Annotated in this window: 110 protein-coding genes and 3 pseudogenes (2 of these 113 only partly in view); 66 read left to right on the forward strand and 47 right to left on the reverse strand. The window is 70.9% G+C overall.

The features are described 5' to 3' along the window. Positions 1–173, forward strand: partial view of an ornithine--oxo-acid transaminase gene (gene rocD / locus ACZ6SA_RS02785; protein WP_465826276.1) — the 3' portion only. 1,042 nt of this gene lie to the left of the window's left edge; the window shows 173 of its 1,215 coding nt (coding positions 1,043–1,215); the start codon falls outside the window, past its left edge; the stop codon is at positions 171–173. Between the two features lie 4 nt (positions 174–177). On the opposite strand, the gene ACZ6SA_RS02790 is transcribed toward rocD, so the two are convergent. Continuing rightward, the gene (locus tag ACZ6SA_RS02790; RefSeq protein WP_465826278.1) at positions 178–1,731 is read right to left on the reverse strand and encodes an alkaline phosphatase D family protein; all 1,554 of its coding nucleotides are present in this window, start codon (positions 1,729–1,731) and stop codon (positions 178–180) included. A gap of 217 nt (positions 1,732–1,948) precedes the next feature. Between ACZ6SA_RS02790 and ACZ6SA_RS02795 the strand changes: the two genes are divergently transcribed. Beyond that, positions 1,949–3,226: a Glu/Leu/Phe/Val family dehydrogenase gene (locus tag ACZ6SA_RS02795; protein ID WP_443150320.1), complete on the forward strand. Its 1,278-nt coding sequence runs from the start codon at positions 1,949–1,951 to the stop codon at positions 3,224–3,226. Positions 3,227–3,400: 174 nt separating this feature from the next. On the opposite strand, the gene ACZ6SA_RS02800 is transcribed toward ACZ6SA_RS02795, so the two are convergent. Continuing rightward, complete coding sequence (locus ACZ6SA_RS02800; RefSeq protein WP_347641743.1) at positions 3,401–3,847, reverse strand: MarR family winged helix-turn-helix transcriptional regulator; 447 nt, start codon at positions 3,845–3,847, stop codon at positions 3,401–3,403. Between the two features lie 49 nt (positions 3,848–3,896). On the opposite strand from ACZ6SA_RS02800, the gene ACZ6SA_RS02805 reads away from it, so the two are divergent. The 4 genes from ACZ6SA_RS02805 (at position 3,897) to ACZ6SA_RS02820 (ending at position 8,355) form a co-directional block, all read left to right on the forward strand. Then, positions 3,897–4,976, forward strand: coding sequence for a substrate-binding domain-containing protein (locus ACZ6SA_RS02805; RefSeq protein WP_347641742.1), 1,080 nt, complete (start codon positions 3,897–3,899; stop codon positions 4,974–4,976). Positions 4,977–5,050: 74 nt separating this feature from the next. Further along, positions 5,051–6,418 (forward strand): APC family permease, encoded by a 1,368-nt coding sequence (locus ACZ6SA_RS02810; protein WP_347641741.1) that lies wholly within the window; start codon positions 5,051–5,053, stop codon positions 6,416–6,418. Then, a complete protein-coding gene (locus ACZ6SA_RS02815) occupies positions 6,415–7,422 on the forward strand; it encodes an acetamidase/formamidase family protein (RefSeq protein WP_347641740.1) in 1,008 nt (335 codons plus the stop codon). Before ACZ6SA_RS02810 ends, ACZ6SA_RS02815 begins: the two co-directional genes overlap by 4 nt. Before the next feature lie 105 nt (positions 7,423–7,527). Continuing rightward, positions 7,528–8,355, forward strand: coding sequence for a trypsin-like serine peptidase (locus tag ACZ6SA_RS02820; RefSeq protein ID WP_465826280.1), 828 nt, complete (start codon positions 7,528–7,530; stop codon positions 8,353–8,355). A 72-nt stretch (positions 8,356–8,427) separates the two neighbouring features. Here ACZ6SA_RS02820 and ACZ6SA_RS02825 read toward each other — a convergent pair whose 3' ends face one another. Genes ACZ6SA_RS02825 through ACZ6SA_RS02835 form a run of 3 tightly spaced genes read right to left on the reverse strand, consistent with a single transcriptional unit; the run spans position 8,428 to position 10,579 of the window. Continuing rightward, complete coding sequence (locus tag ACZ6SA_RS02825) at positions 8,428–9,315, reverse strand: Gfo/Idh/MocA family protein (protein WP_465826282.1); 888 nt, start codon at positions 9,313–9,315, stop codon at positions 8,428–8,430. Continuing rightward, positions 9,312–10,223: an NAD-dependent epimerase/dehydratase family protein gene (locus ACZ6SA_RS02830; protein ID WP_465826284.1), complete on the reverse strand. Its 912-nt coding sequence runs from the start codon at positions 10,221–10,223 to the stop codon at positions 9,312–9,314. Before ACZ6SA_RS02830 ends, ACZ6SA_RS02825 begins: the two co-directional genes overlap by 4 nt. A gap of 2 nt (positions 10,224–10,225) precedes the next feature. After that, the gene (locus tag ACZ6SA_RS02835; protein WP_347641736.1) at positions 10,226–10,579 is read right to left on the reverse strand and encodes a YrdB family protein; all 354 of its coding nucleotides are present in this window, start codon (positions 10,577–10,579) and stop codon (positions 10,226–10,228) included. Positions 10,580–10,693: 114 nt separating this feature from the next. Between ACZ6SA_RS02835 and ACZ6SA_RS02840 the strand changes: the two genes are divergently transcribed. The 3 genes from ACZ6SA_RS02840 to ACZ6SA_RS02850 are packed head-to-tail and all read left to right on the forward strand — an operon-like array spanning position 10,694 to position 12,621. Continuing rightward, positions 10,694–11,386, forward strand: coding sequence for a TetR/AcrR family transcriptional regulator (locus ACZ6SA_RS02840; RefSeq protein ID WP_347641735.1), 693 nt, complete (start codon positions 10,694–10,696; stop codon positions 11,384–11,386). Between the two features lie 24 nt (positions 11,387–11,410). Continuing rightward, positions 11,411–11,740, forward strand: coding sequence for a PadR family transcriptional regulator (locus ACZ6SA_RS02845; RefSeq protein ID WP_347641734.1), 330 nt, complete (start codon positions 11,411–11,413; stop codon positions 11,738–11,740). Further along, a complete protein-coding gene (locus tag ACZ6SA_RS02850; protein ID WP_465826286.1) occupies positions 11,737–12,621 on the forward strand; it encodes a hypothetical protein in 885 nt (294 codons plus the stop codon). The genes ACZ6SA_RS02845 and ACZ6SA_RS02850 overlap by 4 nt, the downstream gene beginning before the upstream one ends. Positions 12,622–12,642: 21 nt before the next feature. Here the strand turns inward: ACZ6SA_RS02850 and ACZ6SA_RS02855 are convergent, their stop codons facing one another. The 3 genes from ACZ6SA_RS02855 to ACZ6SA_RS02865 all read right to left on the reverse strand — a co-directional run bounded on the left by ACZ6SA_RS02855 (position 12,643) and on the right by ACZ6SA_RS02865 (position 17,210). Further along, complete coding sequence (locus ACZ6SA_RS02855) at positions 12,643–13,242, reverse strand: TetR/AcrR family transcriptional regulator (RefSeq protein ID WP_347641732.1); 600 nt, start codon at positions 13,240–13,242, stop codon at positions 12,643–12,645. Position 13,243: 1 nt separating this feature from the next. After that, positions 13,244–15,607, reverse strand: coding sequence for a PEP/pyruvate-binding domain-containing protein (locus ACZ6SA_RS02860; protein ID WP_465826288.1), 2,364 nt, complete (start codon positions 15,605–15,607; stop codon positions 13,244–13,246). A 202-nt stretch (positions 15,608–15,809) separates the two neighbouring features. Beyond that, positions 15,810–17,210: an MDR family MFS transporter gene (locus ACZ6SA_RS02865; protein ID WP_347641730.1), complete on the reverse strand. Its 1,401-nt coding sequence runs from the start codon at positions 17,208–17,210 to the stop codon at positions 15,810–15,812. A 158-nt stretch (positions 17,211–17,368) separates the two neighbouring features. Here ACZ6SA_RS02865 and ACZ6SA_RS02870 point away from each other — a divergent pair, with 158 nt between their 5' ends. Continuing rightward, a complete protein-coding gene (locus tag ACZ6SA_RS02870) occupies positions 17,369–17,509 on the forward strand; it encodes a hypothetical protein (protein ID WP_465826289.1) in 141 nt (46 codons plus the stop codon). A gap of 21 nt (positions 17,510–17,530) precedes the next feature. Beyond that, complete coding sequence (locus ACZ6SA_RS02875; protein WP_465826634.1) at positions 17,531–17,992, forward strand: Uma2 family endonuclease; 462 nt, start codon at positions 17,531–17,533, stop codon at positions 17,990–17,992. 55 nt (positions 17,993–18,047) lie between these two features. Here the strand turns inward: ACZ6SA_RS02875 and ACZ6SA_RS02880 are convergent, their stop codons facing one another. Beyond that, positions 18,048–18,527 carry an ATP-binding protein gene (locus ACZ6SA_RS02880; RefSeq protein ID WP_465826290.1) on the reverse strand — a complete coding sequence of 160 codons (480 nt, stop codon included), beginning with the start codon at positions 18,525–18,527 and terminating at the stop codon, positions 18,048–18,050. 291 nt (positions 18,528–18,818) lie between these two features. Here ACZ6SA_RS02880 and ACZ6SA_RS02885 point away from each other — a divergent pair, with 291 nt between their 5' ends. From ACZ6SA_RS02885 to ACZ6SA_RS02910, 6 genes are all read left to right on the forward strand, one after another. Then, the gene (locus ACZ6SA_RS02885) at positions 18,819–19,502 is read left to right on the forward strand and encodes a DUF5753 domain-containing protein (RefSeq protein ID WP_465826292.1); all 684 of its coding nucleotides are present in this window, start codon (positions 18,819–18,821) and stop codon (positions 19,500–19,502) included. Next, complete coding sequence (locus ACZ6SA_RS02890; RefSeq protein WP_347641728.1) at positions 19,490–19,702, forward strand: DUF397 domain-containing protein; 213 nt, start codon at positions 19,490–19,492, stop codon at positions 19,700–19,702. Before ACZ6SA_RS02885 ends, ACZ6SA_RS02890 begins: the two co-directional genes overlap by 13 nt. A 182-nt stretch (positions 19,703–19,884) precedes the next feature. After that, positions 19,885–20,139 (forward strand): hypothetical protein, encoded by a 255-nt coding sequence (locus ACZ6SA_RS02895; protein ID WP_347641727.1) that lies wholly within the window; start codon positions 19,885–19,887, stop codon positions 20,137–20,139. 446 nt (positions 20,140–20,585) lie between these two features. Continuing rightward, entirely contained in the window at positions 20,586–20,828 is a 243-nt protein-coding gene (locus tag ACZ6SA_RS02900) for a hypothetical protein (RefSeq protein ID WP_347641726.1), read from the forward strand. Further along, positions 20,825–23,029, forward strand: a complete 2,205-nt coding sequence (locus ACZ6SA_RS02905) for a hypothetical protein (protein ID WP_465826295.1) — start codon at positions 20,825–20,827, stop codon at positions 23,027–23,029. The genes ACZ6SA_RS02900 and ACZ6SA_RS02905 overlap by 4 nt, the downstream gene beginning before the upstream one ends. A 284-nt stretch (positions 23,030–23,313) precedes the next feature. Beyond that, a complete protein-coding gene (locus ACZ6SA_RS02910) occupies positions 23,314–23,619 on the forward strand; it encodes a hypothetical protein (protein ID WP_465826297.1) in 306 nt (101 codons plus the stop codon). Positions 23,620–23,656: 37 nt separating this feature from the next. Here the strand turns inward: ACZ6SA_RS02910 and leuA are convergent, their stop codons facing one another. After that, positions 23,657–25,360, reverse strand: coding sequence for a 2-isopropylmalate synthase (gene leuA / locus ACZ6SA_RS02915; RefSeq protein WP_443150303.1), 1,704 nt, complete (start codon positions 25,358–25,360; stop codon positions 23,657–23,659). Positions 25,361–25,580: 220 nt separating this feature from the next. Beyond that, positions 25,581–26,327, reverse strand: a complete 747-nt coding sequence (ddaH, locus tag ACZ6SA_RS02920; RefSeq protein ID WP_465826299.1) for a dimethylargininase — start codon at positions 26,325–26,327, stop codon at positions 25,581–25,583. Between the two features lie 38 nt (positions 26,328–26,365). On the opposite strand from ddaH, the gene ACZ6SA_RS02925 reads away from it, so the two are divergent. The 5 genes from ACZ6SA_RS02925 (at position 26,366) to ACZ6SA_RS02945 (ending at position 33,397) form a co-directional block, all read left to right on the forward strand. Continuing rightward, complete coding sequence (locus ACZ6SA_RS02925) at positions 26,366–26,611, forward strand: DUF2630 family protein (protein ID WP_347641721.1); 246 nt, start codon at positions 26,366–26,368, stop codon at positions 26,609–26,611. Between the two features lie 50 nt (positions 26,612–26,661). Beyond that, a complete protein-coding gene (locus ACZ6SA_RS02930) occupies positions 26,662–27,642 on the forward strand; it encodes a GNAT family N-acetyltransferase (RefSeq protein ID WP_465826302.1) in 981 nt (326 codons plus the stop codon). 44 nt (positions 27,643–27,686) lie between these two features. Next, positions 27,687–29,984 (forward strand): glycoside hydrolase family 6 protein, encoded by a 2,298-nt coding sequence (locus tag ACZ6SA_RS02935; RefSeq protein WP_465826303.1) that lies wholly within the window; start codon positions 27,687–27,689, stop codon positions 29,982–29,984. Positions 29,985–30,034: 50 nt separating this feature from the next. Further along, positions 30,035–30,754 carry a Mut7-C RNAse domain-containing protein gene (locus tag ACZ6SA_RS02940; RefSeq protein ID WP_465826305.1) on the forward strand — a complete coding sequence of 240 codons (720 nt, stop codon included), beginning with the start codon at positions 30,035–30,037 and terminating at the stop codon, positions 30,752–30,754. 69 nt (positions 30,755–30,823) lie between these two features. Further along, the gene (locus ACZ6SA_RS02945) at positions 30,824–33,397 is read left to right on the forward strand and encodes an AfsR/SARP family transcriptional regulator (RefSeq protein WP_465826307.1); all 2,574 of its coding nucleotides are present in this window, start codon (positions 30,824–30,826) and stop codon (positions 33,395–33,397) included. Between the two features lie 245 nt (positions 33,398–33,642). On the opposite strand, the pseudogene ACZ6SA_RS02950 reads toward ACZ6SA_RS02945, so the two are convergent. Then, a pseudogene (locus tag ACZ6SA_RS02950) lies at positions 33,643–33,777 on the reverse strand (ABC transporter ATP-binding protein); the annotation flags it as partial. Between the two features lie 277 nt (positions 33,778–34,054). Between ACZ6SA_RS02950 and ACZ6SA_RS02955 the strand changes: the two are divergent. From ACZ6SA_RS02955 to ACZ6SA_RS03000, 10 genes and pseudogenes are all read left to right on the forward strand, one after another. Further along, positions 34,055–34,357, forward strand: coding sequence for an urease subunit gamma (locus ACZ6SA_RS02955; RefSeq protein ID WP_465826309.1), 303 nt, complete (start codon positions 34,055–34,057; stop codon positions 34,355–34,357). Beyond that, a complete protein-coding gene (locus ACZ6SA_RS02960; RefSeq protein WP_465826311.1) occupies positions 34,354–34,665 on the forward strand; it encodes an urease subunit beta in 312 nt (103 codons plus the stop codon). Before ACZ6SA_RS02955 ends, ACZ6SA_RS02960 begins: the two co-directional genes overlap by 4 nt. After that, positions 34,658–36,367 (forward strand): urease subunit alpha, encoded by a 1,710-nt coding sequence (locus tag ACZ6SA_RS02965; RefSeq protein ID WP_465826313.1) that lies wholly within the window; start codon positions 34,658–34,660, stop codon positions 36,365–36,367. The genes ACZ6SA_RS02960 and ACZ6SA_RS02965 overlap by 8 nt, the downstream gene beginning before the upstream one ends. Next, a complete protein-coding gene (locus ACZ6SA_RS02970) occupies positions 36,367–37,188 on the forward strand; it encodes an urease accessory protein UreF (RefSeq protein ID WP_465826315.1) in 822 nt (273 codons plus the stop codon). The genes ACZ6SA_RS02965 and ACZ6SA_RS02970 overlap by 1 nt, the downstream gene beginning before the upstream one ends. A 15-nt stretch (positions 37,189–37,203) precedes the next feature. Beyond that, positions 37,204–37,878, forward strand: coding sequence for an urease accessory protein UreG (ureG, locus tag ACZ6SA_RS02975; protein ID WP_443150295.1), 675 nt, complete (start codon positions 37,204–37,206; stop codon positions 37,876–37,878). Continuing rightward, positions 37,878–38,672, forward strand: a complete 795-nt coding sequence (locus ACZ6SA_RS02980) for an urease accessory protein UreD (protein WP_465826317.1) — start codon at positions 37,878–37,880, stop codon at positions 38,670–38,672. The genes ureG and ACZ6SA_RS02980 overlap by 1 nt, the downstream gene beginning before the upstream one ends. A gap of 42 nt (positions 38,673–38,714) precedes the next feature. After that, complete coding sequence (locus tag ACZ6SA_RS02985; RefSeq protein WP_347641708.1) at positions 38,715–39,221, forward strand: hypothetical protein; 507 nt, start codon at positions 38,715–38,717, stop codon at positions 39,219–39,221. A gap of 50 nt (positions 39,222–39,271) precedes the next feature. Then, complete coding sequence (locus tag ACZ6SA_RS02990; protein WP_465826320.1) at positions 39,272–40,096, forward strand: cyclase family protein; 825 nt, start codon at positions 39,272–39,274, stop codon at positions 40,094–40,096. A gap of 80 nt (positions 40,097–40,176) precedes the next feature. Further along, a pseudogene (locus tag ACZ6SA_RS02995) lies at positions 40,177–40,801 on the forward strand (MmgE/PrpD family protein); the annotation flags it as partial. Then, complete coding sequence (locus ACZ6SA_RS03000) at positions 40,784–41,542, forward strand: MmgE/PrpD family protein (protein ID WP_465826636.1); 759 nt, start codon at positions 40,784–40,786, stop codon at positions 41,540–41,542. The pseudogene ACZ6SA_RS02995 and the gene ACZ6SA_RS03000, both read left to right, overlap by 18 nt. A 33-nt stretch (positions 41,543–41,575) precedes the next feature. Here the strand turns inward: ACZ6SA_RS03000 and era are convergent, their stop codons facing one another. The 8 genes from era to ACZ6SA_RS03040 form a co-directional block, all read right to left on the reverse strand. Further along, on the reverse strand, positions 41,576–42,484 hold the full coding sequence (gene era / locus ACZ6SA_RS03005) for a GTPase Era (RefSeq protein ID WP_443150292.1): 909 nt from the start codon (positions 42,482–42,484) through the stop codon (positions 41,576–41,578). An 18-nt stretch (positions 42,485–42,502) separates the two neighbouring features. Next, a complete protein-coding gene (locus ACZ6SA_RS03010; RefSeq protein WP_465826322.1) occupies positions 42,503–42,979 on the reverse strand; it encodes an NUDIX domain-containing protein in 477 nt (158 codons plus the stop codon). A 1-nt stretch (position 42,980) separates the two neighbouring features. Beyond that, positions 42,981–43,298, reverse strand: coding sequence for a cytidine/deoxycytidylate deaminase family protein (locus ACZ6SA_RS03015; RefSeq protein WP_443150291.1), 318 nt, complete (start codon positions 43,296–43,298; stop codon positions 42,981–42,983). A gap of 101 nt (positions 43,299–43,399) precedes the next feature. Then, a complete protein-coding gene (locus ACZ6SA_RS03020) occupies positions 43,400–44,035 on the reverse strand; it encodes a hypothetical protein (RefSeq protein ID WP_347641702.1) in 636 nt (211 codons plus the stop codon). Between the two features lie 312 nt (positions 44,036–44,347). Then, positions 44,348–45,643, reverse strand: a complete 1,296-nt coding sequence (locus ACZ6SA_RS03025; RefSeq protein WP_465826325.1) for a hemolysin family protein — start codon at positions 45,641–45,643, stop codon at positions 44,348–44,350. Then, the gene (gene ybeY / locus ACZ6SA_RS03030) at positions 45,640–46,116 is read right to left on the reverse strand and encodes an rRNA maturation RNase YbeY (RefSeq protein ID WP_347641700.1); all 477 of its coding nucleotides are present in this window, start codon (positions 46,114–46,116) and stop codon (positions 45,640–45,642) included. Before ybeY ends, ACZ6SA_RS03025 begins: the two co-directional genes overlap by 4 nt. Next, complete coding sequence (locus ACZ6SA_RS03035) at positions 46,106–47,161, reverse strand: PhoH family protein (protein ID WP_347641699.1); 1,056 nt, start codon at positions 47,159–47,161, stop codon at positions 46,106–46,108. The genes ybeY and ACZ6SA_RS03035 overlap by 11 nt, the downstream gene beginning before the upstream one ends. Positions 47,162–47,278: 117 nt before the next feature. Further along, entirely contained in the window at positions 47,279–47,623 is a 345-nt protein-coding gene (locus ACZ6SA_RS03040; protein WP_132517572.1) for a histidine triad nucleotide-binding protein, read from the reverse strand. A gap of 281 nt (positions 47,624–47,904) precedes the next feature. Between ACZ6SA_RS03040 and ACZ6SA_RS03045 the strand changes: the two genes are divergently transcribed. Both ACZ6SA_RS03045 and ACZ6SA_RS03050 read left to right on the forward strand, forming a co-directional pair. Then, the gene (locus ACZ6SA_RS03045) at positions 47,905–48,417 is read left to right on the forward strand and encodes a SigE family RNA polymerase sigma factor (RefSeq protein WP_049573205.1); all 513 of its coding nucleotides are present in this window, start codon (positions 47,905–47,907) and stop codon (positions 48,415–48,417) included. Continuing rightward, complete coding sequence (locus tag ACZ6SA_RS03050; RefSeq protein ID WP_465826329.1) at positions 48,414–49,061, forward strand: hypothetical protein; 648 nt, start codon at positions 48,414–48,416, stop codon at positions 49,059–49,061. The genes ACZ6SA_RS03045 and ACZ6SA_RS03050 overlap by 4 nt, the downstream gene beginning before the upstream one ends. 15 nt (positions 49,062–49,076) lie before the next feature. Here the strand turns inward: ACZ6SA_RS03050 and ACZ6SA_RS03055 are convergent, their stop codons facing one another. The 3 genes from ACZ6SA_RS03055 to hrcA are packed head-to-tail and all read right to left on the reverse strand — an operon-like array spanning position 49,077 to position 51,974. After that, positions 49,077–49,802, reverse strand: coding sequence for a 16S rRNA (uracil(1498)-N(3))-methyltransferase (locus ACZ6SA_RS03055; protein ID WP_465826331.1), 726 nt, complete (start codon positions 49,800–49,802; stop codon positions 49,077–49,079). Between the two features lies 1 nt (position 49,803). After that, entirely contained in the window at positions 49,804–50,949 is a 1,146-nt protein-coding gene (dnaJ, locus tag ACZ6SA_RS03060; protein ID WP_347641696.1) for a molecular chaperone DnaJ, read from the reverse strand. An 11-nt stretch (positions 50,950–50,960) separates the two neighbouring features. Continuing rightward, positions 50,961–51,974: a heat-inducible transcriptional repressor HrcA gene (gene hrcA / locus ACZ6SA_RS03065; protein ID WP_465826333.1), complete on the reverse strand. Its 1,014-nt coding sequence runs from the start codon at positions 51,972–51,974 to the stop codon at positions 50,961–50,963. Positions 51,975–52,534: 560 nt separating this feature from the next. Here hrcA and ACZ6SA_RS03070 point away from each other — a divergent pair. After that, a complete protein-coding gene (locus ACZ6SA_RS03070; RefSeq protein ID WP_465826335.1) occupies positions 52,535–53,062 on the forward strand; it encodes a hypothetical protein in 528 nt (175 codons plus the stop codon). Positions 53,063–53,079: 17 nt separating this feature from the next. Next, positions 53,080–53,886, forward strand: a complete 807-nt coding sequence (locus tag ACZ6SA_RS03075) for a DUF3097 domain-containing protein (protein ID WP_347641693.1) — start codon at positions 53,080–53,082, stop codon at positions 53,884–53,886. A gap of 14 nt (positions 53,887–53,900) precedes the next feature. Here the strand turns inward: ACZ6SA_RS03075 and ACZ6SA_RS03080 are convergent, their stop codons facing one another. Further along, entirely contained in the window at positions 53,901–55,100 is a 1,200-nt protein-coding gene (locus ACZ6SA_RS03080; RefSeq protein ID WP_465826337.1) for an RNA-guided endonuclease InsQ/TnpB family protein, read from the reverse strand. Positions 55,101–55,243: 143 nt separating this feature from the next. Here ACZ6SA_RS03080 and ACZ6SA_RS03085 point away from each other — a divergent pair, with 143 nt between their 5' ends. Further along, the gene (locus ACZ6SA_RS03085) at positions 55,244–56,110 is read left to right on the forward strand and encodes a DUF4870 domain-containing protein (protein WP_465826338.1); all 867 of its coding nucleotides are present in this window, start codon (positions 55,244–55,246) and stop codon (positions 56,108–56,110) included. Here ACZ6SA_RS03085 and hemW read toward each other — a convergent pair. After that, entirely contained in the window at positions 56,107–57,327 is a 1,221-nt protein-coding gene (hemW, locus tag ACZ6SA_RS03090) for a radical SAM family heme chaperone HemW (protein ID WP_347641690.1), read from the reverse strand. The two genes, ACZ6SA_RS03085 and hemW, sit on opposite strands and share 4 nt — an antisense overlap. A 298-nt stretch (positions 57,328–57,625) precedes the next feature. Here hemW and ACZ6SA_RS03095 point away from each other — a divergent pair, with 298 nt between their 5' ends. Both ACZ6SA_RS03095 and ACZ6SA_RS03100 read left to right on the forward strand, forming a co-directional pair. Beyond that, positions 57,626–58,312, forward strand: coding sequence for a transcriptional regulator (locus tag ACZ6SA_RS03095; protein WP_465826340.1), 687 nt, complete (start codon positions 57,626–57,628; stop codon positions 58,310–58,312). Then, positions 58,309–59,964, forward strand: a complete 1,656-nt coding sequence (locus ACZ6SA_RS03100; protein ID WP_465826342.1) for a pyruvate, phosphate dikinase — start codon at positions 58,309–58,311, stop codon at positions 59,962–59,964. Before ACZ6SA_RS03095 ends, ACZ6SA_RS03100 begins: the two co-directional genes overlap by 4 nt. Here ACZ6SA_RS03100 and ACZ6SA_RS03105 read toward each other — a convergent pair. Continuing rightward, a pseudogene (locus ACZ6SA_RS03105) lies at positions 59,941–60,041 on the reverse strand (IS982 family transposase); the annotation flags it as partial. The gene ACZ6SA_RS03100 and the pseudogene ACZ6SA_RS03105 overlap by 24 nt on opposite strands. A gap of 112 nt (positions 60,042–60,153) precedes the next feature. Then, positions 60,154–60,912 (reverse strand): TetR/AcrR family transcriptional regulator, encoded by a 759-nt coding sequence (locus ACZ6SA_RS03110; RefSeq protein ID WP_465826344.1) that lies wholly within the window; start codon positions 60,910–60,912, stop codon positions 60,154–60,156. Between the two features lie 135 nt (positions 60,913–61,047). Here ACZ6SA_RS03110 and ACZ6SA_RS03115 point away from each other — a divergent pair, with 135 nt between their 5' ends. Beyond that, positions 61,048–61,668, forward strand: a complete 621-nt coding sequence (locus tag ACZ6SA_RS03115; protein WP_465826346.1) for a hypothetical protein — start codon at positions 61,048–61,050, stop codon at positions 61,666–61,668. A gap of 97 nt (positions 61,669–61,765) precedes the next feature. Here ACZ6SA_RS03115 and ACZ6SA_RS03120 read toward each other — a convergent pair whose 3' ends face one another. Together ACZ6SA_RS03120 and ACZ6SA_RS03125 are read right to left on the reverse strand one after the other, a co-directional pair. After that, positions 61,766–62,350: a histidine phosphatase family protein gene (locus tag ACZ6SA_RS03120; RefSeq protein ID WP_465826347.1), complete on the reverse strand. Its 585-nt coding sequence runs from the start codon at positions 62,348–62,350 to the stop codon at positions 61,766–61,768. A 71-nt stretch (positions 62,351–62,421) separates the two neighbouring features. Beyond that, positions 62,422–63,093: a DUF998 domain-containing protein gene (locus ACZ6SA_RS03125; RefSeq protein ID WP_465826349.1), complete on the reverse strand. Its 672-nt coding sequence runs from the start codon at positions 63,091–63,093 to the stop codon at positions 62,422–62,424. Between the two features lie 91 nt (positions 63,094–63,184). Between ACZ6SA_RS03125 and ACZ6SA_RS03130 the strand changes: the two genes are divergently transcribed. After that, positions 63,185–63,811, forward strand: coding sequence for a TetR/AcrR family transcriptional regulator C-terminal domain-containing protein (locus tag ACZ6SA_RS03130; RefSeq protein WP_465826351.1), 627 nt, complete (start codon positions 63,185–63,187; stop codon positions 63,809–63,811). A 106-nt stretch (positions 63,812–63,917) separates the two neighbouring features. Here ACZ6SA_RS03130 and ACZ6SA_RS03135 read toward each other — a convergent pair whose 3' ends face one another. Next, positions 63,918–64,229, reverse strand: a complete 312-nt coding sequence (locus ACZ6SA_RS03135; protein WP_465826352.1) for a hypothetical protein — start codon at positions 64,227–64,229, stop codon at positions 63,918–63,920. 230 nt (positions 64,230–64,459) lie between these two features. Here ACZ6SA_RS03135 and ccmA point away from each other — a divergent pair, with 230 nt between their 5' ends. Next, on the forward strand, positions 64,460–65,083 hold the full coding sequence (ccmA, locus tag ACZ6SA_RS03140; protein WP_465826354.1) for a heme ABC exporter ATP-binding protein CcmA: 624 nt from the start codon (positions 64,460–64,462) through the stop codon (positions 65,081–65,083). Further along, a complete protein-coding gene (locus ACZ6SA_RS03145) occupies positions 65,080–66,633 on the forward strand; it encodes a DUF6297 family protein (RefSeq protein WP_465826355.1) in 1,554 nt (517 codons plus the stop codon). Before ccmA ends, ACZ6SA_RS03145 begins: the two co-directional genes overlap by 4 nt. Before the next feature lie 12 nt (positions 66,634–66,645). On the opposite strand, the gene ACZ6SA_RS03150 is transcribed toward ACZ6SA_RS03145, so the two are convergent. Beyond that, entirely contained in the window at positions 66,646–67,140 is a 495-nt protein-coding gene (locus tag ACZ6SA_RS03150; RefSeq protein WP_347641679.1) for a GNAT family N-acetyltransferase, read from the reverse strand. Positions 67,141–67,198: 58 nt separating this feature from the next. Here ACZ6SA_RS03150 and ACZ6SA_RS03155 point away from each other — a divergent pair, with 58 nt between their 5' ends. Both ACZ6SA_RS03155 and ACZ6SA_RS03160 read left to right on the forward strand, forming a co-directional pair. Then, positions 67,199–67,492 carry a hypothetical protein gene (locus tag ACZ6SA_RS03155; protein ID WP_465826357.1) on the forward strand — a complete coding sequence of 98 codons (294 nt, stop codon included), beginning with the start codon at positions 67,199–67,201 and terminating at the stop codon, positions 67,490–67,492. Further along, positions 67,489–67,905, forward strand: coding sequence for an acyl-CoA thioesterase (locus tag ACZ6SA_RS03160; RefSeq protein WP_347641677.1), 417 nt, complete (start codon positions 67,489–67,491; stop codon positions 67,903–67,905). The genes ACZ6SA_RS03155 and ACZ6SA_RS03160 overlap by 4 nt, the downstream gene beginning before the upstream one ends. 12 nt (positions 67,906–67,917) lie before the next feature. Here the strand turns inward: ACZ6SA_RS03160 and lepA are convergent, their stop codons facing one another. Continuing rightward, positions 67,918–69,750: a translation elongation factor 4 gene (lepA, locus tag ACZ6SA_RS03165; RefSeq protein WP_347641676.1), complete on the reverse strand. Its 1,833-nt coding sequence runs from the start codon at positions 69,748–69,750 to the stop codon at positions 67,918–67,920. A 55-nt stretch (positions 69,751–69,805) separates the two neighbouring features. On the opposite strand from lepA, the gene ACZ6SA_RS03170 reads away from it, so the two are divergent. The 6 genes from ACZ6SA_RS03170 to ACZ6SA_RS03195 all read left to right on the forward strand — a co-directional run bounded on the left by ACZ6SA_RS03170 (position 69,806) and on the right by ACZ6SA_RS03195 (position 78,657). Then, the gene (locus ACZ6SA_RS03170) at positions 69,806–70,795 is read left to right on the forward strand and encodes a glycoside hydrolase family 18 protein (RefSeq protein ID WP_465826359.1); all 990 of its coding nucleotides are present in this window, start codon (positions 69,806–69,808) and stop codon (positions 70,793–70,795) included. Positions 70,796–70,945: 150 nt separating this feature from the next. Then, positions 70,946–71,215 carry a 30S ribosomal protein S20 gene (gene rpsT / locus ACZ6SA_RS03175; RefSeq protein WP_347641674.1) on the forward strand — a complete coding sequence of 90 codons (270 nt, stop codon included), beginning with the start codon at positions 70,946–70,948 and terminating at the stop codon, positions 71,213–71,215. Positions 71,216–71,401: 186 nt separating this feature from the next. Then, a complete protein-coding gene (locus tag ACZ6SA_RS03180; RefSeq protein ID WP_465826361.1) occupies positions 71,402–74,458 on the forward strand; it encodes an ABC transporter permease in 3,057 nt (1,018 codons plus the stop codon). After that, complete coding sequence (locus ACZ6SA_RS03185) at positions 74,455–77,049, forward strand: FtsX-like permease family protein (protein WP_465826362.1); 2,595 nt, start codon at positions 74,455–74,457, stop codon at positions 77,047–77,049. The genes ACZ6SA_RS03180 and ACZ6SA_RS03185 overlap by 4 nt, the downstream gene beginning before the upstream one ends. After that, entirely contained in the window at positions 77,046–77,972 is a 927-nt protein-coding gene (locus ACZ6SA_RS03190; protein ID WP_347641671.1) for an ABC transporter ATP-binding protein, read from the forward strand. Before ACZ6SA_RS03185 ends, ACZ6SA_RS03190 begins: the two co-directional genes overlap by 4 nt. Next, complete coding sequence (locus tag ACZ6SA_RS03195; RefSeq protein ID WP_165974647.1) at positions 77,965–78,657, forward strand: ABC transporter ATP-binding protein; 693 nt, start codon at positions 77,965–77,967, stop codon at positions 78,655–78,657. The genes ACZ6SA_RS03190 and ACZ6SA_RS03195 overlap by 8 nt, the downstream gene beginning before the upstream one ends. 92 nt (positions 78,658–78,749) lie before the next feature. Here ACZ6SA_RS03195 and holA read toward each other — a convergent pair whose 3' ends face one another. From holA to ACZ6SA_RS03240, 9 genes are all read right to left on the reverse strand, one after another. Further along, a complete protein-coding gene (gene holA / locus ACZ6SA_RS03200; protein ID WP_443150275.1) occupies positions 78,750–79,721 on the reverse strand; it encodes a DNA polymerase III subunit delta in 972 nt (323 codons plus the stop codon). A gap of 302 nt (positions 79,722–80,023) precedes the next feature. Then, the gene (locus ACZ6SA_RS03205) at positions 80,024–82,618 is read right to left on the reverse strand and encodes a ComEC/Rec2 family competence protein (protein ID WP_465826365.1); all 2,595 of its coding nucleotides are present in this window, start codon (positions 82,616–82,618) and stop codon (positions 80,024–80,026) included. A 1-nt stretch (position 82,619) separates the two neighbouring features. After that, entirely contained in the window at positions 82,620–83,165 is a 546-nt protein-coding gene (locus ACZ6SA_RS03210; RefSeq protein WP_465826366.1) for a ComEA family DNA-binding protein, read from the reverse strand. An 868-nt stretch (positions 83,166–84,033) separates the two neighbouring features. Beyond that, a complete protein-coding gene (locus tag ACZ6SA_RS03215) occupies positions 84,034–84,255 on the reverse strand; it encodes a hypothetical protein (protein WP_347641667.1) in 222 nt (73 codons plus the stop codon). 251 nt (positions 84,256–84,506) lie between these two features. Next, complete coding sequence (locus ACZ6SA_RS03220) at positions 84,507–85,358, reverse strand: helix-turn-helix domain-containing protein (RefSeq protein WP_465826367.1); 852 nt, start codon at positions 85,356–85,358, stop codon at positions 84,507–84,509. A 97-nt stretch (positions 85,359–85,455) separates the two neighbouring features. Further along, entirely contained in the window at positions 85,456–86,277 is an 822-nt protein-coding gene (locus ACZ6SA_RS03225; RefSeq protein WP_465826369.1) for a DegV family protein, read from the reverse strand. A 13-nt stretch (positions 86,278–86,290) separates the two neighbouring features. Then, positions 86,291–87,499, reverse strand: a complete 1,209-nt coding sequence (hutI, locus tag ACZ6SA_RS03230) for an imidazolonepropionase (protein ID WP_347641663.1) — start codon at positions 87,497–87,499, stop codon at positions 86,291–86,293. A 486-nt stretch (positions 87,500–87,985) separates the two neighbouring features. Next, on the reverse strand, positions 87,986–89,407 hold the full coding sequence (hflX, locus tag ACZ6SA_RS03235; protein WP_465826371.1) for a GTPase HflX: 1,422 nt from the start codon (positions 89,405–89,407) through the stop codon (positions 87,986–87,988). Positions 89,408–89,482: 75 nt separating this feature from the next. Beyond that, complete coding sequence (locus ACZ6SA_RS03240; RefSeq protein WP_465826372.1) at positions 89,483–90,175, reverse strand: DUF4097 family beta strand repeat-containing protein; 693 nt, start codon at positions 90,173–90,175, stop codon at positions 89,483–89,485. Between the two features lie 162 nt (positions 90,176–90,337). Between ACZ6SA_RS03240 and aceB the strand changes: the two genes are divergently transcribed. The 7 genes from aceB to ACZ6SA_RS03275 all read left to right on the forward strand — a co-directional run bounded on the left by aceB (position 90,338) and on the right by ACZ6SA_RS03275 (position 97,598). Further along, a complete protein-coding gene (aceB, locus tag ACZ6SA_RS03245; RefSeq protein ID WP_443150270.1) occupies positions 90,338–91,915 on the forward strand; it encodes a malate synthase A in 1,578 nt (525 codons plus the stop codon). A 36-nt stretch (positions 91,916–91,951) separates the two neighbouring features. Continuing rightward, the gene (locus ACZ6SA_RS03250) at positions 91,952–93,388 is read left to right on the forward strand and encodes an FAD-linked oxidase C-terminal domain-containing protein (RefSeq protein ID WP_347641660.1); all 1,437 of its coding nucleotides are present in this window, start codon (positions 91,952–91,954) and stop codon (positions 93,386–93,388) included. Beyond that, positions 93,388–94,575 (forward strand): FAD-binding oxidoreductase, encoded by a 1,188-nt coding sequence (locus ACZ6SA_RS03255; RefSeq protein ID WP_465826375.1) that lies wholly within the window; start codon positions 93,388–93,390, stop codon positions 94,573–94,575. Before ACZ6SA_RS03250 ends, ACZ6SA_RS03255 begins: the two co-directional genes overlap by 1 nt. Before the next feature lies 1 nt (position 94,576). Then, positions 94,577–95,779, forward strand: a complete 1,203-nt coding sequence (locus ACZ6SA_RS03260) for a (Fe-S)-binding protein (protein WP_443150268.1) — start codon at positions 94,577–94,579, stop codon at positions 95,777–95,779. After that, on the forward strand, positions 95,776–96,528 hold the full coding sequence (locus ACZ6SA_RS03265; RefSeq protein WP_465826377.1) for an IclR family transcriptional regulator: 753 nt from the start codon (positions 95,776–95,778) through the stop codon (positions 96,526–96,528). The genes ACZ6SA_RS03260 and ACZ6SA_RS03265 overlap by 4 nt, the downstream gene beginning before the upstream one ends. Before the next feature lie 113 nt (positions 96,529–96,641). After that, positions 96,642–97,382, forward strand: coding sequence for an IclR family transcriptional regulator (locus tag ACZ6SA_RS03270; RefSeq protein WP_443150266.1), 741 nt, complete (start codon positions 96,642–96,644; stop codon positions 97,380–97,382). Between the two features lie 3 nt (positions 97,383–97,385). Beyond that, the gene (locus ACZ6SA_RS03275; protein ID WP_465826379.1) at positions 97,386–97,598 is read left to right on the forward strand and encodes a DUF2277 domain-containing protein; all 213 of its coding nucleotides are present in this window, start codon (positions 97,386–97,388) and stop codon (positions 97,596–97,598) included. A 9-nt stretch (positions 97,599–97,607) separates the two neighbouring features. Here the strand turns inward: ACZ6SA_RS03275 and ACZ6SA_RS03280 are convergent, their stop codons facing one another. Then, entirely contained in the window at positions 97,608–98,030 is a 423-nt protein-coding gene (locus tag ACZ6SA_RS03280; RefSeq protein WP_465826380.1) for a hypothetical protein, read from the reverse strand. 94 nt (positions 98,031–98,124) lie between these two features. Here ACZ6SA_RS03280 and ACZ6SA_RS03285 point away from each other — a divergent pair, with 94 nt between their 5' ends. Genes ACZ6SA_RS03285 through ACZ6SA_RS03295 form a run of 3 tightly spaced genes read left to right on the forward strand, consistent with a single transcriptional unit; the run spans position 98,125 to position 100,437 of the window. Beyond that, on the forward strand, positions 98,125–98,805 hold the full coding sequence (locus ACZ6SA_RS03285) for a response regulator transcription factor (RefSeq protein ID WP_465826382.1): 681 nt from the start codon (positions 98,125–98,127) through the stop codon (positions 98,803–98,805). Continuing rightward, positions 98,802–100,058, forward strand: coding sequence for a sensor histidine kinase (locus ACZ6SA_RS03290; RefSeq protein WP_465826383.1), 1,257 nt, complete (start codon positions 98,802–98,804; stop codon positions 100,056–100,058). Before ACZ6SA_RS03285 ends, ACZ6SA_RS03290 begins: the two co-directional genes overlap by 4 nt. 46 nt (positions 100,059–100,104) lie before the next feature. Beyond that, positions 100,105–100,437: a PepSY domain-containing protein gene (locus tag ACZ6SA_RS03295; RefSeq protein WP_465826385.1), complete on the forward strand. Its 333-nt coding sequence runs from the start codon at positions 100,105–100,107 to the stop codon at positions 100,435–100,437. A gap of 45 nt (positions 100,438–100,482) precedes the next feature. Here the strand turns inward: ACZ6SA_RS03295 and ACZ6SA_RS03300 are convergent, their stop codons facing one another. Next, entirely contained in the window at positions 100,483–101,067 is a 585-nt protein-coding gene (locus ACZ6SA_RS03300; protein ID WP_443150261.1) for a TetR/AcrR family transcriptional regulator, read from the reverse strand. A 269-nt stretch (positions 101,068–101,336) separates the two neighbouring features. On the opposite strand from ACZ6SA_RS03300, the gene ACZ6SA_RS03305 reads away from it, so the two are divergent. Continuing rightward, the gene (locus ACZ6SA_RS03305; protein WP_347641650.1) at positions 101,337–102,233 is read left to right on the forward strand and encodes an LLM class flavin-dependent oxidoreductase; all 897 of its coding nucleotides are present in this window, start codon (positions 101,337–101,339) and stop codon (positions 102,231–102,233) included. Beyond that, positions 102,230–103,165: an alpha/beta hydrolase family protein gene (locus ACZ6SA_RS03310; protein ID WP_465826386.1), complete on the forward strand. Its 936-nt coding sequence runs from the start codon at positions 102,230–102,232 to the stop codon at positions 103,163–103,165. The genes ACZ6SA_RS03305 and ACZ6SA_RS03310 overlap by 4 nt, the downstream gene beginning before the upstream one ends. A 3-nt stretch (positions 103,166–103,168) precedes the next feature. Here the strand turns inward: ACZ6SA_RS03310 and ACZ6SA_RS03315 are convergent, their stop codons facing one another. Continuing rightward, entirely contained in the window at positions 103,169–103,744 is a 576-nt protein-coding gene (locus ACZ6SA_RS03315) for a CGNR zinc finger domain-containing protein (protein WP_465826388.1), read from the reverse strand. Between the two features lie 103 nt (positions 103,745–103,847). Between ACZ6SA_RS03315 and ACZ6SA_RS03320 the strand changes: the two genes are divergently transcribed. Together ACZ6SA_RS03320 and ACZ6SA_RS03325 are read left to right on the forward strand one after the other, a co-directional pair. Further along, on the forward strand, positions 103,848–105,020 hold the full coding sequence (locus ACZ6SA_RS03320) for an epoxide hydrolase family protein (protein ID WP_465826390.1): 1,173 nt from the start codon (positions 103,848–103,850) through the stop codon (positions 105,018–105,020). Positions 105,021–105,080: 60 nt separating this feature from the next. After that, positions 105,081–106,679 (forward strand): AAA family ATPase, encoded by a 1,599-nt coding sequence (locus ACZ6SA_RS03325; RefSeq protein WP_465826391.1) that lies wholly within the window; start codon positions 105,081–105,083, stop codon positions 106,677–106,679. Here ACZ6SA_RS03325 and ACZ6SA_RS03330 read toward each other — a convergent pair. Continuing rightward, complete coding sequence (locus ACZ6SA_RS03330) at positions 106,660–107,103, reverse strand: MarR family winged helix-turn-helix transcriptional regulator (RefSeq protein ID WP_465826393.1); 444 nt, start codon at positions 107,101–107,103, stop codon at positions 106,660–106,662. The genes ACZ6SA_RS03325 and ACZ6SA_RS03330 overlap by 20 nt on opposite strands. Before the next feature lie 74 nt (positions 107,104–107,177). Here ACZ6SA_RS03330 and ACZ6SA_RS03335 point away from each other — a divergent pair, with 74 nt between their 5' ends. After that, positions 107,178–108,065, forward strand: a complete 888-nt coding sequence (locus ACZ6SA_RS03335) for an MBL fold metallo-hydrolase (protein ID WP_465826637.1) — start codon at positions 107,178–107,180, stop codon at positions 108,063–108,065. A gap of 87 nt (positions 108,066–108,152) precedes the next feature. Here ACZ6SA_RS03335 and ACZ6SA_RS03340 read toward each other — a convergent pair whose 3' ends face one another. Both ACZ6SA_RS03340 and ACZ6SA_RS03345 read right to left on the reverse strand, forming a co-directional pair. Further along, positions 108,153–108,821, reverse strand: a complete 669-nt coding sequence (locus ACZ6SA_RS03340) for an HNH endonuclease family protein (RefSeq protein ID WP_465826395.1) — start codon at positions 108,819–108,821, stop codon at positions 108,153–108,155. Positions 108,822–108,881: 60 nt separating this feature from the next. Then, a protein-coding gene (locus ACZ6SA_RS03345) for a 2Fe-2S iron-sulfur cluster-binding protein (protein ID WP_465826396.1) crosses the window boundary here: on the reverse strand, positions 108,882–110,168 show its 3' end. It continues 1,821 nt past the right edge of the window; only the last 1,287 of its 3,108 coding nucleotides appear in the window; its start codon lies off the right edge, out of view — the gene reads right to left on this strand; the stop codon is at positions 108,882–108,884.

The following is a 110,168-nucleotide window of genomic DNA, read 5'->3' on the forward strand; positions in this document are numbered from 1 at the left end:
CGCTGGCCACCGGGCGCGAGGTGTCGAAGGCGATGCTGAGGCGCGGCGTGCTGGTCAAGGACACGCAAGGATCCACGATCCGGCTGGCTCCGCCGATCGTCGTCTCCGAGGACGACCTGATCTGGGGGATCGACCAGCTCACCGATGCTCTCTACGCCTTGAAGGAGCGGTAGGGACTCAGCCCACGCGTACGGATTCGATCGGCTTTATGGCGTCGTCGCGCGACTCGTACCAGGTCAGCGTGCCGGGGAGGGTCAGGGTGGCCACCGCGTTCTGGAACCAGGGGCCCTTGACGATCCGCCATCGGAAGGGCGCTCTCGGGATGCCCCCCGACCGCGCCAGCAGGCCGCCCACCAGCGTGGCCAGACCGAACTGGGTCAGCACGTTGGCCCAGCGCAGCACCCGGCTGAGCGGGTTGCGGATCGGCGAGCACACGACCTGGTAGATCGGCCCGGTGTTGGCCTTGGCGAGGTAGGAGTAGTGCACGTCGCCGGAGAGGATCAGCACGGGCTTGCCGAGTTTGATCAGCATCCCGGCCAGGTCTTCGAACGAGCGGCGGAACGCCGCCCAGTGCTCCAGGTCGACGGCCTGCCGGAGCATCTCGGACCACCTGGCCACCAGGCGGCCCCACTTGCCGTCGCACAGGGCCTCGTTCCAGTTCTGTACGCCGTGGACGCCCTCGGGCAACAGGAACGGGATCGACGAGCCGATGATCAGCCGCTCGGCCGGGCGGGTGACCTGCTCCTCCAGCCAGGCCCACTCGTCGGGGTCGAGCATGCGGCGGTCGCCGGGCGTGAGCTGCCTGGCGCACCGCGTGTCGACCATGATCAGGCGGGTGTCGCCGAGGTCGCGGGCGTAGCTCCAGCGGTTGCTGCTCGGCTCGGTGTCGGCCCTGTCGGCGAACGCGTCGAGCGCGTCCCCGGTGTCGCCGTCGCCGCTCAGCAGCTTCTGCAGGAGCGGGTCCGCCGCGCGCTCGGCCGGTGACAGATTGCCGAGGTGCTGGTAGACGTAGTAGGCCCCGAGCCCTGCGACGACCCGGCGGCGCCACCACGGTGTCCTGGCCATCTGCTCGCGCCAGGTCTTCGAGGTGTTCCAGTCGTCGCGCACGTCGTGGTCGTCGAAGATCATCGCGGTCGGCACGGTGGACAACACCCAGCGGATGTCGGGGTCGGTCCACGCCTGGCGGTAGAGCTCGGCGTATTCCTCGAAGTCGGCGATCTCCCCCTGCGGTTCGGTGTCCCTTCGCGACCTGATGTAGTCCAGGACCTCGGGCGACGGGCTGTCGGCGTAGACCTGGTCGCCGAGGAACAGCAGCAGGTCGGGCCACTCCTCGTCGCCGGCCTGCGCGAGGTGGGTGCCGAGCTCGCTCAGCATGTCGTAGCCGTGCGTGATCACGTGTGTGGCGTCGTGGGGCACGCTGGTGCGGCACGAGCCGAACATCAGCTTGCGCACCCCTTCGGCGGGCAGCAGCCTGATCCGGCTGGGCGGGCGACCCGCCAGGGGCCATACGGCCTCCCCGTCGAGTGTGACGGAATAGGACCCGATATCCTGGGAGAGTCCAACGAGATCCACGATCGCGTAGTGGTGTCCGTGCACGGTGAAGGTAGGCGACCGGTAAGCCCTGCCGTCCGCTTCGACGGTGACCGTGCAGGGGTCGGCGGTCTCCACCCAGATCGAGGCGCTGTCACGATCGACATAACGCAGCATCGGCCCCACCACGAGTGCGGGCATTCCACTCCTTCAGATCGACGATTCGGCATACATCCGCTCGTAAGCCTGCCAGAGTGGCGCCGCTCGTGGCACCTCGGTCACCGGCTTGGACTTCTTCCAAGTCCTAGGCAAGTCCAAACCCCTCGCCTATAGGATGATCGTAACAACATCGCCCAAAGTGGAAGGCAATGGCGCCTTTCCTGCAAAAAGGGCGTAAATACCAGGAGGAAACTCTTCAATGAGCATCATGGTGCCGTCAACGACGCCGGCCCTGATCACACCGGGCCGCCAAGCGCTCGACTCCGCTCTCCACCAGCTCGACCAGGCCGCCGAGCAGCTCGGGCTCGACGACGGGCTCCGCACTATGCTGGCCACGCCCCGCCGCTCCCTGACCGTCTCGGTCCCGGTGCGGCGCGAGGACGGACGGCTCGACGTCGTCCAGGGATACCGGGTCCAGCACAACGTCTCACGCGGCCCCGCCAAGGGCGGGCTCCGGTTTCATCCCAGCACCGACATCCACGAGGTCACCGCGCTCGCGATGTGGATGACGTGGAAGTGCGCGCTGGTCGGCATCCCGTACGGCGGCGCCAAAGGCGGCGTGGCCGTGGACCCGGCCGGGCTCACCACCCGCGAGCTCGAACGGCTGACCCGTCGCTACGTCAACGAGATCCTGCCGCTGATCGGCCCGGAGAAGGACATCCCCGCGCCCGACGTCGGCACCGACGAGCAGACGATGGCGTGGGTCATGGACACCTACAGCGTCAACGCCGGCTACTCCGTGCCCGGCGTGGTCACCGGCAAGCCGATGACGCTGGGCGGCTCGCTCGGCCGTGCGGGCGCGACCTCGCGCGGCGTGCAGATCGCGGCGCTGGCCGCGCTGGGCGGCTCGCCCGAGGGCGTGACCGTGGCCGTGCAGGGCTTCGGCAAGGTGGGCGCGCTGGCCGCACAATACCTGTCCGACGCCGGCTGCAAGGTCGTGGCCGTCTCCGACGTCACGGGCGCCGTCTACGCGAGCAGCGGCCTCGACATCGCCCGGCTGCGCGCCTGGGCCGCCGAGGAGGGCGGCGTGCACGGCTACCGCCACGCCGACGCCCTGGCCCGCGACGACCTGTTCGAGCTGGACGTCGACGTGCTGGTCCCGGCCGCGCTGGAAGGCGCGATCACCGAGGCCAACGCGCCGAGGATCCGGGCCAGGCTGATCGTCGAGGGCGCCAACGGGCCCACCACGCCGCAGGCCGACGAGATCCTCGCCGCCTCCGGCACCACGGTCGTGCCCGACATCCTGGCCAACGCGGGCGGGGTGATCGTGTCCTACCTGGAGTGGGTCCAGAACATGCAGGCCTACTCCTGGAGTTCCGGCGAGGTCGAGCTCAAGCTGCGCGACCTCATGCAGGGCGCCTACTCCGAGGTGAAGTCGCTGGCCGCCGAACGCGGGCTGACGCTCAGGCAGGCGGCGCACGTCATCGGCGTGGGCCGGGTGGCCGACGCGCACCGGATGCGCGGGCTCTACCCGTGACGACCGGCAGCCGGCACGGCTGAGGACCGCCTCAGCGCGCCGGCACCACCGGAGGTCAAGGACGACCGCCGGCCAGAACGACCGGGGCCCGCAGTCCGGGGCGGGCCCCGGCTCCTGTGCTCACTTCCCTGGGCTCACTTCCCTGGGCTCACTCCCCGGACCTACGTCCCCGGCTCACTTCCTGAGCTCGGCGTAGTCGAGCGCGGCCACCAGGCCCTCGAGATCGCTCATGAGCCGTTCGGTGCGCTCGGCGCCGAACGCGACCGCGACGAGCCCGTGGTGCTCGGCCACCGCGCCGTCCACCCGCGCGAGCAGCTCGGCCCCCCGGTCCGAGACGAACACCGCCACCCGCCGCCGGTCGCCCTTCGACGGCCCGCGGTAGACCAGCGCCCGCTCGATCAGCCGGTCGATCGCCTTGGTCAGGGTCGGGTGGGGCATCAGCACGGCCGCGGCGAGCTCGCCCATCGAGTCGCCCCGCCCGTCGGCCAGCGCGCGCATGATGCGCCACTGCTCGACGGTGACGTCCTCGCCCGCCAGCGCGGCCGCCAGCCCTCGGTTGACGCTGCGCTCCGCGCGGCTCAGCAGATAGGCGAGCGAGGACCCGAGCCCGGAGGAGGTCATTGGAGGAGGTCCTTTCATCGGAGAGCTTGAAGGGAGGATACTCGTCGGCGTGGCGGCGACCGTCGATCCTCTCGAAGCGCGGCTCCTCCCGTCAGGTTCGATCAGGATCGGCCTGGTCGTGCCCGTGTCCGGGGTCCTCGGCCTGATGGGTCCCTGCGCGATCAACTGCGCCGTCCTGGCGGCGGAGGAGCTCAACGCCGCGGGCGGCATGCTGGGCAGGCCGGTCGAGCTGGTCCTCGTCGACGGCGGGCGGCCCGCGCGCCAGGTGGCGGCCGAGGTGTCCGAGCTGGTCAGGACCGGCACCGTGCAGGCCGTGGCGGGCGCCCACGCAAGTGACGTGCGGGTCGAGGTGGTGGCCGCGATCGCCGGGCGAGTGCCGTTCGTCTACGGGCCGCCGTACGAAGGCGGCGGGCACGCGCCGGGCGTCTACTTCCTCGGCGAGACCCCCGACCGGCAGCTCGCTCCGGGGATCGAGTGGCTGGTCGGGGCGCGCCGGGCACGCCGGTGGTTCCTGCTGGGCAACGACTACATCTGGCCGCGCCTGGTGCACGCGAGCGCCCGCCCGCTGTTGCGCGCGTCCGGCGCCACCGTGGTGGGCGAGAGCCTCGTGCCGTACGGCGACGCGGTGCGGCGGCTCGACCGGGTGGCGGCCGCCCGCCCCGACGCCATCCTGCTGACGCTGATCGGCAGCGACCTCGTGGACTTCAACCGCGCGTACGCGGCCGGCGGGCTCGGCGCGGCCCGGCTCTGCGGCGCGCTGGAGGAGCACGGGCTGCTGGGCATCGGCGGGGACGCCACGGGAGGGCTGTACGCGTCGATGGGCTACTTCCGCGACCTGCCGACCGAGGCCAGCCTCGGCTTCGCGCAGCGGTACGCCGCCCGCTTCGGCCCTGACGCTCCCATGCTGAACGCCCACGGCCAAGGCTGCTACGAGGCCGTCGCCATGCTGGCCGCCCTGTGCGCGCGGGCGGGGTCGCTGGCCGTGCCGGCGCTCGACGCGGTGGCCGACGGCACCACGATCACCAGCGCGCGCGGGACGCTCACCCTGCTCGGACGGCAGGTACGCCATCCCGTTCACCTCGGGAGGGCGGACGGCCTGGATTTCTTTCTAGAGAAACCTTTTCAATAGAAAGCTTTAGCTCTAAGGTGCGAAACGCCCCCGCTGCACCCCCACTGCACCCCCCGATGCAGAAGGAGCCGTCCATGAGCACGATCGAGCAGTTCGGCTACCGCCAGGAGCTCCAGCGCTCGCTGGGCTTCACCGACCTGATGATCTACGGCCTGATCTTCATGGTGCCGATCGCGCCGTTCGGGATCTTCGGCAACGTCTTCTCCGTGTCCCACGGCATGGTGGCACTGGCGTACGTGATCGGCCTGGTGGCGATGGCGTTCACGGCGCTGTCGTACGCGCAGATGGCCAGGGCGTTCCCGATGGCCGGATCCGTCTACACGTACGCGGGCCGCGGCATCGGCGCCCCCGTCGGGTTCATGGCCGGCTGGGCCATCCTGCTCGACTACGTGCTCGTGCCGTCGCTGCTCTACCTGGTGGCCAGCGTCGCCATGAACTCGTTCGTGCCCGTGATCCCCGTCTGGGCCTGGCTGGCGGCGTTCGTGGTGCTCAACACCGTCGTCAACTACCTCGGCATCCGGATGACGGCCAGGATCACCCGGATCATGCTGGCGGCCGAGCTGGTCGTGCTGGCGATCTTCCTGGTGGTCGCGGGCGTCGCGCTGGCCCAGGGCAAGGCGCAGACCGGCGCGTTCACGCCGATCTTCGACTCGTCCGGGTTCACCTTCAGCGTGGTGTTCGCCGCCGCGTCGGTGGCCGTCCTGTCGTTCCTCGGCTTCGACGGCATCTCCACGCTGGCGGAGGAGAACCGCGAGGACGCCCGCAGGCTCGGCAGGTCCATGCTGGCCGCCCTCGGCCTGGCGGCCGTGCTGTTCGTGACGCAGACCTGGGTCGCAGCGCTCCTCACGCCCGGCCGCGACGCCCTGATCGCGAACGGGGACCCCGCGGGCAACGCCTTCTACGACACCGCCGCGTACGCCGGCGGGCCGTGGCTGGCGGTGCTCACCGCCGTGGCCACCGCCGTCGCGTGGGGCTTCGCCAACTCGCTGGTCGCGCAGGCGGCGACGTCGCGGCTGCTGTTCGCCATGGCCCGCGACCGCCAGCTGCCCGCCTTCCTGTCACGGGTGAACGCCAGGCACAAGGTGCCGGTCAACGCGACCCTCGCGGTGGCCGCCGTCTCGCTCGTCCTCGGCGTCTTCATGAGCACCAGGGCGAACGGCGTCGGCGAGCTGGCCTCGCTGGTGAACTTCGGCGCCATGACCGCGTTCCTGGTGCTGCACGTCTCCGTCGTCGTGCACTACGTGATCAGGCGGCGCAGCACCAACTGGTGGGCCCACCTCGTCGCCCCCGTGATCGGCTTCGCCGTCCTGGTGGCCGTCGTGTACAACCAGAACGTCGCGGCCCAGTGGGTCGGCGGCGTCTGGCTGGCGATCGGCCTGGCGGTTCTGGGCATCACCTATCTGATCGGCCGTAAGCCCACACTTCCCACGGAGGTCTCGTGAACGTCGTCTCCTACCGCCCCGCGCCGGAGGAACTGAGCTACACCTTCGGCGGGCGCTCCCCCGTCGGCAAGGTACGGCCGGGCACGATCGTGGAGCTCTACACGGAAGACTGCTTCGGCGGCCTCGTCCGGGGCGTGGACGACCTGCCGTCCCAGGTGTGCGAGTTCCCCTACCTCAACCCCGTGACCGGCCCCTTCCACGTGGAGGGCGCCGAGCCCGGCGACACGCTGGCCCTGCACTTCATCAGCATCACCCCGGCCAGGGACTGGGCGGTCTCCACGACGTTCCCCCACTTCGGCGCGCTGACCGGCACCCACACCACGGCCATGCTGCAGCCGCCGCTGGAGGAACGCGTCTGGCGCTACGACATCGACCTCGCCAAGGGCGTGGCCGTCTACCACGCCCGCACCAGCGACTTCAGCGTGGAGCTGCCGCTCGACCCGATGCACGGCACCGTCGGCGTCGCCCCGGCCGCGAACGAGGCCCGCATGACGATCACCCCCGACGCGCACGGCGGCAACATGGACACCCCCGAACTGCGCGCCGGCGTCACCGTCTACCTCGGGGTCAACGTCGAGGGCGGGATGTTCTCCATCGGCGACGGCCACGGGCTGCAGGGCCACGGAGAGGTGTGCGGCACCGCGGTCGAGTCGGCCATGAACACGGTGGTCGCGGTCGAGCTGATCAAGGGAGTGGCCACACCGTGGCCCCGGCTGGAGGACGACCTGCACCTGATGTCCACCGGGTCGGCCAGGCCGCTGGAGGACGCGTACCGGATCAGCCAGCACGACCTGGTCACCTGGACGTCGCAGCTGACCGGGCTGGACACGCTCGACGCCTACCAGCTCGTCAGCCAGGCCGGGCAGGCGCCGGTCGGCAACGTGTGCGACACCAACTACACGATGGTCGCCAAGCTGCCCAAGGCTTACGCGGGAGACACGGCGGTCTACGAGTCGGCCCACACCCGCCTGCGCGCGCTCGCCTCCCGGTACACGGCACAGTGACCTGCTCCCCGCGCCGAACCCGAAGGGCGCGGCTTTCTGCGAACCTTCGGTAAAGACGGATGTCGCAGGTGAGAGGGCTGATCATCAGCCCCGTAGGCTGGCCGGGTGCTCAGGCTGGTGTTGTCCCTCGCCCTGCTCGACCCGTCCGCCGTCACCGAGGTGTCCCAGCTCAACGTGCCCGCCCCGCGCGTCCTGACTCCTGACGGAGACCGCCTCGGCTACGCGCCGGTCCCGCGCCCCTACACGGGGGCGCGGCGGCTCACCGGCGTGCTGCTCGGTCACGACCCCGTCTCGCGGCGGGACGTGTTGTGCGGGGGCACGGTGATCGGCTCGCGCAGCCGCAGCCTGGTGCTGACGGCCGCGCACTGCCTCTACCACCGTGGCCGGGTGCTCGAGAATCTGGCCTTCCTGCCCGGCTACGACGGCGGGCGGCCGGGGCTGGGCGTCTGGCCGGCCGTACGCACGTGGGTGCCGGCGAGATGGCGCAACCGGCCGTACTCGCCCGGGCTTCTCCCGTACGACATCGGGCTGGTGGGGGTCGGGCGCGGCAAGCGCCCGCTGGAGGCCGTGACCGGCCGGGGGCTGCGGCCGATGGCCACGGACAGGGGCACCACGCTGCAGGGTCTGGAGCTGCTGGGCTACCCGGCGGGCAAGGGCTATCCGGGGGGCACCAGGCTGTACCGGTGCCTGGGTGACGCGGCCGAGGCGGTCTCCGAAGGGCCGGGGCTGATGGTCACCCGTAACTGCCACGCCGCCGCCGGCGGCAGCGGCGGGCCCGCGTTGTACGGCGGCTCGGTGGCCGGAGTCGTGTCGTCCTCCAGCCCGCTGAGCGACACGAAGGGCTACACCGTGCTCGCCCGGCTCGGGGACAAGCCGTTCAAGCGCATGTTCGCCAGGGCCGACAGGACGATGCGGCTCAGGCAGCGCGGCTGACACCTCCGGGCACGGGTCGGCGGCGCGGGCGGGCCGGAGCGGTCAGGCCGGTGCTCCGGCGACAGGCGCGGGTCAGGCGGCGCGCGCGACGATCTCCTCGCAGAGGGCGTGGGTGGCCAGGGCGTCGCCGGCGTCGATCACCCGGCCCTCGCGTACGGCGGAGAGGAACTCCAGGCAGATCTGCTCGATGCCGCGCTGCCTGGCCACCGGCACCCAGTCGGGCCGCCTGGCGAGGGTCTCGCCGCCCTGGTGGTCGATGACGTCGCCGAGGTTGACCACGCGCCGCTTCGCGCCGTCGCCCATGGCCTCGCAGGACTCCTCGGAGACCCCGCCGGCCCGGTTCATGACGCCGATGGCGGTGCAGCCGTCGCCGGACAGCTCCAGGACGATGTGCTCGACCAGGCCGTTGCGGACGCGGGTCCTGATCGTGGTGTCGGTGACGGGGCCGGGGGCGAGGAAGCGGAGGGTGTCCACCACATGGATGAAGTCATCAAATATCACCCGCCGGGGTTTGTCGGGGTGATTAGCCCTGTTCTTCTCCATGAGGATGAGATGACGGGGGTGAGCGGCAAGTCCGACATATCCGGGCGCGTACCGGCGGTTGAAGCCCACCATCAGGGACCTCCCCTCGGCCCTGGCCAGCCGCACGAGACGCTCGGACTCGGCGAGGGTGTAGGCGATCGGCTTGTCGACGTAGACGTGGACGCCCGCCCTGAGCAGCGGCTCGACGATCTCGGGATGGGCGTCGGTGGCGGCGTGCACGAACGCCGCCTCGACGCCGTCCTTGATCACCTCGTCCACGCTCGACGACCGGGCGGCGATCCGGTAGGCGTCGCCGAGCCGGTCCAGCCGAGCCGTGTTGCGCGTGCAGAGGTGCAGATCGAGGGCGGGCTGCGCGGCGAGCACGGGAAGGTAGGCCTTCTCCGCGATGTCGCCCAGGCCGATCATGGCTGTCTTCACACGTCGAGCGTAGCCTTGAGCGCCGCCTCGATCGGGGTGGGCGCCACGCCGAACGTACGCTCGAACGCCGACGAGTCGAGCACGTAGGGCGCGACGAACTGGTAGCGCGTGTGCTTCAGCTCGCCGATGAAGGGCGAGAACAGCCCGGCCGCCCACATCAGCGGCCACGGCAGCTGCCTCATCCGGGGGGCGGGCCGCCCCAGCAGCGCGGCCATCCTCTCCCCCAGCTGGCGGAAGGTCAGCGGCGCGCCGGTGGGCACGTGCCACGGCCTGCCCCAGGCCCGCTCGTCACCGCCCGCCGTGATCAGCGCGTCGGCCACGTCCGGCAGGTACGTCCAGCTGTGCGGGACGTCGGCCGGCCAGACGAGCGGGATGGCCCGGCCCGCCCTGAGCGGCGCGATGAACCGATCGCCCAGGTAGGACTGGTCGGTGGCGCCGGGACCGAAGTAGTCGGAGCCACGCACCTCGGTCACCCTGATGCGGCCCGCCCGGTGCGCGGCCAGGGCGTCGGTCCACATCTTCGCGCGTACCCGCATCTTGGGGGTGGTGGAGGCGAGCGGCAGATCCTCCGTCATCGGGACGGAGACCGGCCCGTACGGGTAGAGGTTGCCCAGGATCACCAGCACGGCCCCGCTCGACTCCGCGGCGGCCAGGAACGACGCGGCCATCGGCGGCCAGTCGGTGAGCCAGCGGTGGTATTGGGGGTTGACGCAGTTGTAGAGGACGTCGGCGCCCCTGGCGATCTCGATGAGCCTGGCCTGGTCGGCGATGTCGGCGGCCACCCTGACCGCCCCTTCGGGGCCGCGGCCCGAGCGCGTCACGACGACGACCTCGTGCCCCTGCGCGACGAGCTTGGCGGCGAGGTGCGAGCCGACCTGGCCGGAGCCCACGACGACGTGCTTACCCATGATCAGACCTGCTTCCAGATGATGCGGAGAACCGCGTTGACGACGAAGAGCGCGGCGAAGGCGGCCGCGGAGGTGGTCAGCCCGGAGGCGTGGAGCGCCGCCGCGCCACCACCGAACCACACGATCTCGAGCGCGACGCGTGCCGGACCGGTGAGCGGGAAGGTGGCGTTGGCGCCGCCTCCCGCGCCGAACAGCGCCCACGCCGCGACGAACAGCGCCGGAGCACCGAGTCCGGCCAGCAGTTTGATCGCCCAGCTGGGGGAGAGCGTGAAGCCCCAGTAACCGGCCGACGCCAGCACGCCCAGCTCCAGCAGGAACATCAGCGCCCTGTTGGCATGGTTGGCGAGACTGAGCATCGGGACCTCCAGAGACCACCCGTTCGCTTGCGAGAGCAATGCTCGCTTAAGAGAGCAATGTTCGTCAAGAGCAGTGCTCTCGAATTTTGACACCGCTCTGATAGCCTGCTGTGCATGACTGCCAGCCGTACCGCAAGAGAACGCGTCAGGGCCGAGCTCACCAGGGAGATCACCGACATCGCGCGGCGCCAGCTCGCCACGGAGGGGGCGGGCGGCCTGTCGCTGCGGGCCGTCGCGCGGGAGATGGGCATGGTCTCATCCGCCATCTACCGCTATTTCCCGAGCCGCGATGACCTGCTCACCACATTGATCGTCGACGGCTACAACGCCCTGGGCGAGGCCGTGGAGCAGGCCGAGTCCGCCTGCCCCCGCGACGACTTCCCCGGACGGTGGCTGGCCGCCTGCCACGCGGTGCGCGAGTGGGCCGTCGCGCACCCGCACGAATACGCCCTGATCTACGGCTCCCCCGTGCCCGGCTACCAGGCGCCCCAGGACACGATCGCGGCCAGGGTGCGCGACGTGGCCGCGTACGGCCGGATCGTCTCCGACGCCTGGGAGGCCGGCGCGATCGCCCCGCCGCCGGACGAGGGCCCCGAAGAGCTCGAACCCGACGCCGGTTCGTTCCGCGAGCTCATGCCGGGCGTGCCCGACGCGGTGATCTGGCAGGCCGTCTCCGCGTGGACCGCGCTGTACGGATGGGTCAACTTCGAGGTGTTCGGCCAGTTCAACAACGTGATCGAGAACCGCAGGACGGCGTTCGAGCACGCGATGCGCCTCGCGGCGGCCACGATGGGGCTTGCTCAGTGACACTTACTAAGTTTTACTGAATACATGGCACGGAAGACATCCGAGCTCGGCCGCTTCACCGACGTGGCGCTGCTGGTGCTCATCAGCCTGGCCGAGGGGCAGAAACACGGCTACCGGATGATCCACGACATCGAGCAGTTCTCGGGGACCGCCCTGGAGCCCGGCACGCTCTACGGCGCGCTGATGCGGCTGGAGGAGCGCGGATGGATCGAGCCCGTCGAGACCGCCGAGCGGCGCAAGCCGTACCGGATCACCGAGAGCGGGCGTGACGCGCTGCGCGAGCAACTCGCCACGCTGCGGCGCATCGAGCAGGCGGGCGTGCGGCGCACCGCGGTCTCCTGGGGGTTGTCGTGATCCTGCGCATCATCGCCGAGTCGGTGCTGAGCCTCTATCCGGACGCGTGGCGGCAGCGCTACGGCGAGGAGGTCGCCGACCTGGTCACCTCCCGGCCGGTGCGCGTGCGCACGGTGCTCGACCTGGTCGGGGGCGCCGCCGACGCGTGGCTCCACCACCGGCTCATCCCAGGAGGGCGACCGTTCCGCATTCCCGCGGCCGCCGTCCTGTGCATGCTGGGAACCGCTCTGCTGCTCCTGTGGAATCCGGGGGTGCGCGACCCGCAGAGCCTCCACCGCGTCTGGGCCGAGGCCACGCACATGGGGGCACTCGCCCACACGCTGCAGGGGACGGCGATGTCGTTGTTCGTCACGGCGGGGCTCATGGGGGCGCTGGCGGTGACGCCGGTCGTGCTCGCCGCCTCCAGCGCCCTGGGCAGCCCAGGGCAGGGGCTCATGACGCAGGTGACGGCCCGGCAAGTGGTCAGAACAGCGGTCGCCGTCGCCGTCCCCATCACGCTGCTGGGCTCCATCTACTATGCGGTGGCCTTCGCCGACGCCGGTTACCCCGCCGGACCGCTGGGCAACGCGATGACGGGCGGCTTCCTCATCCCGCCCGTCCTGGCGTTCTCGTTGCCCGTGATCGCCGTGGCGGCGCAGGCACCCCCGCTGACGTCCGAAGTCAGGACCGGCGCCACCGTGCTCGCGGTGGCGGCCATCATCAACACGCTGGCCTGGCTGCCCGTGGCTGCCCTGATGCTGCTCGGACTGACGCGGGCGCCGTGGACGTTCGTGGCGGCGGTCACCGCCGGCGCGCTGGTCAGCGTCTGCATGGCCGGGCTGGCCGCGCGGCTCGCGCTCAGGCAGGGCCGGGCCGCGACGGACCGGCTCACCGCCGCTTGAGCAAGGGTCGCGGCGAGCCGGCTACCCCCGCTTGAGCAGCGGCACCAGCACCTCGTCCACGATCTCCACCACGAGGCTGTCCGGGATGGGCGTGCCCTCGAAGAGGAAGTGTTGCCGCAGCAGCGCTTGCCCGGCGTCGAGCCGCCGGGCGGTGACGTCGCCGGGATCGACCTCGCCGCGCTCGACGGCCCGGCGGACGATCTCCTCCATCATCCTCCTCCCGGCGCCCTGGCTGCTCCTCCGCATGGCGTTCAGCGGCGACTCGTTGCGCAGCGCCTCGCCGAGCAGCCCGCGCATCGCCTCGCCGGCCGGACCCGACAACGCCTGTGCCGTACGGCGGAGCATCGCCACCAGGTCGTCGCGGAAGTTGCCGGTGTCGGGCGAGGACTCCGGGGTGGGCAGCGAGCTGTAGACCGCCTCCATCACCAGCTCGATGCGGGAGGGCCAGCGCCGGTAGAGCGAGGCCTTGCTGGCCCTGGCCCGCTCGGCGACCCGCTCCATGGTCAGCCCGGCGTAGCCGACCTCGGCCAGCTCGTCGAGCGTCGCCTTGTGGATGGCCGCGTTGAGCGCCTCGCCCCGGCGCCGCGGACGCTTGCGGTGGTCGGTGACCATGACCTGCATCCTAGGTAGCGCGGGCGACCGTGCCCGCACCGCCGTCGACCGTGACGATCTCCCCGTCCTGGAGCACCGACGTACCCGTGCCCGTGCCCATGACGGCGGGGATGCCGTACTCCCTGGCCACGATCGCCGCGTGCGAGCCGGCGCCGCCGGTGTCGACGACCACGGCCGCCGCCTGCTGGAAGAGCGGCGTCCACGACGGGTTCGTGTAGGGGCAGACGAGCACGTCGCCGCCGTTGAGCTTGCCGAAGTCGGCCGGCTCCCTGATCAGCTTCACCGGCCCGGTCGCGACGCCGCCGCTCGCGGGCGCCCCGCTGAGCAGCGCGTCGCCCGTTTCACGGGGAGGGAAGACCGCGGCGGGGTCGATGAGCCGCACGCCGGACAGCTCCTCCCGCTTGGCCGCCCGCTCTGCGACCGTCCCGCGCAGCCGCTCCCGGCTCTCAGGAGGCAACGCGGTCACGTCCCCGATCGCTTCGAGCTCCTCCAGCCGCAGGTGGAAGACGTCCTCAGGACGGTCGAGCACCCCCACGCCGACCAGGCGGCGACCGATCTCCACCAGCGACCTGCGCAGGACGGGCTGCGGCAGGGTGAAGGAGAAGTGGCTGTCCTCGCGGAAGGCGACGCCCGCGCGAGCCGCCGCCACCCGCCGCCGCACCCTGGCGCGGCGGCGCTCCGAACGCAGGCGAGGGTGGCGGAGCAGGAGGTCGAGCGCGTCGTCGCCCTCCTTCCTCTCGGGTGGGGCGCCGGCCAGGGCCTTGACCAGGCCGAGCACGGCCTCCGGAGCGTCCGCCCAGGTCGGCGGGGTGACGAGGATGGGGCTCGACGTCTCGCGGTGGCCGTACTCGGCGAGGAACGCCCGCAACTCGGCCTCGAACTCGGCGGGCAGCGGGTCGGCGTCGAGCGCGCCGGTGCGTTTGGCCACCTCCGCGAGCCGTTCCAGCGCTTCGTTGGCGTCGGTGGTGCGGGTGCGCGCCCCGGCCAGCAGGTCACCGAACGCCTCGCGGCGACCCAGCCGCCGGACCGTCACCAGCAGCCGCAGCAGCGCCAGCCCCGAGCCCGGCAGGTAGTCCATGCGCAGGCCGGCCACCGGCTGCACGACGTCGAGCGTCTCCCTGGGCACGCGGATCAGCCGCTCCCACGGCATCGACGCGAGATCGCGCGCGGCCAGCTCCCTGGCCTGCGCGAGGAAGGTGCGGTAGCGCGGGTCCTCGGTCCAGCGGGCGGGGTCGTACCGTCTGGCCCTGGCCAGAAGCCGGAACGGGGTGAGCAACATCCTCGGCGACGGATGCGGCTTCGGCGGCACGAGCCGGTAGACGACCCCGTCCTCCTCGCTCAGGAAGTTCTCGAAAGCGCCCTTGATCCCGAACGAGGACGTGACCTTGCGCATGAGCCCGGCCGGGCCGTACGGCAGCCAGGTCGTCACGTCGATCGGATAGGGCCGCTCAGGGAGATATTCGAGCAGGACGGTCACCAGCCGGCGCTGGATCGGGTTGAGCTTCCCGACCGGTGGCGGCGGCAGCGCGGTCATCGGGCGGGCCTGCAGCAGGTGCACCCGGCCGCCCGCGTACGCCCACTCCATGTCCTGGGGGCGGCCGAAGTGGTCGGCGACCTCCCTGCCGAGCCGGGTCAGCTCCGCGATCACCGCGTCGGGCAGCCGCTCGGCGGTGGCCGCCGCGCCGGTCTCGCGGGCGACGCCGCCGCCGGAGGTGCCGCGGATGACCACCTCGCGGCGGCCCGGAGTGAAGTCGGCGTGTCCCGAAGCGTCGACCACATAGTGGTCAGGCGTGACGAGGCCGGAGACGACGGCCTCCCCGAGACCGCTGCTGGCGTCGATGACGAGCTGCGCGCGGTCGCCGGTGACGGGGTTCGCGGTGAACATGACCCCGGCCATCTCCGCCTCGACCATGCTCTGGACGACCACCGCGATCCGCACCCCTGAGCCGTCGATCGCGAGCTTCGCGCGGTACGCGATCGCGCGCTCGGTCCAGAGCGAACCCCAGCAGCGGCGCACCGCGTCGAACAGCGCCTCCTCCCCGACGACGTTGAGGTAGGTGTCCTGCTGGCCGGCGAACGCGGCGCCCGGGAGGTCCTCGGCGGTGGCACTGGAGCGCACGGCCACGGGCCCGCCGCCGAGCCCGGCGTAGGCGTCGGCGATCGCCTGCCGCAGGCCGGGGGGCAACTCCACCCGCTCGAAGTGCTCGCGCGTGTCGTGGCCCTGCGCGACCTGCTCGTACGCGTGAGTCGTGACCACGAAGCCACCCGGCACGGGCAGGCCCTTCCTGACCAGCTCGCCCAGGTTGGCGGCCTTGCCACCGGCCACGGCCAGATCGTCATGGCCGAAGGCGTCCAGGGGTGCGACGAGCTTCATGGCATCTTCCTGATTTTCATGGCTTCTCTCCGCTTTCACGGCATCTCCTCGGCTCGTACTCATGACTTGTCCACCGTTTGCGTCCACCGGCCCACCGCCGGCACCCACAACTCGTCCACCGCCCGCACCCGCGGCTTGTCCCCGGCTTTCCTGCACGGCCGTCCCCTCGCTTCCAGCCGCGGCCTCTTCTCGGCACCGGCTTTCACTCACGGCCTCTTCTCGGCTTCACGGCCTCTTCCTCGGCGTGAGCGGTGGTGCGCAGCGGGCGCGCCGGCAGCGCCAGCGCGAGCACGAACGCCACCGCGAGCAGCGGCGCCATGGCCGCGAACACCGGCGGCGCGGCGGCGGCGAAGGCCTCACGCACGCCGGCGGGCAGGACGGCCGGGTCGGTGGCCGCGATGCCGGATCTCATGGTGATCAGTGCCCCCACCAGCGCGACCCCCGCCGAGGCGCCGATCTGGCGCAGGAACGTCACCGACGACGTGGCGGTGCCGAGGTCGGCGTACTCGACGGCGTTCTGCGCGGCCAGCACCATGGTCTGCATGACGAGCCCGACGCCCAGCCCGGTCAGCAACATGGCCAGGGCGAGCGCGAGCGGCGAGGCGCCGGCCAGGCCGATCAGCCCCAGCCCTGCCGCGGCCACCGCCGTGCCGGCGACGGGATAGGGCTTGTACTTCCCGGTCCGCGTGATCAGCCGGCCGGACACGACGGTCGTGGCGAGCACGCCGCCCATGAGCGCGGTCACCAGCAGGCCCGCCTGCGTGGCGCTGGTGCCCGCCGCGATCTGCAGGTAGGCCGGCATGTACGTGATCGTCCCGAACAGCGCGAACCCGATGAGCAGGCTGATCGCCACGGGGATCGCGAAGGCCCGGTCGCGGAAGAGGCGCAGCGGCAGGATCGGGTCCTTGGCGTACCGGGCGCTGACCAGCCAGGCGACCAGCCCGGCGGTGGCCACGACCAGGTAGACGGGGTCGCGGGTCTGCCCCACCATGACCATGCCGACCACGGCGACGGCCAGGGCGAGCGCGCCCGCGACGTCCAGCGGAGCCCGCGCGCGGGGCTTCGGCAGCCGCAGCGTCACGCTCAGCACGACCAGCGCGATCAGGCCGAGCGGCGGATAGATGGCGAAGATCCACCGCCAGCTCAGCCGGTCGATGAACAGCCCCCCGATCAGCGGCCCTCCCACGGCGGCCACGACGTAGGCGGCCCCGATGAAACCGAGATAGCGGCCCCGCTCGCGCGGGCTGACGATCTCGCCGATGATGGCCTGGGCGCCGATCATCAGCCCGCCGCCACCCAGCCCCTGCACGGCCCGGAAGGCGATGAACTGCGGCATCGAGGTGGCCAGCGCGCACAGCACCGCCCCGAACACGAACACCACGATGGCCACCTGCATGACGGGCTTGCGACCGTACCTGTCGCCGAGCTTGCCGTAGACGGGCATGACCACGGTGGCCGCGACGAGATAGGCGGTGACGACGACCGGCATCTGGTCGAGCCCGCCCAGGTCACCCGCGACGGCGGGGAGCGCGGGCGCCATGATCGTCTGGTCGAGCGCACCCAGCAACATCGTCAGGATCAGGCCCGAGAGCACGAAGCCCATGACATCGCTCCTTAGAGAACGAACCGTTCTCTAAGGAGAGTAAACGTCCTTCCATAGAAACGCAACGTTCACTAACCGGGTGTTGCCCAGGTCACCGTGAGCCGTCGGCGATGATTTCTCCGTAAGCTGACGTCACCACCTGCGACTGAGGAGCGCCGATGGCAGCCCTGCCGGAAGACAGCTGGATCCACAGCATCCGCCCTCAACCCAGTCGCATCTCCGCCGAGGACTACGAGCAGTTCCCAGAGGAGATCTCACGGGCCATCGAGATCGTGGACGGATACGTGGTCTATCGCTAATCTCCGTCCCCTGGGCACCAGATCGCCGGCCGACGACTGGCCAACCTTCTGGAGCGCCACGCCAGGCAGGCCATGAGCCGTGGGCACGAGTGCCTCACCGTCGCCAACGACGTGGATCTCCGGCTGCGGGACGTACCGCTGCTCAACCGGCACCCCGACGTCGTGGTGTACCGATGCCTGGATGAGGAGCGTGGAGAGAAACTGCGGGCCCATCACGCGCTGCTGGTCGTCGAGATCGTCTCACCCGGCTCCATAACCCAGGACACCGTCGACAAGGTCGCCGAATACGCCAAGGCAGGCATCCCTCACTACTGGATCGTCCACTTGGATCAGACCGGTGTGTCCACCATCGAGCGCTACCGGCTCGACCCTGCCTCGATGCTCTACAAGAGCGTGGGAACGTTGATGACCGAAGCCGATCCCGCCCCCACGATCACCAATCCGCTCCCCCTCACCATCGACTGGGAGGATCTGCGCTTCTGATCCTGGGGTACGGATGGTCACGAAGTTGATCGACGACCTTCCGGCAGTCGACCAGCTAAGGGATCTCCGGCGGCACATCTTCAGCCGAACCTTCGGCCGGTGCGGGCGCCGACGCGGCGAGAGGAGGGACGGCTCGGATGGCGCACCACACGGTGCAGCCAAGCCCGTGGCCGTGCTCCCGCACACCCCATTCCTGGGCGATCCGATTGATGATCAGCAGCTCGCGGCCATCCTCCGCCTCCGGCTCCTGCCGTATATGGGGTGCGGAGAACGTGGAGCCGGGATCCCGCATGCCGACGTAGACCGCCCCACCGGCCGCCGCGACCGTGAGGCCGATCAGGGTGTACGGCTTGGCGTTGGAGTGCCGAAGGGCGTTCGTCACGAGCTCGGACACGGCCAGCACGGCCTCGTCGACCACGGGGTGGTCATCTCCCAGCCATCTGCGCACCTCGGCGCGTGCCCGGGGAACGGACTCACGAATGCCCGCCAGATGAATCGAAGCGATGGCCTTCGGCTCGGCGCTCGCTGCTTGCACGGTTTCACCCACTCCATGTAGCCGACCTCTATCTGCCTTACGACGATCCCAAGCTTTGACTACACTCAGTAGTGAATTGACTTTGACATGCCATCAACCGTTGTAGTGAAGCTCCGGTTGAAACGCCGGTGGACCCCGGAGGTCAGGTGCCCAAGGAAAGCGAGCTATGTCCTGCGGACTCGCCTACCGCACTGTTCGGCTTCGAGTTGCGGCGATACCGCACGCAAGGCCCGCGGATGGTCCCAGATCCGCCTGTCCAAGGCGGTGTCCTACTCCGTCGGCACGAACAGCATGATCGAGACAGCCAGGCGGTCGCCGACCGAGGAGTTCGCCCGGCTCTGCGACGAGATGCTCGAGGCGGAGGGTGCGCTGATGCGGCTCTGGCCGATGGTGAGCCACGCATCGGCTCCGTCGTGGTTCCGCCCCTGGCTCGACGTCGAGGCCACAGCAGAGACAATCAGAACGTGGGAGCCGCTCATCGTGCCCGGTCTGCTCCAAACGGAGGACTACGCTCGGGCCATTCTGAGCGGCGAACCTGGTGCGACAGCAGAGGAAGTTGAAGAGCACCTGACCGCGCGCATGGAACGGCAATCGATCCTCCGGCGGCCCAGACCACCCCTCCTCTGGGTAGTACTTGACGAGGGCGTCCTCCACCGACCGATCGGCAGTCGCGCCGTGATGGCCGCGCAACTCACTCGCCTTCTCGAAGCATCCCAGGCGCCCCGGATCACCATCCAGGTTCTCCCTCTCGACGCCTACTGCACGACCGGACTTCTTGGGGGATTCGCTGTCACACAAGCTCACGGAACCCCGGACACGGCATACGTCGAAGCCGCCTCCAACGCTCAGGTAACAGACTGGACAGAGAGTGTCAAAACTCTAGCATTGCGCTATGAAGGGATCCGTTCCGAAGCACTGTCCCAGCGCGATTCCGTAAACCTGATCAAGGAGACAACGCAGCGATGGACAAGCTGACCCAGGAGCTACGGGCAGCCACTTGGATCAAGTCCTCCTACTCGGGCAGCAACGGTGGAAACTGCGTTGAAGTCGCCGAACTGTCCCATGGACACCGAGCCGTCCGTGACAGCAAGAACCCCACCTACCCTGCCCTCATCTTCACCCCAGGCGAATGGAACGCCTTCATCAGCGGCGTGAAGAGCGGCGAATTCGACTGACTACCGCTGGCCCAACGAGGGATGTTCCCGATGCGTCCTGCATTCGTGTCGAACCTCCCTCGCCGGCCTGAGCAAGCCGTCCAGAAAACCGGTTGTTTTCAGGACGGCTAATTGATCTCGGGCGGGGGCGCACCGAGCCTGGGGATGAGTTCGGAGCGGATGACAGCGAAGCAGCTGTCCATATGGCGGCGGAGGCCGGCGAGTTCGTCGCAGAGAGCCGCGAGGTGGTGTCTCATCTCGGCCCGCATGTCGGCGATATCCGCCTGCATCTGGGCGATGTCGGTCATCATGGAAGTGCCGTCTCCGGCATGCGTGCTCGCCTCGAGCGCCCGGAGACGCGTGATCAAGGCGAGGATCCGTACCTCTTCGTTCACCGCATTCCTGCCTTTGCGAAGCTGGGAATGGCAACCCGCACCGGTGGCGGGCGCAAGGTTTGACGGTGAGCATAGTGACACACAGTTGACGTTCATGCTGGTCACCGCCAGCGCCCGGGTGTGGTTCTTTCTCCCGGCGTCTGGCGTGTTTCTCACTCAGATGTAATTGAGCGCGGATGACTGGGGAGGTCCGTCCCTGGTGGACAGGGTCGCAGCCTCCGCCGCTCAGGGGATATCCCGGTGAAGGCTAGTCGGGCGTCTAGCAGCACGTCGTGGTATGTCGCACATCAGCAGAATCGTACGATGACTCTGCACTTCGCCACACCCGGAGCGAAACTGTCATCAGCCAGGCTGATATCCCTATCTGCGGGCAAACTTCGAACGCGCCATACCTTTCACCGGGGTTCAACTTGTTTTGTTGATGCGCTGTTGATTACCGTGCGAATGATGTGGGCGACGTGCCGCCTCCTGACCTGTTCCAGCGCAGCGAACCGTGCGAGGGGATCATCGTGGCTGACCTCGATCGCGAGGCGATGCGTGCCGTGGCGCAGCGGATCCAGCGGCTGTCCGACGAGCACTGGTGGTCGCTCGATCCGTCCTGCCGCCTGATGGAGAGGGACGCGTGGGTGGGGCCGACGGGCGGCCGGTTCGACGCCCAGCTCCACGCCGACCAGCGCGAGCTGCGCGACCTGCTCAGGCAGGCCGTCCACAGCGCGGACCAGAAGCTGGCGTCCATCCCGGACAAGCCATGACCGAGTTCACCGGGGTCAAGCAGCCCGATTTCGACACGATGACGAGCAAGCACACCGAGGCGGCCAGGCGGCTGGAAGAACTGGCCCAGGCTCTGCACAGTGAACTTCGCAGCGCAGGGCTCGACACCTCACCGGCGGCGCGGCTGCGGCAGCTGGCCGGGCGAGTCACCACACAGGCCGAAGATCTACGGCGGCGGCAGAAACTCGTCCACGAGCTCCAACGGCAGCGGATCACTTTCGGCCAAAGCACGCCCGCCGGAAGCTTTCTCGAGATGCCCGACGGTTTGGAGGCTGCCAAAGGCTTGCTGGACGGCACGCTCGCCGGCCGCGCGGCGCTGAAGGCCTCCAACGGTGATTCCGAGGCGCTGGCCAAGCTAGAGAAATACGCCTCAAGAGGAGGAGATGCGGAGTTCGTCAAGGCGTTCCTCGGCACGCTGGGCGCCCAGGGCCTGACGCGGCTCCCCGGTTCGCTCGCCGCCCAGCTGCGCGACGCCAGGGCCCACGGCGACGCCGGACGCGTCGCTCAGCTCGCCAGCGGAGGCAGCAAGGCGCTGCGCATGCTGAGCGCCGCCCTGGCCAGAGGAACGGATCCCAAGAATCCGGCGTATGCGGGCGCCGGATTCCTCAAGCAACTCGTGCAGCAGGGCCGGGCCCAGCACAAGACGGGCGGCACGACGTACTCCGGCTACCAGGCGCAGGCGCTCATCTGGCGAGCCCACGACGGTAAGCCACCGTACTCGAAGGGGTTCATGGAGACCGTCGGACGCGACGTGATCGTCTATGAGCACGAGGAACGTAAGGACGAATGGGCGGCGAGCAGAGATCCTCTGGGCCGCTTCTTCGCAGGAACCCAAATCCCCATCATCGACCTGGCCGGCGCACTCGGCCTCGGCACCCTGCTGAGACCCGAAACCCATGCGGGGGCTCCGGGCGCCAAGGCACGGTCGTCCGTGATCGACGACCTGTTCCACGCGGCCAAGTCCAGCCGGGAAGCGTCCCATGCCCTGCTGAACCACACTCCGCCCGGGTGGAAGGAATCCGTCCTGGACTACCTGCTGACGACCCGCTGGGAAGCCGCCCTCCACACGAAGGACCACGCGCCGTTCAACGACCTGCTGGTGACCGCGACCACCGGCCAGGACGCCACGTCTCGGAAGCTGGCCGCCGACATGACGAAGATCCTCTCCAACGAGGTACGCGGCGCCTTCGGCAAGGCCGACAGCGGCAATCTGGAAATCCGGAACCGGAACCTTTTTGATCGTTACACGGCCCTGAGCTATCCCCTGGCCCGCGCGATTTCGGCCAACATCGACGAACTCTCCCGGCTCTACCTGAACCACGCGACCTTCGGCCCGGTCGCGGCGCAAGACATGTCTTATGCGTTGCTGCTCGCCACCTCCAACGACGCCGGGTTCGAGGCACTGATACGCGCACAGACCGAACACATGCGAGCGGCGCTCGCCACAGTGCCTCCCGTCGGCCTCAACGCCTCCAACGCCGAACGACTCGGTTTCACCAGGGCGGACGTCAAACGCTTCGATCTCAACGAAAATGGACGGGTTGATAGGACCGATGTCATGCAGTTCCTCACAGACCGGTCGGTGGAAGAGGCACGTCCTTTCTCGCACATCGTGGAGAGTCGCCGCCAGATGCTGATGGCCAAGGGGCTAGACGATAAGAAGGCGGATGAGGCGTTGAAGACCATGGTGAGCAACGCACTGGGGCTGCTTCCAGTGCCGGGCGCCAAACAGGTAGGCGAACTGGCCACTGGAGCCTTCAGCGAGCTGATTGACAAGGCGTACGACAAGCTCACCGGAAGTGCATACGACCAACTCGCCGGTCAAGTTGCACATCAAATGTCCGAGCAGGGACAGAGCCTCGACGAAACACAACGACGACTAGCGGACAACCGACTGGGGGTGGAGAGGCTGGCAGAGCAGATGCTCGCCACAGCCATGTTGAACAAGGGATTGCTCGACGGGCTGGACCTGAGCAAGCAGGCGTTCACGGTCGGGCTGCCGCACAAGATCAAGCCTTTCACCGAGATGACTCCTCAGCAGTACAGCGCTTTCCTCGAATGGACTCGCGAAACGGGAGGAAGTAGCGAGCTGCACAATATTTTCAGCAAAACCTTTCGAAGCACCAGCGAAGTGGACGATTACCTCGATCTCGAAATCTCCGCATCAGGAGGTAGCAGATGAGGCGTTCCCGCCTTCCTATCGCCGTTATTGCTCTCGTGTTTCTCGCTGCAGCCTGTACACCTGAGAAGCAGATCGTCTCTACCCCAGCACCAATTCCACAACGAGTCATGGATTCCGCACCATATGTCTGCAAACTTATACCTGAGCAGGCGCTTCACCTTGCCAGCGGCATAACCGAACCTCTCAATGAGAGGATCAACGGCACTGAAAGAAACGGCGACTGCCGAGCTCCTGAGGCAGCGTCCCGACCCCTAAAGGTGTGGTGGAGGCAAGAAGGCCCTGGAATGCCATTGCAACATCTCAACTTCCTCATGATTGAGGACAGGATTCCGCTCTACACCGATCACGAAGGAGTCAGGCTCCCTCCGAATCTTGGGGAAGGCATGGCCGCATACGTGTCGAGTGCCCCGTTCACCGATCAGCCGTACCGAGTGAGCGCCATGTTCCGCTGTGGCGACAAACAACGTATGATCGATATTTACCTGCCCCAGGTCGCCAAGGGCAGGGATGGGATCAAAGATCTGGTCGAGCTTATGCGTATCGCCCAACAGCGCTACAGCAAGGTGCACGGCTGCAAGCTCGCCGTATAAAGGCCCGAGCCCCAGGAGAAGGGCCCGGGCGGGTGGGTCAGCGGAAGGCGCGGTTGACGGCGGAGATGATGGCCTTGAGGGCGGCGGTTGTGGCGTTGGCGTCGACGCCCACGCCCCACAGCACCTGGCCGTCCACGTCGCACTCCAGGTAGGAGGCGGCCTTGGCGTCGGCGCCCGCGCTCATCGCGTGCTCCACGTAGTCGAGGACGCGCGCCCGGATGCCGACCTGGGCGAGGGCGTCGATGAAGGCGGAGATGGGGCCGTTGCCCGTGCCGGTCACCTCGCGGATCTCGCCGTCGAGGCGGACGTCGGCGCTGATGCGGTCGTGTTCTTCCGTGGACTCGTGGCGGTGGGCCATGAGGCTGAGCCGGCCCCACCGGTTGGTGGGGTTGGGCAGGTATTCGTCGCGGAAGACGTCGTACATCGCAGCGGGGCTGATTTCGCCGCCCTGGGTGTCGGTGCGGGCCTGTACGACCTTGGAGAACTCGATCTGCAGCCGGCGCGGCAGGTCGAGCTGGTGGTCGGCCTTCATGATGTAGGCGACCCCGCCCTTGCCCGACTGGCTGTTGACCCGGATGACCGCTTCGTAGGTGCGGCCGATGTCCTTCGGGTCGATCGGGAGGTAGGGGACGGCCCAGGTGAAGTCGTCGACCGGCACGCCCGCCGCCACGGCGTCCTTCTCGAGGTGTTCGAAGCCCTTCTTGATGGCGTCCTGGTGGGAGCCGGAGAAGGCGGTGTAGACGAGCTCGCCGCCCCATGGGTGGCGCGGGTGGACGGGCAGCTGGTTGCAGTATTCGGTGACGCGGCGGACCTCGTCGATGTCGCTGAAGTCGATCTCGGGGTCGACGCCCTGGGAGAACAGGTTCATGCCCAGCGTGACCAGGCAGACGTTGCCGGTGCGCTCGCCGTTGCCGAACAGGCAGCCTTCGATGCGGTCGGCGCCCGCCATGTAGCCCAGTTCGGCGGCGGCCACGGCGCTGCCGCGGTCGTTGTGCGGGTGGAGCGACAGGATGATCGAGTCGCGGCGCTTGAGGTTGCGGTGCATCCACTCGATCTGGTCGGCGTAGATGTTGGGCGTGGCCATCTCGACGGTGGCCGGCAGGTTGAGGATGGTCTTACGGTCGGGGGTGGGCTGCCACACCTCGGTGACCGCGTCGCACACCTCGACGGCGTATTCGAGCTCGGTGCCGGTGAACGACTCCGGGGAATACTGGAAACGCACGTCGACGTCGGTCGCGTCGGCGAGCTTCTTCACCAGCTTGGCGCCCTCGACCGCGATGGCGGTGATGCCGTCTTTGTCCTGGCCGAAGACCACGCGGCGCTGGAGGGTGGAGGTGGAGTTGTACAGGTGGACGATGGCCTGCTTGGCGCCCTCGATCGACTCGAAGGTGCGCTCGATCAGCTCGGGCCTGGCCTGGGTCAGCACCTGGATGACCACGTCGTCGGGGACGCGGCCCTCTTCGATGATCTGCCGGATGAAGTCGAAGTCGGTCTGCGAGGCGGCGGGGAAGCCCACCTCGATCTCCTTGTAGCCCATGCGTACCAGCAGCTCGAACATCTGGAGCTTGCGGTGGGGGTCCATCGGGTCGATCAGGGCCTGGTTGCCGTCGCGCAGGTCAACCGCGCACCAGCGGGGGGCCTTGGTGATGACCTGGTCAGGCCAGGTGCGGTCGCGCAGGCGTACGGGCTCGAACGGCTGGTAGCGATGGATGGGCATAGGGCTGGGTTGCTGGGCGGTCATGGCTGCTGCTCCTGTTTCGGACGGAAGGAAGCGGCCGACGCGCACGACAGGCTCCGCGGCGAGGGAGCCGGCCTTAGAGGCCCCCGCCGCGGCAGCTAAGCAGGAGGCCGCGCAGCATGCCAACGACGGTACCAGACGTCTCGCCATGCGCCGTCCCGGGTCTCGGATGGTGAGAAGCGGTCGGGCGAGGCGTCGCCTGTCCGGGGAAGGGTCGTAGGCGTCAGTCCGGGATGAGGACGCTGAGGCAGGTCACGCAGCCTTCGAGTTTCTCGTACTCGGAGATGTCGACGGTTGTCACGGCGAGTCCGCGCTGTTCGAGCATGGCGGCGGTCCGGGGCGCCGAGGCGGCCATCAGGACGCGGTCGCCGCCGAGCGGCACCACGTGGGCACCCGGCTCCTCCTCCGGCACGAGCAGGTCGGGCAGGTCCACGTGCCGGGGATCTCCGATGAGCGTCCCGTCGGGCAGCGCGGTCACCGCCGACTTCAGGTGCAGCACGCCCCGCATCTTCACGGGCACGACCTCGCGTTCGGGGAGGAGGGCCGCCAGCTGCTCGATCCCCTGGTCGTTGGTGCGCGCCGACCTGCCGGCGTACAGGGTGGCGCCGGTCTGCAGCACGTCGCCGCCGTCGAGCGTGCCGGGGGCCGCTATCCTGACGGCCGTCAGCCCGAGCTCGTGTACGGCCGCCGCCACGGAGTCCACCTCCGGCCGCCGCTCCGGCGCTCCGGGCCTGGTCAGCACGGCCAGCCGCCCCGACACGACCACCGCGTCCTCCACGAACGGAGAGTCGGGCAGCTCGTCGGCGGGCGGCACGTACACGGGCCGCCATCCGCCGGCCGCCAGGGCCTCGACGTAGGCGTCATGTTGCGCGAGGGCCCGCCGGTGATCCACGGGTTCGCGTTCGATGTGGGTGACGATGCCTTCGGCGATCCGGGGACCGGGCTTCCTTACCAGCGCAATACCAGCCATAGTGCGTCTTCTATCACGGGGTGATTAGAGTCTTGAGCATGCGGGACGACGAGATTCTCACCAGGATCAGCGCCCTGGTCAGCGAGGAGCACAAGCTGCGCGACAAGCTGACGGCGGGCGAGGTGACCACGGACGAGGAACACGCGCGCATCAAGGAGCTGGAGATGGCCCTCGACCAGTGCTGGGACCTGCTCAGGCAGCGCCGGGCCAGGCGCAACGCGGGCGACGACCCCGACGACGCCGCGGCCAGGCCCGCCGGCGAGGTGGAGAACTACCGCCAGTAGGCGGCGGAAAACCTGTCGCCGGACCGCCGCTGGTGCGCTTTGCTGGCCTCATGCGGATCCAGCCGATCGACCTCGACGACCCGCCGGAGGAGATGGTCGCGGGCCTGTACGACGCCTATGTGGCCGCCGCCTCCGCGGACGACCCTGGTCCCCAGCCGCCGCTCCCCCGCTTCCGCAGGGACTTCTGCGCGCACAGGCCCGGCGGGCGGGCCGAGGTCTGGGTGGCCGTGGAGGACGGCAGGGTCGTCGGCGGCTACGGCCTGTCGCTCCCGCTGCTCGACAACACGCACCTCGGCACGATCTTCCCTTTCTCCGTACGGCCCAAACACCAGCGGCGCGGGCTCGGGACGGAGTTGTTCGGGCACGTGCTCGGCCGCCTGCGCCATCACGGCAGGCGGCTGCTGCTGGCGGAGACACCCGTCACCGGCGCCGGCGCCCGTTTCGCGCGCGCCCGCGGCATGGAGGTGGCGCTCGTCGAGGCCCGCCGCATGCTCGACCTGCGCAAGGTGGACTGGGCGGCGCTCGAACGGATGATCCCCGAGGTCGCCGGCTACCACGTCGAACGGTTCTCCGGGCCGGCGGGCCCCGAGCTGGTACCCGACCTCGTCACGCTGATGGGCGGCATGAACGACGCCCCGCGCGACAGCGGCGTCGAGGACTCGAATTTCAGCCCGGAGCGCCTGCTGCACCGCGAGGAGGGCATCGTCCCCGGGGGCCGGACCTGCTACACCTCGATCGCCCGCCGCGACTCCGACGGCGCCCCGGCGGGCTACACGCGCATCTACCTCGACGCCGACCGCTCTGACGGCTGGGCGGAGCAGGCCGACACGACGGTGCTCGGCGCGCACCGCGGCCACCGCCTCGGCCTGCTGCTCAAGCTGGGCAACCTGCTGTGGTTGCGCGAGCGCGAGCCGCACCTCGAACGCGTCATCACCTGGAACGCCACCAGCAACAGCCACATGCTCGCCATCAACGAGGCCATGGGATTCGAGCTCTTCGACGAATGGAACGAGTGGCGCATGGAGGTGTAGCGCGCATGGATCATCCGGCGCGCGGGAAGCTAACCTGACCCACTATGACCATGGAGGCGCTGAGAGACGGAGACCCCAGGCAGGTGGGCCCGTACACCCTCCTGGGCCGGCTGGGCGAGGGCGGCATGGGCGTCGTCTACCTGGGCCGCTCCCCCGACGGCACGCAGGTGGCCGTCAAGCTGATCCACGCCAGGCTGGACGCGGACGCCGGATTCAGGCGCCGCTTCGCCCGCGAGGTGGCCGCCGCCAAGCGGGTTGCCAGGTTCTGCACCGCTCCCGTCCTCGACGCCGACGTCCAAGGTGACATGGCCTATCTGGTCACCGAATATGTCGAGGGTCCCAGCCTCGACGACGTCGTCCGCTCCTCGGGGCCGCTCAGGGGCTCGGCTCTCGACGGGCTGGCCGCCTCGATGGCCATGGCGCTGCGCGCCATCCACGGGGCGGGGGTGGTGCATCGTGACCTGAAGCCGTCGAACGTACTGCTGTCGCAGGTGGGACCCAAGGTCATCGACTTCGGCATCGCGCAGCTCGCGGGCGCGGAGATGAGCAGCGCGATCGTGGGGACGCCGTCGTACATGTCGCCCGAGCAGGTGTCGGGCGTCACGATCGGGCCGCCGTCGGACATCTTCTCCTGGGGCTGTACGGTCGCCTTCGCCGCCGGGGGCGTGCCGCCGTTCGGGTCGGGCTCGGTGCCGACGGTTCTGCTGCGCATCGTCAACGAACCCCCCGACCTGCGCGGGCTCACGGGACCGCTGCGGGACCTGGTGGTGGCGTCGCTGGCCAAGAACCCCGCTGAACGCCCGACGGCGCAGGACCTGATGGACCGCCTCAGCACCTCGGGCTCCGGGGCGAGCACCACCACCGGCCCTAGCACGCCGATCCCAGGAGGGGATGCCGCAGGCACAGGCGGCAGTGCGGGGTCAGGAGACGGGCGGCCCGCCGTCGCAGATGACACCGCCGGGCCGGCCCAGGGTCCAGGAAGTTCCGTGGGTCCCGAAGGGAGTCGCGACGGTTTCGGAGGGCCGGCAGGCTCGGGTGAGGACGGGCACAACGGTCTGGGGGATCGGAGCGGTCCGGAAGCGGCGAATGCTGGCGGGCCGGGGGACGTCCCGAGGCGCGGGCTGTCGCGGCTCGGGGCGGCGGGCGGGCGGCGCAAGCTGATGGCGGCCGCCGCGGCCGTGGCCGTGGCGGTGGCCGGGGTGTCGGCCGCGCTCGTGTGGCGTGACGAAGGCACCTCGGGCAGCACGACGGCGTACGAAGCCACCGCCACCGCCGGGCAGAACGGCACCACAGGTGAGGACGCGACCCGGCCGGCGGGCGCGGCCCGCAACCCGCTGATGGCCCAGGGGAAGGTGCCGTTCTACTCCCCGCCCGAGCCGGGCGCGAGCAGGCAGGCGGCGCTGTGGCAGAAGGATCGCCCCGAGGACGCGGAGCTGATGAGCAGGCTGGCCGCGGTCCCCCACGCCATCCGGCTCAACCAGCCCGAGGTCAGGTCGAAGGTGGACGACACGATCAGGGCGGCCGAGAAGGAGGGCGGTGTCCCGGTGTTCCTGATCAACTACATGCCGGGAAGCGACTGCCTGCCGATCGAGCCCGAGGAGATGGCGGCGTACCAGGAGTGGATCAAGGGCATCGCCCGCCAGATCGGCCGGGCCGGGGCGGTGGTCATCCTGGAGCCCTCCAGCCTCGTCAAGCTGCCGGGGACGGAGAAGTGCGACGCGGACGGCTCTCCCGAGCAGCGCTACCGGGACCTCAGGCAGGCCGTGCGGAGCCTCAGGTCCGGCCCTCGCACGGCGGTCTATCTCGACGGCAGCCAGAACTACTGGCCGGGCACCGACATCATGGCGCGGCGGCTGATCGGGGCGGGGATCGAGGAGGCGGACGGGTTCTTCGTCAACACCGCCGGCTACCAGCGTACGGAGGGAAGCGTCGAGTACGGCAAGGCGCTGTCGGCGTGCGTCAGCGTCCAGCTGGCGACGGGCCGCGACGAGTGCCCGCAGGACGCGCCGCTGGACCGGTCGAGGATGCCGCACTTCGTGATCGACACCGCCAGGAACGGGCAGGGCTCGTGGAGGCCGAAGGAGAAGAAGTACGAGGATCCGCAGGTGTGGTGCAATCCTCCGGGCAGGGGCGTCGGACCGCGGCCCACCACGGAGACGGGCGAGGAGCTGGTCGACGCGTACCTGTGGATCGCGCGGCCGGGCGAGTCGGGCGGCCGGTGCAGGCGCGGCACCGGCGGCGAGGAGGATCCCGAGCGCGGTGTCGTGTCGCCGGAGGGAGGCCAGTGGTGGGGCGACCTGGCGCTGGAGCGGGCGAAGAACGCGAATCCGCCGCTGAGGTGAGCGCGTACCAGGAGATATCAGCATGAATTCCCGCGGTCCGGTCCACCAGAATGGGGATTGTGACTGCACGCCTGCGCATCGCCTCTGAGCTGAGGATGTTCCTGCCGGTGAGCCGGCGACGCGAGTGGCAGGAGGTCGCCCCCGACGGCACCTCCACGCTGGGGCACCACGTCGAGTCGATCGGCATCCCGTTGACGGAGGTCGGCCCGATGATCGTGGCCGGCGCCCAGGGCGTGCCGCCGTCCTACCAGCTCGCGCCCGGCGACGTGGTGGAGGTGCACCCGGTGCCGCGCCCGCAGCAGTTGCCCGAAGAGCCGCGGTTCCTGCTGGACGTGCATCTGGGCACGCTGGCGCGGCGGCTGCGGCTGCTCGGCATCGACACCGCCTACCACAACGACATGGACGATCCGGCGCTGGTGGCGCAGGCGAACGAGGAGCGGCGGGTGCTGCTCACGCAGGACCGCGGCCTGCTGCGCCGCCGCGCGCTGTGGCTGGGCGCGTACGTCCGCGGCTCGCGGCCCACCGACCAGCTCCGCGACCTGCTGGAGCGCTTCGCGCCGCCGCTGCGCCCGTGGACCCGGTGCACGGCGTGCAACGGCGAGCTGGAGCAGGTGGCCAAGGTCGAGATCGAGCCGCTGCTGGCGGCCGGCACGCGGCGCAGCTACGACGCCTACGGCCGGTGCGGGAAGTGCGGCCAGGTCTACTGGCACGGCGCGCACAGCGGCCATCTGGAGGAGATCGTCCGCACGGCCCGAGCCTGGGCGCCCTGACACCGCCGCGGTGTGCCATCCTGATCGACATCTCTCCTCGGAAGCTCGAAGGCTCGAAGGAAGGGTCGTGTGGACTTTCGCATCATGGGGCCGCTCGAGGTGGCCGACGGCGACCGGGATCTGACGCCCACGACGCCCAAGCTCCGTGATCTGCTGGCCATGTTCCTGCTCAACGCCGGCCGGCCGCTGACCGTCGAGCGGCTGCGGCGGCTGTTGTGGCCGCGCGAGGGAGGTGACCGCTCCGACTCTCTCATCCGCGGCTACGTCGGCCGGCTCAGGCAGCTGCTCGGGAAAGACGTGATCGGCACCGTGTCGGGGTCGTACGTGCTGGCCGTCGGCGACGGCGGGCTCGACGTCGACCGGTTCCGGTTACTGGTCGACAAGGGCGCCTACGAGGAGGCGCTGGAGTTGTGGCGGGGCGAGGTCCTGGAGGACGTCGACCCCGAGGGCGAGCGGTGGTCGGAGACGCGCCGGCTGCGCGAGGAGCTCGGCGAGCTGCGGCTGCTCGCCCTGGAGCGCAGGCTGCAGGCCGATCTGGACGCGGGCCGCCATCGCGAGCTGCTGGCCGAGCTGCGCCGGCTGACCCGGCAACATCCGACGTGGCAGCGTTTCCGCGGACAGTACATGCTGGCCCTCTACCGCAGCGGCCGGCGGGTGGACGCGCTGGCCGCGTACGCGGTGCTGCGCGACCAGCTCGACGGCGGCCACGCGATCGAGCCCGACCCGGAGTTGCAGCTGCTCTACCACCGCATGTTGTACGACGACGCGTCGCTGCACGTGTCGGCGGGCCCGCCGGTGCTGCTGCCGCCCGACGTGGCGGGTTTCACGGGACGGGCCGCCCTGCTCGACCGGGTGATCGGCGGCCAGGTCGTGGTGCACGGCCAGGCGGGTGCGGGCAAGTCGGCGCTGGCCGTGCACGCGGCCTGGCGGGGGCGCGAGAATTTCCCCGACGGCATCCTGTACGCCGACCTGCGCGAGACGACGGCGCCGGCGGCGGTGCTGGAGGACTTCCTGCGCTGGCTGGGCTGCCCGGCCCAGGCGATCCCCGCGTCGCTGGAGCAGCGTGAACGGCTCTTCCGCACGTACGCGGCCGGCCGCGGGCTGCTGGTGCTGCTGGACAACGCCGCGGCCGAGGCCCAGGTGCGGCCGCTGCTGACGTCCTGCCCGACGGTCGTGACCAGCCGTTCCTCGCTCGGCGGGCTGACCGGGGCGCGGCGGTTGTCCGTCGGCGTGCTGGACGACGGGGAGGCGCTCGACCTGCTCGCGAGGTGTTCCGGGCGCGCGGCGAGCGACGCCATGCGCAGCCTGGCGCGGTTCTGCGGCGGCCTGCCGATCGCGCTGCGCATCGCCGGCTCCCGGCTGGCGGCCAGGCCGGAGTGGACCGTCGACTATCTGGTGCGCCTGCTGGAGGACGAGCACGAGCGGCTCGACCGGCTGCACGCGGGCGACCAGACGGTCCGCAGCGTGCTCGCGATCGGCTTCGACGGGCTGCCGGAGCCGGCCCGGCTGACGTTGCGCGGGCTCGGCGCGCTGTCGGCGCCCGACTTCGCCGACTGGGTGACCGAGCAGCTCGGCGGGCAGGCCGAGACGCTGGTGGACGCGGGCCTGCTGGAGACGTACGGGGTCGACGTGGCGGGCCAGGTTCGCTACCGGATGCACGATCTGACCAGGTTGTTCGCCCGCGAGCAGCCCGTCCCCGGGGTGCTGGCGAGGCTGGCGGCGGTGGTGCTGGACCGGGTGCGGGCGTCGCGGTTCTCCCTGGTGTCGGGCGACCCGGCGACGGCCGTGGCCACCAGGGACATCAGGGAGTCGGTCGAGTGGCTGGCAGCCGAACGGGCGTTCCTGGTGAGCCTGGTCGCCGACCTGCACGCGGCGGGGCTCGACGACGAGTGCTGGCGGCTGGCGCACCTTCTGGGGCCCTTCCTCGAACGCCACCGCTACCTCGACGACTGGCGGTCCGTGACCGGGCCGGCGCTGGAGTCGGCGCGGCGGTCGGCCGACGACGAGGGCGAGGCGCTGATCCTGCTGGATCTGGGCGACCTGCATCTGGCCGAGCGGGAGTGGGAGCGCGCGTCCGAGCGGTTGGAGCTCGCGCTGGACATGGTCAGGCGGCAGGGCCGCGCGCGCGACGTCAACCACGCCGTACGCCGGCTGGCCCGCGTCCACCTGGAGCTGGGCCGGCTGGATGAAGCCGAGCGGGCGCTGCGCGCCTGCCTGGAGGAGGCCGGCAACGAGCGCGACACGGCCGACGCCGAGCGGGTGCTCGGCGCGGTGCTGCGCCGCGCCGGCCGGCTGGACGAGGCCGGCGGGTTGCTGGCGGCCGCCGTCGGGCGCCTGGCGGAGCTGGGTGACCGGCACCGGCAGGCCGACACCCTGCTCGACCTGTCGGCGGTACGCCTGGCGCAGGCCGCCAGACCGGCCGCCAGGGCCGCCGCCGAGCAGGCGAGGGGCATCGCCGTACGCCTCGGCGACCGGCTGCTCGACGCGCACGCGCTGCTGGCCCTGGCCCGGGTCAACCGGGCGGAGGGCGCGACCGGGCGGGCGCGCGAGCTGGCCGGGGCGGCGCTGGAGGTCTTCGAGGCGACCGGCGACCGGCAGGCCGCCGCGAACACGCGGGCCTTCCTGGCGCAGACTCCGCGGTGACGCCCCCGTCGACCCGCAGCGGGCTTGGGCCTCACACGGCCGGCAGGCGGCGCACGTCCGCGCGGTGCAGGTCCTCGGCCCGGTGACGAGGGCACGGGCCATGGCGGGCTGCTGCTGGCCTCCCGGCAGGTGGTCCGCGCTCCGCCTGAGCAGCGGTTCGAGCGCGGGGGAGAGGTCGAGGGCCTCGTCGACGCCTGCTTGGGCTGCTTGGCGGCCTCCAGGGTCACCAGCGGGTTGCCCTGGACGGACAGCTGGGGGAAACACTGGTGACCCTGCGGTACGTACCCCATGCCGAGCCGCACCCGCTCGTGCGGCTTGAGCCCGGTGACGTCGCGGCCGTCGAACGTGACCGTGCCGGCCGCCGCGGGCAGCACCCCCATGACGGTGTCGAGCAGCGTGGTCTTGCCGACGCCGTTGCGTCCATGACGCACACGAGTTGCCCAGGCCCGGCCCTCAGCGAGGCGCCGAACAACACGCGCGCCCTTCCGTACCCCGGCTCAAGGCCGGTTACCGACAACATCGCCCGCGTGTAAAGAGGCGATTACCCGACGTTCATAGGCGCACTTATCCCGACATACGGCGGTTCAGCGCGAGAGCGAAACCGACCCGACATAGCGCGGCAACACCCAGGAAACGGCCGGTTCCTATGGTCCGGCCATGCGGCTAACCTCACACGAGCAGGAACGGCTGCTCATCCACGTCGCCGCCGGGGTGGCGCGCGAGCGGCGGGCCAGGGGCCTGCGGCTCAACCACCCCGAGGCCACCGCCGTCATCGCGTCGTTCCTCATGGAGGGCGCCAGGGACGGGCGCAGCGTCGCCAACCTGATGGAGGCCGGGCGGTCGGTGCTCGACCGCGCCGACGTCATGGACGGCGTGCCGGAGATGCTGGAGAGCGTGCAGATCGAGGCCACGTTCCCCGACGGCACGAAGCTGGTCACCGTGCACAGGCCGATCCCGTGATCCCGGGCGAGTACGCCCATCCCGAGGGCGCGATCGAGCTCAACCCGGGGCGGGAGCGGGTGACGGTGCGGGTGGTCAACACCGCTGACCGGCCGGTGCAGGTGGGTTCCCACTATCATTTCGCGGCCGCCAACCCGGGGCTGGAGTTCGACAGGAAGGCGGCCTGGGGGATGCGGCTCGACGTGCCGTCGGGGACGGCGACGAGGTTCGAGCCCGGCGTCGAGCGCGATGTGACGCTGGTGCCGATCGCGGGCGGCCGGGTCGTGCCGGGCCTGCGGCAGGAGTGGGCGGGGCCGCTCGATGGGTGACATCGCGCGTGCCCGCTACGCGGCACTCTACGGACCCACCACCGGCGACCGCATCCGGCTGGCCGACACCGACCTGTTCATCGAGGTCACCGAGGACCGCGCGATGGGCCCGGCGGGGGCCGGCGAGGAGGCCGTCTTCGGCGGCGGCAAGGTCATCCGCGAGTCGATGGGCCAGGCGCGGACCACCCGCGCGGAGGGCGCGGCCGACCTGGTCATCACCGGCGCGGTCATCCTCGACCACTGGGGCGTGGTGAAGGCCGACGTCGGCGTCCGCGACGGCCGCGTGTACGCCATCGGCAAGGCCGGCAACCCCGACACGATGGACGGCGTCGACCTGGTCATCGGGCCGTCCACGGAGGTGCTCGCGGGCAACGGCAGGATCCTCACCGCCGGGGCCGTCGACTCCCACGTCCACCTCATCTGCCCGCAACTCCTCGACGAGGCCATCGCGTCGGGGGTCACCACGATCGTCGGAGGCGGCACGGGGCCCGTCGAGGGCACCAAGGCCACGACCGTCACCGGGGCCTGGTATCTCGGCCGGATGCTGGAGTCGCTCGACGCGTACCCGCTGAACTTCGCGCTGCTCGGCAAGGGGAACACGGTCAGCGCCGAAGGGCTGCGCGAGCAGCTCGCGGCCGGGGCCTCCGGCTTCAAGCTGCACGAGGACTGGGGCTCCACGCCCGCCGCCATCGACGCCTGCCTGAGCGTGGCCGACGCGGCGGGCGTGCAGGTGACGCTGCACACCGACACGCTGAACGAGGCCGGGTTCGTCGAGTCGACGCTCGAGGCCATCGGCGACCGCACGATCCACGCTTACCACACGGAAGGGGCGGGCGGCGGGCACGCGCCCGACATCATCCGGGTGGCCGGTCAGGCCAACATCCTGCCGTCCTCCACCAACCCCACCCGGCCGCACACCGCCAACACGCTCGACGAGCACCTCGACATGCTGATGGTCTGCCACCATCTCAACCCGTCGACCCCCGAGGACCTGGCCTTCGCCGAGTCGCGCATCAGGCCCGCGACGATGGCGGCCGAGGACGTGCTGCACGACCTCGGGGCGATCTCGATGATCGGTTCCGACTCGCAGGCGATGGGCCGGATCGGGGAGACGATCATCCGTACGTGGCAGACGGCCCACGTGATGAAGGGGCGGCGGGGGGCGCTCGGCGGAGGGCCGGCGGACAACCTGCGGGCACAGCGCTATATCGCGAAATATACGATATGTCCGGCCATCGCCCACGGGCTGGACGACGAGCTCGGCTCCGTCGAGCCCGGCAAGCTCGCCGATCTCGTGCTGTGGAGCCCCGCGTTCTTCGGGGTCAAGCCCGACCTGGTGCTGAAGGGCGGCGTCGTCGCGTGGGCCCAGATGGGCGACGCCAACGCCTCCATCCCCACGCCCCAGCCGGTGCTGCCCCGTCCCATGTTCGGCGCGTCGCCGGTCACGGCCGCCGCCACCTCGCTCCACTTCGTCGCGCCCGCGGCCCTGGACGCGGGCCTCGCCGACCGTCTCGCGGTGCGCCGCCGCCTGGCGCCCGTCCAGGACGTACGCCGGCGCGGCAAGTCCGCGATGCCCCTCAACGACGCCCTGCCGAGGATCGAGGTCGCGCCCGACACGTTCGAGGTCCGCGTCGACGGCGAGCTCATCGAGCCCGCCCCGGCCGCCCGCCTGCCCATGGCCCAGCGGTACTTCCTCTTCTGATGCACCCCGCCCTGCTCCTCCTCACCGACTCCCGCCTCCCGGCCGGCGGCCACGCCCACTCGGGGGGCGCCGAACAGGCCATCGCCTCGGGGGCGGTGCACGACGTGCCCTCACTCGCGCGCTTCCTGCGCGGCCGCCTCCACACGGCGGGCGCGCTCGCGGCCGCCCTCACCGCCGCCGCCTGCGCCTGCGCCGCCGCTACGCCTCCCGCCGCCGCCCCACCACCCGGGCTCCCGGCGGGGGGCGACGCGGGCCCCTGGGCGGCGCTCGACAGGGAGGTCGACGCCAGGACCGCGTCACCCGCCCAGCGGGACGCCTCCAGGACGCAGGGCAGGCTGCTGCTCAGGGTCGCCCGGCGGGTGTGGCCGTCGCCGGTGCTCGACGAGCTGGCGCGGGCCGTACCGCAGCCGTATCATCCGGTCGCGCTCGGGGTGGCGGCGCACGCGGCGGGAGCGGCACCGGGGGACGCGGCGCTGGCGGCGGCGTACCACGCGGTCAACGGCCCGGCCACGGCGGCGGTCCGCCTGCTGGGCCTGGATCCGGTCGCCGTGCACGGCCTGCTGGCCGACCTCACGACCGAGTTGTCCGCCGTGGCCGCCGACGCCCGGACGGCCGTCACGACCGGGCACCCCGGCCCCACCACGCCGCGCGCCCGTCCCGATGGCGCGCACGCGCCCCCGCGTCCCGGCCGCCCGGACGCGGGCGCGCGCCCCGGCGGCGCCCAGGTGCGCTGGGCGGCGTTGCCCGCGCACTCGGCGCCCGCCCTCGATCTCCTGGCCGAGCGGCATGCCCGGGCCGGGACCAGGTTGTTCGTCTCCTAGGAAAGGACCTCGACGATGGGCATCCATCACGACGATCACCACCACGCCCCCGACGGCCGGGGCAGGGCGCTGCGGCTCGGGGTCGGCGGCCCCGTGGGCAGCGGCAAGACGGCCCTGGTCGCCGCGCTGTGCCGGACGCTGGGCCCGTCGTTGTCGCTGGGTGTGGTGACGAACGACATCTACACCACCGAGGACGCCGACTTCCTGCGCGGTGCGGGCGTGCTCGACGAGGAGCGCATCCTGGCCGTGGAGACCGGCTGCTGCCCCCACACCGCCATCCGCGACGACATCGCCGCCAACCTCGACGCCGTGGAGACGCTGGAATGCCGGTTCGGCCCGCTGGACCTGGTGATCGTGGAGAGCGGTGGCGACAACCTGACGGCGACGTTCAGCCGAGGGCTGGCCGACCGGCAGATCTTCGTGCTGGACGTGTCGGGCGGCGACAAGGTGCCGCGCAAGGGCGGACCGGGGGTCACGGCGGCGGATCTGCTGGTGGTCAACAAGACCGACCTGGCGTCGATGGTGGGTGCCGACCTGGGCGTGATGGCGCGTGACGCGGCGGCCGTGCGGGGCGAGCGGCCGGTCGTGTTCACCTCGATCAGGCGGGACCCTGCGGCCGGCGACGTGGCGGGCTGGGTCGCGGAGCAGGTGCGCGCCTGGTCGCACGCCCACCCGGCGCCCATCGCCTGATGCCCGGGGACACGGCCCCCGCGCGCGCCTGCTCGGGACGCCGAGCCATGCGGGCGCACGCCGCCGTGGCGACGGCGCAGGCGCGGGACGGCACGACCGTCGTGCGGCGGCTGGCCTCGGCCCCGCCGCTCACGTTGCGCCAGACCGGCCCGTGCGCCGTCCACCTCCTCTCCACCGCGGCCGGTCCGCTCGGCGGCGACCGGCTCGCCTTGGACCTCGACGTCGCCCCGCGCACCACGCTGGAGCTGGGCTCGGTCGCGAGCACCCTGGTCCTGCCAGGCGAGGGCGTGTCGGAGCTGATGGTCACCGCCCGGGTGGGCGCGGGAGCCTCGCTCCGGTTCGCGCCGGAGCCGACGGTGCTCGCCGCCGGGTGCGAACACCGCCTGCTGGTACGGCTGGCGGTGGAGCCGGGCGCGAGCGTGTCGTGGCGGGAGGAGATCGTCTTCGGGCGGCACGGTGAGGCGCCGGGCCGCTGCCATGCTCGCTTCGACGCCACCTGCGACGGCCTGCCGCTGCTCCGGCAGGAGTTCACCGTCGGCGACCCGGATCTCGACGCCTCCCCCGCCGTCTATGGTGCGGCCCGCTGCGTCGGCACCACGTTCCTGACGGCTTGCGCCGGGGAGACGATCGTGGCCGACGGGGTCGCCGTGCTGCCGCTGGCGGTGTCGGGCACGCTGGTGTCCGCTCTGGCCGCCGACGCGGTGCGGCTGCGCTCGCGGCTGGAGTGGGGAGAACGGGCGGCTCACGAATCGGCGGCGGCTCGCGGGGCGGTGAGGGCTTCGTCGCGTGAGTAGCGGCCGCTGGTGGCGCGGCGGGGCCCGGCTTACCCTGATCGTGTGGCCGACTTTCCGCAGCCCGAGCCCACCAGCCCGACCACCCGCTCACTCGCCCGCTCACCCACCGGGCCGCGCGCCCGCCGCGGCGCCCCGCTGGGCGTCGTGATCGCGGGCGCCCTGCTGATGTCCTGCGCGGTCCTGCCGTGGGCCGGGGTGGAGGCGCGCAGCGAGCTCATCGGTGGTGCGATCGCCGATGACGTCCGCGGCGTCGACGCGGCGGCCGGGGTCTACAGCCTGGTGGCCGGGCTGGCGGCGCTGGCGTGCGGGTTCGCCGGGGTGCTCGGGCGGCCGCGGCTGGCCGCGCTGGCCGCCGTCCCGGGAGGCGCGGCCGTGGTGGTGCTGGTGTCGTTCGTGACCGGCGACCGTGGCCTGCGCGACCGGGTCTCCGTCGACCTCGGCGACCTGCTGTCGATCGAGCCGGTGATCAGGTTCGGCTGGTTCGCGGCGCTGGCGTCGGCCGTCGCGGTGATCCTGCTGGCCGTCGTGGCCCTGGTGCGCCGCGGCTGACGGCCCCGGCAAGGCGCGGACGATGATCAGGTTGCTGCGACAATCTTCGCATGCAGGTTGAACAGACAGGGACGACGCTCTGGCAGCGGCTCGACGGCTCCGAGATCGTGGACCTCGCCCAGCCCATGCGGACGGGCATGCCCCAGTCGCCGAACCATCCCAGGTTCCGGATGGTCATCGAGCGCCGCCACGGCGACATGGTGCGCGAGGACGGCGGGTCGGCCGCCAACGAGCTGATCGTCACCGGCGGGCACGTGGGCACCCACGTCGACGCGCTCGGCCACGTCTCCCACGACGGGCACGCGTACGGCGGGGTCGAGGTCGCGGGCATCCAGTCGCACAAGGGGCTGTCCCGGCTCGGCATCGAGACCTTCCCCCCGTACGTGGGGCGCGGCGTGCTGCTCGACGTCCACGCCGTGCACGGCGTGGACGTGCTGCCCCCCGGATACGAGGTGACCCGCGACGACCTGGAGACGGCGCTGAAAAGGACGGGCGTGGCCATCCGGCCCGGCGACGCGGTGCTGATCGGCACCGGCTGGTCGCTCGAATGGGAAAGACCGTCCCGGTTCGTCGGCGAGGAGGGCGGCGTGCCGGGGCCCGGCGCCGACGCCGCCCGCTGGCTGGTCGAGCGGGGCGTCAAGGTGGCCGGCGGGGAGACCATCGCGTTCGAGCACATCGCGGCGGGACGCGGCCACGCCACGCTGCCGGTGCACCGCATCCTCCTGGTGGAGGCCGGGGTGAACATCGTGGAGACCATGCGGCTGACCCGGCTGCGCGAGGTCGGCGCGACCGAGTTCCTGCTGGTGATCAACCCGCTGCACGTCGTCGGCGCCACCGGCGCCCCCGTACGGCCGCTCGCGGTGCTCGCGTCATGACCGGCCTGCCCGGCGTGACCATCGTCTCCGCCCTCGCCGAGTTCGCCGCGCACGCCCGCACGGGGCTGCCCGCGCCCGTCATGGACGACGTCACGGGTCGCGTGCTCGACATGTTCGGCAACGGCCTGGCCGCCCTGGAGCTCACCGGTCACGACGAGCCGCACGAGGCGGTCAGGCGGCTGGCCGACCGGTGGGGCGGAGCCGGCGAGTCCTCCGTGCTCGGCCACCCGCTCGCGCTCCCCGCGCCGTCGGCCGCCCTGGTCAACGGCACGCTCGCGCACGCACTCGACTTCGACGACACCCACCTGCCCTCGGTGCTGCACCCGTCCGCCTCCGTCGTGCCCGCCGCGCTGGCGGTCGCGGAGTCGGCACGCGCGCCCGGGGCGGCGCTGTGCCAGGCCATCGCCGTGGGCAACGAGATCACCAACCGGCTCGGCATGGCCTCCTACCTGCCCGAGCTGCGCAACTCGCTGTTCTTCGAGAAGGGCTGGCACGCCACGTCCATCTGCGGCACCGTCGGCGCCGCCGCCGCGTCGGCCTTACTCATGAACCTGGACGCCGGCGGCATCGCGGCGGCCATGGGCATCGCCGCGAGCATGGGAGCCGGGGTCATCGAGGCCAACCGCACCGGCGGCACCGTCAAGCGCGTCCGGCTGGGCGGCCCACGCGGGCGTCGTCGCCGCCATGATGGCCGCCGAAGGGGTGACCGGGCCGCCGACGGTCTTCGAGGGGCGTTTCGGCTTCTTCCAGGCGTTCCTCGACGGGCGTTACGACGCGGCCGCGATCACCGACGGGCTCGGCGAGCGGTGGGAGCTCCTGCGTACGGTCTACAAGCCGTACCCGTCCAACCACTTCACCCATCCCGGCATCGACGCGGCGCTCGCGCTGCGGGCCCAGGGGCTGCGGGCCGAGGACGTGGCGGAGATCGAGCTGGGCGTGGCGGCCGCGCCGCTGCGCACGATCGGCGAGCCGTACGAGGAGAAGGTGCGGCCCCGGACTCCGTACCATGCCAAGTTCTCCGGGCCGTACACGGTGGCCAGCGCGCTGGTCGGCGGCGGCGGGCTCGGGCTGCACCTCGACGACTTCACCGAGGCCGCCTTCCGCGACGAGAAGCGGCTCGCCCTGGCCGCCCGGGTGCGGGTGGTGGCCGACGAGGTGTGCACGGAGGAGTTCCCGCTGGCGTTCTCGGCCGTGCTGCGCGTACGGGCCAGGGACGGGCGGCGGCTGGAGCATCGGGTGCACAGCTCGCGGGGCGGGCCCGAGCATCCGCTGAGCATGGACGAGCTGGAGGAGAAGTACCGGCTGAACGCCTCGCGCGTGCTCCCGCCGGAGGCCGTCGCGGCGCTCGCCCGGCAGGTCCGCGGGCTGGCGGCCCGCGACGACGTCACCGGCCTGCTCCAGCCGGCCCTCGCCGCCGCCCGCCCGCCGTCGCCCGCACAGGACTGAACGGCGCCCCGGCACGCCTGCCAGGTCCGCCCGTCAGTCGTAGAAGCCCAGGCGGCGCAGCTGCTTCGGGTCGCGCTGCCAGTCTTTGGCCACGCTGATGCGCAGGTCGAGATAGACCCGCGTGCCCAGCAGCCCTTCGATCTGCTGGCGGGCCTTGGTGCCGACCTCGCGCAGCCGCCCGCCCTTGTGCCCGATGACGATCGCCTTCTGGGACGGGCGCTCCACGAACAGGTGCGCGTAGATGTCGAGCAGGTCGTCGCGGCCCTCCCTGGGCAACATCTCGTCGACGACGACGGCGATCGAGTGGGGCAGCTCGTCACGCACGCCCTCCAGCGCCGCCTCCCTGATCAGCTCGCCGACCAGGATCTGCTCGGGCTCGTCGGTGAGCCGGCCGTCCTCATAAAGCGGCGGCGACTCGGGCATGTGCTCGATCAGCACGTCGGCCAGCACGCCGAGCTGGTCACCCGACTGCGCCGACACGGGCACGATGGCGGCGAACTCCCCCACCTCCGAGACCGCCAGCAGCTGCTCGGCGATCTGCTCCTTGCTCGCCAGGTCGCACTTGGTCACCACCGCGACGACCGGGGTCTTCTTCACCGCCGCAAGCTTGTCGGCGATGAACCGGTCGCCCTTGCCGATCGGCTCGTTGGCCGGCACGCAGAAGCCGATCGCGTCGACCTCGGTCAGCGTGGACAACACCAGGCTGTCGAGCCGCTCGCCGAGCAGCGTGCGCGGGCGGTGCAGCCCCGGCGTGTCGACGATGACGAGCTGGGCGTCGGGACGGTGCACGATGCCCCTGATGACGCGCCTGGTGGTCTGCGGCTTGGACGAGGTGATCGCCACCTTGCTGCCGACGAGGGCGTTCATCAGCGTGGACTTGCCGACGTTCGGCCTCCCCACAAAGCAGGCGAATCCGGCGCGATGGCTGTCTGGCGAAGTCACACTGTGCATTGTGGCCTATCAACCACCGTGTTCACGCCACCAGGCGAACGCCTCCGGCGCCACGAGCGGGGTCCACGGGGTCGTCTTCATCCCGGCGAGCTCCTGCTCCGCCACCCAGCGGAAGTCGTCGATCTCCACGCCGTCGGGCTGGGGACGCCCGGCGACGACCGCGCAGGCGTACGCCGCGATGACGTAACCGACCTGGTGGCCGTTGGGGTAGACGGTGCGGAACTCGGGGCCGCCGTACACGCCGATCAGGCCCAGCGCCTCGACCTCGAGGCCGAGCTCCTCGTGCAGCTCCCTGACCACGGCGTCCGCCGGCCGCTCGTCCGGGTCGATGCCACCGCCCGGCGCCGCCCAGAGCCCCACGTCGCCGTGCCGGGCCACCAGGAGCCTGCCCTCGTCGTCGAACACGAATCCGGAGGCCGACGGCAGCATCATCAGGTCGGCGCCGACCTTCTCCCGCAGTCGCGCCAGAAAGGGCGACATCGGCATGTCAGCCCCGCACCGTGCCGTCGGGGCCGGCCACGAGCAGCGCCTTCACGCCCAGCTCGGCGGCCACGGCCTCGTCGGCGGCGCTCGGCCCGCCCTCGCTCACCAGCGCGGCGGCCTCCAGCGACCGTGCCCCGCTGGAGATCGCCATGGCCACCGCGACCTGCACGGCCGACAGCGTCAGCGCCTCCAGCGCCACGTTCGTCGCCGCGTAGGTGCGTCCGGTCTCGTCGCGCACGGCGGCTCCTTCCGCGGAGCCGTTGCGGGCCCTGGCGGACCGGGCCAGAACGATGATCTTGCTGTCTTCCGGATCGAGAGTCACGGGACCAGGCTAACGAGTGCCCAGCCGTACGGGTGACGGCGAGGGGCCGGCCTCGCCGGTCCCCGCCATGCCCCGCCGCGGCGGTCGCCGCCATGCCCGCCTCAGCGGTCCTCCGCCATGGTGATGACCGCGTCCACCATCGCACGCGTGCGGTCGGCGTCCACATCCTCAAGGCCGGTGTGCACCACCGACACCAGCGTGTCGCCGGCCCGCGACAGCACCACGTCCATCGCGTACGGGTAGCCGTTCAGCCGGCCGGCCAGCCGCGCGCCCACGGCCTCGTCCCCCACGTCCTCGATCGGCAGCTCGCTCGAGCGCAGGTCGGTGCCGGAAGGGGAGCTGACGCGCCGGCACGACTCCAGCGCGTCGGCCAGTTCGTCGAGGTGGTCGGCCGCCTCACCGCCGGTGTACCTGGCGAGCGCGACCCCGGCCTGCTCGCCCAGGTCGTCCCCGGCGTAGCTGACCGCCACCTGGGCGGTCAGCGCCTGGCTCGGGGCCCGCCCCTCGGCGGGGCGCAGCATAAGGCGGCAGTTCTTGCCCGCCTTGTCGAACGGTATCCGCCAGGCCTCCCCCGGCCTGGGCGTGAACCCGTCGGGCAGCCGAGGCTCCTCGCTGAGCACCGCGCGCAGCTGCGCCATGACCCCCGGATCAAGGTGGCTCCCCGCTGCCCCGCCGCCGCAGCCGGCCAGGACGCAGGCCAGCAGCCCGCAGCCGACGATCCCTCGTTCGCGCCTCATGATTCCCCCTGGTCGCAGCCTCCCCAACCGGCGAAGCAGCAATCCACCGAAGTTCCCACCAACCCGCAAAAAGGGTGTTCTCATCCGGTTTCCTGGACGAGAACACCCTTGCGCCGACCGACGCCACAGCCCCCTAGCAGGCCGTGACGCCGTCGCCCCCCGGAGCGCCGGCCTGCCGCGAACCCCATCCGGCTTCCGACGCTCCCCGACACCCACCGCACTGGATGTCTTGGTGAGAAGACTGCCGTGCGGAGCTTGCAGACCACTTGTAGAACGCTTGCGGCATCCGTCCGCACAGGTCCCGCTCGCGGGTCACTCCCGCTCGACGGCGGCCGGAACGGCCTCGTCCTCGGGAGGCACCACCCGGCGCACCACCACGGTGCTGATGCGGTTGCGGCGTCCCGCGAGGCTCTCGGCGGTCAGCGAGAGCCCGGCCACCTGCGCGTGCGAGCCGGCGATCGGCACCCGACCGAGCGCGTGGGCCAGCAGGCCGCCGACCGTCTCCACGTCGTCGACCTCGATCTCCGTGTCGAAAAGCTCGCCGAGCTCGTCGACCGGCATGCGCGCGGTCACCCGCATGCCGCCGTCGGGCATGGGTTCGACGCGCGGCGCCTCCTGGTCGTACTCGTCGGTGATCTCCCCGACGATCTCCTCCAGGACGTCCTCGATCGTGACCAGCCCGGCCGTGCCGCCGTATTCGTCGATGACGATGGCGATGTGGATCTGCCTGGCCTGCATCTCCCGCATGAGCTGGTCGATGGGCTTGCTCTCGGGCACGTACGCGGCCGGACGCATGATCGACTCGACGGTGTCCTTGCCGCCGCCCTCGCCCGACTCGTGGATCTTGCGGGCGATGTCCTTCAGATAGGCGATGCCGACGACGTCGTCCTCGTTCTCGCCCACGACCGGGATGCGGGAGAACCCGCTCCGCAGCGCCAGCGACAGGGCCTGGCTGATCGTCTTGGCGCGCTCGATGTAGACCATGTCGGTGCGGGGCACCATGACCTCGCGCACCAGCGTGTCGCCCAGCTCGAAGACCGAGTGGATCATCTCGCGCTCGTCGGGCTCGATCACCCTGCGCTCCTCGGCCAGGTCGACCAGGTCACGCAGCTCGGCCTCCGAGGTGAACGGCCCGTCACGGAACCCCTTGCCGGGGGTCAGCGCGTTGCCGAGCAGGATGAGCAGCTTGGGCAGAGGGCCGAAGATGCGGGTCAGGCCGTACACGATCGGGGCGCTGGCCAGCGCGACCGGCTCGGCGTGCTGGCGGCCCAGCGTACGCGGCATGACGCCGACCACCACATAGCTGATCACGATCATCACGACGGCGGCCCAGACGTAGGCCCAGCCCTGGTCGTGCATGAGGTCGATGAACAGCAGGGTGGCGATGACCGTCGCGACCAGCTCGCAGCTCAGCCTGAGCAGCAGCAGCAGGTTGAGGTAGCGCGGCGGGTCGTTGACGATGGCCTGCAGCCGCCCCGCACCCCGCCGGCTCTCGCGCGCGTATTCCTCGGCGCGCACCCTGGAGATGCGCGTCAGTGCCGTTTCCGCACTGGCGATCAGGCCACCGATGATCACGAGGGTGATGACCAGCAACAACCAGGCGTTCACCGCGAGTTGCGCACCTCCTGCCACGACTCGAGGAGCCGGGCCTGCAAGCCGAACATCTCCTTGTGCTCCTCAGGCTCGGCGTGGTCGTAGCCGAGCAGGTGGAGGATGCCGTGGGTGCACAGCAGCTCCAGCTCGTCGGCGGCGCCGTGACCCGCCTCGGCCGCCTGCCTGGCGGCCACGTGCGGGCAGAGCACGACATCGCCCAGGAGCGCGGGATCGGCGGCGCCGTCGGCCTCGCCGCGCGCGCCGCCGCCGGGACGCAGCTCGTCCATCGGGAAGGCCAGCACGTCGGTCGGGCCCGGCTCACCCATCCACTTCTCGTGCAGCTCGGCCATGGTGTCCTCGTCGACCATCACGATGGACAGCTCGGCGAGCGGGTTGATGCCCATCTCGCCGAGCACGTGGGCGGCCAGGGCGCCGAGAGACTCCTCGTCGACCTCGACGCCGGACTCGTTGTTCAGCTCAATGCTCACGGTCGCTCACCCGCCGCTTCCCCCGCTGCTGGACGGGCTTCAGCTCCTGGGCGGCCCGGGTGGCGTCGTAGCGCCCGTAGGCGTCGACGATGTCGCTCACCAGCTTGTGGCGTACGACGTCGGAGCTGCTCAGCCGGGAGAAGTGGATGTCGGGGATGCCGTCGAGGATCTCCTGCACCACCCTCAGCCCGCTCACCGTGCCCGAGGGCAGGTCGACCTGCGTCACGTCGCCCGTCACCACGATCTTGGAGTTGAACCCGAGCCGGGTGAGGAACATCTTCATCTGCTCGGCCGAGGAGTTCTGTGCCTCGTCGAGGATGATGAACGCGTCATTGAGGGTACGGCCACGCATATATGCCAGCGGCGCGACCTCGATCGTGCCCGCGGCCATCAGCTTGGGGATCGAGTCGGGATCGATCATGTCGTGCAGCGCGTCGTAGAGGGGCCGCAGGTAGGGGTCGATCTTCTCGTAGAGGGTGCCGGGCAGGAAGCCGAGCCGCTCTCCCGCCTCGACCGCGGGCCGGGTCAGGATGATCCGGTTGACCCGCTTCTCCTGCAGCGCCCGCACGGCCTTGGCCATCGCGAGATAGGTCTTGCCGGTGCCCGCGGGGCCGATGCCGAACACGACCGTGTGCTTGTCGATCGCGTCGACGTAGCGCTTCTGGTTGACCGTCTTCGGCCTGATCGTGCGGCCACGGGAGGAGAGGATGTCGAGGGAGAGCACCTCGGCGGGGCGGTCGGAGGTCATGCGGAGCATGGCGATGCTGCGCTCGACCGCGTCGGGCGTGAGCTCACCGCCGCTGCGCAGCACCTCCACGAGCTCCTCGAAGAGCCGCACCACGGTGCCGCTCTCGTCGGGAGAGCCCGTGACGGTGATCTCGTTGCCGCGTACGTGGATGTCGGCCTTGAAGGCGCCCTCGATGACGCGAAGCAGCTCGTCACCGGAGCCGAGGAGGCTGACCATCGGGTATTCGTCCGGAATCAGCACCTTGGCTTGTGTGCGCGAGGGAGGTGCCGTGCGTCGGGATTCGTGTAGTTCGGACATGGGCAGGCCAGCGGCCTGATGCCTCCCGGTCTCTTTCGGTGTCTTCTGAGCCCATCGTATCCGGGACGACGCCGAATGCTCGCGTCAATATCACCGGGTTGGGCAGCAGAGGTCCGGCTAACCCGGCGGCCACGTCAGCGCACGCCCGCCCAGGACGTGGGCGTGCACGTGGAAGACGGTCTGCCCGGCGCCCGGCCCGGTGTTGAACACCACGCGGTAGCCCTCCTCGGCCACGCCCTCCATGACGGCCACGGCGTGGGCGGCCTTGAGCACCTCGTCGGCCAGCCCGTCGTCGGCGTCGGCGAGCGCCGCCGCGTCGGAGTAGTGGCCCTTCGTGATGACCAGCACGTGGGTGGGGGCCTGCGGGTTGATGTCGCGGAACGCCAGTGCCCTGCCGGTCTCGTAGACGATCTCGGCCGGGATCTCCTTGGCCACGATTTTGCAGAAGAGGCAGTCGTTCACACCGGTACCCTATCGACAGCCTCGCCGTCAGGAGTCCGTTGCGAATCGGTAATCAGCTGTGTCGTGCGCAGGAAGATCCACGCGGTTAGGGTGAGTGTGCGACACTTCAGCAAAAAAGAACACGATTCAGGGTCGGGCGAGCGCCACCTGGCGAGGAACACGACTGGGTAATGCACCCTAAGGAACCGGGGAAACCTCAAGAACCGGAAGAGCGTAAACCCTCTGGGAAGGCCGCGCGTCCCACTGATGTGACCACCGAAACCCTTCTGGCCGACAGGTCGATGGGGGCGGTGCCGGTCGGGTGGGATGCCGACATGGCCGTTACCGCGCTCTACAGCGCGCATTTCCGGTCGTTGGTGCGTCTCGCTGTGTTGCTGGTGCGCGACATGGCAACCGCCGAGGAAGTCGTGCAGGATGCGTTCGTCGCCATTCATGGCGCGTGGCGTAGGCTGCGTGATCCCGACAAAGCACTCGCCTACCTGCGTCAATCCGTCGTCAACCGGTCCCGCTCCGTGCTGCGTCACCGCGCGGTCGTCGAGAAATACGCCCCCAAGGGCCTGCCTGACGCCCCGAGCGCCGAGAACGGCGCGATCGGCGAGCTGGAACGCTCCGCCGTCATCGAGGCGTTACGAGCCCTGCCGACCCGACAGAGAGAAGCACTGGTCCTACGCTATTACGGTGATCTGTCCGAAGCTGAGATCGCTCACGCCATGGGCATCAGCAAGGGGGCGGTCAAGAGCCACACCGCTCGTGGCATGGCCGCGTTGCGATCCGTTCTGGAGAAAATGTCATGACCCAGCCCCCCGACGAGTACGGCGACGCGCTGCGTCGTGCGCTCCGTGCGGAGGCGGATGCGGTCGTGCCCTCGCCGGAAGGACTGGAGATCATCCGTGCCCGCATCGAGCGGCGCGGCGTTCGTAACCTGTTCTGGTGGCGCGCGGGGGCGGCCGCCGCCAGTGCCCTGCTCGTGGCGGGGACGATCGTGATGACGGTTCCCGGGCTGCGCTCCCAGATCACCGAGGAGAGCTCCGTCCAGCCCGCCGGTGTCGAGTCCTCCGAGGTCCCGTCCAACTCCTCCACCACCCGCTCGCACGAGCCCCCGCCGAAGAAACCCGTCCCCTCGCGCTCCGAGGTCGTCTTCGTGCCGCCCGAGTCGAAGCCCCCGACGCCGCGGGCCTCGAAGACGGCCGACTCGACCAGGGCGCCGTCGCCCTCGTCCAGCCCCACGCCCACCCCGTGCCCTTCGGCGACCGTCGTGCCGGCCGAGCCGGCGCCCGACTGCCCCACGAGCACCCCCAGCCCGACGCCCGCCCCGGAAGAGACGTCCATGGAGCCCACGGCGTGCCCGATGGAGGAGTGCCCGCCTGGCGACGTCGTGGAGGAGACGCCCACCGGCGGCAGCAGCCCGCTCCTCGACGCCTCCCAGCCGGCGCCCTGACGGCCCTCAGAGGCCCTACCAGCGCCCCGTACGCGTCATCAGCACGGCCGCCGCCGCCACGCCCGCCGTGGACGTACGCAGGACCGTGGGCCCCAGCAGCACCGGCACAGCCCGCGCCGCGCGGAACCTGTCGAGCTCGTCCGCTGAGACACCGCCCTCAGGCCCCACGACCACCACGATGTCGCCGCCCTCCGGCAACTCCACGCCCGACAGCGGCTCGGCCGCCTCCTCGTGCAGCACCAGCCCCAGCGCCGCCTCCGACAGCAGCCGCTCGACCTGGGAGGTGGAGGCGAGGCCGGCGACCTCGGGCAGGCGGAACCTGCGGGCCTGCTTGCCCGCCTCACGAGCCGTGGACCGCCAGCGCCCCAGCGCCTTGGCGACCTTGTCGCCCTTCCACTGCGTGACGCTCCGGGCGGCCGACCACGGCACGATCACGTCGACGCCCGCCTCGGTCATCATCTCGACCGCCAGCTCGCCCCTGTCGCCCTTGGGCAGCCCCTGGACGACGACCAGCCGCCGGCCGGGCGGCTCGACGGTGTGCCGGCCGATCACGTCGAGCCGGAGCGCGTCCTTCAGCACCTCGCGTACGACGCACTCGGCGACGGAGCCGGCGCCGTCGGTCAGGTCGACCCGCTCGCCGGCCCGCAGGCGCCTGACCGAGGCCGCGTGGCGCCCCTCCGGGCCGTCGAGCGTCAGCTCCGTGCCGTCCAGCTCCCGCGACAGGAAGACGGGGACGGTCACGTCACCTGCCGTTGAAGGCGTCGCGCAGCCGGGAGAAGAAGCTCTGCTGCCCGGGGGCGAACTTGCCGGGAGGCCGCTCCTCGCCGCGCTGCCTGGACAGCTCGCGCAGCAGCTCCTCCTGCGCCGTGTCGAGGCGGGTCGGCGTCTCGACGTTGACGTGGATCAGCAGGTCGCCCCTGCCGGACTCGTTGAGCCGCTGCACGCCGCGCCCGTACATCGTGATGACCTGACCTGACTGGGTGCCCGGGCGGACGTCGATCTCCTCGGCGCCGTCGAGCGTCTCCACCGTCAGCACCGTGCCCAGCGCGGCGGCCGTCATCGGGATCTGCACGGTGCAGTGGAGGTCGTCGCCGCGCCGTTCGAAGATCTCGTGAGGCCGCTCGGCGATCTCGAGGAACAGGTCTCCGGGCGGGCCGCCTCCGGGACCGACCTCGCCCTCGCCGGCGAGCTGGATGTGGGTGCCGTCCTCGACGCCCGCGGGGATGCGGACCTTGATCGTCCGCCGGGTGCGCACCCGGCCGTCGCCCGAGCACTCCTGGCAGGGGTTACGGATGATGGTGCCGAACCCGCCGCACTGCGGGCACGGCCGCGAGGTCATGACCTGGCCCAGGAACGAGCGGGTGACCTGGGAGATCTCGCCGCGCCCGTTGCACATGTCGCACGTGTCGGGGTGGGTGCCGGCCGCCGCGCCCGCGCCCTGGCACACCTCGCAGATCACGGCCGTGTCGACGACCAGCTCGCGGGTGGTGCCGAAAGCGGTCTCGCGCAGGTCGAGCTCGACCCTGATGGTGGCGTTGCGGCCCCTGCGGGCACGCGAACGGGGGCCCCTGGCGCCGGCCGCGGTGCCGAAGAAGGCGTCCATGATGTCGCTGAAGGGGAACCCCGCGCCGAACCCGCCGGCTCCGGCGCCCGCACCCGCTCCGGCGCCGCCGAAGGGGTCGCCGCCCAGGTCGTACATCTGGCGCTTGTTCGGGTCGGACAGCACCTCGTAGGCCTGCGTGATCTCCTTGAACCTGTCCTGAGTCTCAGGATCGGGGTTCATGTCGGGATGCAGCTCGCGGGCGAGCCGGCGGTAGGCCTTCTTGATCTCGTCCTGACTGGCGTCAGGGCGCACCCCGAGGGTGGCGTAATAGTCGCTGTTTGCCACTTATCGACCTCTTAAGATGCAGCCAGGATCTGGCTGACGTAGCGTGCCACCGCGCGCACGGCGCCCATCGTCACTGGATAATCCATCCTCGTGGGTCCCAGCACCCCGAGCCGGGCCAGTTGGTTGTCGCCAGAACCGTATCCGGTCGCGACGATGGATGTGCCCCGCAGGTAGGGGTTTTCCGAGCCGATGCGCACGGTGAGCGCGGACGGGGTGTCGGACGTGGTCTCGCCGAGCAGCCGCATGAGCACCACCTGCTCTTCCAGCGCCTCCAGCACGTCGCGGAGGCCGGTGGAGAAGTCGGCGCCGGCGAGGTTGGCCGCCCCGGCGAACACGATCTTCTCGTCGTGCCGCTCCACGAGGGTCTCGAGCAGCACCGACAGGATCGTCGCCACGGCGGGCCGGTCTTCGGCGGGCAACCGCTCAGGCAGGTCGGCCACCAGGTCGGGCACGCTGGTCAGGCCGCAGCCGTCGAGGCAGGAGTTGAGCACGGCGCGCAGGTGCGCGATCCGCGACTCCTCCACCACCTCGGGCAGCTCGATCACGCGCTGCTCGACGCGGCCGGTGTTGGTGATCAGCACGAGCATGACCCGCCGGTCGTTCAGCGGGACGAGCTCGACGTGCCGCACCGTCGAACGGGTCAGCGTCGGGTATTGCACCACCGCCACCTGCCTGGTCAGCTGCGCGAGCAGGCGAACCGTGCGGGTCACCACGTCGTCGAGGTCGACCGCGCCGGCCAGGAACGTCTCGATCGCCCGGCGCTCGGCCCCCGACAGCGGCTTGACCTGCGAGAGCCGATCGACGAACAGGCGATAGCCCTTGTCCGTCGGCACCCGGCCCGCGCTGGTGTGCGGCTGCGTGATGTATCCCTCCTCCTCCAGCGCCGCCATGTCGTTCCTGACCGTCGCCGGGGAGACCTTCAGATTGTGGCGATCGGCCAGCGCCTTGGAGCCCACCGGTTCGTTGGTCGACACGTAGTCTTCGACAATGGCGCGGAGCACCGCCAGCTTCCGTTCGTCAAGCACGCGCTCACCTCCTGCCCTCGTGCCATGGGGAAGACACAGGCTCTAGCACTCTGTGTTCCCGAGTGCCAAGTGTACGGCTCTCGCCCACAAGGTGCGATAACACCGTGTCCCGTCCTGCTTCTAGCTTCCGGGAAGGGACAGGCCTCACACTTGCGCACATGACCGACGATTCCCAGCCCCCGTCGTCCGACCAGCCGCCAGGGCAGGATCCCGACCAAGGTCAGCCCCAACCCCCGCAGTACGGCCCGCGACCGGGCTCCCAGCCGGGCTACGGCCCTCAGCCGGGCTCCCAACCCGGCTACGAGCCTCAGGCGGGCTCACAGCCTGGTTACAGTCCGCCGCCTCAGTTCGGGCATCCATCGCCACCCTATGATCAGCCCTCGGGCTACGGTCAGCCTTCGCCCCACGGGCAACCGCCGTACCGCAGCGGGCCGTACGCGCGACAACCGCACCACAGCCAGCCCGGCCCGTACGCGCAGCAACCCCAGTACGGCCCGCAGCCGCAGTACGGACCTCATGGCGGGCAACCCCAGTTCCCGCCCCGCATCGACCCGAAGGCCGTGACGCCGCCCCTGTGGTGGCTCGGAGCCGTCTGGGGCGTGGCCGTCGTGTGCCTGATCACCGCCGCCGTCATGTTCGGCGGCGGGGCCGACGCGTCCGGCCTGGCGCCGACCAAGGCGTTCGCGGCCGGCGAAAGCGTCACGGTGCCGATCGACCCCGCGGACAGGCCGGCCGTCTACATCGCCAGCGACACGGCCGTCCACTACGCGTGCGAGATCTCCGGACCGGCCAGGCTGGCCAAGACCACGGGCCTCCCGAGGGTCACGGAGGGCGGCACGGTCTGGCAGCAGTTCCTCGTCATCAACGCGCCCGCCAGGGGCGACTACCAGCTGATCTGCACCCACCAGGAGCAGGCCACCGTACGGTACGGCGTCGGGAAGGACGCCTCCTCCACGGGCGGGGGGACGACCGCCCCGTTGCTGGTCGGCGGCGCGGGACTGCTCGCCGCGGTCATCGGCACGGCCGTCGTCCTGGCGGGCCGGGGTGCGTCGCGCAGGCGCCTTGCGGTCGGCGCGGTCGGCGGGTGATTTGCTACCGTCCCCGTGTGTACGAGGGCGATGTACTGGCGGGGAATTGGCGTCGGCCGGGCAAGGGGAAGATCCCGAAAGTGCCCGCCGAGCTGGAGCTCGTCGTGGAAGATGCCGACAGCGGCTTCTGCGGCGCGGTGGTGGCCTGTGACAAGGAGGCTGTCACGCTCGAAGACCGGTTCGGCAAGCGCCGGTTGTTCCCGCTCGCGCCCGCGGCGTTCCTGCTCGAGGGCAAGCCCGTGACACTCGTGCGCCCGGCGGCGGCCCCCGCGGGCACCAGACGCAGCGCGTCGGGCTCGATCGCCGTCCAGGGGCTGCGGGCCAGGGTGGCCAGGGAGAGCCGGATCTACGTGGAGGGTGTGCACGACGCCGCCCTCGTGGAGAAGATCTGGGGTCACGACCTGCGGGTCGAAGGGGTCGTGGTCGAATACCTGGAGGGCGTGGACGATCTTCCCGCCATCGTGGCGGAGTTCGGTCCCGAGCCTGGCCGCCGTCTCGGGGTGCTGGTCGACCACCTCGTGCCCGGTTCCAAGGAGAGCCGGATCGCCGCCGAGATCACCTCACCGGACGTGCTCGTCGTGGGGCACCCCTACGTCGACATCTGGCAGGCGGTCAAACCGTCCGTGCTGCGCATCCCCGGCTGGCCCGACGTGCCGCGCGGCGTGCCGTGGAAGGAAGGCGTGATCGCGGCCCTGGGCTGGCGCATGGAGCCCGCGCAGGCATGGCGGCGCATCCTCGGCGCCGTCTCGAGCTACACCGACCTGGAGCCGGAGCTGCTCGGCCGGGTCGAAGAACTGATCGACTTCGTGACGGAGGCATCTTGACTTCCTCCCCACGCCTAAAGGCGGGGGATTCCAACCTTCACAGGTTGGGTTTCCTGCTTCGTGGGCGACTGCACCCGGGCGGACCCGGAGTGTCTGACATCACCTCCACAGGCAGACACGGCAAGACCTGCCGCCAGGATGTTCTTCGCGGCGTTGACGTCCCTGTCATGCAGGGTGCCGCAGCCCGGACAGGTCCACGTCCGGGTGGAGAGCGAGAGCGTTGCGAGCAGGTGTCCGCAGTCGGAGCATGTCTTCGAGCTGGGGAACCAGCGGTCCACGACGATCAGGTGGCGTCCGTACTTGGCCGTCTTGTATTCGAGCATGCGGCGGAAGGTGCCCCAGCCGCAGTCGGAGATGGCCTTGGCCAGGCTCCGGTTGCGGACCATGTTCTTCACGGCCAGGTCTTCGATCACGATCACGTCGTGGTCGCGGACCAGCCGCGTCGAGGTGCGGTGCAGGAAGTCCGCCCGGGACGCGCGGACCTTGCGGTGGGCGCGGGCGACCTTGGCTTTCGCCTTGGCCCGGTTGTTCGAGCCGCGCTGTTTTCGGGCCATCCGGCGTTGGTAGCGGGCCAGGTTGCGTTCTCGTTCGGCCAGGCTGCGAGGGTTGGCGATCTTCTCGCCGCCGGAGGTGACCGCGAAGTCCTTGACCCCCAGGTCCACGCCGAGCACGGCGCCGGCAGGGGCGGCCTGATCCGGGTCGTCGGCCTCGGCGGCGAAGCTGACGTACCAGCGTCCGCACGGGTCGCGGGAGACGGTCACCGTGGACGGGTTGATCGTGGCCGGGTCGATGTCCGGCCACGACCACACGAACGCCAGTCGCGTGTTCATCTTGGCCAGGAACAGTTGCCCGTCGCGGTAGCGGAACCCGGAGCGGGTGTATTCGGCGCCCTGGCGGCCGGTGCGGGACTTGTAGCGCGGATATCGGGCGCGTCCGGCGAAGAAGTTGGCGAACGCCTTCTGCTGAGCGCGCAGCACCTGCTGAAGCGGGACCGAGGACACCTCGTTCAGCCAGGCGAACTCCTCGGTCCGCTTGAGCTGGGTGAGGAAGGCGTTGGCCTGCGGCACGTTCGTGGATGCCCGTTCGGTGTGCCAGCGGCGGTGCCGCCAGGCGAGCGTCTGATTCCACACCGCGCGCACACAGCCGAACGTGCGGTTGAGCACCGCTGCCTGTTCGGGGGTCGGGTAGGCCCGGCACTTGTACGCCGTCCGCACACTCAAGATCTTAGCAGGCGACCCCGCGCCTGCTTAACGCCATTCCGCCTTGACGGCGGACTGACGTCCTGTGCGCCGCTACGCGGCAAGTTCGCTTTCCTCCCCAGGGCTGAAGCCCGGGGTCTCCAGCGAAGGAACGAGAGATGAGCCAGGATCCCCAGCCGCCACCTGACGACGAACGCACCCGCAAGGTGTCCGCGTCAGACCTCCAGCCGGACCACTGCTCCGGCCCTCAACCCCCGGCCTCCGGCGAGCAGCCGGGCTACCGCGGCCAACCCGGCTCCCAACCCGGCTACGGCCCTCAACCAGGATCTCAGCCCGCCTACGGCGACCAACCCGGATACGGATCCCAACCGCAATCCCATCCCGCATACGGCGGCCGGCCCGGCTACGGCGGGCAGTTCGGCCAGACGAGCCAGCCGGGCTACACCGGCCAGCCCGGGTACGGCAGCCAGCCCGGGTACGGCCCGCAACCCGGGTCCGAGCCCGCCTACGGCGAGCAGCCCTACGGCCGGATGCCCGACTCCGAGCCGATCTACGGACCCCAGCCGCCCGGCTACGGTCCGCCTCCCGGTTACGCACCACCGCCCGGTCAGGGCCAGGCCCCGGGATACGGCGCTCCCCCGCCCGGCTACGCCTACCCCCGGGGCCCGCACGAGCCGTACGTCCCCGGCTGTTTCGGCCCTCGCCCGGGCACCGACGACACCTCGCTGGCGATGATCGCGCACCTGCTGGGCCTGCTGGCCTCCTGGATCGGTCCGCTGGTCATCTACCTCATGAAGAAGGACGAGTCGCCGTACGTGCGGGACCAGGCGGCCGAGGCGCTCAACTTCCAGATCACGATGTTCATCGGCTATCTCGTCTCGAGCATCCTGATGATTGTCTTCGTCGGCATCCTGCTGCTGCCGGTGGTCTGGATCGTGTCGTTGATCTTCCACATCCAGGCGGCGATGGCCACGAACAAGGGGCAGATGTACCGCTATCCGTTCGCCATCCGCATGATCACCTAGACGAGCAGATCCCTGATGAGGGCGTCGGCCAGCAGCCGGCCCTGGAGGGTGAGCACCATCAGCCCCGACCTGAACGGCCCGGGCTCGAGCAGCCCCCGCGCCAGCGCGCTCGCCACAGCGGGACGCGCGGCGGGCGCGACCTCGGCGAGCGGGTAGCCGGACGCCAGCCGCAGCTCCAGCATCAGGCGCTCGGCGTCGCGGTCATCGGTGTCCAGCACCTCGCGGGCATGCGCGGGCGAGGCGCCGCCGGCCAGCCGCTGGGCGTAGGCGGCCGGGTGTTTGACGTTCCACCAGCGGGTGCCGCCGACGTGGCTGTGCGCGCCCGGACCGGCGGCCCACCAGTCGCCGCCGGTCCAGTAGAGCAGGTTGTGCCGGCAGCGCGCCGCGTCGGAGGTGGCCCAGTTGGACACCTCGTACCAGTGGAGACCTGCCTGCGACAACATCTCGTCGGCGATCAGGTAGCGGTCGGCGGCCACGTCGTCGTCGGGCATCGGCAGCTCGCCCCGCCGGATCCTGGCCGCCAGCCTGGTGCCGTCCTCGACGATCAGCGAGTACGCCGACACGTGGTCGGGCCCGGCCTCGATCGCCGCGTCCAGCGAGGCCCTCCAGTCGTCGTCGGACTCGCCGGGCGTGCTGTAGATCAGGTCGAGGTTGACGTGCTCGAACCCGGCCGCCCGCGCCTCCTTCACGGCCGCGGCGGCCCGCCCCGGCGTGTGCCCGCGGTCGAGCACCTGGAGCACGTGCTCGCGGACGCTCTGCATGCCGAAGCTGACCCGGTTGAACCCGCCGTGGCGGAGTTTGTCGAGGGAGGACGGGGTGACGGACTCCGGGTTGGCCTCGGTCGTCACCTCGGCCCCCGGCCGCAGCCCGAACTCCGAGCCGATGGCGCCAAGGATCCTGGCCAGGTCTTCCGGAGGAAGCAGAGTGGGGGTGCCCCCGCCGAAGAACACCGTCTCCACCGGCAGCTCGGCCGTGCCCAGGACGCGGCGCGCGAGCCGGATCTCCTCGACGACCGTGTCGGCGTAGTCGCGGTGGGAGGCACCGGGGCCGAGCTCGGCGGCGGTGTAGGTGTTGAAGTCGCAGTAGCCGCAGCGGGTGACGCAGAACGGCACGTGCACGTAGAAGCCGAACGGACGCTCGCCGAGCCCGCTCAGGGCGCTCGCGGGCAGCTCGCCCGTGGCGGGCGCGGGATCGCCGTCAGGCGGGGTGGATGGCACGCCTTCCAGTCTGCCCGCCCGGCGGGAGTGCTCCGGCTCCGGACGTTGACGAAGCGCTTGACACGACCGCCTTCAAATGACAACAACATCCAGATTGTGAGAGCATCCCAATCATGCTCTGGTGGGAAGAAGTGGTGGAGACACGGCCGGCACGGGTCCGGCAGGCGCGCGGACGCGCATCGGCCGCGAGGCGGGAGCCCGTCGAGCGGGGCTCACGGGCGCGGACCCGGGTCGCGGTGGACGGAGCCGCGACGGCAGCCGACGCCGCACACGGCGCGCGGTCGCGATGGGCCGCGCCATGAGCCGGCCCGCACCCGGCGACCCGGCACGGCGCCCGGTCGCGAAGAGCGATGACGCGAACCGGCCCGCACCTCGCCGCACCGACGCCGGGCTGCTGGTGCTCCATGCACTGCGCTGTGTCGGCCATGCCGGCCTCACCCGTGTGGCCGCGGCCACGGGCATGGACGAGTCCGAGGTCGAGTCCGAGCTGATCGATCTCGCGGTCGCCGGTCTCGTCACGCATCTGTCCGGCGGGTTCGACGTGTGGGGCCTGACGGATGCCGGCCGGGTCGCCGACGCCGGGTGGATCACCGACGAGCTCGAATCAGGTGGCGCGCGTCCCGCTGTCACCGCGGCCTACGAGCGCTTTCTCGTACTGAACCCGGAACTGCTCGATCTCTGCACGGCCTGGCAGCTGAGGCCCGTCGACGGTGTGATGATCGTCAACGACCACAGCGACGCCGCGTACGACACTCGCGTGCTCGACCGGTTCTCCGCCCTGGACCAGCGGGCCGCGGTCGTCTGCGCCGAACTGGCCGCGGCGTTGCCGCGCTTAGGCCGTTATCGAACCCGCCTGACCGAAGCCCTCGACCGTGCCCACTCGGGCGAGCTCGAGTACGTGGCCGACCACGTCGCCGCCTCGTACCACACCGTGTGGGCCCAGCTTCACGAGGACCTGCTCGCGACGCTCGGGATCCCCCGGTGAGGTGGATCCGGCCGCTCTCCGCGCGGGCCGAGGAGCCTGCGGAGGTTCTGGGCGCCAAGGCGCACGGCCTCGTGGTCCTGCACCGTCTGGGGTTGCCGGTGCCCGCCGGGTTCGTCGTCACCGTCGAGGCATGCCGGGCGTTCATGCGCGAGGGCCGTCTTCCCGCCGGACTGGACGAGGAGCTCGCGATCGCCATGACCGGCCTGGAGGCCGCGACCGGACGCAGGTTCGGCGGAGCTCAGGCGCCGTTGGCCGTGTCGGTACGCTCCGGGGCGAGCGTGTCGATGCCCGGCATGATGAACACCGTCCTGAATCTCGGGCTCACGACGGAAGCGTCAGCGGGTTTGGCCGCCGAGACCGGCGACGCCCGGTTCGCGCTGAACTCACGGCTGCGGTTCCTGTCGAGCTTCGCGTCCGCGATCACGGACACCGACGTCATGGGAGCGGCCGCCGACCCCGGCGGAGCCCCGGGCGACGGGGACGCACAGCTGATCGAAGCGGTCGAGGAGCGTATCCGGCAACGAGCCGGCCGGTCGATCCCTGACGGCGCGGCCGAGCAGCTGGAGCTGGCGATCGAGACCGTCTTCTCGTCGTGGGACGCACCTCGGGCGCGTACGTACCGCGAACTGCATGACATTCCGCACGATCTCGGCACAGCGGTGATCGTGCAGGCGATGGTGTACGGGAACCGTGACGACCGCAGCGGCACCGGAGTCGCCTTCAGCCGTGACCCCAACACCGGGGAGAACGTCCCGTACGGCGACGTCCTGTTCGGGCGCCAGGGCGAAGACGTCGTCTCGGGCCGGTCATCGACCCGCCCCCTGCACGAACTGGCCGGCCGGGAACCGGCCGTGTGGGCCGCCCTGACGGAAGCCCTGCGCCGGGTCGAGGGGCACTACCGCGATGCGTGCTACGTCGAGTTCACCTTCCAGGCCGGCGAGCTGTGGCTGTTGCAGGTCCGGCCCGGCCGGTTCGTCGGAGGCGCCGCCGTTCGCGTCGCGACCGAACTCGCCGACGAGCGCCTCATCACCCGGCGAGAAGCGCTGCTCAGGGTCTCGCCACACCATCTGCGGCACGCCCGCACGCCCCGCATGGCGGCATCGGCGAAGGCTGACATCGTGGCCCGCGGAGTGGGGGCCTGTCCCGGTGTCGCGGCCGGCAAGGTGGCGACCACGGCTGAAGCGGCGGTGCGCATGGCCGCCGACGGCCCGGTCATCCTGGTGCGCCCGGAGACGTCCCCGCACGACATGCGCGGCCTGGCCGCCGCCACGGGCATCGTCACCGCGCGCGGCGGGTCGGCCAGCCACGCCGCGGTCGTCGCACGGGCGATGGGAAAGCCCGCCGTCGTCGGCGTCACCGGCCTCGTCGTCGACGTCGCCGCCGCCTCGTGGAGGGCCGATGGGCACACCGTCAGCGAAGGCACCCTCGTCACCATCGACGGGACCAGCGGCGAGGTCGCCCTCGGCAGCCCTCCCGTCTCGACGGACGCGGCCGACGCCCACCTGCGCCGGCTCCTCGCCTGGGCGGACGACGTGTCGGGCGACCGCTCCGAACGCGAGGAGGCCGAACGCCTCACCGCCGCCCACGCCATCCTCCGTCACGGCTGCACGAGCAAGTCCGATCTCCGGTCAAGGGTCGTAGGCGATCAGTGACCGGGTGATCGGGGCGTTGGTCGCGTTGTTTCGCCAGATCGCCGCCGCCGGCGCGAAACGCGCTGGGCGACGCGGATGGTGCAATCCACGGTCCAGCAGTCGTCGGGCGAGCACGCGGACGGTCCGCTTGTCCAGCCCCGACGGCAGGCCCGTAGCCGCTTGTCGTAGCCGGACGGTGGCCTGCCAGGATCAGCCGCCCGCGTGGTTGAGCTCGGCCAGCCCGGCCAGAATGCGGTCCAGGCCGAACCGGAAGTCATCGTCGGTGTAGCCGATGGAAGCGGCGCCGGCCGCGTCGGCGAACAGGCCGCAGAACAGCGGATAGCGGTCCGGCGTCATGACCGTCGCGAGGAAGCCGAAGTAGTCGCCGGCCGCGGCCTCGCCGCCGTCGGAGATGACCGGATCGAGGGTGAGCCTGGCCTGCTCGCGAACGTATCCGAAAATCAGGGTGACGGCGCGCAGCCGGTCGTGCGGGCTCAGCCGGGTCCCCGATAGAGCCTTGAGCATGCGCTCGCCCCACAGCAGGTCGTTCGGCGTGTCCGGCGGGCCGAACGCGGGCACCTGGAGGACCCAGGGGTGGCGCCGGAAGAGGTCGTAGATTTGCCAGGCGGTGGCGGCCAGGGACTCCCGCCACCGTGCGGGGTCGGGGTCCGGCAGGCCGGCCGGGGGCACGGCGGCGGCGTCGCGCATCACCACGACGAGGTCGTCCTTGGAACGGACATGCCGGTACAGCGAGGTCGTCACGGTGCCGAGCGCGGCGGCGACGCGCGCCAGCGACACCGCCCCGAGCCCTTCGCGGTCGGCGAGGTTGATCGCGGCCTCGACGATCCGCTCCAGGCTGAGCCCTCGCCGGGGGCCGGGCCTGGGCGGCTCACCGCGCTCCCGGGCGCGGGAGGCGTGCCAGGCCAGCTCGATGCCCGCCGGCGTGGGCCTCCTGTGGTGCTCCCCCATCGCCTCCGTCTCCCTGGTGCGCTGCGGTATGTCGGCGACAACCCTATAGTGGCGTAGGTTTTTCACCATTATGGTGAACAATCTACGCCACTCGTCGGAGGCAGGGCCATGAGAAACAGGACATCAGTCGTATCCGTGGGCACGTGGGCGGGCGGTGGCTTCGTCGCCCTGCTGGTGGCCTACACGGCCGCTCTCGCGGTAATGACGGCCCAAGGGCTGCCGTTCCCGCCGCAGGACCCCTTCCGCACGGCCTTTCACGTGATCATGATGCTCGGAGGGCTGGTCATGGTGCCCCTGTGGTGCGCCGTCCACCTCGCCACCCCGGCCGCCAGGCAGGTCTACACGCTCGCCTCACTGGTGTTCGTCGTGCTGTGTGCCGTGTGCACCTGCGCCAACCGGTTCGTGGCGCTGACTCTGGTCGCGCAGAGCCCCGGGCTCGGCCGGACCGAGGGCCTGGAGTGGTTCGAGCCCTACGGATGGCCGTCGCTGACCTTCGCGCTCGAACTGCTCGGCTGGGGCGTGTTCTTCTCCCTCGCCTGCCTCTTCCTGGCCCCGGCCTTCCGGGGGCACGGCATCGGCATGACCTTCGCGATCACCGGCGTGCTGAGCCTGGGCGGCGCGGTCGGCCTGCTCACCGGCTCCACCGCGCTCATGGGCGCCGTCGCCCCGCTGGCCTGGGGCCTCGGGCCCGCACTGGGCGTGGTGCTCATCGTGTTCCGGTTGCGCTCCCAGCCCCAGGACGCCGCCGCACCCTGAATGGCTCGGCCTGGCACCAGCACACCGCGTCCCCCGAGGCTGAACACCGCCGGGAGCGCCGGGAGCCGCTGTCGTGCGACTTCCCGCGCTGCGCCTGTCACGGCCGGACGCTCGGCCCGAATCCGGTCCAGCGCAGGTCGGCCGGAAGGTGACCCATGTCGTTGTAGAGCAGCACCGCCGGCGCGGCACCGTCGTAATAGTCGATCGCGGTCAGCGCCGTGTTGCCGCAGCCCAATCCCAGCCACCGGGCCGGCGGTGCGTCGAGGGCCTGCCGCACCAGCCAGGCGACCTGATAGGCATGCGTGACCAGGACCTCGTGGGTCTCCGTCTCGGCGGGGCGCGCGAACCGGTCGATCAGGGCATCCGCGAGCCTCGCGCCCGCGGCCGCCTCCGCGGCGTCGTAGCCGTCGAAGAAGCCCGCCCACGCCGGCGGTATGTCATCCGGCACGTGTGGCACGTGGTCGACCAGCTCGGCCGCTTCGCGCACGGGAGCCGCCAGGTGCTCGCCGATGATCTGCGCCGAGCGCACCGCCCGGGGCAGGGGCGAATGCCACACCGCATCGACGGGCAGGCGGGCGAGCCGATCCGCCACCAGGTGCGACTGCCGCTCCCCCACGTCGGTCAACTTGCCGAAGGCGTCGGCTGCGCCGTGCCGCACCGCGTACAGATGCCGAGTCGCCATCACGATCCCTTCAAATGTTAAAAACATTCCGATGCCGTGAACATCTTAATGGGATCGCCGCGCACCAGGACTCAGGCGTCCTGGACGTCCCTCGGACGCCTGCGCAGGAACCACGTCGCGACCACACCGAACCAGCCCAGGCTGACGGCCAGATTGATGCGCTGCCAGAGCCCGTGGTAGATCCCCGTCTGGCTCTCCGCGTCGTACGAGCCGGCGGCAATCGCGAAGGTCACCGGCACCGCGAGCACCGTGGCGACGCAGAACCACATCCAGGGCCGCCCTCCTGGCTCGGCGGCGAAGTACCTGGCCATCACACCCATGAGCGCGATCAGCGACAGGTAGAACGGAACGGGATTGCCGTCGTGGATCAAGCCGTGCACCGTCGGCTCGGCCGTTCCCGTGCTGCCTACGGGATATCCGGGCTTGGGGTCGGTGACGAAGACGCCGCCCACGATCAGGCACGCGCCGAAGACGGCCGCCAGCAGGGAGGCAGCCACCGATCCGCTCCCGTGACGCATCACGCGCCGCAGGCCGAAGGCGAACCCGAGGACGAGCAGCCCGCTGACGATGAAGTTGGCGATCTGCACCCATCCCCGCTCACCCAGGGAGAGCTCGCTGCCGAAGCGGTGCAATGGCTCATAGCCAGGACGGAGCGCGCCCTCAACGAGGATCACTCCCGGGAACAGCACCGAGACGATCAGGCCGCAGCACAACAGCAGCCTGGTGGAACGCGTGTACGACACATGCTCTCCTTAGCAACGATAAGGACGTGTTCCGCCAAACTGCCTTATCATTGATAAGGAGTCAAACGCCGACAGGAGGCCATGACGCGGAGTGAACCGGTCGACGATCATCAGTGCAGCGCTGGAACTGCTGGAAGAAGTCGGACTCGAGGAACTGACGACGCGCCGGCTCGCCGCCCGGTTGCAGGTCAAGTCACCCGCGCTTTACTGGCACTTCCGCAACAAGCGAGAGCTCCTCGATGAGATGGCACGATCCATCCAGGTGCGCCAGGATCTCGGGCCGCCACGCGCCGGCGAGCACTGGCGCGACTGGCTCACCCGCCGGGCCCGCGAGCGCCGCGCCATCCTGCTGTCCCACCGTGACGGCGCCCGTCTCATAGCCGGAAGCAGCCCGGGGCCCGATATCGCCGCCGCGTTCGATGGGGAGCTCAACGCGCTGGCGCTCCAAGGGTTCACTCCCGTGCGGGCCATGCGCGCCATCACCACGCTCGGCTCCTACATAACCGGCTTCGTCCTGGAGGAGCAGGCACGCCGGCAACGGGAGGAGCCCTCACCGAGCGACCTCGACCAAGCTCAGGCGACCCCCACGCTGCTGGCCGCCATCCGCGACGGAGGCCCGCCGGATGGACCTGCCGCGTTCGAGGACGGGCTGGCCCTCCTTCTCGACGGCATCGAGGCCACTCTCCGCAACGGTGGCGACGCCCCCTCGGCCCGATGAAGCCGAGTGAGACGTCTCCGCCGCATCCGGGGGCCTGCGCCGGCCCGGCGAGATCGCCGGCCACCCCGCCGGCAGCGGGACGGATGAGGGGCGGGCGCAGACCCGGCTAGCGGCCACCTTCCGGCGCTTCCGGATCGAGCTGCGACTCCGCGTCGAACCCCGCCAGCTGTAACAACGTCTCCAGCGCCGCCTGCCTGGACTCCTCGACCGAGTCGCCCCGCTCACCGAAGCACTCGGCCGCCACGTCGAGCACCGCCGTCAGCACGGCCGCGTCGGGATAGGGCACATCGACGAGCACCGTGCCGTCATCACCCGCCTCCCCTGGCGAGCCCAGATGGTGCCGCAGCAACCTCCGGGTCTCCTCAGCCACAGCGACCCCCAGCACCGCAGCACGCTCGAACCGCTCAGAAGCGATCACGTCACCCTCCTATCGCACAGGTGTTCGGTAGTGAAAGGTAGAGGGCGGCACCGACAGAATCCCTTACGCACACGGCGATCGCCGCCCTCCAGGACGGTGCTCGACTCTCCGCGCCCGCACGGCATCGCGCGTCCGGGAGGCCGTGCGGGACGGCGCCGTACGGGATGACGATCTCCACACGGTGGCGGTCCGCGTGCCGCGCGGCCCGCACGAGTGGGTACGCTCGAACGGTGTACGAGCCGATCATCGAAGTGGCTGGCCTCGCGGTGGAGCTGGGCGCCAATCCCGTGCTGCAGGACATGCGGCTGACCGTGGCGCCGGGCGAGATCGTGGCGGTGGTCGGCCCCAACGGGTGCGGCAAGTCGACGCTGCTCCGCTGCCTGGCCGGCCTCCAGCCCGCCACGTCCGGCGAGGTCCGGGTGTTCGGGGAGCCGCCGGCCGACGACGCCCGTTTCTGGGCCCGGGTCGCGCTGCTGGGCGACGAGCCGGCCTGGTATCCCGGGCTCACCGCTCGCGAGCATCTGGAGCTGATGGGCGCGGTGCACGCCACGCCCCGCATGGCCGTGGACGCGGCGCTCGACGTGTTCGCCCTGGTGGAGCGGGCCGACGCGGTTCCACTCAACCTGTCCACCGGCCAGCGCCAGCGCCTCTGCCTGGCCGCCGCTCTGCTCAGGCCGAGCACGCTGCTCCTGCTCGACGAGCCGGAACGCGGGCTCGACTCCGCCTTCCGCTCGCGACTGGCCGGGCTGCTCGACGACTACGCGGCCGAGGGCGGCACCGTCGTCATGGCCACGCATGACGAAGGCCTGGCCTCGCACGCCCGCCAGGTCTCCCCCTCGGGAGTCACCGCATGACGGGCCCGCACTCGCCCCGGACGTCCGGATCCGAGACCGGCGTGCGGTCGGTACGCGCCTACCTGCGCTCGCGCGGCCGCGCCCCCGCGAGCCTGGCCGATCGCTATGTCACCGTGTTCGGGCTGGCGATGCTGGTCGCCGTGGCCGGTCAGCCCATCTCCACCATGGTCGGCGGTCTGGCCGGATCCGCCGAGCCCGGTCGCATGGGGGCGGGCGTGGCCCTGGTGGCGCTGGCCATGGCCGGTTTCCTGACCGCCGCGAGGGCGGTGGGGCCGGTGCTGCTGCCCGCCCCCGACGCGAACTGGCTGCTGCTCTCCCCGCTGGACCGGCGGCATCTGCTCGGCCGCACGGCGCGGGCGCTCACCGCGGTGGCGGTCGTGGCCGGTCTCCTGCTGGGTCTCTGCGCGCTCGCCGTGCTGGGCGCGCCCGACCAGCTCGTGTGGCGGCTGCTCGCCGCGCTGGCGCTCGGCGTCTCGGCGGCCGTGGGCGGGACGGCGCTGGCGGTGCTGGGTCAGGCCTCCCCCTCGTGGCAGGTCTGGCTGACCGCCGCGATCGCCGCGCTGGTCGTGCTGGCCGTGGTGGCCATGAGCGGCCAGCTGCGTTCGGCGCTGGCGATCGCCGCGGGCGCGCCGCTGACGGCGGTCGCGGCCGCCGTCGCGGGCGGCGCCGTGCTCTCCGGGCTGCTGGCAGGGCGGGCATGGGCGGCGCTCGGCCGGATCCCTGCCCGCACCCTGGTCAGCGCCTCCACCCGCGCGGGCCATGTGGCCAACGCGACCGTGACCCTCGACCCCGGCGCACTGACCTGGATCGCCGAGGACAACCACTGGCGGGCCAGGAAGCTCGGCTCGCGCCGCTGGCCGTCGTGGCCCGCGCCGCTCGCTCTGGCCTGGCAGGACTGGCTACGCCTGGCCCGCAGGCCCCGGCGGCTGGCGACCATGACGGCGGCGGCCGCGCTGCCCGCCGTGCTGGCCCAGGCGGGCGTCACGAGCGTGGCGCTCTGGGCTGCCGTGCTGGCGGGGGCGCTGGCCGTGGCCTGCACCGGCGTGACCGGGGCGCGCAGAGACAGCGACAACCCGGTCATGGCCCGGCTGATCGGCGTGGGCCGGCGCCCGGCGCTGGCGGCCCGCGCCGTGCTTCCCACGCTGCTGAGCGCCGCCTGGACGACCCTGGCCCTGGCCGGGCCGGCTCTGATCGCCGGCGGCTTCCCCGGGGCGGAGACCGGGGCCGGCGGGGCGTGGTCTGGGGCATGGTGGCTGCTCGGGCCGCTGATGGCTCCCGCCCTTGCGGCAGGGGCGCTGCGGATGGCCAGGCGCAGCCCTGTCGATCATTCCATGCCGGTGATCGACACACCGGCCGGCTCGATCCCGACCGGGCCGCTGATCTGGGCGGTCACGGGTGCGGACCTGGCCGTGCTGGGATGCCTGCCCGCCCTGTCGGCGCCGCTGGTTCCGGCGCACGGCCTGGGCGCCCTCCTCGCGGCCCAGGGCGTGGTGAGCGTGCTGGTCCTGGCGGGCTACGTGCTGCGCGCCGGCACGCGCAGGGCAGGGTGACCCCTTCGCTGCTCAGGCGACGTACACGTCGCTCGGCACGCCCCCGTACGGGATCGTACGGTCCTTGCGCATGCCCGCCTTCTCGGCCACCTTCCGCGACGGCTCGTTGACCTCGCGGATCACCGCCACGACGGGGCCGCCCAAGCCCTCCCCCACCCGCAGCGCCGCCTTGGCCAGTTCCAGCGCGTATCCCTGTCCCCATGCCGACGGCCGGAAGCGGTAGTACAGGTTGAGCACCTCTTCCCGGTCCACGACCGCGCGACGCAGGCCGCCGAAGCCGAGCACATGCGACTCGCCCGCGCGGCGCACCGCCCAGTAGCCGAGCCCTCGCTCCTCCCAGTCGGCCAGCCACAGGTCCAGCATGGCCCGGCTGGACTCCACGTCGGTAACGGGACCGTCGGGGTGGTAGACGCTCGTCCGCGGATCCGAGTGGATCTCATGGACGGCGTCGAGATCGTCGGCTGTGACACGGGAGAGGACCAAGCGTGCCGTCCGTACCACTTCCACCCTTACAGGGTAGTATGTAGAATCGCATAGCGTTTGATACCGATCGATAGGCGATGTGATGGACGTACCGAAGCTCCAGTCCTCGTTGCGGCTCATCGCCCGCGGGCTGGAAGAGCTGGCCGCCGCACTGGGCGAGCCCGAGTCGAGCGAGGACGAGCGCACGGCGCGGGTCATCGGGGAGTGGGGGCGGCGCGGGCTCACCCAGAAGGAGGCGTCGGCGCTGTTCCAGCGGCACGGATTCGCCCCGCAGACGACGGGCGGATGGGCGCGCGGCGACTGGGTGGAGATCGGCGACGACGGCCTGCGCTATCTCACCGCCCGATCACACGCCTGGCTGGAGGAACGATCATGACCTTCTCGGTGCGCATCGCCGTGCGCGGCTACGAGCTCGACGGGCAGGGCCACGTCAACAACGCGGTCTATTTCCAGTACGGTGACCACGCCCGCTGGGAGTGCCTGCGCGAGGCCGGCATCTCGGTCGACGACCTGTGGGACGACGGCATCGGCCCCGTGACCCTGGAGAACACCATCCGCTATCACCGCGAGCTGCGCGCCGGCGACGAGGTCGAGGTGACGTGCGCGTTCGAGTGGGGCGAGGGGAAGACGTTCCGGGTCAGGCAGGAGTTCAGGAAGCCCGACGGTGAGCTGGCGGCGGAGATGACCGGCGTCGGCGGGCTCATGGATCTCCGGGCCCGCCGCCTGCTCGACGACCCGAAGGCCCGCTGGCGCGCGCTGGCGCGGACGCCGGCCGTGCTCGGGTTGTAGGGCCGCGGAGGCCTACTTCTTGGCCTTGTCGGCGCTGGAGGAGTCGGTGGACAGCGCGGCGACGAAGGCCTCCTGCGGCACCTCGACGCGGCCGACCATCTTCATCCGCTTCTTGCCTTCCTTCTGCTTCTCAAGCAGCTTGCGCTTACGGGAGATGTCGCCGCCGTAGCACTTGGCCAGGACGTCCTTGCGGATGGCGCGGATGTTCTCGCGGGCGATGACCCTGGCTCCGATGGCCGCCTGGATCGGCACCTCGAACTGCTGCCTCGGGATCAGCTCGCGCAGCTTCTTCGCCATGTCGACGCCGTAGGCGTAGGCCTTCTCCTTGTGAACGATCGCGCTGAAGGCGTCGACCGGCTCGCCCTGCAGCAGGATGTCGACCTTGACCAGCTCGGACTCCTGCTCGCCTGCGGGCTCGTAGTCGAGCGAGGCGTAGCCGCGGGTGCGCGACTTCAGCTGGTCGAAGAAGTCGAAGATGATCTCGCCCAGCGGGAGCGTGTAGCGGATCTCGACCCGGTCTTCCGACAGGTAGTCCATGCCGAGCAGCTGGCCGCGCCGCCCCTGGCAGATCTCCATGATGGCGCCGATGAACTCGGCCGGCGCCAGGAGCGTGGACTTGGTGACCGGCTCGAAGACCTGCGCGATCTTGCCTCCGGTGGGGAACTCCGACGGGTTGGTGACGGTGAGCTCCTTGCCGTCCTCCATGATCACGCGGTAGACGACGTTGGGCGCCGTGGAGATCAGCGACAGCCCGAACTCGCGCTCCAGGCGCTCGCGGACGATCTCCATGTGCAGCAGCCCGAGGAACCCGACGCGGAAGCCGAAGCCGAGCGCGGCCGACGTCTCCGGCTCATAGACCAGCGCGGCGTCGTTGAGCTGCAGCTTGTCGAGCGCCTCGCGCAGCTCGGGATACTGGTCGCCGTCGATCGGATAGAGCCCGGAGAACACCATCGGCTTGGGGTGCTCGTAGCCGGCCAGCATCTCGGGAGCGGGCTTGGCCGCGGCCGTCACCGTGTCGCCGACCCGTGACTGGCGCACGTCCTTCACGCCCGTGATCAGATAGCCCACCTCGCCGACGCCCAGCCCGAGCTCGGCCACCTTGGGCTCGGGCGAGATGACGCCGATCTCCAGCGTCTCGTGGGTGGCCATGGTGGACATCATGAGGATGCGCTCGCGCTTGCCCAGGTGGCCGTCCACGACCCGGACGTAGGTGACGACGCCGCGGTAGGTGTCGTAGACCGAGTCGAAGATCAGCGCGCGGGCGGCCGCGTCGGCGTCGCCGACCGGCGCCGGCACGGTCGCGACCACGTGGTCGAGCAGCTCCCGCACGCCCTCGCCCGTCTTGCCCGACACCTTGAGGACGTCGGAGGGGTCGCAGCCGATCAGCCCCGCCAGCTCCTCGGCGAACTTCTCCGGCTGGGCCGCGGGCAGGTCGATCTTGTTGAGGACCGGGATGATGTGCAGGTCGGCGTTCATGGCCAGATAGAGGTTGGCCAGCGTCTGCGCCTCGATCCCCTGGGCCGCGTCGACCAGCAGGATCGCGCCCTCGCACGCCTGCAGCGACCGCGACACCTCGTAGGTGAAGTCGACGTGCCCCGGCGTGTCGATCATGTTGAGCACGTGGCCGTCCCACGGGAGCCGCACGGCCTGCGACTTGATCGTGATGCCGCGCTCGCGCTCGATGTCCATCCTGTCGAGATATTGAGCGCGCATGGAGCGTTCGTCGACCACCCCGGTGATCTGCAGCATCCGGTCGGCAAGGGTCGACTTGCCGTGGTCGATATGCGCGATGATGCAGAAGTTGCGGATCAACGCGGGGTCGGTCTGGCCAGGCTGAGTGCGCACCGAAGTCCGTTTCGACAGGGTTGAGTCAAGCAGTCTTTCATGGTGACATGCCCGGATGAATGCCCGGACCGTCATCTGCCGCGGCCTGCGCCTGCTCGCGCTTGCCGCGGCCATCGTGCTGGCGCTGGTCGGCCTGATCGCCGCCACGCTCCGCATCCAGTTTACCGGTGACCCGGCCGCATGGGCGAAGAGCACGGGCCATGACGCCCTGTGGCTGGGCCATGCGTGGGTCGACGGGCGCCGCACCGAGCGCGACGTCGAGCGGCTGGCCGTACGGCTGCGCGCCACGGGGATCAAGGACGTGTACGTCCACTCGGGACCTTTCGAGATGGATGGCCGATTAGATCCAGCCAAATACCCCAACGCTCGAAATTTCCTGACGTGGATGCGCGAGCATCTCCCGGCCGTCCGCATCTCCGCCTGGCTCGGCCAGTCCGTCGACGACGCCCTCGACCTCGACGACCCCAGGGCCCGCCAGAACGTGCTGGCCGGCGTCGCCGCCATCATGAAGGAGGGTTACGACGGCATCCACTACAACTTCGAACCCATCGGCGACGGCGACACCGAATTCCTGCGGCTCCTCGACGAGACCCGGCGGCACACACGGCTGCTGTCCACCGCCAGCCCGCAGATCGAGCCCTACCCCGGCATGCGCCTGACGGCGAGGGCCGTCCTGGGCCACGACAAATACTGGTCGTCGGGCTACTTCACCCAGGTCGTGAACCGGGTCGACCAGGTCGCGATCATGACGTACGACTCGGGCACCCCGCTGCAGGCGCTCTACGGCGGCCACGTCGTCAGGCAGTCGGAGCTGGCCCTCGACCTGGTGCCCGGCGACAAGTCGCTGTTCATCGGCGCGCCCGCCTACCATGACCACGGCCTGGCCTGGGCCGACAACGCCGAGAGCGTCGAGATGGCCGCCGAGGGCGCCAAGCTGGCCCTGTCGGAGCACGGCCGCCGCGAGCGCTTCGGGCTGGCACTCTACGTCGACTTCGCCGCCACGGAGGACGACTGGCGTGAGTACATGACGCGCTGGATGGCCTAGCTCCCGTACACTGATGGACGGACCCATTTTCCCAGGCCGTTGATTTGAGCAGCCGCCTGGGTTATTGGTAATCTGTTCAACTGCGTGTGGCGCGCCCTCTCATCGAGCCCGCGCGCCCCATCCATCACTGACTTTCACCGAGGCTTCTTCGTGGCGAACATCAAGTCCCAGATCAAGCGCAACAAGCAGAACGAGAAGGCTCGCCTGCGCAACAAGGCGGTCAAGTCGTCGCTGAAGACGGCCGTCCGCAGGTTCCGCGAGGCCGCCGAGCAGGGCGACGTCCAGCAGGCCGTCGCGCTGCAGCGGGCCGCCGCCCGCCAGCTCGACAAGGCCGTCAGCAAGGGCGTCATCCACAAAAACCAGGCCGCCAACCGCAAGTCCGCGATCGCCAGGCAGGCCGCGGCACTGTCCGCCAGCTGACGCAGCACCAGAAACGCCGCATCCCCTGAGGGATGCGGCGTTTGCCGTTTCGGCAGGCTTTTGTCACAGTTTCGATATCACACGGGCGTCGCCGCCTCGTATCGGCTCCGTCACCGTTGCGAAGATCACCTTGCTCTCCCTCCCGCGGGTGCCCGACAGTGCACCTAAACAGGCAAAGGGGGGCACATGCGGGGGCCGTTGGTCGTCAAACGGGCGTTCAGCGAGCCGCTGCTCCTTCTGGCCGCGTTCGGGTCGATCCTGCTGGCCACCACCACGCTGGTCGCGCTGACCATGTACGCCTCCTCCATCGCCGAGGCAGGCGTCCGCAGGACGATGGAGACGGCGTCGTTCGAGCAGACGGCCGCCACCATCAGCGCGCCCGTGACCGCGGAGACGTTCCCCGCCTTCGACCGGTCCGTACGCGCCCAGCTCGACCGGGCCTACACCAGGCCCCCGGCCATCACCACCAGCTTCCGCTCCGACTCCTACGTGATGCCCGGCCAGGAGGGCGAGGAGCGGCCCGAGCTGCTCAGGTTCGGCAGCCACGACGGGATCGACCGGCACGCCAGGCTCATTGCCGGCGCCTGGCCGCGCGACGGCGGCGACCACGTGCAGGCCGCGATCTCGTTGTCGGCCTCCTCGGCCACCGGCTTCGAGACGGGCGACGCGTTCACCACGCGAGGCCGCCTCGACCCGCGCCCGGTCAAGGTCCGCGTCGTCGGCGTCTTCCAGCTCAACGACCCCTCCGGCGCGCGCTGGGCCGGAGAGCAGCTGCTGGCCAGGGGCGTGGACCGCGGCGACTTCACCACGTACGGGCCGATGATGGTGGCGCGCGAGACGTTCATCGCCCGCTTCGCCAGCAACGTCAACGCCACCTGGACCGCCGTCCCCGACCTGAGCGCGCTGACGCCCGAGCAGCTGCGCCCGATGGCCGCCGCGCTCGGCCAGGTGGGCGAGCGGCTGAAGGCGGACGGCTGCGACCGCTGCACGGTCACCGGGCACCTGCCCGAGATGCTCACCCAGCTCGACACCGCGTCCCTGGTGGCCCGCTCCACCATGCTGATCCCGGTGCTGCAGCTGCTGTTGCTGGCCGCGTACGCGCTGATGCTCACCGCGCGGCTGCTCGCCGACCACCGGCGCATGGAGGTGGCGCTGCTGCGCTCGCGCGGCGCGGGCACGACGCGGCTGGCGACCCTGGCCGGGGGCGAGGCGCTGCTGGTGGCGGTGCCGTGCGCGATCGCCGCGCCGTTCCTCGGCCCGCCGCTGCTCGCCCTGGTCAACACGCTGCCGTGGATCAGGTCCTCGGGCGTGCGGCTGTCTCCCACGGCCGATCTGGGCACGTTCCTCGTGTCGTTCGGCGTGGCCCTGGCCTCGGCGGTGCTGCTCCTGTTGCCGGCGCTGGCGGGCGCGCGGCGCACGTACGTGGAGGAGCAGTCGGCGCGCGGCCGCAGCGGCGGGCGCGGCCTGATCGAACGCGCGGGCGCCGACGTGGCGCTGCTGGTCGTGGCCGGGCTGGCGATCTGGCAGCTCCAGCACTACGGCGCGCCCGTGACCGCGACGGCGGGCGGCGGGCTCGGCATCGACCCGCTGATCATCTCAGGGCCCGCGCTGGCCCTGCTCACGGGCGGCATGCTGGGGTTGCGGCTGGTGCCGCGCATCTCGAAGCTGGCCGAGCGGCTGACCTCCCGGCGGCCCACACTCTCCCCCGCGCTCGGCGCCTGGCAGGTGGCCAGGCGGCCGCTCAGGTACGCGGGCCCGGCGCTGCTGCTGACGATGGCGATCGCGATCGGCATCGTCTCCCTGGCCACCGCGTCCACCTGGCGCACCTCGCAGCTCGACCAGGCACGCCACCAGGCGGGGGCCGACCTGCGCCTGTCGGGTCCCGCCGACGGGCCGGAACTGGGGTCGCTGGGGCGCGGGACGGCGTTCACCGCGCTGCCGGGCGTGACGGCGGCCTCCCCCGGCTTCCGCGGGCAGACCGAGGTGGGCGGCGAGAGCGCGGTGCTGATCGGACTCGAGGCGAGCAAGCTCGGCGAGGTGTTCCAGCTGCGGCCCGACCTGTCCGCGAAGCCGGTCACCGACATGTCACGCGAGCTGGAGGGGACGAACGCCGACCGGCTGGAGCTTCCCGGGCGGCCGACGACGCTCACCCTCCGCGCGAAGGTGGAGGCCGACCTGCCGCTGCGGCTGGTGCTGTCCGACGGGCTCGGCGTCTGGCGCGACGTGCCGCTCGGCGTGCTGAAGCCCGGGGACAACCGCGTGGAGGTGAGCCTCAAGGCCCTGGCGGGGCAGAGCGGGAAGATCACGTACCCGGTCGCTCTGCGCGGTCTCGTCGCCGGCGCGCACGAGAGCACCGCGAACCTGACGCTGACCGGCCTGAGCGTCGACGGCCGCGAGCTCGCGACGCCCCGGATCTCGATGGAGGAGGACGACACCCGTCCGGCCGTGGCCACCTTCGGGACCCGCCGGGAGGCGCCGCTGCCCGTCGTGCTCACGTCCGACCTGGCCGCCTCGCTCAAGATGGCCGTCGGTCAGGTCGGGCGGGCCAGCATCGACCGCAGGGTCCTGGAGATCAAGGTGGTGGCCGTCGTACAGACGATGCCGACGACCACCGCCGGCCAGCCCGCGGTGCTCGCCGACTGGGAGACGCTGCAGACGAGTGACCTGGCCGCGGCGCAGCTGCCCAGGCCCGCGACCGAGTGGTGGCTCGCGGCCGACGACACCTCGGCCGCGGTGGGGGTGCTCAAGAGCCGGCCGGAGTGGGACGTCACCCCGCTCGACCAGCGCGCGCTGACCGCCCAGCTCCAGGACGACCCGCTGGCCAGCGGCCTGCAGGGGGCACTGATGCTCGGGTTCCTCGCGGCGCTGGTGTTCGCGGCGCTCGGCTTCCTCGTGAACGCGGCGGTCGCGGCGCGCGAGCGGATGGCCGAGTTCGGGATCCTGCGGGCGCTCGGGGTGAGCTCCCGGCAGGTGTTCGGGATGCTGGCGGTCGAGCAGGCGTTCGTCATCGGACTGTCCCTGGCGGCGGGCACCGGGCTGGCCGTGGTCGTCGGCACGCTGGTCGTGCCGCACATCGTGCTGACCGGGCAGGCCTCGGCCGTCACGCCCGGAGTGCTGCTCGACATCCCATGGGCCGCCACCCTCGCGATGTTGCTGCTGGTAGCGGCGGTGCTGCTCGCCATCGTGGCCGGCCTGGCACGCAATCTGCGCAGGCAAGGGCTCGTCCTCCGGGAGGAACAGTGAGGATCCCGCTGCTCGCGCGGGTGCACCTGGGCACGGTCGCCGTGCTCTCCGTGCTGACGATCAGCGCCTGCCTGCTGATCGCGGGCCTGCCCAGGGGGATGCAGGCGTCGTTCGACCAGGCGCTGCGGCGCTCGCTGAGCACCGCCGCCGCCCAGCAGGCCGACCTCACCGTGGCCGTGACGTCGGACTCGAATGAGGACGATCTCCACCACCGCGACCAGTTCACCGCGCGCGACCGCGAATGGCGCGACCTCCTGCCTCCAGGGCTGCGCCCGCTGATCACGCCCGAGGGCGCCGGCTCCAGCCACATGAGCGCCAAGACCACCCTCACACCGATCACCGGGACCAGCGGCACCAAATACATCAACCTCGGCTGGCTGTCCGACGCCGGTCAGCGCGTGACCTGGGTCCAGGGAAGGCCCCCCGGCAAACCCGGCACCACGCGGTACGACGGCGAGACGATCCCGGTGTTCGAGGTCGGGGTCGTGACGGAGGCCCTGCGGGAGATGGACCTGCGGGTGGGCGACACGAGAACGCTCGGCGAGAACGACTACGTCGCCGTGAAGATCGTCGGCGCCTTCGAGGCCAGGAACCCCGGTGACCGCTACTGGGACCACAACCTCGACATCCTGCGCGTCACGAAGATCCAGCCGCCGGGCTCCCTCGACTTCGAGAAGCACATCACCTCGCTGATGTCCGACGACGGGCTGACCGCGCTCAGCGGCGAAGGACGCCACCTGGCCTACCACTGGGTCCTGCCCATCGACGCCACGACGGCGAACGCGCTGGACGTCCCCGCTCTCACCACCGCGATCTCCGACTTCGACCGCCTGATCGGCATCCAGGCGACCGGCACCGTCAGCCCCTACCGCCTGATCACCGGGCTGCCCAAGCTGCTCGGTGACTTCCGCGCCGGGCTGGCCACCGCCGAAACCGTGATGTACCTCGTGCTCGGCGGCCTCCTCGCCGTCGCGCTCGGCGTCCTCGTGCTGGGCGCGCAACTGCTGGCCGACCGGATGGAGCCCACCCTCACGCTGGCCCGCGCCCGCGGCGGGTCGCTGCGCCAGGTCGCGGGCACCGGCGCGGCACTGACCGGGCTGGCCGTGGCGCCCGCGGCCCTGGCCGGGTACGCGCTGTCGTACCTCGTGCCCGGCCCCGTGCTGCCGATCGTGCACGCCGGGCCGGTCCTCGTCATCGTCGTGACCGTCGGCTACGCCGCCACGCGGCTCGCCTTGACCTACCGCACGCCGCTCCACGAACGCCGCGACGACGTCGCCACCGCCCGGCCCTCGGCCAGGCGGATCACGCTGGAGGTGCTGGTCGTCGTGCTGGCGCTGGCCGGGGCCTACCTGCTGCGGGCGCGCGGGCTGGACGACTCCGCGGGGCAGGACCCGTTCCTGCTGCTGGTGCCGATCGCGCTGACGCTGGCGGCCGCGCTGATCACCCTGCGCTGCTACCCGTACCCGCTGCGCCTGCTCGTACGGCTGACCGCGCGCGGCCGGGCGGCCGTGCCGTTCCTCGGGCTGACCCGGGCGGCCAGGGCGCGCTCCGCCAGCGTGCTGCCCGTGCTGATCATGCTGCCCGCGCTGGGCGTGTCGGTGTTCGCCGCGGTAGTCTCCGACGGGATCGCCGGCACGCAGACCCGGGCGTCATGGCAGCAGGCAGGCGCGCCGATCAAGATGACGTCGAACATCGAGATCCCGGCCGCGGCCATCGAGCGGGTACGCGGCGCGGCAGGCGTGGAACAGGTGGTGCCCGCGCAGACCGCCCGCGTGCAGGTCGGCTACGGCGCGGAGCGGGCCGAGGCCATCGCCGTGGACGTGGCGCAGTGGCGGCGGCTCATGGGCGAGGCCCCCTTCGACCTGCCCGCCCTGCCCAGCGGGGCGCTCGTCTCCCCCGAGTTGCAGGGGCGGGGCACGTTCGAGATCGGCTGGCAGTCGCGGGTGAAGCTCGCCACGCGCGGCGTGATCGAGTCGGTGCCCGGCTTCTTCACCAAGGGCAAGTTCCTCGTCGTGCCCATCGACGTGCTGACCCGGCCGGCGGTGAACACCCTGCTGATCAAGGGGGACGCCTCCGTCGACGAGCTGGAACAGCTGGTCCCGTCGGCCACCGTGGTGTCCCAGAAGGGCACGCTGCGGGCCATCCAGGACGACCCGCTGACGAGCACCGTACGCTGGACCATGGTCGTCGTGACGGTCGCGCTGGCCGCGTACGCGCTGGTCGCCGTCGTGCTGGCGCTGGTGGTCGGGGCGGCCGACCGGGCCAGGGCGGTGTCGTTCCTGCGCACCCTCGGCCTGTCGGAGCGTCAGGCGCAGCGGCTGACCGTGCTGGAGATTTTGCCCATGATCATCGTCACCGCGCTGGTCGGGCTCGGGCTGGGCCTCGGCCTGCCCGCCGCGCTCGGGCCCGGCGTCGACCTGTCCTCCTACGCCGGCGACCTGCCCGTCGGCGACTACTCTCTCGACCTGTTCCTGCCGAGCGCGCTGGCGGCCGGGCTGGCCGCCGTCGCCGTGCTCGGAGCCTACGCCCACACCGCCGTCAGCCGCCGCCGCAGACTCGGCGCCGTCCTTCGAGTGGGAGACCTCACGTGAACCCGACCCTGTCCGAGCTGGAAGCGAAGGCCACGCGGCAGAAGGCCGCGTTCGGCGGCGACGCGCACATCGTGTGCGACAACCTCGTGCGCATCTACAAGACCGAAGGCGTCGAGGTCGTCGCGCTGCAGGGCCTGGACCTGGTGATCGACAAGGGCGAGCTGGTGGCCATCGTGGGCGCGTCGGGCTCGGGCAAGTCGACGCTGCTCAACGTGCTGTCCGGGCTCGACGTCCCGACGGCCGGGGTGGCCAGGGTGGCGGGCATGGATCTGCTGTCGATGAACGCCCGCGCCCGGCTGCGCTACCGGCGTTCCGTGGTCGGCTTCATCTGGCAGCAGACGGCCCGCAACCTGCTCCCCTACCTCACCGCCAAGGAGAACGTCGAGCTGCCGATGAAGCTGGCCGGCGGCAGCGGGCAGCGGCGGGAGCGGGCGGGCGAGCTGCTGGAACTGCTCGGTGTCGGCTACTGCGCCAACCGCAAAACTCCCGAAATGTCGGGCGGCGAGCAGCAGCGGGTGGCCATCGCCGTCGCCCTCGCCAACTCCCCCCAGCTCATCCTCGCCGACGAACCGACGGGCGAGCTGGACAGCGAGACGTCGGAGCTGGTGTTCGACGCGCTGCGCAAGGCCAACAGGGAGCTGGGCGTGACCGTCGTGGTCGTCACCCACGACCCGCTCGTGTCCGAGCAGGTCGACCGGACGGTGGGCATCCGCGACGGCCGCACCAGCAGCGAGACGCTGCGGCGCGAGGACGCCGAAGGGCAGATCATCGCCGAGGAATACGCCGTACTCGACCGGGTGGGGCGCCTGCAACTCCCGCGCGACTTCATGAACGCCCTCGAGATGGAACGCCGCGTACGTCTCGAGCTCGAATCCGACCACATCGGCGTGTGGCCCGCGCGAGAGGAGCCGTCAGGTGAGTGAGTCGCCCTTGGTCGTGGTGGAAGGGGTGCGCAAGGTCTACCGGAGCGGGCCCAAGGAGGTCGAGGCGCTGCGGGACGTGTCGTTCTCGGTGTTCCCCGGAGAGCTCGTCGCGATCCGCGGGCGGTCGGGGTCGGGCAAGACGACGCTGCTCAACCAGATCGGCGGCCTGGACAAACCGGACGCCGGACGGGTGGTCGTGGACGGGCACGAGGTCACCGCCATGTCCGACGACGAACTGCTCGCCCTGCGCAGGGACGTGGTGGGATTCGTCTTCCAGTCGTTCGGACTGATCCCCGTGCTGTCGGCGGCCGAGAACGTCGGGGTGCCGATGCGGCTGGTGCGCATGCCGGTGAAGGAACGCGAGGAGCGGATCCGGATGTTGCTGGCGCTCGTCGGGCTGGAACAGCACGTCAACCAGCGGCCGTACGAACTGTCCGGAGGGCAGCGGCAGCGGGTGGCGATCGCCCGCTCGCTGGCCAACCGGCCGCGCCTGCTGGTGGCCGACGAGCCGACCGGGCAGCTCGACTCGCAGACGGGACGGCAGATCATGGAGCTGCTGCGGGCACTCGTTCGGAGCGAAGGGGTCACCGCCCTGGTCGCCACCCACGACCCGAGCCTCATGACGCTGGCGGACCGGGTGCTGGAGATCAGCGACGGCGTGGTCCGCGAGGAGGCCCTCACCTGAACGCCGGTGACGATCACCGGCGTGCGGCCGGCCACGATCACCGTCCCGCCCGCGCCGCCGCCCCGGCCACATACCGGCAACGCCGGTGACGATCACCGGCCCGTGCGGCTGGCCACGATCACCTGCACCGTGTGTTCGAGCGCGTAGGCCGGGTCGGCGCCGCCGCCCTTGACCTGTTCGTCCGCCTCGGCCACCGCCTGGATGGCCTTCGACAATCCGTCGGGCCCCCACCCGTTCAGCTGCCGCTTCACCCGGTCGGCCTTCCACGGGGGCATGCCGACATGGCTCGCCAGCTGACCACCCCGCAGGCTGCGCGGCGCGCCGGCGACCTTGGCCAGCGACCGCAGCCCACCCGCCAACGCGCTGACCAGCAGCACGGGGGCGACGCCGGTGCCGAGCGCCCACCGCAGTTGTTCCAGCGCCTCGGCCAGCCGCCCTTCGATCGCGGAGTCGGCGACGTTGAAGCCGGTGACCTCGGCCCGGCCCTTGTGGTAGCGCGCCACGGCGGACGCGTTGATCGTCTTGCCCTCGGTGTCGAACACCAGCTGGCTACAGGCGGCTGCCAGCTCCCGCAGATCATTTCCCACGGCGTCGAGCAGCGCGGTGGCGGCGTCGCCGGAGATGCTCCGCCCCGCACGCTTGAACTCCCCCTTGATGAACTCCAGCCGCTCCCCCGTCTTGGTCACCTTGTTGACGGTGATCACTTGGGCCTTGGCCTTCTTCACCCCGTCGACCAACGCCTTGCCTTTGACCCCTCCCGGATGCGCCAGCACCATCACGGTGTCGTCGGAGGGCTGCTTGGCATAGGCCACGACCTCGGCGATGACGTCTTTCGGCAGATCCTGCGCCGACCGGATCACGATGACAGACCGGCCGCCGAACAACGACGGGGAGGTCAGCTGCGTGAGCTCGCCGACCGACACCTTGCCGCCCAGGAGGTCATGCACCTCGGACTCGGGATCGGCGGCCCGTGCCGCCGCGACGAGCCCGGTCACCGCCCTCTCGGCCAGCAACTCCTCATCGCCGACAACCAGGGTCACAAGCGCTGGATCGGTTCCCGCCATGGGGGAAGCATGCCAGACGCCAGGGACAACCAGGTATTCGCCGCAGCGACGCCGGGGAGGCCACGGTCCCAGCGTCGTACTCGGCCTGCGGAAGGGCGGCCTCACCCGGCAGAACGAAGCACCATCCGCACAAGCTCGACCCGTGCGGCACATGGCGCCGGGCGCCTCTGCCGGGGCTCGCTCTCGCCGGGAGAGACCACGCGCCACCCGCAGGAAGCCCGAAGCAGCGCATGACACCGCCCACTTACCGAAGGCGGGTCCGAACCAGAAACGGGACGCTCCCGGCACGGCTGCGTGCGCCTTCAGGGTGCCGGGCCGCGCGAGAGCACGGCCAAGCCACCTTCCCTCTCCACCACGGCGAGATCCCCTGAGTGGTCGGTCCGGTAGACGGCCGCGCCGAGCGTGCGCAGCAGGGCGAGCGTGGAAGGCGCCGGATGGCCGTAGTCGTTGTCCTTCCCGACGCTGATCAGCGCCGCTCGAGCGCCCACGGCCTCCAGGAAGGCGGGTGACTGCCTGTTGGATCCGTGGTGCGGGATCTTCAGGATGTCGGCCCGGACCGCGGAGCGGCGTAAGACCTCTTCCTGGGCCTCGGTCTCCAGGTCGCCGCCGAGCAGCACGGAGCCCGATCGCCAGCGTACGTGGAGCACCACGCTGGAGTTGTTGATCGCGCTGCCCTCGCCCTGGCCGGCCACCTCTCCGGAGGCCGGCTCGGGAGCGAGCACGGTCACCTCTGAAGGGCCGAACGTCCAGTGAGTCCCCGGCGCAACCGTCCATTCCGGTATCCGGCGTCTCTCCAGCGTGCCCGAGACGCGTGCGGAGGCACGCGCCATGGCCCGCTGCGGGCTGACGACCACCGCGCCGACACGCCGGTCACGGAGCACTCCGGGCAGGCCGCCCACGTGGTCGGCATGCGGATGGGTGAGGACGAGCAGCGGGACGTCGTCGACGCCGAGGCCGCGCAGGCACCGGTCCATCGCGACCGGGTCGGGCCCGGTGTCCACCACGACCCCTCGTCCCGGCCCTGCCGCGAGGACGATCCCGTCGCCCTGGCCCACGTCGCACATCACCATGAGCCAGCCCTTCGGCGGCCAGGGCGTCGCGATCGGCCGGATCACCAGCACCGCCACCAGAGCGGCACCGGCCGCCGTCAGCACGATCGCCCGCCAGGCGCGACGCCGCAGGATCAGTGTCCCGGCCGCCGCCGCGAGCGCGAGCAACGCCAGCCCGGGAAAGCCGCCCGGCCACGGCACGGTGGCGTACGGCAGGCCCACCGACCATCGGGCGACCGTGATGATCCAGCCGACCGCGTAACCGGCCGGGACCACCAGGAACCGTGCCCCGTCAAGCCATACGGGGGCCACCAGGGCAGCCCCGAAACCCAGCAGGGTCGCGGGAGCCACCGCCGGAGCCACGAGGAGGTTGGCGACGAGAGCGACGGGAGTGAGCTGTCCTGACATCAACACCAGAACCGGTGTCACCGCCACCTGCGCCGCCGCCGGCACGGCGATGGCCTCGGCGAGCCAGCGCGGCAGCCGCACCCGCGAGCGGGGCTCAGCCCTCCGCCTGCCGGATGCTCCTGAGCCGTTGCCCGCGTCGGGAACCGGCCCGCCACCCCGGTCCCGCCCCGCCGGGTCGCGGCGATCACTCCCCGGGCCACCGCTCGGCGAGGCCGCGCTGTGCGGTCGCGGCTCCGCGCCCGGGCCCTGCGGCGGTGCGTCACCCTCGTCCTGCTGGGCCGCCGACAGCCTGTCGCGCCAGCGAGGGGCGAGGAGGAGGATTCCGGCGGTGGCGGCCACCGAGAGGGCGAAGCCGTAAGACCTGGCGAGTTCGGGGACGAAGAGCACCAGCAGGAGGACCGTTGCCGACAGGGCCGCGAAACCGTCTCGTGCCCTGCCGGTGCCCAGCGCGACCGCGGCGGCCAGGCCCATGAGGAGAGCACGCAGGACGCTCGGGGACGGGCGGGCCACCACGGCGAACGCGAGCATGGAGAGCGCGGCCAGGACGGCGCGTACGGGCAGCGGGAAGCCGAACAGACGTGAGAGAGCCAGCATCGCACCCGCGACGATGGCCAGGTTGGCCCCGCTCACCGCGTTGAGGTGGCTCAGGCCCGCTTCCTTGAAGTCGGCCGTCACCTGCGGGTCCATCCGCGAGACGTCGCCGACGACCAGGCCGGGGAGGAGGCCGCGCTGGTCGGGAGGGAGCACGTCGGCGGCGGACCGCAGGCCCGACCTGAGGGCGCCCGCCGCTGTCTGGAGCTCCGACGGTGGCGTCAGGACCCGCGGCGGGCCGCGTACCAGGAGGACGGCCGCCACCAGGTTGCCCGCGGTCGGCATGGCGAGCCGGCCGGTGACCTCGAGATGCTGGCTGGGAAGGAGCGGGGCCCAGGCTGCCCCGCTGGAGAAGACGGTGACGGGGACGTTGACGGCCTGCCGGCCCTCGGCCGTGCGGATGATCGTCAGGGTTGCCGGGGTCACGTAGCTGTCCGGGCCGAACGGGATGCTCTGGCTGGTTCTGCGTCTCGGGTCGTCCGTCAGCACGATCCGGGCGGTGACGAAGGCGTTCGCGGCCGCGAGTTCGGCCACCGGACCGCTGGTCACGGCGTGAACCCTGAAGGCGACCGAGCCGGATGACGCGGCCGCGCAGACGAGGGTGGCCAGGATGACACCGCGCCACGCGGCCGGCCCGCCGGCGGAGCGTCCGTCCCGTCGTCCGGGGAGTGAGCGGGTGTGCCAGGCCACGGCGGTGGCGCCGAGGGCCGCGACCAGGGCGACGGCCGTGCCGATGCGCGCGGAGCAGCCGAGCAGGATCAGCGCGCTGGCCCAGGCGGCGATCGCGGGGAGCAGCAGGGGCCAGGCGTGGCTCTTGCCCGTGACGGGCGGCAGCGGGTGGTCGGTCATGTCAGACGCGCACCTTCGGCTTGATCTCGTCGAACTTGCGCGGCCCTATGCCGCTGACCTCGCGGAGCTGGTCGATGGAGGTGAAACCACCGTGGGTGGTGCGGAACTCGGCGATGCGTGCCGCCAGCACCTCGCCCACGCCCGGCAGCTCTTCGAGCTGGTCCGGTGTGGCGGTGTTGAGGTCGATGACGCCCCCGGCAGGGCCCGTGATCGGCGAGCCCTGGGCCATCGTGCCGGGTGGTGCGCCCACGACGATCTGCTCTCCGTCGATCAGGCGTCTGGCGAGGTTGAGAGAGTCGAGGGACGCTCCTCGTGACACTCCCCCGGCCGCGGTCACCGCGTCCGTGACTCTGGCACCCGAGGGGAGCAGGTAGACGCCAGGCTTACGGATCTTGCCTGCCACGTGGACCGTCACCTTGGGCGCGGTGGGGGTCGTGGACGGGGTCGGCGACGACACGGGGGTGGGTGGTGGGAGCGGCGCCGGCGAGGGCTGGGATCGCCAGACGAAGAACGCCGCGACGGCTACGGCCAGGGCGCCCACGGCCACGAGGACACGCAGACCGGGCCTGCCGGGATCGAGGGCAGGGCTCTGGGACGCAAGGGCCGCCCGGAATGCCTGGAATGTCGGCGGAACCGGGGCGGGCCCGCGCTGCCGTGCGGTCTGCTCGGTCTGTGTGGCCTGTCCAGACTCGGGCTGTCCGGATCGTACGGGCCCTGCGGGGCGGGCGGCTTGTGAGCGGGGTGACAGCTGAGGCTGTGGAGGGCCGTAGGCAGAGGCGAAGGACCACGGTGGCTCAGGAGCCAGGTCGAAGGCTCCAGACGCCTCACGGGCCTCACTGGCGCTCTCCACGATCCGCGGCTCGCCGGACGCCCTGAGGAATCCGCCGGCGGCCTCGTGAGGTTCGGGGAATCTGTCGTCGTTCCGTGGCTCGTCAAGGAGCCTCTCAACGGGCTCACGGACACCGTCACGCGGCTTCCCAGGAGAACGGTCTCCATCGACGGACCGCGGTGCCTGAGGGGAGAAGCCGTGGGAGCCGGTGGCGTAAGGCATCCTGCGACCGTCGGCGGGGTTGCGTGCCACCCTCGCGGGCCGGCGGCGAGGGCGGCGGGGTGGGGTGGCGATCGAGCGCAGCCGGGACTCGGCGATGACTCGTTCGGCCGTCGGATCGGGGGTTCGCACGCAGGTGAAAGTAGAGGTGCGGGCGGCCGTGCCAGGGGACCGAGCCGCGTTCTGTGGACGACGTCAGCGGCGGGGAATGGGTTGTGGACAACGCTGGGGTCGCGAGCTCGGCGCCGGTGGACGGAGGGTGCACGGCCGAGCCTGTACGAGCGATCCCGGAGGGCCCGACCTCGCGGCGGCTGGGCGGACCCGCTCCATCCGGGTCCGCCACGCGCGTGATCAGACGGCCACCGCGCTAGCGGCGTACTCGGAACCTCAGTTGGCATCCTCCCGGCCCTGTAGGACCGGGATTCCAGCCGTCGACGAAGTGGTACGGCGCCTCGGGATGCCAGCCCTCGGGTTTGGGCCGGTGGGACACCACGACCACGTGGTCGCCCGCGGGCGGATGCCCCTCCCATCCGTTCGTCAGGTCGAACAGGTTGCGGCCCATCACGCTCGTGCCGATCGCCTCCCACATCGCCCGGACGTATCCCGCCGATGCTTGTGAGACCTTGAAGGCGCTTCCCGTTCCTGAATGGTCGTACTGCTGGTCCGCACCCTCGGTGATCAGGGTGTCCCCGCTGAAGTACCAGTCGTGGAGTGGAGTGGCCCGACGTCGTCGTTCTCGTCGGCGATGAAGCCGTCCACCGATACCACGTTGTGCATGATGACCGTGCCCACAGACTCCCCCTCGAGTCGCCTTGCGCATTCGTCCCCGATCTTGCCGACTCAGGGCGCGGCTGGGCTTGTAAAAGATCCATCAGCGGGCATCGGACCACTGTCCGGCGGGGACCCCTGCTCGGCGGGGAACCTGCGCCGCAGGGTCAGGTATTGCGCCGGGGTGTGGCCGGTGAAGTCCTTGAACTCCCTGCTGAAGTGGGCCTGATCGAAATAGCCCGCCGCCTGGGTGAGCTCCGACCAGTCAACCGGACGCAGGGCGTCCACGGAGAGGATCAGGCGTGCGAAGCGATAGATTCGCGCCACCCGCTTCGGGGTGACACCGACATGGGACTTGAACTGCGTGGCGAGGTGATTGCCGCTCACTCCCGCGGCATCCGCCAGCGCGCTGACCGGGACCACGCCATGGGCGGTCTCCAACCGCATGCCTGCGCGGTGGACCAGGCGCAGACCGCGCGACGGCGCATCGGCGAGTCGTGATCGCAGTTCCTCCTCCACCAGCCGCAGCATCCGGGTGGTGGATGCGAGGTCGCCGAGGCGGCAGCGCATCCTGTCCAGAGCCCGTTGCCAGACGGCGTCGACCGGCACCCATCGGTTCCGCAGCTCGGTCACCGGCCCATCGACGAACGGCGAAAGCCCCCAGGGCTTGAAGTGCACTCCGACGAGCCGCACCCGTGTGGGGTACTCCAGCAGAAAACGCCTGGCCCATAAGCCCATGAACCACCTATCGGTGAACACTGCGGGCGGCACCGAAGGGTCGGAATCACGCAGGCGGACGGGCCCGCCCAGGTTGACGAACAGGTGGGCCGACGGCATCGGCGGGACGTTCATCCTGCGGTGGCTCGGCACCCCCGTCAGGCAGTGGATGTCATCGATGAACCGGTCGAGCGGCGGGGCGGGCACTCGGCCGACGTAGTCCATGGACTCAGTGTGGCCGACGGCCTCCCTCACCATCGGATGTGAGCCGCACGGACCCTACCGGTGCGCCGTCCCGCCGACGTCAGTGGTCAGCGTGCCGGAGAGCGGCGACGGTCAGGCCGAGCATGCCGGGCCCCACGTGGGCGCCGATCACCGCTCCCACCTCGACCACCCGCGACTCCGGCGGTGACGGCATCCGCTTGGACAGCCGCTCGGCCAGCGCTCGGGCGCGTTCCGGGGCCTGCAGATGTTGCACCGCCACCTCCACCGGCCCTTCGCCCGCCGCCTCCACGGCCAGGTCTTCGAGCCGGGCGATGGCGCGCGACGAGGTGCGGACCTTCTCGAGGAGCGAGATCCGGCCGTCCACGATGTGGAGCAGCGGCTTGATCATCAGGGCCGAGCCGAAGAGGGAGGCCGCTGCGCCGATGCGGCCGCTGCGGCGCAGGTAGTCGAGGGCGTCGACGTAGAAGAACGTGCGGGTGACCGCCACGCGGCTGCGGGCGGCCGAGGCCACTTCCTCCAGGGAGGCTCCGCCGGCGGCGGCGCGGGCCGCCGAGAGGACCGGGTAGCCGAGGCCCATCGCGATCGAGCGGCTGTCGACCACCTCCACCGGTACGGGGGCGTCGGAGGCGGCCGCCAGGGCGGAATCGGCGGTGCCGGACATCGCGGCCGAGAGGTGGACCGACACGATGCCCGTGGCGCCCGCGGCGGCCAGGGAGGCGTAGCAGGAGGCGAACGTGGCGGGCGCGGGCCGGGAGGTGGTGGCGGAGGCGAGGTCGCCCGTGAAGGAGCCCTCGTCATGAGCCACTCCCTTGGCGATCACCTGCACGGGTACGACCGTGACCAGCGGCACAGGCGGCAGGTAGGCGGTGGAGTCGGTGACGACGGCGACCGTGGGCGGCATGTGCCGGGGTCAGTTACTGGACAGGGGTGCCACCCCGCCACACCCGGCGCGGCTGGAGGCCGAAGGACCAGGCGAAGGCGCCCTCGTGGTCGGCGTCCCACTGCACGATGTCGGCCAGCCGGCCCGGGGCGAGCACGCCGCGGTCGGGGGCGCCCAGGACGGTGGCGCCGCCGAGGGTGGCCGCGCGGAGCGCGTCGTTGACGCTCATGCCGAACGCCGACACCGCCATGGCGATGACCAGGGCCATCGAGGTGATGCCGCAGTAGCCGGGGTTGTGGTCGCTGCCGAGCGCGATCTGCACGCCGTGCTTGATCATCTGGCGGACCGGCGGGAGGTGGCCGCGCTGCAGGGCGGTGGCGGGGCAGACGACGGCGGGCACGCCGTAGCGGGACATGATGGCGATGTCCTCGTCGGACATGTGGTGCAGCCCGTCGGCGGAGGCGCAGCCGAGCTCGGCGGCCAGCTGGACGGCGCCGCGGCGGCTGTACTGGCCGGCGTGGATGCGCGGCAGCAGGCCGACGTTGCGGCCGGAGGCGAGGACCCAGCGGGACTCCTCGGTGGTGAAGTGGCCCTCGTCGCAGTAGACGTCGACGCTGTCGGCGCCCGCGGCGGCGGCGTCCGCGCACCAGGAGCCGACGGCCTCGACGTATTCGCGCTGCCGGCCGAAGTATTCGGGCGGGACCACGTGCGCCGCGAGGAAGGTGACGTGCACCCGCGGCATCATCGGCTCCTTCTCCAGCTCGCGCAGGAGCCGCACGTCGGCCAGCTCGCCGTCGCGGGTGAGGTGGTAGCCGGTCTTGGCCTCGACGGTGGTGGTGCCGCCGAGCAGCCAGTCGCGCAGCCGCTCGCGCACGCCGTTGCAGAGCGTCCATGGGTCGGTGCCGCGGGTCACGGTGACGGTGGAGCCCACGCCGCCGCCCGCCGCGGTGATCGACGCGGACGTGGAGCCGCCGGTGCGGATGGCCAGCTCGGCGTAGCGGTTGCCGGCGTAGACCGGGTGGGTGTGGGCGTCGATGAGCCCGGGCGTGACGAGCGCGCCACCCAGGTTTTCGACGTGGTCGACGTCGACGATGTCGTCGACGACTCCGGGCACCGTCTGCGGCAGGTCGGGCGCTCGCCCGACCCACGCGATGCGGTCGTTGTGCACGAGGATGGCGGCGTTGCTCAGGACTTCGTTGCCGGTCCAGAGACGGCCGATGTTGGTCAGCAGCCGAACGGTCACCGCATCACCGCCCCGGGAGAGCTTCTGCCCGTTTCCCGGCATGGCCCCAGCGCCCAGCGCACGGCCTGCGCCGCGCCCACTGAGTCCGCTCCGGGTCCGGACGACATGGGGGGTCTCCTGCTCTAGTCCGCGTCATGCTGTGCGGTGACCGTATCGCCGGAGACATGATCCGGCGATTTCAGTTCAGTTACGTTATTTCACAGGCTGGGCCGGTGTACAGGCTTATTCGGAAGAAAGACCACTGATCCCATCCGTCACCCAGCCCTGCCTCGTCCCCATGGCCCCCGTTGACGACATCCACACCACTGGCCATCATCAGCAACCCAGAACCCGAACCCAAAATGCAGACCAACGTTAGGTCTGGCCAATGGTAGCAACCCCAGGGTGCGGGGACCACTGCCGCTTTTGGGCAGCTCTGCACGCTTTATGGCGAGAGCTGCCCAACCGCTCCGCGATATACCGGCGCACGCCGGCCGCCCCAGGGCTCTAGGAGACGCGCTCGACCGGCTTGCCCACCCGCTCGAGCTCCTGCGACAGGCTCGGCAACACGCGGGCGTGGAGGATCGTGCCGTCCTCGACGTGCTCGACGGAGAGCACCTCGCCCTCCTTGTGAGCGCGCGAGATCAGGTCGCCCCTGTCGTACGGCACCAGGAGGTTGACCTCGTGGTCGAGCCGCGGCAGCTCCCGGTCGATGAGCGCCATGAGCTCGGGGATGCCCTTGCCCGTGCGGGCCGACACCACGATGTTGTCGCGCTCGCGCCGCAGGATCCGGTCGACCACTTCCCGGTCGGCCAGGTCGGCCTTGTTGATCACGACGATCTCGCGGATGCCGGAGGCGCCCTCGATGTCGGCGAGCACCTCGCGCACGGCCGCCAGCTGACCCTCGGGGTCGGGGTGGGAGCCGTCGACGACGTGCAGGATCAGGTCGGCGTCGGCCACCTCTTCCAGCGTGGAACGGAACGCCTCGACGAGCTGGTGCGGAAGGTGCCGGACGAAGCCGACGGTGTCGGCGATCGTGAACAGCCGGCCCTCGGGCGTGCGCGCCCTGCGCACGGTCGGGTCGAGAGTCGCGAACAACGCGTCCTCCACCAGCACGCCCGCGCCGGTGACGCGGTTGAGCAGCGAGGACTTGCCGGCGTTGGTGTAGCCGGCGATCGCCACGGCCGGGACCTCGCGCCGCTGGCGCTGGTAGCGCATGGTGTCACGCGAGGTGGACATGCTCCCGATCTGGCGCCGCAGCTTGGCCATCCGCTCGCGGATGCGCCTGCGGTCGAGCTCGATCTTGGTCTCGCCCGGGCCGCGGCCGCCGATGCCGACGCCGCCCGCGGCGCGACCGCCGACCTGGCGGGACAGGTTGCCACCCCAGCCGCGCAGGCGGGGCAGGAGGTACTGGAGCTGCGCCAGCTCGACCTGGGCCTTGCCCTCGCGGCTCTTGGCGTGCTGGGCGAAGATGTCGAGGATCAGCGCGGTGCGGTCGATCACCTTGACCTTGACCGTCTCCTCGAGCTGGCGGAGCTGGCCAGGGGTCAGCTCGCCGTCGCAGATCACGGTGTCGGCGGCTGTCGACTCGACCACGTCGCGCAGTTCGAGAGCCTTGCCCGAGCCGATGTAGGTCGCCGGGTCGGGCTTCTGGCGGCGCTGGATCAGGCCGTCGAGCACCTCGGACCCGGCCGTCTCGGCCAGCAGCTTGAGCTCCAGGAGCGAGTTTTCCGCGTCCTCGACGGTGCCGGAGGTCCAGACGCCGACCAGGACGACCCGCTCGAGCCGCAACTTCCGGTATTCGACCTCGGAGACGTCCTGCAGCTCGGTGGACAGGCCCGCCACGCGGCGCAGTGCCTGGCGCTCCTCGAGGTCCATGTCGCCGGTTTCGTACGCGTCGAGCGTGGAGTATTCGTGCATTCGTGTCATCTCTATGAGGAAACGTCTGGACACCACGGTGTCTTCCCACGATGGTGGCATGACATCCCTGGCGCAATCACCTGGTTATCCCGGTTCCACATCGACGTTGCCCGAACCCGCCGACACCGAGATCTTGTGCGGCGAGGAGCCGTCGTTGTCGACCTTGACGTTCTCGTCGCCGGATCCCACGTCGGTCGTCACGGCGTACTTGCCCGCGGGCACGATGAGCCTCGTGTCGCCCGAGCCGGTTTTGAGCCGCGCGTCATCCGGGGCGCTGCGGTATTTGAGCTCGATGTTCCCCGACCCCGCCTCGGCGTACACCTTCTTGCCGCCGAGCCCGGCGGCGTCGACGTCGCCGGAGCCGACCTTCACGTCGATCATCCCGGTCAGGTCCCTGAGCGTGATGTTGCCCGAGCCTGCCTCGAGATCGACGGCCAGCCCCTTGGGGACCTCGATCTTGTAGTCGACGCTGCAGTTGCCGAAGGCGGACGGGCAGTCGTAGGTGACGAACAGCCCCTCCCCCTCGACCTTGTGCTCGGTGGTGGGCTTGTCGTCGCCGCTCCAGCGGAGCGTCTCGGTGACCCGGACGGCGGTGCCGCCGGTCTCCGTGATCACGGTGTCGCCCGCGCCGCTCTCGAGCCGCAGCTTCGTGACCTTCTCCGTCACCTGGTACGACGCCGTGTCCTGCTCGGTCGGGCCTCCGATCTTCGCGAGCCCGCACCCGGTCAGCGCCACTGCGGAGGCCAGCAGCCCGCCCGCGATCGCCATCGTTCTCATGCCTCGCATCCTTTCGCGGCGCGGCGCCCGCCCACATCGGGGATGCCCCGGACGATCCCCCAGGGGAACCCCGTCTTTGACCGGGAAAGGACCATAAGGGTAGCGTCGATTCCATAATCCAGAAGTCGTTTTCCACATCGCGAAAAAGCGGAAAGAGGTCCCATGGAGATCACCGGCCCGATGCTCGACCGGTTCGACGAGATCCTCACGCCGGAGGCGCAGGCGTTCGTGGCGGCTCTCCAGCGCGAGTTCGACGCCAGGCGGCTGGAGCTGCTGGAGGCCCGCCAGACGCGGCAGGCGGAGTTGTCGGCCGGCGCCATGCTCGACTTCCTGCCGGAGACCAAGGAGATCAGGGAGGGCGAATGGCAGGTCGCCGCCCCGGCGCCCGGCCTCGAGGACCGCCGCGTCGAGATCACCGGGCCCGTCGACAAGAAGATGACCATCAACGCGCTCAACTCCGGCGCGAAGGTCTGGCTGGCCGACTTCGAGGACGCCAACTCGCCGCTCTGGGAAAACTGCGTGAGCGGCCACATCAACCTGCGCGACGCGCTCGACCGCGCGATCGACTTCGAGTCCGGCGGCAAGACGTACGCGCTGCGCCCCGACGACGAGCTGGCCACGATCGTGGTGCGGCCGCGCGGATGGCACCTGGACGAGAAGCACGCCCAGGTCGACGGGCGCCCGGTCGCGGCGGCGCTGTTCGACTTCGGCCTCTACTTCTTCCACTGCGCCCAGCGGCAGCTCGACAAGGGCAAGGGCCCGTACTTCTACCTGCCCAAGATCGAGTCGCATCTGGAGGCGCGGCTCTGGAACGACGTGTTCACGCGGGCGCAGGAGCTGCTCGGCATCCCGCACGGCACGATCAGGGCGACCGTGCTCATCGAGACCTATCCGGCGGCGTTCGAGATGGAGGAGATCCTGTACGAGCTGCGCGACCACTCCGCAGGGCTCAACGCCGGCCGCTGGGACTACCTGTTCAGCGTGATCAAGAAGTTCCGCACCAGGGGCAGGGAGTTCCTGCTGCCCGAGCGGAACGCGGTGACGATGACCGCGCCGTTCATGCGCGCGTACACCGAGTTGCTGGTGCGGACGTGTCACAAGCGGGGTGCGCACGCGATCGGCGGGATGGCGGCGTTCATCCCCTCGCGGCGTGACCCCGAGGTGAACGCGGTGGCGCTGGAGAAGGTGCGGGCGGACAAGACGCGCGAGTCCGGCGACGGGTTCGACGGGTCGTGGGTGGCGCACCCCGACCTGGTGCCGGTCTGCCGGGAGGTGTTCGACGGCGTGCTGGGGTCGCGGCCCAACCAGCTCGACCGGCTGCGCGAGGACGTCAGCGTGTCCGCCGCCGACCTGCTGGCGGTCTCGGAGACGCCCGGCGAGATCACGGAGGCGGGGTTGCGCAACAACGTGGACGTGGGGCTGCGCTACCTCGCCGCCTGGATGGGCGGGCAGGGCGCGGCGGCGATCCACAACCTCATGGAGGACGCCGCGACGGCCGAGATCTCGCGCTCGCAGATCTGGCAGTGGATCCACAACGACATCGAGCTCGCGGACACGGGCGCGCGGGTGACGAAGGATCTGGTCGAGCGGATCATCGCGGAGGAGCTGGCCGAGATCGCGCAGGAGCCGGGCCACGACGAGGGGCTGTACGCCCAGGCCACCGCGCTGTTCAAGGAGGTCGCGCTGGATGACGACTTCGCGGAGTTCCTGACTCTTCCGGCTTATGCTCAAATGCCATAGAAAAGGCAGATATCAACAGGAAAAGGGGGATCGGTGATGGAAACGCTGATAGCGGCGCTGCGGTCGCTGCTGCCCCACGACTCGGTGATCACCGATCCCGTACGCCTGCGCACGTACGAGTGCGACGGCCTGACCTACCACCGGGCGACCCCCGGCGTCGTCGTGCTGCCCGGCACGGCCCAGCAGGTCGCCCGCGTGGTGCGCCTGTGCAACGACTTCGGCGTGCCCTTCGTGGCCAGGGGCTCGGGCACCGGCCTGTCGGGGGGCGCGCTCCCCCGCGAGGACGGCGTGCTCATCGTCACCTCGAAGATGCGCGCGATCCTGGAGGTCGACCTCGCCAACCGCAGGGCGGTGGTCGAGCCGGGCGTCACCAACCTGGCGATCACCGAGGCCGTGCGCGACCAGGGCTACTATTACGCCCCCGACCCCTCCAGCCAGCAGATCTGCTCGATCGGCGGCAACGTCGCGGAGAACTCCGGCGGCGCCCACTGCCTGAAGTACGGCTTCACCGTCAACCACGTCGAGGCCTGCGAGATCGTCACCCCCGACGGCGACCTGGTGACGCTCGACCGCATGGACCCCGGCTATGACCTGCTGGGGGCGTTCGTCGGCTCGGAGGGCACGCTCGGCATCGCCACCAAGATCACGGTACGCCTCTGCCGCGCGCCCGAGTCGGTGACCACGGTGCTGGCCGCGTTCGAGAGCATCGAGCAGGGCGGCGAGGCCGTCTCGGCGATCATCGGGGCGGGCATCGTGCCGGCCGCGATCGAGATGATGGACGCGCTGGCCATCGAGGCGGCCGAGGCGGCGGTGGCCTGCGCCTATCCCGAGGGCGCGGGCGCCGTGCTCATCGTGGAGCTCGACGGGCCCGCCGCGGAGGTGGAGCGGCAGTTCGCCCAGCTCAGGGAGATCTGCTCGGGCGCGTTCGAGCTGCGCGTGGCGGCCGATCCCGCCGAGCGGGCGGCGATCTGGAAGGGCCGCAAGTCGGCGTTCGCGGCCGTGGGGCGCATCAGCCCGGCCTACATCGTCCAGGACGGCGTGGTCCCGCGCACGTCGCTGCCCGGCGTGCTGGCCGCCATCGACCGGCTCTCGGCCGAGCACCGGATCAAGGTGGCCAACGTCTTCCACGCGGGCGACGGCAACCTGCACCCGCTGGTGTTGTTCGACGACGCGGAGCCTGGCGCGGGCGAGCGGGCCGAGGTGGTCTCCGGCGCGATCCTCGACCTGTGCATCGAGCACGGCGGCTCGATCACGGGCGAGCACGGAGTCGGTGTCGACAAATCACGCTATATGCCGAGGATGTTCAGCGAGGACGACCTGGACACCATGCAGCTCGTCCGGTGCGCGTTCGACCCGCGGGGCCTGGCCAACCCGGGCAAGGTGTTCCCCACGCCGCGGCTGTGCGGCGAGGTGCCGGGCGTGCGCAAGGGCGTGCACCCGCTGGTCGAGTCGGGGAAGGCGGAGCAGTTCTGATGACCCTGGCGGCGACCGGCGTGACGGTCAGGCGGGCCGGCGAGAAGGACGCCGTGAGCGGCGTGGTCCCGCGCTGGGTGGCCCTGCCCGAGACGGTGGAGGAGATCTCGGCGGTGCTGCGGGCCTGCACGGAGCAGGACCTCGCGGTGGTGCCCGCGGGCGGCGGCACCAAGCTGCACTGGGGACACCCGCCCGAGCGGTGCGACGTGCTGCTCGACATGTGCTGCATGAACGAGATCATCGAGCACGCGGCGGGCGACCTCGTGGTGCGCGCGCAGGCGGGCGTCACCATGGACGCCCTGGCCGCCGCGCTCGCGGACAAGGGGCAGGAACTGGCGCTCGACCCGCCGTTCGCGGAGCACACGACGGTCGGCGGCACGCTCGCCACCGCGACCGCGGGCCCGCGCGCCTTCCGCTACGGCACCGCCCGCGACCTGCTCATCGGCATCACCGTCGTGCTGCCCGACGGCACCGTCGCGAAGTCGGGCGGCAAGGTGGTCAAGAACGTCGCCGGCTACGACCTCGGCAAGCTCTTCACCGGTTCCCGCGGCACACTCGGCGTGATCGCCGAGGCGACCTTCCGCCTGCACCCGCTGCCCGCTGAGCGGCTCTGGATCGTGACCGGCACGAAGGTCGCCGACCTCACCGGCGAGACGCTGCGGCGCCTGGCCGCCTCCCAGGCCGAGCCCTCCGCCGTGGACATCGACTGCCTTGACGGCCGGTACGCGACGATCGCGGTGCTGGTGGAGGGGTCGGCCGCCGGGCAGCGGGCGGAGGCCCTGCGCGACGTGCTCGGCGACGGCACGATCACGGCCGGGCCACCGGACTGGTGGGGGCTGATCCTCACGGACGACGTGCTGCTGGAGGTGCGCTTCCCACCCGCGCGCACGGTCGAGACGCTGGCCGCGGCAGGCGAGAGCGGGTTCTCCTTCCGCGGCTCGCCGGTCACGGGACAGGCCTATCTGGAGCTCTGGGGCGACGTCTCCGAGGAGGAGCTGACGGCCGCCGTCGACCGGCTCAGGGCGCGGATCGAGGCGCTGGGCGGGCGGCTGACCGTTCCCGCCTCGCCGTACGAAGGGGTCGACAGGTGGGGGCAGGTGAGCACGTTGCCGCTGATGCGGCGGGTGAAGGAACGGTTCGATCCCGGGCGCAGGATGTCCCCCGGCCGGTTCGTGGGAGGGATCTAGCGTGGATCCTGAGCTGATCAACGACTGCGTGCACTGCGGGTTCTGCCTGCCGACGTGCCCGACGTACGCGTTGTGGGGCGAGGAGATGGACTCGCCGCGCGGGCGGATCCACCTGATGCAGCAGCACGTCGAGGGCACGCCCATCACCCCGGAGATGGCCGGGCACTTCGACGCCTGCCTGGGATGCATGGCGTGCGTCACGGCGTGCCCGTCCGGAGTCCGGTACGACCGGCTGATCGAGCAGACCAGGGCCGTGGTCGAGCGGGAGCACGTGCGCGAGCCGGAGGACCGGGCCGTGCGCGAGATCGTGTTCAGCCTCTTCCCCTACCCGCGCAGGCTGCGGCTGCTGCGCCCCACGATGTGGCTGGCCGGGCGGATGGCGCCGTTCCTGGCCCGGGTGCACCCCGGCCTCGGATCCATGGCCGGGCTGGCGCCGCGGGTCGAGCACCGCCAGCGCATGCCGCGCGTCGTGAGGGCCAGAGGAGAGCGCAGGGCCGTGGTCGGCATGCTCACCGGGTGCGTGCAGGGAGAGTTCTTCCCCCAGGTCAACGCGGCGACCGCGCGCGTGCTCGCGCTGGAGGGCTGCGACGTGGTCATCCCGCGGGGCCAGGGCTGCTGCGGCGCGCTCAGCGTGCACTCCGGGCGCGCCGAGCAGGCCAGGAGGCTCGCCCGCCGCACGGTCAGGACGTTCGAGAAGGCAGGCGTCGACACCGTCGTGGTCAACGCGGCCGGATGCGGCTCCTCCATGAAGGAATATGCCGAGCTGCTCGGCCGCGAGCCCCGGTTCAAGGTCGCCGACCTGTCCGAATATCTCGCCGAGCTGGGCCCCGTGGCCAAGCGGCACCCGCTGCCGCTCACCGTCGCCTACCACGACGCCTGCCACCTGGCCCACGCCCAGGGCATCCGCGACCAGCCGCGCGAGCTGCTGCGCGGCATTCCCGACCTGGAGCTGCGCGAGATCCCCGAGTCGGCCATCTGCTGCGGGTCCGCGGGCACGTACAACATCCTGCAGCCGCAGGCCGCCCGCGACCTCGGCGACAGGAAGGCGCGTGCGGTCGGCACGACGGGCGCCGGCCTGCTGGTCTCCGCCAACCCCGGCTGCACCATGCAGATCGCGGCCGCCATGCGGCGGGCCGGCGAGGAGATCAGGGTGGCTCACACGGCCGAGGTGCTCGACGCCTCGCTCCGCGGTGTGCGCCTATGAGCGTCCAGTCGGTCGAGCGGGCGCTCGACGTGCTGGAGGCGCTGGCCGAGCACGGGGGTGAGGCGGGCCTGTCGGAGATCGCCGCCAGGACGGGCCTGCCGTACGGCACCATCCACCGGCTGCTGCGGACGCTGCTCGCCCGCGGCTATGTACGCCAGGAGTCCGACCGCCGCTACGCGCTCGGCGGCGGGCTCGTACGCCTGGGCGGCATCGCGGAGAGCATGGTCGGGGTGTGGGCGCAGCCGTACCTCGGCAAGATGGTCGAGCTGTCCGGCGAGACCGCCAACCTGGCCGTGCTCGAAGGCGACTTCATCGTCTACGTCGCCCAGGCGCCCTCGCCGCGCAGGCTGCGGATGTTCGCCGAGGTCGGCAGGCGGGTGCTGCCGCACAGCACGGCGGTGGGCAAGGTGCTGCTGGCCGGGCGGCCGGCCTCCGAGGCGGTCGCCGTGTTCGAGCGCACCGGCATGCCGCGGCGCACCCCCAACACGATCACCGAGCTGACCGCCATGCTCGCCGAGCTCGAACGGGTCAGGTCGTGCGGCTACGCCATGGACCTGGGCGAGGAGGAGCTGGGCGTGCACTGCCTGGCCGTGCCCGTCTGGGACGGCGACCGGGTGGTGGCCGCGATGTCGGTGTCGGGCCCCGCGGAACGCATCGACGGGCTCGACCGCGACGAGCTGGCGGAGGGCATGCGTAAGATCGCGCTCGACTTCGGGAATGAGCTCAGCCCGGTGGCCGGCGGAAGTTGAGTAGTCAATTACTTTTTCCGGCCCTCCTGACGTGCGACAACGCGGCGATTCCCCCTCACCGGCCACGAAGATCCCCGTGAGAAGCTCCGTGCGGCGAAGTATGCTGTTGCGGTATGAGCAACACCGCGACCGTACAATCAGTAGATCGGGCCATCGCCATCCTGGAAATCCTCGCTCGTGAGGGTTCGACCCGAGTGACGGACCTCGCGACGGAGCTCGACGTGCACAAGTCCACGGCGTTCCGGTTACTCGCCGCTCTCGAGCAGGGCGGTCTGGTGGAGCAGAGCAGCGACCGCGGCCGCTACCAGCTCGGATTCGGGGTGGTGCGCCTGGCCGGCGCGGCCACGGCCCAGCTCGACCTGTCGCGCGAGGGCAGAGACGTGTGCCTGCGCCTGGCCGAGGAGATCGGCGAGACCGTCAACATCGCGGTCCCGCAGGACGGCGACGCGGTCAACCTCACCCAGATCCGCGGCCCCGCCGCCATCAGCGGGCACAACTGGGTCGGGCAGAGCACCCCCGCTCACGCCAGTTCCAGCGGCAAGGTGCTGCTGGCCTTCGGCGCCCTGCGCATGCCCGACGAGCTCGACCACTACACCCCCAGGACGATCACCTCCGAGGACGACCTGGAGCTCGCCGCCATCAGGGAGCGCGGCTGGGCCGCGGCCGTGGAGGAGCTCGAGGTCGGGCTCAACGCCGTCGCCGCGCCGATCAGGGGCAACGACGGCTCCGTCGTGGCCGCCGTCAGCGTCTCCGCCCCCTCCTACCGGCTGACGCCTGACCGGCTGCCCGAGGTGGGCGAGCTGCTGGTGGAGGGCGCGCGGGAGATAAGCCAGCGCATGGGCTATTACCGTTGAGGCATGTGCAGAAGCATCAAGACCCTCCGTCCCCCTTACACCGAGAGCGTGACCGAGGAGGACGTACGCGCGGCGGCGCTGCAGTACGTCAGGAAGATCTCCGGCTTCCGAGCACCCGCCGCGCACAACGTGGAGGCGTTCGACCGGGCCGTCGAGACCATCACCAGGGCGTCAGAGGAGCTGCTGGGGGCGTTGCAGGTGCGCGGGAGCCGCTGACCGGCCTGGCTACGACGTGGGGCGGGCGGCGGGCCGGCCGCCCGAGCAGGCGATCGTGAGCTCGATCTCGTCGCCCTCCTCCGGCTCGAACTCCACCTTCGTCTCGCGGGCGGGCCCCGGCTCGACGCCGTCCACCGCGTAACCCTGGGCGGGGCTCCACGAGCGCAGCGTCACCCGGTCGCCGTCGCAGGAGGCGACCACGGTCCCGCCGGCGCTGCGGATCAGCTTCTCCTGCCGGGGCCTCGCGGGCGAGCCCGTCGGCGTCGCGATCGCGCGCGAGGTCGCGGTGGCCAGGGCCGCACGCACCTCCGGCTCGCTGAGCACGTGGCTGGAGGCGCCGGTGAGGCCGTTGCCGAGCAGGCCGAGCACCGCCACGCCCGCGCCGGTGGCGGCGACGGCGGTGGCGGCCCAGGCCAGGACGAGTCTCTTCATCGGCTCCCAGCCTCCCCCCTCTACGGCTAAGACCGGGTTAAGGCGACCTTAACGCGGCCCGAGCCATCGCCATCGAGGGTCTACGTTCATGTACATGGCTGACATCCTGCTCATCGAGGACGACGTGGCGATCCGCACGGCGCTCAGCCGCGGGCTGCGCGAGCTCGGCCACGCCGTCTCCTCCTCGCCGACGGCGCTGGACGGGCTGCGGCTGGCCGTACAGGACCGTCCCGACCTGATCGTCCTCGACCTCGGGCTGCCCGACCTCGACGGGGTGGAGCTGCTGCGCATGCTGCGGGCGGTCAGCCGGGTGCCGGTCATCGTGGCGACGGCCCGCGACGGCGACGCGGAGATGGTGCCGGTGCTGGACGCGGGCGCCGACGACTACGTGGTCAAGCCGTACAGCGCGGCGCAGCTGGACGCCCGGGTCAGGGCCGTGCTGCGGCGCTCGGGCAGGGACTCCGCGCCGGAGCCGCTGGCGGTGGGAGCCCTGCGGGTGGATCCGCGGGCGCGGACGGCCACGCTGGACGGTGCCGCGCTCGACCTGACGCCGCGCGAGTTCGACGTCCTGCACTATCTCGCCGCGCGGCCGGGCGAGGTGGTCACCAAGCGGGAGCTGCTGACGGAGGTGTGGCAACTCCCCTACGGCGGGGCCGACAAGACCGTGGACGTGCACCTGTCGTGGCTGCGCAGGAAGCTCGGCGAGACCGCGTCCGAGCCCCGCTACCTGCACACGGTGCGCGGCGTCGGCGTCAAGCTGGTCGGGCCGTCATGAGGCGGTGGCTCGCGCTGCTGGTCGCCGCGACCACGTCTCTCGTGCTGATCGCGCTGCTGGTGCCGATGGCGCTGCTGATCCGCGCCGTGGCCGAGAACGGCGCCATGAGCAGGGCCACCGCCGCGGCCGAATACGTGGCGGTGAACGTGGGCACGCCCGACCTGACGCTGGCCGTGCAGCAGGCGGGGCGGCCCGTGACCGTGTTCCTGCCCGGCGGCGGCACGGTGGGCGGGCCCGCGCCCCGCTCCGACGCCGTACGCCTGGCCTCGACGGGACGCAGCGTCACCGCCGCGGCCCGCGGGGGCAGGGAGGTGCTGGTCTCGGCGCAGACGCCTGAGGGCAACGCCGTGATCAGGGTGTTCGTGCCGGACGCCGAGCTGACCAAGGGGGTGCGGGAGGCGTGGCTGGCGCTGTTCGTGCTCGGGCTCGCCCTGGTCGTGCTGGGCATCGTGCTGGCCGACCGGCTGGCGCTGGCCGTGACGCGGCCCGTGGACGGGCTTGCCCGGGTCTCGCACCGGCTGGCCGGCGGCGACCTGTCCGCCAGGGCGGAGCTCGGCGGTCCCCCCGAGGTGCGCTCCGTGGCCCTGGCGCTCAACCATCTCGCGGGACGGATCGACGACCTGCTCGCGGCGGAGCGGGAGTCGGTGGCGGACCTCTCGCACCGGCTGCGTACCCCTCTGACAGGCCTGCGGCTGGACGCGGAGTCGCTGCGCGACCCGGAGGAGAGGGCGCGTGTGCAGAGCCGGGTCGACGCGCTCCAGCGCGCGGTGAGCGCGGTCATCACGGACGCGCGGCGGCGCTCGGCCGGGCGCGACGCCTGCGACGCGGCGGCGGTGGTGAGCGAGCGGGTGCGGTTCTGGTCGGTGCTGGCCGAGGACCAGGGGCGGGACGTGTCGCTCGCGCTGCCCGACGCCCCGCTGCCGGTGGCGGTGGGCGCCGAGGAGCTCGCCGCCTGCGTGGACGCGCTGCTCGGCAACGTCTTCGCGCACACCCCCGAAGGGGTTCCCATGGCGGTGCGCCTCGGGCCGCACGGCGCCGGGGCCCTGCTCGTGGTCGAGGACTCCGGCACCGGCCTCGACCCGGCGCTGCTGGAGCGCGGCACCAGCGGAGGCGGCTCGACCGGGCTCGGCCTCGACATCGCCCGCCGCACCGCCGAGTCGTCGGGCGGCGGCCTGACCGTCTCCACGTCCGCGGGGGGCGGCGCGCGCGTGGAGGTCGTCCTGACGGGTCCGCAGAGCTCAGCCCGGTCTTAACTGCGGCTTAGCGCGCGATTAGCGGCGATCGCGGTTCCGTGGAGTCATGCGAATCACGAAGAAGTTCATCGTTGCCGGTGCCGGGGTCGTCGCGCTCGTCGCGAGCGGAGGCGCGGCCGTCGCCGCCACCACCGCCGCCGCGCCGGCCCCGAAGGTCACGGCGGAGCAGGCCATCGAGATCGCGCACAAGCAGGTGGCGGGCGCCTGGGTGAGCGAGCTCGACTTCGACTCCCAGGGCACGCGGGCGGACGTGTGGGAGATCGAGCTGACCAAGGGGTCGCAGCGGCACGAGCTGAAGATCGACGCCGCCACGGGCAAGGTCACCAAGAACGAGACGGAACGGGCGGACAAGGACGACGACGACAACGACGACGACTGATCCGGATCTCGTGAGGAACGCCGGGCCACGTGGCCCGGCGTTCTCCTATTTTTCTGGGCGGAGTCCTCCGATGAGGAGGGCGACCATTCGCCGCGCGTCGTAGCGGGGATCGTTGTCCGCGCCGATGCAGAGGTTGCCGACGCCGCGCATGAGCTCGAGGGCGTTGACGTCCGTCCGGATCTCACCGGCGGTAGCCGCCGCGTCGAGCAGCTGGGTGCAGACGGGCACGAGACGGTCCAGAAAGTACGCGTGCAGCGTGTCGAAGCCGGCGTTGTCCGACTGCAGCACGGCGGCGAGCCCGTGCTTGGTGACCAGGAAGTCGACGAACTGGTCGATCCATCGTCGCAACGCGTCGTAGGGGCTGGCCGCACTCTCCAGCAGGGCGGGGCCGGCCTCGGCGCAGGCCTCGACCTGGTGCCGGTAGACGGCGATGATGAGATCGGCCCTGGTCGGGAAGTGCCGGTAGATCGTGGCCACCCCGACTCCCGCCCTGGCCGCGATGTCGCGCACCGGCGCCTCGACGCCCGAGGTCACGAAGACGGCCGCGGCGGCGTCGAGCAGCGTCCTCTCGTTGCGCCGGGCATCGGCCCGCTTCCGGGGCGCCGCACGCCCCGCGCCTCCGTCGTTCACCGCGCTGTTTCCCTCCATACCGACTTGCAAAACGGAACGACGATCCGTATCGTAGCTGGAACCAGATTCCGTTTATCCCATGATGCCAGAGCGCCGCCCGGACGGCCAAACTCCGCATCTGCCGCAGAGCCTCAGGTGCGAGGCCGACCGGACATGCGCCCATCGGGCCGACCGCGACGAACGGCTCCAGCATGCACCGAAAACATGTTCCGTTCACCTCTCAGCGGCGTGCCCGTCAGCGCGGCGCGCACGAAGGGAGCAGTGCCCAGATGCCGCACACCACCCGGCCCAGCTTCGGGATCATGACCGCCCCCTCGCAGGTCGACTACCGCGACGTCCTGCAGGTCTGGCAGGAGGCGGACACGATCCCGGAGATCGAACACGCGTGGTTGTTCGACCACCTCCTGCCCATCTTCGGTGACCCCCGCGGGCCGGTCTACGAAGGCTGGACCCTGCTGTGCGCCCTCGCCGCGCAGACCCGGCGACTACGGCTCGGCGTGATGGTGACCAGCAACCGCATCCGGCCGCCCGCACACCTGGCCAAGATCGCCGCAACCGTCGACGTCGTCTCCGGCGGACGGCTCGACTTCGGCATCGGCGTCGGCTCTCGGCCCGACTGGCCCCTGGCCCGGCGCGAGTACGAAGCCCACGGCCTGCCCTTCCACGACACCGCCCACGCCCTCGGGAGCCTCGCGGAAGCGTGCACGGTGATCCGGCGGGTGTGGACCGAGACGGAGCCGTTCGACTTCCACGGCACGTACGTGCAGGTCACCGGAGCGTACGGCAACCCCAAGCCCGTCCAGCGCCCCCATCCGCCGATCCTCATCGGCGGGCGCTCCTCCGCGACGCTGCGGGTGGTCGCCCAGCACGCCGACCTGTGGAACATCCCCGGCGGCGACATCGCCGACGTCGTCAGCCGCAGCGCGCTGCTCGACCGCTACTGCACGGAGATCGGCCGCGACCCCGCCTCCATCGTCCGCTCCATCCACCTGCCCGTCTCCTACGACCAGCCCGGCGTCACCCGCGACGCGATCGGCGAAGCGCTCGACGCCGGCTTCACGCACATCGTCCTCGGGCTGTCGGCGCCCTACCCCGGCAACGTCGCGCGGTGGGTCACCGACGAGCTCATCACCAAGAACCGCAAGAAGGAGAGATCAGTCTCATGACGGAAACAGGCCTCGCGGCCGGCTCCCCCGCTCCGGTCGTCTCGGTCAAGCCGGTCACCCTGCCCGCGCCTGGCCGCGGCGAGGACCTCCAGATTCACGTGTCCGCTCCCGTGACCGGCACCGGCCTGCCTGTCATCGTGTTCTCGCACGGCTTCGGCCAGTCGATGAACGGCTACGCCCCGCTGGCGGACCACTGGGCGGCACACGGGTTCGTGGTCCTGCGGCCGACCCACCTCGACTCCCGGACGCTCGGCCTCCCGCCCGAGGACCCCCGTACGCCGGAGATCTGGCGTTTGCGCATCGAGGACCTCAGGCGCGCCCTCGACGGGCTCGACCTCGTCGAAGCCGCCGTACCGGGCCTCGGCGGACGCCTCGACCGCAGCCGCGTCGCCGTGTCGGGCCACTCCTGGGGAGCCCAGAGCGCGAGCACGCTGCTGGGCGCGCGCGTCCTCGGCTCCGACGGCATGCCCGGGGAGGACATGTCCGATCCCCGGGTCAAGGCGGGCGTGCTGCTCGCCCTCACGGGCCTCGGCGACGACCTGACCCCTTTCGCGGCCGAGCACTTCCCCTTCATGAGGCCGTACTTCGGCGACATGACCACCCCCTCGCTCATCGTCGCGGGGGACGAGGACCAGTCCGCGCTGTCCACCCGCGGCCCCGACTGGTTCACCGACCTCTACGTGCACGGTCCCGGGAGCAAGAGCCTGCTCACGCTGTCCGGGGCCGAGCACTCGCTCGGGGGCATCTCAGGGTACGAGGCCGCCGAGACGACCGACGAGCATCCCGCCCGCGTCGCCCTGATCCAGCGGCTCACCACCGCCTACCTGCGCAGCGTGCTCTGCTCCGATGACACCGGCTGGAAGGCGGCGCTGGACGATGACCTCGGCCCGCTGGGGAGCCTGCGGAGCAAGGACGTCTCGATGACGAGGTGACGATCACTCCGTTGAGCTGAGGCCTTTTCGCTGGTTGGCAGTGAAGCGCGCCTTCTTCTGACGATTACCACAGGTGTTCATGTCGCACCATTTGCGAGTGCGGCTCTGGCTGGTGTCGAAGAAGGCGGCCCGGCAGGTCAGTGATGCGCACAAGGCCAATTTGCCGTCGCGTTCACCTGCGATGATGCTGATCGCGTCGGCGGCGATCACGCTGAGGGCGTCTTCCACGCAGGAAGCCGAGCTGAGCCGCCATCGCCGCTTGCCCTCGGGCGTCAGGATGGCCGCCGCCCGGCCTTGAGCGCTGCGGTCATTGATGACGTGGACAGCGGGCGCGGGGAGAGCGTCCCCGATCGCGGCCGCTGTCGCGGCGGCGTGGATCGACTCCCTCAGCTCCCTGGCGAGGTTGAGCTGGGCAGTGGTGCAGGAGTCCACGGCGAGGTCGTACACCGCCAGCCAGTCGACGAGTCGTTGGGGCGTGGGAATGCGCTCCACAGCCTTGCCATGACGCTCCGACAGGGTCCCCGTGAAGCTGGTGGCCAGCACGCTGCCGAGGCGGAAGGCAGGGAACCCGGCACGCATGGAACCACCTTAGCAGGTTGCACGCCGGCGCGAGGGCATGTTAGAACCGTCTTAGCCGGTTCGCAGCGGTTCGCAGCCGGCTCCGCGACGGCCAGGAGGTCTCATGCCCCGTCCAACCACCGACGTGCAAGCATTCGAAGCCCACGCGACTGACGCCGACCTCGACGATCTGCGCGCGCGACTGGCCGCGGCGCGGCTACCGGAAGCCGAGACGGTCTGTCGCGCCGCGCCCGGCCCTCGCCGATGGGAACAGGGCGTTCCTCTCTCCGACCTCGTCGATGTCGTGAACTACTGGCGCACCGGGTACGACTGGCGGCCGTTCGAAGAGCGCCTCAACCGGATCGGCCAGTTCCGCACCACCATTGACGATCTCGGCATCCACTTCCTGCACCGCCGATCCGCGCGCCCGGACGCCACCGCGCTGATCTTGACGCACGGCTGGCCCGGCAGCATTGCCGAGTTCGTCAATGTGGTGGACGAGCTGGCAGATCCGGAAGACGCCGCCGCGCCGGCGTTCCACGTCGTGGTCCCGTCGCTACCGGGCTTCGGTTACAGCGACAGGCCGGCCACCACCGGATGGGGAACCGAGAAGATCGCGGCCGCATGGGTGGAGCTGATGGGAAGGCTCGGTTACACCGAGTTCCTGGCCCACGGCGGCGACTGGGGAGGCAATATCACCACGGTTCTCGGCGGCAGGTTCCCTGCGCACGTTCTCGGCATCCACACGACGTTCGCGGAGGCGCCGCCCGGGTTGACGACGGACGGGCTGACGGCGGTCGAGCGCAGGTGGACCGAGGAAACCCGCGATTTCTGGCGCAACCACGCGGCGTACGCGAAGCAGCAGGCGACCCGACCGCAGACCATCGGCTACTCGCTCGTCGACTCACCGGTCGGGCTCCTCGCCTGGATCCTTGACAAGTTCGCCGAGTGGTCAGATACCGAGGACAGCCCGTTCGAGACGATCTCCAGAGACAGCGTCCTTGACAACGTCACCCTGTACTGGCTGACGCGGACCGGCGCGTCGTCGGCCCGCATCTACTACGAAAGCCACAACTCGCTCGATCCCGAACTTCGGGTCGACGTCCCGTCAGCGATCAGCGTGTATCCCCGCGACATCGAGAAGTATCCGCGCCCCTGGGCACAGGAGCGGTACCGGCAGATCGTCCGATGGAGGTCGCCCGAGGCCGGGGGACATTTCCCGTCGCTGGAGATTCCCGAGTATTTCGTCAAGGACCTGCGGGAAGGCCTCGCGGCGGTGCTGGCCGCTCATCGGTGAACGCGGCTCTCCCATCCGGAAACTCGCCGCTCAGGACAGGAGCGATGACAGTATGTGACCATGCGTCCACCCCGAGCGAGATCTTTCAACACCGCGGGCCCGTGCGACCCCCGGCGGCACTACATGCTGCCGCCCACACCTCGGCTTCCCGAGGCGCGAGCGCTGATCGACATGGACCGCTACTTCGTGGTCCACGCACCCCGGCAGACCGGCAAGACCACCGCGCTGCGCACTCTGGCGTCCGAGTTGACGGCCGAAGGCGATGTCGCGGCTCTGGTGTTCTCCTGCGAGCGCGCCAAGGTGGCCCGCGACGACGTGGGCTGGGGAGAGTCGATGCTGCTGGATTCGATCCGTGCGGCCGCCGAGCGGTCGCGCTGGCCGGACGAACTGCTCCCGCCGGACCCCTGGCCGCAGGCCACGCCGGGCAGCCGCATCGATGTCGCGCTGAGCGAGTGGTGCCGTCGCAGCCCTCGCCGGGTGGTGCTGTTCTTCGACGAGATCGACGCCCTGCAGGGCGACAGCCTGATCAGCTTCCTCTGCCAGCTCCGTGACGGTCACAACGCCCGGCCCGACGGGCACCCGTTCCCCACGTCCGTGATCCTGTGCGGACTACGCGACGTCCGTGACTACAAGACCGCTGTGGGTGCCGACCCGGGCCGGTGCAATCCCACCAGCCCGTTCAACATCGTCACCAAGTCACTGCGTCTGGGCGACTTCACCGCCGGCCAGATCGCCGAGTTGTACGGCCAGCACACGCGGGCCACCGGCCAGGAGTTCGCCAAGGACGCGGTGGACCGGGTGTTCGAGCTGACGCAGGGCCAGCCGTGGCTGGTCAACGCCATCGCCCACGAGATCACCTTCGAGATGGGGGTGACCGGCGCCATCACCGTCGACCGGGTGGACGAGGCCAAGGAGCGGCTGATCCGGGCGCGCGCCACCCACCTGGACGCCCTCGTGGCGCGCCTGTACGAACCACGGGTGGAACGGGTGATCGAACCGATCGTGGCGGGAACGTGGCCGGGCACGGACACGTCTTTCGACGATGACGTCTCCTACGTTCACGATCTGGGCCTCATCCGAGGGCCCAGGGACCTGGAGATCGCCAACCCGATCTACCGGGAGGTCCTGCTGCGGGTCCTGGGTGATCGTACGGAGCGGTTCGTCAAGGCCGACCCGCGCAGCTTCGTCCTGCCTGATGGCCGGTTCGGCATGGTGCGCCTGTTGCAGGAGTTCGTCCTGTTCTGGCGCGAGCACGGTGAAGTCCTCATCCAGCAGGAGGGCTATCACGAGGCCGCCTGCCAGATCATCCTCATGGCCTTCCTGCACCGCCTGGTCAACGGCGGCGGCCACCTCGACCGCGAATACGCCGCCGGCACCAAACGCCTCGACGTGCTGATCCGCTGGCCCTACCCGGGTCCGGACGGCGAACGACGGATGCAACGGGAGGCCATGGAGCTGAAGGTGTGGCGCGCAGGCAAGGACGACCCGCTGCCCGACGGCCTCGCCCAACTCGACGGGTATCTCGACCGGCTCAGCCTCACCACCGGCGTACTCGTGATCTTCGACCGGCGCCCTGAGGCCCCGCCGTGGAAGGATCGCGGCTCCTTCGAACAGGCGACCACACCGTCCGGCCGCCACGTCACCGTTCTCCGGGGATAGCGCGGCTGAGGGCTTGTTCGAGCAGGTCCTGGAGAGCGCGCTGCTGCTGCGCGGTGAGGCCGGCCAGTGGTGAGTCCTGGACGAGGAGTTCGAGGAGCCGTTCACGGAGGGCGTTGCCCTCCGGGGTGAGGACGAGTTGCCTGGCGCGACGGTCGGTGGCGTGCGCGCGGCGCTCGATCAAGCCCTGCTTTTCGAGCTTGTCGACGATGAAGGTGGCGTTGGAGGGCTCGCAGCTCATGCGTCCGGCAAGCTCTCGCATGGTCATCGGTCCGGTCATCTCCCGCAGCGCGGTCGCCTGGGCCGAGGTGAGGCCCAGGGTGACCGCGCGTTCGCGCACGTGAGCGGCGATCTGCTGGGCCAGTCCGTTCACCAGGCCGCACAGCTCCCGCTCGGCGACGGCCTGCGGTTCTGGAGACGTGGTCACGCACCCCATCCTTATGGTGACCTGGTCGCCGACGACGCGGCGACGGACATGACCCAGAAGAAGGGACCGTGACCATGGCGAACTCCGCGGTTGACCAGGACGATCGACTGCGGCGGCCGGCGGGGATCCACTCGGTATGGCTGGGCGACACGAGGGTGTCCTTCGTGCCGGACGGAGCCATCCAGGGGAGGCCGCGCAGATGGCTGCCGGACACCACGGATGAGACCTGGGCCGCCCACCCGCAGTACCTGGACGCCTCCGGCCATCTTGTGGCGAGTATCGGTGGTCTCCTGGTGGAGAACGGCGACCGCGCGCTGCTGATCGATGCGGGGTGGGGTCCGGTGTCGCTGCCGGCCGAGCCGGGAGGTCCGAACGGCGCCGTTCACGGTGGCGCGCTGCTGGACAGCCTGGCCGAGCTCGGCCGCAGGCCGGAAGAGATCGAGGCGGTGGCCTTCACCCACCTGCACATCGATCACCTCGGCTGGGCCTGGCATCCCGCCCCGGGTGGTGACCAGCCCGTGTTCACCCAGGCCACGTATGTGGTGGCCGAACCGGAATGGGCCCGACGCGACCTGTCTGCGCAGGGCATCACCGAGGAGGAGGCCACCGCACTGGCACCGCGCGTGCGTACGGTGACGGACGGGCAGGAGGTCTTCCCCGGCGTGCGGGTCCAGATCACCGGCGGTCACACGGCCGGGCACACGCAGTACGTCATCACCGGGGGCGGAACCCGGCTGATCGCCTTCGGCGATGCCCTGCATTCACCGATCCAGATGGACCACCCCGAATGGTCCTGCCTCTACGACCATGACCGTGCCCAGTCCGCCGAACATCGTCATCGTCTCGTTGCCGAGCTGGAAGAGCCTGACACGATCGGCTTCGGCATCCACTTCGCCGATGCGGTCTTCGGGCAGGTCCGCCGGGACGGCGCCGGCCCCGCCTGGCGCCCCCTGGACGTCTGACGCCGGTCACCCGTGGTTCAGCGGGTCATCTTCATCACGATCGGCCGGTGGCCGGACGCTACGCACACCATGACTGTGCGTACAGGGTCAGCAGCCGTCGAGGATGGTCTCCATGGCCTGCTTCTCCGCCTTGGTCACCCAGACGTCGTACTTGGCCTTCACGTCGATCTGCCGGCTGACGTAGGCGCACCGGTACGCCTTGCGCGGCGGCAACCAGGTGGCGGCGTCGGAGTCGCTCTTCTGCCCGTTCAGCGGACCGTCGACGGCCAGCAGGTTGAGCGGGTCGTTGGCGAACTCCTTGCGCTTGTCCTTCGACCACTGCTGCGCGCCCTTCTGCCAGGCGTCCGACAGCGGCACCAGGTGGTCGATCTGGACTTTCGAGCTGGTGTCCTGGCCGCGCTCGAACTCGATGGTCTTGCCGCTGAACGGGTCGTCGAGCGTGCCCGTCAGGACGACGCAGTCGTGGGTGCCGGGCTTGAAGGTCTCGCCCTCCAGGTCGCGCTTGAGAATGTCGTTACGGGTGTCGCAGCCGTTGTGGTCGACGTCGGACCAGGCGGGACCGAACTCGTCGCGGTCGAAACCGGTCTTCGGGGCGCGGCCCTTGACGTCGAGCTCCGCCAGCTTGTCGCGGGTCTCGGACACCGAGGCGGAGTCCGGCTTCTCGACGTCCCCGCCTGCCGACTGCACGGCCAGCCCGCCACAGCCGGCCAGCATTCCCGACATGGCCACACCGGCCACGAATCCCCGAACCCGCACCGCACACCCCCGGACCTTGTTTGCGTAAAGTCTAGGGATAGAAATGCCCATCAACGGGTCTTATGAAGCCTCAAGGGCATCGATCAGCCACTCTGCCAGGTATTTTGCAAAGGATGATCTTACGTAGATCCGGTACGTTTCAGGCGAAAGCCGTTCCAAAACCACCGACGTTCCGGCCAGCAGGGTCTGGGCATGCCCGGGAAAGACCGACGGGTCAAGATCGATCGGGCAGCCGGTGACGAGCACGTCGTGGGCGGCGGGACCGGCGAGCTCCAGGACCGTACGCTGGCCCGACACGTCCACCCAGCCCGAGCGTGGCGGGACGTCCCCGGTCACCAGCCACCAGTCAGGGCCGAGCCGCAGGCCCGTGCCCGGATCCGCGCCGCGCACCTCCCACATGGGCTCGTACGGCACCTCGCGCAGGCGAACCCGCGGGGTGCTCGCGGCCTCGAAGCGGGCGGCGAAGGCGGCGGCGGGGCTCTCCGACCGGCACTCCCCCGCGTACGGGGCCGGCGCGTCCACGAGAGGGTCGCCGTCGCGGCGGGCGTTGTCCGGGTCGTAGAAGACGGGCTCCACGACGGTCACCGGGTGCGCAACGTCCCCCGACACCGCCGTCAGCCGGTCGCCCGGCACGACGCTCCTCGCCATGGCCAGGCTGAACGTGCGGCCGAGCGCGGCGCTGCGGTAGCTGGAGGTGACGTGGCCGAGCATCGGCGCCACCCCCGCGGCGGTCAGCTGGGCGCCCTCCTCCACGAGCGCCGCCGGATCGTCGGCGAGCAGGCCGACCAGGCGCTTGCGGTCCTGGCGCGCGGTGTCCGGCCGGGCGTGGGAGCGTTTGCCGACGAAGTCCGGCTTGCGCTTGGAGACGATCCATCCCATGCCGAGGTCCTGGGGCGTGACGGTCCCGTCGGTCTCCTGGCCGACGATCGCGAACCCCTTCTCCGCCCGCAGCACGTGCATGGTCTCGGTCCCGTACGGCACCGCGCCGAGCTCCAGCACCGCCTCCCACAGCGCCCTGCCGTACCGCCACGGCACGTTGACCTCGTAGGCCAGCTCGCCGGAGAAGCTGATCCTGAAGACCCGGCCCGGCACGCCCAGCACGGGCACGCTCGCGTACCGCATGAAGGCCAGCTCCACCGCTTCCGGCGCGACCGCCGCGATGACCCGGCGAGCGTGCGGGCCGACGACGGCGACCGTCGCCCAGTGGTCGGTGACCGAGGTGAACGACACGTCCAGGTCCGGCCACTCCGTCTGCCGCCATTCCTCCAGCCAGTCGAGCACCGCGGCGGCGTTGCCCGTGGTCGTGGTCGTCAGGTAGTGGTCGTCGGCGAGCCTGGTCGTGGTGCC

Source organism: Nonomuraea sp. NPDC049378 (genome assembly GCF_055586745.1).

What these genes read in the sequence shown, in the direction of transcription:
- ACZ6SA_RS03270 (WP_443150266.1), top strand. Translation starts at nt 96,642, where the DNA reads ATGAGCAACACCGCGACCGTACAATCAGTAGATCGGGCCATCGCCATC.
- holA (WP_443150275.1), bottom strand. Translation starts at nt 79,721, where the DNA reads ATGGCGGGAACCGATCCAGCGCTTGTGACCCTGGTTGTCGGCGATGAG.
- ACZ6SA_RS03180 (WP_465826361.1), top strand. Translation starts at nt 71,402, where the DNA reads ATGCGGGGGCCGTTGGTCGTCAAACGGGCGTTCAGCGAGCCGCTGCTC.
- ACZ6SA_RS03085 (WP_465826338.1), top strand. Translation starts at nt 55,244, where the DNA reads ATGAGCCAGGATCCCCAGCCGCCACCTGACGACGAACGCACCCGCAAG.
- ACZ6SA_RS03145 (WP_465826355.1), top strand. Translation starts at nt 65,080, where the DNA reads ATGACGGGCCCGCACTCGCCCCGGACGTCCGGATCCGAGACCGGCGTG.
- ACZ6SA_RS02910 (WP_465826297.1), top strand. Translation starts at nt 23,314, where the DNA reads ATGCCATTGCAACATCTCAACTTCCTCATGATTGAGGACAGGATTCCG.
- ACZ6SA_RS02935 (WP_465826303.1), top strand. Translation starts at nt 27,687, where the DNA reads ATGACCATGGAGGCGCTGAGAGACGGAGACCCCAGGCAGGTGGGCCCG.
- ACZ6SA_RS03110 (WP_465826344.1), bottom strand. Translation starts at nt 60,912, where the DNA reads ATGGGGGAGCACCACAGGAGGCCCACGCCGGCGGGCATCGAGCTGGCC.
- ACZ6SA_RS02965 (WP_465826313.1), top strand. Translation starts at nt 34,658, where the DNA reads ATGGGTGACATCGCGCGTGCCCGCTACGCGGCACTCTACGGACCCACC.
- ACZ6SA_RS02790 (WP_465826278.1), bottom strand. Translation starts at nt 1,731, where the DNA reads ATGCCCGCACTCGTGGTGGGGCCGATGCTGCGTTATGTCGATCGTGAC.
- aceB (WP_443150270.1), top strand. Translation starts at nt 90,338, where the DNA reads ATGGAGATCACCGGCCCGATGCTCGACCGGTTCGACGAGATCCTCACG.
- ACZ6SA_RS02810 (WP_347641741.1), top strand. Translation starts at nt 5,051, where the DNA reads ATGAGCACGATCGAGCAGTTCGGCTACCGCCAGGAGCTCCAGCGCTCG.
- ACZ6SA_RS02870 (WP_465826289.1), top strand. Translation starts at nt 17,369, where the DNA reads ATGGCAGCCCTGCCGGAAGACAGCTGGATCCACAGCATCCGCCCTCAA.
- ACZ6SA_RS02905 (WP_465826295.1), top strand. Translation starts at nt 20,825, where the DNA reads ATGACCGAGTTCACCGGGGTCAAGCAGCCCGATTTCGACACGATGACG.
- leuA (WP_443150303.1), bottom strand. Translation starts at nt 25,360, where the DNA reads ATGACCGCCCAGCAACCCAGCCCTATGCCCATCCATCGCTACCAGCCG.
- ACZ6SA_RS03320 (WP_465826390.1), top strand. Translation starts at nt 103,848, where the DNA reads ATGCCCCGTCCAACCACCGACGTGCAAGCATTCGAAGCCCACGCGACT.
- ACZ6SA_RS03240 (WP_465826372.1), bottom strand. Translation starts at nt 90,175, where the DNA reads ATGAGAACGATGGCGATCGCGGGCGGGCTGCTGGCCTCCGCAGTGGCG.
- ACZ6SA_RS03280 (WP_465826380.1), bottom strand. Translation starts at nt 98,030, where the DNA reads ATGAAGAGACTCGTCCTGGCCTGGGCCGCCACCGCCGTCGCCGCCACC.
- ACZ6SA_RS03315 (WP_465826388.1), bottom strand. Translation starts at nt 103,744, where the DNA reads ATGCGTGCCGGGTTCCCTGCCTTCCGCCTCGGCAGCGTGCTGGCCACC.
- ACZ6SA_RS03335 (WP_465826637.1), top strand. Translation starts at nt 107,178, where the DNA reads ATGGCGAACTCCGCGGTTGACCAGGACGATCGACTGCGGCGGCCGGCG.
- ACZ6SA_RS03155 (WP_465826357.1), top strand. Translation starts at nt 67,199, where the DNA reads ATGGACGTACCGAAGCTCCAGTCCTCGTTGCGGCTCATCGCCCGCGGG.
- hflX (WP_465826371.1), bottom strand. Translation starts at nt 89,407, where the DNA reads ATGACACGAATGCACGAATACTCCACGCTCGACGCGTACGAAACCGGC.
- ACZ6SA_RS02800 (WP_347641743.1), bottom strand. Translation starts at nt 3,847, where the DNA reads ATGACCTCCTCCGGGCTCGGGTCCTCGCTCGCCTATCTGCTGAGCCGC.
- ACZ6SA_RS03205 (WP_465826365.1), bottom strand. Translation starts at nt 82,618, where the DNA reads ATGACCGACCACCCGCTGCCGCCCGTCACGGGCAAGAGCCACGCCTGG.
- ACZ6SA_RS02860 (WP_465826288.1), bottom strand. Translation starts at nt 15,607, where the DNA reads ATGAAGCTCGTCGCACCCCTGGACGCCTTCGGCCATGACGATCTGGCC.
- ACZ6SA_RS03310 (WP_465826386.1), top strand. Translation starts at nt 102,230, where the DNA reads ATGACGGAAACAGGCCTCGCGGCCGGCTCCCCCGCTCCGGTCGTCTCG.
- ACZ6SA_RS03250 (WP_347641660.1), top strand. Translation starts at nt 91,952, where the DNA reads ATGGAAACGCTGATAGCGGCGCTGCGGTCGCTGCTGCCCCACGACTCG.
- ACZ6SA_RS03045 (WP_049573205.1), top strand. Translation starts at nt 47,905, where the DNA reads ATGGGGGCGGTGCCGGTCGGGTGGGATGCCGACATGGCCGTTACCGCG.
- ACZ6SA_RS02980 (WP_465826317.1), top strand. Translation starts at nt 37,878, where the DNA reads ATGCCCGGGGACACGGCCCCCGCGCGCGCCTGCTCGGGACGCCGAGCC.
- ACZ6SA_RS03325 (WP_465826391.1), top strand. Translation starts at nt 105,081, where the DNA reads ATGCGTCCACCCCGAGCGAGATCTTTCAACACCGCGGGCCCGTGCGAC.
- ACZ6SA_RS03290 (WP_465826383.1), top strand. Translation starts at nt 98,802, where the DNA reads ATGAGGCGGTGGCTCGCGCTGCTGGTCGCCGCGACCACGTCTCTCGTG.
- ureG (WP_443150295.1), top strand. Translation starts at nt 37,204, where the DNA reads ATGGGCATCCATCACGACGATCACCACCACGCCCCCGACGGCCGGGGC.
- ACZ6SA_RS03120 (WP_465826347.1), bottom strand. Translation starts at nt 62,350, where the DNA reads ATGGCGACTCGGCATCTGTACGCGGTGCGGCACGGCGCAGCCGACGCC.
- ACZ6SA_RS03170 (WP_465826359.1), top strand. Translation starts at nt 69,806, where the DNA reads ATGAATGCCCGGACCGTCATCTGCCGCGGCCTGCGCCTGCTCGCGCTT.
- ACZ6SA_RS02840 (WP_347641735.1), top strand. Translation starts at nt 10,694, where the DNA reads ATGACTGCCAGCCGTACCGCAAGAGAACGCGTCAGGGCCGAGCTCACC.
- ACZ6SA_RS02885 (WP_465826292.1), top strand. Translation starts at nt 18,819, where the DNA reads ATGATCGAGACAGCCAGGCGGTCGCCGACCGAGGAGTTCGCCCGGCTC.
- ACZ6SA_RS03255 (WP_465826375.1), top strand. Translation starts at nt 93,388, where the DNA reads ATGACCCTGGCGGCGACCGGCGTGACGGTCAGGCGGGCCGGCGAGAAG.
- ACZ6SA_RS03295 (WP_465826385.1), top strand. Translation starts at nt 100,105, where the DNA reads ATGCGAATCACGAAGAAGTTCATCGTTGCCGGTGCCGGGGTCGTCGCG.
- ACZ6SA_RS03020 (WP_347641702.1), bottom strand. Translation starts at nt 44,035, where the DNA reads ATGAGGCGCGAACGAGGGATCGTCGGCTGCGGGCTGCTGGCCTGCGTC.
- ACZ6SA_RS03225 (WP_465826369.1), bottom strand. Translation starts at nt 86,277, where the DNA reads ATGCCGCCCACGGTCGCCGTCGTCACCGACTCCACCGCCTACCTGCCG.
- ACZ6SA_RS02830 (WP_465826284.1), bottom strand. Translation starts at nt 10,223, where the DNA reads ATGGGTAAGCACGTCGTCGTGGGCTCCGGCCAGGTCGGCTCGCACCTC.
- ddaH (WP_465826299.1), bottom strand. Translation starts at nt 26,327, where the DNA reads ATGGCTGGTATTGCGCTGGTAAGGAAGCCCGGTCCCCGGATCGCCGAA.
- ACZ6SA_RS02845 (WP_347641734.1), top strand. Translation starts at nt 11,411, where the DNA reads ATGGCACGGAAGACATCCGAGCTCGGCCGCTTCACCGACGTGGCGCTG.
- ACZ6SA_RS03035 (WP_347641699.1), bottom strand. Translation starts at nt 47,161, where the DNA reads ATGTCCGAACTACACGAATCCCGACGCACGGCACCTCCCTCGCGCACA.
- ACZ6SA_RS02890 (WP_347641728.1), top strand. Translation starts at nt 19,490, where the DNA reads ATGGACAAGCTGACCCAGGAGCTACGGGCAGCCACTTGGATCAAGTCC.
- ACZ6SA_RS03285 (WP_465826382.1), top strand. Translation starts at nt 98,125, where the DNA reads ATGGCTGACATCCTGCTCATCGAGGACGACGTGGCGATCCGCACGGCG.
- ACZ6SA_RS03215 (WP_347641667.1), bottom strand. Translation starts at nt 84,255, where the DNA reads ATGTGGGAGGCGATCGGCACGAGCGTGATGGGCCGCAACCTGTTCGAC.
- ACZ6SA_RS02990 (WP_465826320.1), top strand. Translation starts at nt 39,272, where the DNA reads ATGCAGGTTGAACAGACAGGGACGACGCTCTGGCAGCGGCTCGACGGC.
- ACZ6SA_RS02925 (WP_347641721.1), top strand. Translation starts at nt 26,366, where the DNA reads ATGCGGGACGACGAGATTCTCACCAGGATCAGCGCCCTGGTCAGCGAG.
- ACZ6SA_RS03160 (WP_347641677.1), top strand. Translation starts at nt 67,489, where the DNA reads ATGACCTTCTCGGTGCGCATCGCCGTGCGCGGCTACGAGCTCGACGGG.
- ACZ6SA_RS02940 (WP_465826305.1), top strand. Translation starts at nt 30,035, where the DNA reads ATGGGGATTGTGACTGCACGCCTGCGCATCGCCTCTGAGCTGAGGATG.
- ACZ6SA_RS02855 (WP_347641732.1), bottom strand. Translation starts at nt 13,242, where the DNA reads ATGCAGGTCATGGTCACCGACCACCGCAAGCGTCCGCGGCGCCGGGGC.
- ACZ6SA_RS02865 (WP_347641730.1), bottom strand. Translation starts at nt 17,210, where the DNA reads ATGGGCTTCGTGCTCTCGGGCCTGATCCTGACGATGTTGCTGGGTGCG.
- ACZ6SA_RS02970 (WP_465826315.1), top strand. Translation starts at nt 36,367, where the DNA reads ATGCACCCCGCCCTGCTCCTCCTCACCGACTCCCGCCTCCCGGCCGGC.
- ACZ6SA_RS03010 (WP_465826322.1), bottom strand. Translation starts at nt 42,979, where the DNA reads ATGCCGATGTCGCCCTTTCTGGCGCGACTGCGGGAGAAGGTCGGCGCC.
- ACZ6SA_RS03305 (WP_347641650.1), top strand. Translation starts at nt 101,337, where the DNA reads ATGCCGCACACCACCCGGCCCAGCTTCGGGATCATGACCGCCCCCTCG.
- ACZ6SA_RS02835 (WP_347641736.1), bottom strand. Translation starts at nt 10,579, where the DNA reads ATGCTCAGTCTCGCCAACCATGCCAACAGGGCGCTGATGTTCCTGCTG.
- ACZ6SA_RS02930 (WP_465826302.1), top strand. Translation starts at nt 26,662, where the DNA reads ATGCGGATCCAGCCGATCGACCTCGACGACCCGCCGGAGGAGATGGTC.
- ACZ6SA_RS02795 (WP_443150320.1), top strand. Translation starts at nt 1,949, where the DNA reads ATGAGCATCATGGTGCCGTCAACGACGCCGGCCCTGATCACACCGGGC.
- ACZ6SA_RS03275 (WP_465826379.1), top strand. Translation starts at nt 97,386, where the DNA reads ATGTGCAGAAGCATCAAGACCCTCCGTCCCCCTTACACCGAGAGCGTG.
- ACZ6SA_RS03095 (WP_465826340.1), top strand. Translation starts at nt 57,626, where the DNA reads ATGAGCCGGCCCGCACCCGGCGACCCGGCACGGCGCCCGGTCGCGAAG.
- ACZ6SA_RS02955 (WP_465826309.1), top strand. Translation starts at nt 34,055, where the DNA reads ATGCGGCTAACCTCACACGAGCAGGAACGGCTGCTCATCCACGTCGCC.
- ACZ6SA_RS03000 (WP_465826636.1), top strand. Translation starts at nt 40,784, where the DNA reads ATGGCCGCCGAAGGGGTGACCGGGCCGCCGACGGTCTTCGAGGGGCGT.
- ACZ6SA_RS02895 (WP_347641727.1), top strand. Translation starts at nt 19,885, where the DNA reads ATGGCGGCGGAGGCCGGCGAGTTCGTCGCAGAGAGCCGCGAGGTGGTG.
- ACZ6SA_RS03265 (WP_465826377.1), top strand. Translation starts at nt 95,776, where the DNA reads ATGAGCGTCCAGTCGGTCGAGCGGGCGCTCGACGTGCTGGAGGCGCTG.
- ACZ6SA_RS03050 (WP_465826329.1), top strand. Translation starts at nt 48,414, where the DNA reads ATGACCCAGCCCCCCGACGAGTACGGCGACGCGCTGCGTCGTGCGCTC.